This window comes from Propionicimonas paludicola (genome assembly GCF_002563675.1).
Classification (GTDB): Bacteria; Actinomycetota; Actinomycetes; order Propionibacteriales; family Propionibacteriaceae; genus Propionicimonas; species Propionicimonas paludicola.
Genome location: NZ_PDJC01000001.1, coordinates 573,756 through 688,399, shown reverse-complemented (window position 1 = coordinate 688,399; position 114,644 = coordinate 573,756). Strand labels below are relative to the sequence as shown.

Sequence of the window (114,644 nt, the reverse complement as noted above, 5' to 3'; positions counted from 1 at the left end):
TCCAGCGACAGGTACTCCGCGTCGAACTCGCCCGGGACGGCCGGCACGATCTCCTCGGAGTACGGCAGCACCTCCGCAGTGCCATGGACGGTCACGCCCGCCTCGGCCAGGGCAGCCAGTGCCCGGGGCAGGAAGCTGGGTGCGATGTCGGCATGGACCAGCAGCGTCTCCAGGGAGTTGCAGACACTGGGCCGCTGCACCTTGGCGTTCAGCATGATGGCGATCGCCATGTCCTGGTCGGCGGCCTCGTCGACGTAGAGGTGGCAGTTCCCGGTTCCCGTCTCGATCACCGGCACCTTGGCACCGTCCACCACGGCGGCGATCAGGCCGGCCCCGCCGCGTGGGATCAGCACGTCCACCAGGCCGCGGGCGGCCATCATCTCGGCGGTCACGCTGCGATCACCCTCGACCAGCTGGACGGCCTCGGCCGGCAGTCCGGCCGCGACCAGCCCGGCATGCAGGGCGGCCACCACGGCCCGGTTGGAGTTCAGGGTCGAGGACGAGCCACGCAGCAGCGCGGCATTGCCGGCCTTCAGACAGATGCCGGCAGCATCGGCGGTGACATTGGGCCGCGCCTCGTAGATGATCCCCACCACGCCCAGCGGCACCCGCACTTGGCGCACCCGGACGCCATTGGCGTTGGTCCAGCCGCGCACCACGTCGCCGACCGGGTCGGCCAGTCCGGCCAGCGCCCGCAGGCCTTCGGCCATTCCGGCCAGCCGCGACTGGGTCAGCGCCAGCCGATCGATCAGCGACTCGCTGGTGCCGGCCGCGCGGGCTTCGGCCACGTCGACGGCATTGGCGGCCAACACCTGGTCGGAGGCGGCCAGCAGGGCGTCGGCCATGGCATGCAGGGCGGCGTCCTTGCGTCCACGGTTGAGGGTGGCCAGCTCTCGGCTGGCTCGCTTGGCCGCTGCGGCCTGCTCGGCGAAGGTCATGCCGGTAAGGATAAATCCTCAACTATCTCGCCGGTCCCGGGGACCACGACTGCGTGTGGCCAGAAAGCTCGCAGGCCGAGCTTGCGGAGCACCCACCACAGCAGGTTGAAGCCGGTGATCAGGCCGGTCACCGATGCCGCGATGATGGTGCCCGGCTCGGGCACCAGGATCCCCCACCAGGTCCAGGAGAGCTGGGTGGCGAAGCCGGCGATCAGGGTGGCCACCGACACCCCGTGGACGACCGGGGCCCGCACCAGCTCCACGCTCTGGCCGATGTTGACCAGGATGGCCGGGATGATCGCCAAAGTGCCGAAGATCGCGCTGCCGAAGGCCAGGTCGGCGATGGCCATCAAGGCACCAGTGATCAGGCCGGGGATGGCCACGCGGAACAGATTGAGCTTCAGCACGCTGGCCATCAGGAAGAGCACCGATCCGGTGGTGATCAGCCCGATCAGGTTCGGCACCCAGAGATTCACCTGACCAACCAGGAAGCCGTGCGACATCCAGCCGAGGTTCAGGCCGAGCAGAATCTGCCAACCGAACAGGGACAGCCCGTTCACATCGCGGGTCCGGAACAGTCGGGCCAGCTGCGGCAGACCGCTGACGATGCCGATCAGTGCCGCCGCCCAACCGACCACGAAAATCAACGTCACGACGCCTTCTTCTTCCGCTGCTTGAGCACGAGATCATCGCGGTGGACGACCTCGCGATCGAAATGTGCGCCGAGAGTCTCGGCAAGCTCTTTGGTGGATCGGCCGATCATCGCCGGCAGCTCGTCGGAGTCGTAGTTGACCAGGCCGCGAGCGATCACCTGCCCGGCTTCACTGACCAACCGGACCGGGTCGCCGGCCTGGAACTGACCGGTCACCGCCACGATCCCGGCCGGCAGGAGGGACGCCTTGCGATCGATCACCGCGCGCACCGCGCCGGCATCGAGGACCAGTTCGCCCTTGGTCACCGAGGCGTAGGCCAGCCACAGCAGCTTGCGGGAGCGCCGCTTACCGGTGGCCAGGAACAGAGTGCCGACCGGTTCACCGGTCAAGGCCTCGGCCACCGCGTCCGCCGAAGCCAGCACCACCGGAATGCCGGAGGCCGTGGCGATCCGGGCCGCCTGCAGCTTGGTCTCCATGCCACCGGTGCCGACCTCGGAGCCCTTGCCGTTGGTGTCGACGGCCAGCTCGTCCAGATCGGCCACCAGGCCGATCCGCTCAGCATCGGGCGAGGACGGATGGGCGGTGTACAGCGCGTCCACGTCGGAGAGCAGGACCAGGGCGTCCGCGCCGACCAGGTGAGCGACCAGAGCGGCCAGCCGGTCGTTGTCGCCGAACCGGATCTCGTGGGTGGCCACGGTGTCGTTCTCGTTGACGATCGGCACCACGCCCAGCTCGCTGAGCCGGGTGAAGGTGCGCAGGGCATTGCGGTAGTGATCCTGGCGGGCCACGTCCTCGACGGTCAGCAGGACCTGGCCGACTACGAGTCCGTGCTTGGCGAACAGCCGTCCGTACTGGCCCACCAGCAGGCTCTGGCCGACCGAGGCGGCGGCCTGCTTGCTGGCCAGGTCACGGGGACGATGCCGCAGCCCCAGCGGCAACATGCCGGAGGCCATGGCGCCCGAGGAGACCAGGACGACGTCCTGGCCGCGGCTGCGGGCGGCGGCCAGCGCGTCCACCAGCCGTTCGAGGCGGGTGGGATCCAGGCGTCCGGAGGCGTCGGTGAGCGATGAGGAACCGACCTTGACCACCAACCGGTGGGCGGACGTGATCTCCGTGCGCAGCCGCGCTGCCTCAGTCATCCTCGTCGTCTCCCAGGCCCTCAAGGGCGATCAGGGGGTAACTCGCGGCCTCGGCCTGCGCCGCCTTGGCGGCGTGATACTCCGCGTCCATCTCGCGGCGGCGCCGGGCGGCCGGACGCTGCGTGATCAGCCGCTGATCCTCACCGCGGCGGGCCAGCATCTCGGCGCCGATCTCGATCTGCGGTGCGAAGTCGAAGACCACGGGGTTGTCGCCGCCGCCGATGGCCACCGCATCACCGGCGATGGCCCCCAGGGCGAGCAGCTCCTCCTCGATGCCCAGCCGGGCGAACCGGTCGGCCAGATAGCCGACCGCCTCGGGGTTGTTGAAGTCGGTCTGCCTGACCCAGCGTTCGGGCTTGTCGCCACGGACTCGCCAGACCTTGCCGCCTTCGCCGTCGCCCTGCCGGACGATGTGGAACTCGGGGCCACCGGCCACCGGAGTCGGCCGGATCACGATCCGCTTCGGAGCCGGAGCTGGCGCCTCGGCGCGACGCTTGGCCACCAGTTCGGCCATGGCGAAGCTCAGCGCGGGCAGGCCGACGCCGGTCTTGGTGGAGACCGCGAAGACCGGCAGGCCACGGGCTTTCAGCTCGTCGATGACCAGGGCGGCCAGCTCGGCGCCGTCCGGAACGTCCACCTTGTTCAGGGCGACCATCCGGGGACGATCCTCCAGGCCACCGTGGGCCTCGAGTTCGGCTTCGATCACGTCCAGGTCGGTGAGCGGGTCGCGTCCGGGCTCGTAGGTGGCGCAGTCGATGACATGGACGATCGCCTGGCAGCGCTCGATGTGACGCAGGAAGTCGTGACCCAGGCCGCGTCCCTGGCTGGCGCCCTCGATCAGGCCGGGGACATCGGCGACCGTGAAAGTCGTGGCACCGGCCACCACAACCCCCAGGTTCGGGATCAGCGTGGTGAACGGGTAATCGGCGATCTTCGGCCGGGCTCGGGAGATCGCCGCGATCAGGGAGGACTTGCCGGCACTCGGGAAGCCCACCAGACCGATGTCGGCAACGACCTTGAGCTCGAGCTGGATCTTGCGGGCCTCGCCCTCTTCGCCCAGCAGCGCGAAGCCAGGCGCCTTGCGGGCAGAGGATGCCAGCGCCGCGTTGCCGAGCCCGCCGCGTCCGCCGGCCGCGATGACGACCTCGGACTCCGGGCCGATCAGGTCGGCCAGCAGCTCGCCGGTGTCGGCGTCGGTGACCACGGTGCCGTCCGGGACGTCCAGCACCACGTCTTCACCGTTGGCGCCGTTGGCGTAGTCACCACGTCCGGGCTGGCCGTTCGCGGCGCGGCGCACCGACTGCCGATGGAACTCGACGAGCGTGGTCAGCCCGGGGTCCACTCGCAGGATCACTGAACCGCCGTTGCCGCCGTTGCCGCCGTCGGGGCCACCCAGTGGCTTGAACTTCTCGCGGTGCACCGAAGCGCAACCGTGTCCACCGTTGCCGGCGGCAACAGTGAGGACGGTCTGGTCGATGAAGCTGGGAATGGCCACGGGAGAACCTTGCAGATTGGGAGTCGGAGGGCAGCCCACTGGCCGGCACCGACCCCTAATCCTACCGGCAGCGGTCGACTCGCCGCTTGGCCCCGGCTCAGCCCGGTGGCGGCGCCCAGGTCGAGGGGTCCACGACGGAGCGCCGACGCTCGCCCACCACCGGCGGCGCAGGCTCGTCACGGCCGCTCCAGAAGGCGGCATCGTCCGGACGGGGCGAGCTCTCGGCGTCCGTACCGGCCGGGAAGCCCTCCGGTGCCGGCCAGTCGATCGCCACCTGAAGCCGACGCCGTCGCAGGCGGATCAGCCAGATCACCAGCAGGGTCAGTCCGACGCCGGTGAGCAGTCCTGCGCCGGCCGCCCACTCGACCTTGGACGGACCGAACCCCGACCGGCTGGCGATGGTGATCGCGGGGATGTCCTCGTAGCCGTTGTAGGCCACTCGAACCTCGTCGGGCCCGACCTGCTCGGCACCCTCGACCTCCGTGATCGGACCGGGGAAACGCACCTTCAGGTCCACGGTATTCGGGTTCCACCAGGACATCCCCTGAGAGGTGGACAACCGGTAGCCGGACTCATCATGAGTCACCGTGACGCCCAGCACCGCAGCCAGCCCCGCCCCGGCCGTGCCGGTGACCCGGCAGGAGCCGACATCATCGAGCTTCTCGATGGTGAGTCCTTCGAGGACCGACTGGGTGAAATCCTGACTGCAGACGTCAGAAGAGTCCTTGACAAGCAGGTTCACCGTGAACGTGCCCTGCTCGGTGACTGCGATGTCGCCAGTGAAAGTACAGGCGGCCAACAGCGGAGTGATCACTACTGCGGCGAACGCCAGTCGGATCCGCCGCGCACGAGTCATGATGCGATCCTAAACGGCGGGCAAAGCGAAACGGCGGGAAAGTCCGAAGACTCTCCCGCCGTTCGCGAAGTCGTTGCGGTGTTACTCAGCCGCCGCCTCGATGGCGATGTTCACCACGCGGCGTCCGCGCCGGGTGCCGAACTCGACCTTGCCCGCGCGGAGCGCGAACAGGGTGTCGTCGCCACCGCGTCCCACGCCCTCGCCGGGGTGGAAGTGGGTGCCGCGCTGGCGGACGATGATCTCGCCGGCGTTGACCTGCTCGCCGCCGAAACGCTTCACACCGAGCCGCTGCGAGTTGGAATCGCGCCCGTTACGAGACGCCGATGCGCCCTTCTTATGTGCCATCTCAGCTGCCTCAGCTCTCGATCCCAGTGACCTTGACCTGGGTGTACCGCTGGCGGTGACCCTGGCGCTTCTTGTAGCCGGTCTTGTTCTTGTACTTAAGAATGTGGATCTTCGGACCCTTGGTCTCGGCGATCACCTCAGCGGAGACACTCACCTTGGCCAGCTTCGTGGCGTCGGCGGTGATCTTCTCGCCGTCAACCAACATCAGCGGGGTCAGCGCAACGCTGTCGCCAGCCTTCGCCTCGACCTTGTCGATCTCCAGGACGTCACCGACAGCAACCTTGTGCTGGCGGCCACCACTGCGCACGATCGCGTACACGTCCGACCTACTTCCCTAAAAGCTTCGCCGACAAGCGCACCCCTACCAGCTGGTGTGGTTGCACTCTTGGTAGTGCTCGCGAGCGACTGTGGGCCGACTTCAGCGAACACCGAAGGTCAAGACTACGTGGCGGGCCCCGGGCCGGTCAAACCGCGTCCATCGCGAGCGGCGACGGGCGACTCGCGCCGTTCGTTACCGAATGGCCGGCCCCATCGAGCCCTCGACCGGTAACCGCGGATCTGGTTACCGAATGGACGCCGATCCGGCGCTCTTTCGGTAACCAAAGCCGCGGCAAGAGCCGCGACCTGCGGCAAGCGTACCGACTGCGCAACAAACTCCGCGAAGTCAGCCATCGAGCGCCCGGGCGATCCGGTCCACCACGAGCCGAGGGTGGCCGATGATCTCGCGCCCGGTCCAGCGGACGATCCGATAGCCGAGATCGCGCAGGACCTGCTCGCGTTCCTTCTCCGCGATGATGGCATCGGCGTCGCCGTACTTGACCCGACCGTCCGCCTCACCGATCAGCTGTTGCCGCTCCCAGTAGAAGTCCGGGAAGAAGGTGCCGAAGGGGGTCGGGATTGGGTGCTGACAGACGGGCAGCGGCAGTCCGGCCAGGATCAGCTCGGCGTAGGTGAGGGACTCGATCGGACTCTCCCGGGCAGGACTCGCGTGCGCCAAAGCAGCCACAGCAGAACTCATGCCGCGCCGCTGCATCGCCTCCCGAACGGGCGTCCGAGCACCCTCGATGAGTCGCTCGTTACTGAAGTCGGATCGACGAGGATGGCTCACCAGCTCCGCGCAGAGCAGGCGTAACGCGGCGTCGAGCACCATCAGACTCGTCGGCAGGTCAGCGCCGACACTGAGATCGGCAGCGGTTCGGGCGACCGACGTGACCCGGAAGCCGATGGGGGCGACCGCCACCTGGTGAGGCGGCAACTCCGCAACCTGCCGGACCAGCCCCGGCCGACGGCCGGACCGGAACCCGCCCCTGGCGGCAGCGTGACCCACACCGGCTCGTCTGCCCAGCTCGCCTGCGGTATCGGCAAGCCCCAGAATGCAGCGGCCGAGCGATGGGACACCACTGCGGCCGGAAGGTTCGCCTGCTCGGCATGAGCCCGGACGAGGTGACGGCCGAGCTCATCGTCCGGCCACCGAGCGGGGTCGAGGTAGACCCCGCGTCGGACCCTCAGGAGTCGACCGGACGACGCGGCCGCGGCAAGGCGTCGCCGACTGACCCCGAGCGCGACCAGGTCACGCTCGGCGGTGGGCACGGCGGGCAGCAGGAGCGGCAACGGCGTCCTCATGCCGAACATGGTGGGGCCGCTGCCGCTCGCGCGCCGGAGGTCGGTGGAACGGTGGACGACCATGCCCGGGTACCCACAGCCCGCAACTCGATGGAGCGCGACGCCCACCCGCGAGCGGTCGGTTACTGGACGCCCACCGCGAGGCGACACAGCCACGATTACGCTCCGAGCCCAGGAAGGGGTGCCGATGAGCTGGGCCTTCGTCGTGACCACACTGATCGTGGTGGCCACTCCGGGAACCGGAGCGGTGTTCACCATCTCGGCCGGGCTGTCCCGAGGACGTCGCGCCGCCTTGATCGCCGCGCTCGGCTGCACGCTGGGCGTGGTGCCGCACCTACTGGCCGCGATCACCGGGTTGGCCGCGCTGCTGAACGCCAGCGCCCTGGCCTTCCAGAGCCTGAAGTGGGCCGGCGTCGCCTACCTGCTGTACCTGGCCTGGGCCACCCTGCGCGATCGGTCGAACCTGATCGCGGAGGCCGAGGCGACCGCCGCCCCGGCCTCGGCATGGCGGACGATCCGGACCGCGGTGCTCATCAACCTGCTGAACCCGAAGCTGACCATTTTCTTCTTCGCCTTCCTCCCCCAGTTCGTGCCGGCCACCAGCCCGGACGCCACCTGGCAGATGGTCTGGCTCAGCCTGATCTTCATGGCCGCCACCTACGTGGTCTTCGTCGGCTACGGACTGTTCGCCGCCGGGCTGCGCGACCAGGTGCGACGCCGTCCGCGGATCCTCACCTGGCTGCGCCGCAGTTTCGCCGCCACCTATCTGCTGCTGGCCGGACGGCTGGCGCTGGAAGAGCACTAGACCGGCTGTCTGGCCCACAGAATGGGGACAGTCCCCTTCTACGGCGCGGGAGGACGACAGATCAGCCATGTCCGATTTCCGCTAGAACGTGGCTCGATCGACTGCCATGCTGGCGGGCATGGACTTCGAGCAGCGCTACCGAGCGGTGGCCACCCGGGACGCCCGCTTCGACGGCGCGTTCGTCCTGGCGGTGCGGACGACCGGGATCTACTGCCGTCCGTCCTGTCCGGCGCGGACGCCCAAGCCGACCAACGTCGAGTTCTTCGCCACCAGCGCGGCCGCCCACACCGCCGGCTACCGGGCCTGCAAGCGATGCCTTCCCGAGGCCGTCCCCGGCTCACCGGAGTGGAACCTGCGCTCCGACGCCGCCGCCCGAGCCATGCGGCTGATCGCCGATGGCGTGGTCGAGCGGGAGGGCGTCCCCGGGCTGGCTGCCCGGCTCGGCTACACCACCCGCCATCTGAACCGCCTGCTCACCGCCGAGTTGGGAGCCGGCCCGCTGGCCTTGGCCCGGGCCCACCGGGCGCAGACCGCTCGCGAGTTGCTGATCTCCACCGAGCTTCCGGTGGCCGATGTCGCCTTCGCCAGCGGCTTCGGCAGCATCCGGCAGTTCAACGACACCATGGCCGCAGTCTTCGACCGCACTCCGGCGCAGCTGCGGGCCGGCGGCCGGCACCCGCGCAGCGGCGGCTCGGCCACCTTGCACCTCAGCCTTCCGGTCCGGGAGCCCTTCGATGCGGCCGGGGCGTTCGCCTGGCTGGCCGCCCGCGCGGTCAGCGGCGTCGAGACTGCCGGCCCCGACCACTACGGACGCACTCTGGCTCTGCCGGGCGGCCCGGCCAGCTTCGACGTCCGGGCCGAGCCGGGCCAGCTGCGGCTGACGGCGCGGCTGAGCCGACTGGAGGACGTCACTCCCCTGCTCTATCGGGTGCGCCGGTTGTTCGACGCCGATGCCGATCCGGTGGGCATCGATGCGGCTTTGGCCCAGGTGCCCGAACTGGCCGCCTCGGTGGCGGCCACTCCGGGCATCCGCCTGCCCGGCGCCGTGGATCCGCAGGAGATGCTGCTGCGGGCGCTGGTCGGCCAGCAGATCTCGGTGGCAGCGGCACGTACTCAGTTGAACCGGCTGACCGAGGCGCTCGGCACTCGGCTCGCCCACCCGGACGAGGCCGGTCGCGACCGGCTGTTCCCCACGGCCGCCGCCATCGCCGAGGGCGGCCGGACGATCCTGGTCGGCCCCCGGCAGCGGATCGACAACATCCTGGCGATCACCGCGCGCCTGGCCAGCGGTGAACTCAGCCTCGGCTTCGCCGACGACCCGGACGAACAGCGTCGCCGGCTGCTCGCTGAGCCGGGAATCGGCGAGTGGACCGCCGACTACGTGGCCATGCGGGTGCTCGGGCACCCGGACATCCTGCCGGTCGGCGATGTGGCCGTGCGCACCGGCGCGAAACGACTCGGCCTGCCGGACCGTCCGGCCGCGCTGCGCGAGTGGGGTCGCACCGTCTCGCCGTGGCGAAGCTATGCCAGCCTGCAGCTATGGCGCGTGAGCGCCACGAAGGAGCAACGATGATCACCACGATCGACACCCCCGACGGCCCGTTCACCCTGCTGGCCGAGGACGGCGTTGTGCTGTCCTCCGGCTGGACCGACGACCCGCAGGCAGTGCTCGATCGGCTGGCTGCGGGCAGCCGTCCGGCCGCATCGACGCTGGTCAGCCCCGATCATCCGGACGTGTCCGCGCCGGTCGAGGCGGTGGCCGCCTACTACGCCGGCGACCTGGCCGCCATCGATCAAGTGCCGGTTCGCCAGTTCGGGACGGCCTGGCAGCTGGCCGGATGGACGCGGCTGCGCCAGATCGTCCCCGGCCGGCCACTGAGCTACGCCGAGTTCGCCACCATCTTGGGCCGGCCTAGTGCGGTGCGCGCGGCGGCCTCGATCTGCGCTCGCAATGCCCCGGCGCTCTTCGTGCCCTGCCACCGCGTGCTCCGCGGCGACGGCAGCCTGGGCGGCTTCGCCTGGGGCGTGTCGGTCAAGGCCTCGCTGCTGGCCCGAGAAGCCCTTGCCGGCTGAGGAAGTCCAGCACCGCACTCACGATCAACTCCTGACGAGCCAGCACGACGTCGGCCGGAACTGAACGGGCCGGGGCCAGCGGATGTTGGGCGCCCGGGACGGCCACCAGCTCGATCTGGGCGGCTCCCGCGATCACCGGACGCACCTCTTCGGCTCGCCCGAAGGTATCCAACTCGCCTTGCACCACCAGCACCGGCCCGGCCACCCCGAGCAGCTCTCCGGCCCGCGACTTCGCCGGCGCACCCGGTGGATGCAGCGGGAAGGACAGGGCAACTACCCCGGCCTGACCAGGCGCGAAGCCACGGCAGGCGGTGCGGGCTCCGGCGCTGTGGCCACCGGAGACCAGGGGCAGGTCCGGCCAGCTCTCGGCGACCGCGGTGAGCGCGGCAGTCCAGCCGCGATCCAGTGACGCCGTCGAGCCGGGCAGCTTCCGACCGGCCACCCGATGTGGTTGCCGGTAGCGAACGACACTGACCCCGCGTGCGGGCAGTCGGTCGGCGAGCAGGGCCAGGTCCCAGCCGTCCACGTCGCTGCCCGCCCCATGGCCGAGCAGCAGCAGTCCGGTGGCGTCCGCAGCGGCCGTGATCACCAGCTCACCCGGGCCGTCCGCCGTGTTCACCTGTCGCGTCTGCATAGGGCGATTCTGCCGCGCCCCCGGACGTCCCGCTGCCGCCGGCCAGCGGTCGTGGCATGCTGGCACCGATGCCGAAGCGGGAGCGTGCGATGGACTTCTACAACCTGTACAACCACGGGTTCGCCCGGGTGGCAGCGTGCACGCTGCCCATCACCCTGGTCCAGCCGCGAGTGAACGCCGAGGCGGTTCTCGCTCAGGCGACGCAGGCCGCCGCTGACGGCGCCTGCCTGGTGGTGTTTCCCGAACTGGCTCTGAGCGGCTACTCGATCGAAGACCTACTGCTGCAGGACACCCTGCTGGCCGCCGTCGAGGACGCCCTGGAATGGCTGGTTCCACAGACCGTCGACCTTGGCTGCATCATCGTCGTCGGAGCCCCGCTGACAAGCCTCAACCGGATCTACAACACCGCCGTGGTGATCTATCGCGGCCAGGTGCTCGGAGTCGTCCCGAAGTCGTATCTGCCCAACTACCGGGAGTTCTACGAGCGTCGCCAGATCGCCCCCGGCGACGATGTCACCGGCGAGATCCGGGTGGCCGGCCAGGACGTCCCGTTCGGGACCGACCTGCTGTTCGCGGCCGACGATCTGCCCGGCTTCGTGCTCGGGGTGGAGATCTGCGAGGACATGTGGGTGCCGATCCCGCCGTCGGCCGAGCTGGCTCTGGCCGGGGCCACCGTGCTGGTGAACCTGTCCGGCAGCCCGATCACAGTGGCCAAGGCCGAGGCCCGCAAGCTGCTGTGTGCGTCCGGGTCGTCGCGGCTACTGGCCGGCTACCTGTTCGCCGCGGCCGGAGAAGGCGAGTCGTCCACCGACCTGTCCTGGGACGGGCAGACCATGATCTACGAGAACGGCGCCCTGCTGGCCGAGTCGGAGCGATTCCCGAACGGCCCGCGGATGAGCATCGCCGATCTCGACCTGGGCTCGCTGGTGCAGGAACGGCTGCGGCAGGGCACGTTCGACGACAACCGGCGCACGCACGCCGAGCGGATCGGTCAGTTCCGGACGGTCAGCTTCACGCTCAACCCGCCGAGTGGCGATCTGGGGCTGCGCCGGGAGGTGGCCCGGTTCCCTTTCGTCCCCGCTGACCCGGCTCGGCTGGCCCAGGACTGCTATGAGGCCTACAGCATTCAGGTGGCCGGGCTGGAGCAGCGGCTGCGCGAGATCGGCCAGCCGAAGGTCGTCATCGGTGTCTCCGGCGGCTTGGACTCGACCCACGCGCTGATCGTCGCGGCCCGGGCCATGGATCGGATGGGACGCCCGCGCAGCGACATCCTCGCCTACACGATGCCCGGCTTCGCCACCAGCGACCACACCAAGACCAATGCCACGGCACTGGCCACCGCGCTCGGGGTGACCTTCGCCACGCTGGACATCACCGGCACCGCCAAGCTGATGCTCGACGAGCTGGATCACCCCTTCTCCGAGGGCAAGGACGTGTATGACGTCACCTTCGAGAACGTCCAAGCCGGACTGCGCACCGACTACCTGTTCCGGCTGGCCAACCACCGCGGTGGGATCGTCCTGGGCACTGGGGATCTGTCCGAGTTGGCGCTGGGCTGGTGCACCTACGGGGTGGGCGACCAGATGAGCCACTACAACGTGAACGGCGGGATTCCGAAGACGCTGATCCAGCACCTGATCCGCTGGGTGATCGCCGCCAACCTGTTCAGTGACGAAGTCGGAGTCACCCTGCAGGCGATCCTGGACACCGAGATCAGCCCGGAGCTGGTGCCGGTGGCCGCGGGCGAGAAGCCGCAGTCGACCCAGGCCAAGATCGGCCCCTACGCGCTGCAGGACTTCACCTTGTTCCACGTCCTGCGCCGAGGCATGAAGCCGTCGAAGATCGCGTTCCTGGCCTGGCACGCCTGGCGGGATGCCGGTGCCGGCGCCTGGCCGGAGGGCTTCCCGGACGACGAACGCGTCGCCTACGACCTGGCCACCATCAAGAAGTGGCTGGGCGTGTTCTGCTCGCGCTTCTTCGGATTCGCCCAGTTCAAGCGCTCGGCACTGCCGAACGGACCCAAGGTGGTGGCCGGCGGCTCGCTGTCACCGCGCGGGGATTGGCGGGCACCGTCGGACACCTCCGCGAAGCTCTGGCTGGACGAACTGGAGAACGTCCCCAACGATTGATTTCGAGCCCCCCGGGGCCGCGAAACGGTGAAATTCCCTACGTAGGGTCAATCATGTTCAGGGCCGGTTTCGCCTCGCTAGCATCAATCGTGACCACCACCCTGCCTCGTCGAGCCTGGCCGATCCTTGACCGCCCGAGCGAGATTGCGGCGATTCGCGACAGCTTGGCTGGCGACCGACTCGGGGTGGTCGTTACCGGCGAGGTGGGTGTCGGAAAGACGACCACGGCGCTCGCAGCAGCCCGAGCCGCGCACAATCGGTATGTTCACATTCACGGCAGCGAGACTGCCCGTCAGGTGCCGTACTCGGCCCTAGTCCCGTGGCTGTCCCCGTTCGCGCCCGCGTCGGGGCTCGGCGACGTTTCGGCAGTGGCGGACGCGCTGAGCCAGGCACTGGCGGTGATGGAAGGCTCCGGACGTCCGGTCATCGTCATAGATCCGGCACCGCTGGTCGATGACCTCAGTGCCCATGCCCTGACCCAGGTGGCCAAGACCGGCTTGGCGCACCTGGTGATCGTTGCCCGGACCCTTCCCGATCTGCCCGAGCCCTTCCTGGAAATGTGGCGCGATGGCTTGCTGGGCGAGCATCGGGTCGAACCCTGGCAGCTTGGCGAGGTCGTAGAGCTCCTCACTCGCCATCTCGGCGCACCCGTGGCGCTGTGGTCGGCGCAAGAGCTCGCTCGGGTCGCGGGCTACCAACCGCTGTTCCTGCGCTACCTGGTGGACGACCAGCTTGCCGCAGGCACCTTTGCTCTCCACGACGGCACCTGGGTGCTCTCCAAGCCGGCCGGATTGGGCTCCACCCAGATCGCGACGGTGATGCGCGCCCGGCTCGACGAGCGCAGCGCCGAGGAGCGCAGAGTCCTCGAACTGGTCGCTCTGGCGGGAGAACTCCCCTACGCCGTCCTTGAGCAGTTGGCTGACCCTGAGGCGCTGGAGAGCCTGCTCGACACCGAGCTGCTGGAGGTGGAGTCCGCTGCGCCGGCCCGGGCCCGGCTGCGGCACCGCGCGATCGCCGATCTCGTGCGCGGCTCGGTGCCGTTCGCGCGACGACGTCGGCTGCGCGCGGAGGTGCTCGCCGGATTGGGGGCCGCTCTGCCTCAAAGCGGGACCGCGCTGCTCAGCTTCGCCGTGTGGACTCTGGACTGCGGAGAGGAGCTTCCACCGGAGGTCGCCCTCGAGGCGGCTCGTCAGGCCAACCGCTTCTCCGACCCCAACCTGGCACTGCGAATGGCCGAGTTGGTCGTCGACCCGGCACTCAGGTTGCCGGCGCAGATCGAGTCCTCCGTGGCTCTGCGGATGCTCGGCAAAGCCGAGAGTGCCACCGCAGCCCTCTCCCCGGTAGTCGGACCCGAGCTGGCCAACCTCGATGGCAGCCTGCTCAGCGCGCTTGCCGAGGAATGCGTCCTGGTGGCTGTGATCGACCCGCAGGCGGTACCCATCGCGTCCGCCGCGCTGCGGCTGGCCCACGCGGCTCCGGGAGTGAACCATCGCCGGCTGACCGGACTGGGGTTCGAGTTACTCGCCGCGCAAGGGCGCTACCAGGAGATGCTGCCCGAGCTGGAAGCGTGTTGTGGGCCTCACCAGGCCAGCGAGGAGTGGCTGCTGTTGGCCGGCTCGCTGCTGGAGGCACTCTCGCTCACCGGACGCCAGCAGGACGCGCTGACCCTGGCCGGCGAGGTAGCGGCGACTATCGGTTCGTTCGAGGTCACCCGCACCACTTTCGACGTCGTGCACGCCGCGCTCTTCGGAGTGTTCATGAAGTGCGGGCTGCTCAGCCAGTCTCGCCAGACCCTGCTGGACGGTGCTGTCGGCTTGGAAGGACGGATGCTGCTGATCGGCGCTGCGACCGACAGCGCGATCGGAATGACCTACGTGTTGGGCGGCTACTCCGATCAGGCGCGCCATCATCTTGGCCAGGCGCTCTCACAGAGCCGGGTCAGCGATGCTCGGCGCAGCCGTCCTCAGATCGCCGCCGGGCTGGCCTACGCGGCGGCACTCCAGGGTGATCAGGCCGCAGCCCGGGCGGCTCTGGCCGAGTGGGCCGCCGGGCCTCGGACGTACTGGAACATCTCGGCCTCGGGCGATTACCTCGCCACCGCTGCACGCGTACTCCTCGATGGTCTCGACAACACTGCCGCGGATCTCTTCGCGCTCGCCGATGACCACCACCGGTTGGGCATGGTGATCGACGAACTGTTCGTCCTCTCCGCCGCGGCCCGAGCCGGCTCCACCGAGGCGGTCGAGCGGATCCTCAGCCTGCAGATCGCTCAGCCCGGCCCGCTGGCAGCGGCGATCCTGGCGTGGGCGCACGGCGTCCGCGACTCCAAGCCCGCGCCGTTGATCGAGGCCGCTCAGCAGATGCTTACGCTCGGCAACCCGCTGTTCGCTCGCGAGGCGGCATCGCTGGCGGTCGCCTTGGGAGGATCCACGCTCGTCCGAGCCCGCACCGTGGCCCAGCAGGCCGCCGCGATGATGACCCATCAGCCGCACAACTCGCCTCTGGACGGGCTCACCCCGCGTGAACGCGAGGTCAGCTATCGTGCCGCCCGCGGGGATTCCAACAAGGCCATTGCTGCCGAGCTCTACCTGTCGGTGCGCACCGTCGAGAGCTACCTGCAGTCGGCGTTCACCAAGCTCGGCATTCGTGGACGCGCGGAGCTCAGCACCCTGCTCGAGCAGCCGTAGCCCCGCAGTAGCGGCCCGGAACACCGTAGTCCACGGTCCGCAATACCGTGGTCGACCCGGTCCCGTCCGGGGATGGTCATTTCCTAGGTTCGATGTCGTGCCCGCAGCGTGCGGGTCGACGACAGGAGAACTGCCATGGGACTGCTCAAGAACCTCAAGGACATGAAGGACATGGTCGCCGCGGCGCCCGGAATGATCGAGACGGCGAATGCCCTCGGCGCGCAGGCACAGGCGCAGGCCGCAGCGGCTACACAGGCCGGTGGCCAAGCCCAGGTGAACGCCCTGAACACCGCCAGCTACGGGCAGCCGTCCGCTGCGGCGCTCGAGCCGATCGCCGGAGTCAGCCTGGAGACCTACACCGCTGTGGTGAAGGGGATTTCGGCCTTCGGCTACGACTCCGATCGTCTGCCGGAAGTCGCCGCGTCGATGGGGATCAGCGCAGCCGACTGGGCGATTGCGCAGCCTGGCTGGGGCGAGCGGATTCAGGCCGACCGGGCCCTCGGCAACCGCTTCAACGTGCTCTACACCCAGGCGTGATGATGGGTCTGTTCAAGGATCTGGCCAAGCTGCAGAAGATGGGCAACCAGCAGCTGGCGAGCATGGACGTCAAGGGCCAGCTCGCTGACGCCCAGTCACGGATGAACGCGATCCTGGCCAACCAGCCCAGCCCAGCAGCACTGCCGGACGGTCTGGCCATCACCGCCCAGGCCACAGTGGTCAGTACGCGGGATACCGGGGTGATCGTCAACGGCGCGTCGGTGATCGAGGTGGAGCTGATGGTGCTCCTGCCCACCGGCGTCCCGGTCCAGGTCACACGCAGTGTGACCGCGCTGCCGCTGCACCTGTACCGCCTCCAGCCCGGCCGCCGAGTGGACGTCCGGCTGGATCCCGCCGACCCGCAGAACACCCTCCAACTGACGTTGTGAGCCAGCTACTTCGAAAGACGATCATGACACCTCACCGGCTTCACCGGATCCTCAGCCTTACCGTCGCACTGGCCCTGGCCACGGGCATCACTCTTGCCTCGGTCACGCCGGCACACGCGGCCGCACCCTCCAACGACAACTTCGCCGACGCCGTCACCCTCAACCCGGCGGTCACAGGGTCCACCGATGTCTACGGCACGACTGTGGATGCGACCACACAGGCCGGCGAGCCGTCACACGACCCGGATGGGGCCACGCCGACCCCCGGCAGCATCTGGTACAGCTACACCTCGGCGTTTGACGGAAACCTCACCCTCTCCGTCACTGCGGACGCCGACTACGACTCGGTAATCGCGGTCTATGTCGGCTACGCCGTCGGGTCGCTCACCCGCCTTGCCGCGAATGACGACCGATCCTCGACCAGCACGGCAGCGTCGATCGTCTCCCTGCCCATCCATGCAGGCTGGGACTACAAGATCGCGATCGCCGGCAAGGCGGGAGTGCGCTCGTTCACCAAACTCACCTACAGGTTCTCCCAGCACCCGACCAATGACCCGGTGTCGAGCCCGGAGACTCTGGGAGTGAACTGGTCGCAGACGCGCTGGAACGTCAATGCCACTGCCGAGGCCGGGGAGATACCTGCGATCGCCGGCCAGGCTGCCTCGAAGTCGGTCTGGTGGCGCTACCAGCCCGTGCACAACGGCACCCTGTCGCTGACCACCAGTGGCAGCGGTTTCGACACCGTGCTCGCGGTCTTCCGTCAAGAGGCACTCCCGTTCAGTTTCGGCAGCCTCACTCGACTCGCGTCGAACGACGACGCCAACCCCAGCACGTCCACCAGCGCCATCTCCGGGTTGGAGTTGAAGGCGAACAAGACCTACTGGATCTGCGTGGACGGCTACCAGGGCGCAACCGGCGAGATCACCCTGACCGACGCGTGGGTCCCCTCATCCAGGCCCGACAATGATGACTTCGCTGACGCGACTGCGCTTAACGCTGCGTCCGACCTTGTCGGCGACAATGCGACGGCCACCCTCGAGCCGGATGAGCCGCAGCATCTGACCGGCGGCAACGCCAGCAAGAGCCTGTGGTACCGGTTCGTCCCTCCGACGAACGGCGCCGTCACTGTCGATCTGCGCGGGACCGCCTTCGATTCGGTCCTCAGCCTCTATCGCGGGACGACCCTGTCCGGCCTTGTGAAGATCGCAGAGAACCACGGCACGCAGACGCCGCCGATCGTCTGGAGTCGCCTCAGTCGGGTCAGCGTCCAGGGCGGCGTGCACTACTACCTCGCAGTGTCCGGCGCGGACGGATCCTCCGGAAGCGTGACCGGCACCTTCCGATTCAGTACTCAGCCCTCGGCGGTGTCGCTGACGCCGGACCATGGACCGGCGGCGGGAGGTAACTGGATCGAGGTGCACGGCAGCGATCTGGACGGCAGCAACACTCGGGTGTACTTCGGAGACACCCAAGCTCAGGTCGAGGTGCCGAATGAAGAGACTCAATCGACTCTGGTGCGAGCCAAGGTGCCCGCCGGGCTGCCGGTGGGCCCGATCACCGTCACGGTGGCCACCAACGGCGGAAATGCCGGGACAACCCTCAGCTACATCGTCGGGGTGCCCGAACTCACGGCGCTATCGGCCCGATACGTCCGCGTTGGCGGCGGGCAGCGGGTCCAGGTTGTGGGCGCGGACTTCCTCGGCGTTCCCAGCGTGAGTGTCGGTGGCATGCCCGCGACCGGTGTCGCGGTGTCCTCCCCGACGTCGCTGAGCTTCGTCACCCCGAAGCACTCCGCTGGCGATGCCGAGGTCAGGATCAGCACATCGGTCGGCCAGAGCAGCGCGTCGACGGCCGGGTGGCTGACCTACCTTGACCCCCCGAAGGTGTCCAAGCTCTCTCGGAAGAAGGGGCCACGCAAGGGTGGATACCACGTGGTCGTCACCGGCAAGGGCCTCGGCGTCGTCTCCAAGGTTCTGGTGGGGCCGAAGAAGGCGAAGTTCGTGCTCAGTGCCGGCCGAATCGACGTCATCGTTCCGAAGATCACGAAGAAAGCCACCGTGTACATCCGCGTTGTGACGCCGGTTGGCACCAGCCCCAAGGCGAAGGCGGCCAGGTTCCAGTACCGCTGAGTTGGGCGTGGATGGGAGCGCCTGCCAGGTGGTCGGCGCCCCCTCCACGTCTGATCAGGACTCGGCGGGCTCCAGGACGTCCTCGGCGACGGCCGGCTCGGGCTCGGGCGCGACCTCGACGTCCACCGGGGCAACCAGAGACTCGGCGGGCACATCCGTAACGACCTCGACGACCGGCTCAACCGCAACGGCTACGACCGGCTCGGCCGGGGTCTCGACGACCAGCTCGACGACAGGCTCCACGATCGGCTCGGCCGCCGACTCAGCCGGCTCCTTGCGGGTGCGAGGGTTGCGGCGCGACGTCGCAGCTACGACGGCCGGACCACGGCGCCGGGACTCCCGGTCGCCGCCATCAGCCGGCGCCTGCGAAGCCACCGGAGCGTCATGGACGTGGTAGCCGCGACCCTTGCAGGTCTCGCAGGCCACGGTGAACGCCTCAGCCAAGCCGGTGCCGATCTTCTTGCGGGTCATCTGCACCAGACCCAGCGACGTGACCTCGGCCACCTGGTGGCGGGTGCGGTCGCGTCCCAGGCATTCGACCAGCCGGCGCAGCAGCAGCTCGCGGTTGGCCGGCAGCACCATGTCGATGAAGTCGATCACGATGATGCCGCCGATGTCGCGCAGCCGCAGCTGACGGACGATCTCCTCGGCCGCCTCCAGGTTGTTGGAGGTGACCGTGGCCTCGAGGTTGCCCGAGGTGCCGGTGAACTTGCCGGTGTTCACGTCGATCACCGTCATGGCTTCGGTGCGGTCGATGATCAGCGAACCACCAGAAGGCAAGAAGACCTTGCGCTCCAGCGCCTTCGCGACCTGCTCGTGCACGCGGAAGTGATCGAAGAGGTCGCCGTCGGCGTTGCGATCCCAGCGCTGCAGCCGGTCGCCCAGGTGCGGCGCGACATGCTGGACGTAGGCCTCGACAGTGGCGTGGGCGTCGTCCGGGCCGCCGTGGCCGTCGACGATCAGCGAACCGAAGTCCTCGGTGAACAGGTCCCGGACGATCCGGACAGTCAGGTCGGGCTCGGAGTAGAGCAGCTGGGGTGCCTGGCCGCTGGCGGCCTTCTTCTCCAGCACCTCCCACTGCGCCTTGAGCCGGTTGACGTCGCGAACCAGCTCTTCCTCGCTGGCACCTTCGGCGGCCGTGCGCACGATCACCGAAGCGTTCGGCCCGATCAGCTCGTCGAGGATGGTCTTGAGCCGCTTGCGCTCGCTCTCGGGCAGCTTGCGGGAGATCCCGGACAGCTGGCCGCCCGGCGAGTAGACGATGTAGCGCCCCGGAACCGACACGTGCGAGGTGAGCCGGGCACCCTTGGCGCCGACCGGGTCCTTGCTGACCTGGACCAGGACCGACTGGCCGGACTTGAAGACCTTCTCAACCTTCTTGTCGGAGCCGGTGGCACCGAAGGAATCCCAGTCAACCTCGCCGGCGTAGAGGACGGCGTTGCGGCCACGTCCGATGTCGACGAAGGCGGCCTCCATGCTGGGCAGGACGTTCTGCACGCGGCCCAGGTAGATGTTGCCGATCATCGAGGTCGCCGAGGCCCGGTCGACGTAGTGCTCGACCAGAATCCCGTCCTCGAGTACAGCGATCTGGGAGTAGTCCTCGACCTGGCGAATCAGCATCTTGCGGTCCACCGACTCGCGGCGGGCCAAGAACTCCGACTCGCTCAGGATCGGGGTGCGACGGCGGCCGGCAGCCCGACCTTCACGACGACGCTGCTTCTTGGCCTCCATCCGGGTGGAGCCTTCGATGCCGGTGACCTCATCGGAGACGCTGCCGCGGCGACGGGGCTCGCGCACCCGGACCACGACGTCCACCGACTCGTCCTCCGGCTCACCGGAGTCCTCGCCACGACGGCGACGACGACGGCGACGGCGGGAACTGCCCTCGCTGACCGGCTCGTCAGTGGCCTCAGTCTCCGCCTCTGCGTCATCGGACGCCTCGGCATCCTCATCGCCGGCCTCGGTGCCATCGCCGGCATCCGCGCTGCCGCCACGACGGCGACGGCGTCCGCCACGACGGCGACGACGACGGCGCGGGGCGCCCTCGCCTTCCTCACCGTCGGCAGGATCGAACTCGGCAGCCTCGACGTCACCGTCGATGGGCACCTCGTCCTCGTCCTCTTCGGCGTCCTCGGTAAGCCCGCCGATCGCCGCGGCCAGCGAGTCCAGCACCTCGTCGGGGCTGGCCTCATCGCTGAGCCCGAAGGTCTCGGCGCGCACCGTGCGCGGTGCCCGCTCGGGGACGTGGCTGGCGAGCTCGGCGAGCGAGGCCGCCACTTCGTCGGTCGCGGCGGCGTCCGACTCGACCAACGGCTCCTGTGCAGCAGCGGGCTTGCGGGCCCGAGTGCGCTTGCGAGCCGGGGCGGCCGGAGCCTCTACCGGTGCGACCGGTGGCTCCACTGCAGCGGCTTCCGCCACGACCGGCGCCACGTCAATAGTGGGCTCCTCCGGTGCGGGAACGGGTGCCGCCGCAGTCTTGCGAGTGGTCCGCCGGGTTCGCTTCGCGACCGGCTTCGCAGCCTCGTCCACGACTGCCTCAGGCGTCGCGGACGGTGCCGACTCACTCGGTTGCGCCTCAACAGGCGCAGGGGCCGCCGCCACTGGCGGACCAGCCGGACGGCTGGCCGAGCGACGGCGCTTGGGGGTCTCGGGCACGTCCGAGACCGGATCAGGGGTTTCTGAATCGAGCATGGAGCTCTCCTTCAGCGGCCGGGGTTGGCCGCGTCCAGCTGCGCATGGCAGCAAAGCCTGTAGTTGAGCGGTGCCCGGCGTCTTTCACTCCCGCGGTCGCTGTGCGTCGCGGTGAAGGAGAAAACGTCCGGGTCGAGCTGTCACCCCGCCCTTGGGCACCGGTTTAGTTGGGAGTCTGGATGACCTCAACTGAAGCAAGTATCCCACACGAACACGGTCGGCATGCGCCGACCGGCCGCAATTGTCACGAAATGGTCTCAAAAGGAGGCTGGACGCGCTCGCCGTCCCACGTGCCCTGCTCGAGCCGATGAGCCAGTCCGGGCCCCACCTCGGCGAGCCGCGGACGGAGCTGCTGCAGCGCTGCGACTACGTCTTCTGGGCGGACCAGCGGCTCGCCGATGGCCGAGATGACCTCGAATCCGTCCTCGGTGGCGATCAGCCGGTGGATCGCCGGACGGACATCGAACTCTCGCAAGCCGGCTTTGGTTTGCCGGGTGACCAGGTGCTGGGACTCGGCCAGTAGTTCTCGCACCGCCGCGGCCACCTCGGACGGGTCAGCGCCGGCCAGACGAACCTGCCAATGCGCGGCCTTGAGCCGGTCGGCCAACCCGCTGGGCGCGTCCACCACGGCCAAGATCTCCAGGCCGTCGGGAAGCGCGGCATTGAGGGTGTCCCGCAGCCAGCCGGGATCCACTTCCTTGGCCAGGCCGACCACCATGTACTCGGCCTCGGTGGCAGCGCCGGTCGGTGAGGCGTTCAGGTAGCTGATCCGCGGGTGCGGGTGGAAGCCGGACGAGAAGGCCATCGGCACCTCGGCGCGGCGCAATGCCCGCTCGAAGGCACGTCCGAAGTCCCGGTGGGAAGCGAACCGCGCCCGTCCGCGCTTGGCATAGCGCAGGGCCAGCTTCTGGACGGGCGGCGCTTGCTGCTCGGGCTGTCGGCGTGGGCTCACGGGGGGACAGCTTAGGCGAATCGACCCCGGGTACGCCTCGGGCCGGCGCCGATCAGGCCACGCAGAACTCGTTGCCCTCGGGATCGGTCATCGTGTACCAGCGGTACGGCCCTTGGCTGGCCTCGTGCACGAAGGTGGCCCCGCGGGCCAGCAGGGCGTCCCTGGCTGCATCCAGGTCGCCGCCGGCAGCCACCAGCCGCAGGTCCAGATGCACCCGGTTCTTCACGGTCTTGGCTTCGGGCACCTGCTGGAACAGCATCCGCCGGCAGCCGACCACCTCGCCAGCTTCGGGCAGGCCGATGGCTGCGCCGGTGGCCCACCAGAGCTGACCGCGCCACTGGCGGGTCTCGGCCTCGGTGGCGTGACCGAGGTCGACCATCTGCCGGATGAACTCCTCATTGGTCGGCTCCAGTTCCCACGCCAGAGTCTCGGCCCACCAGGCCGCCAGCTCGTGCGGGTCGGCACAGTCCACGGTCACCTGGAACTCGATCGGCATCGGACGTCCTTTCACTGGGGTTCTGCGGGGGTCGCGGCCCGGCCCGGTGGCCCCGATGAGCCAGCCTCGCACCAGGCGGTGAAGGCGGCAACCGCTGTGGGCAGGGTGGGGAAGATCCGATCGGCGCCCACCCGGTCGAGGAAGCCGCCGACGTTGAGTTGGTCGCGCAACTCCATCTTGACCCGGGCCATGGCAAAGACGATCCCGCGCTCGGTCAGGGTGGCCCGCAGTTGCTCGAGGGCGTCCAATGCGGTCAGGTCGATCTCCACGTTGGCTTCGGCATTCAGCAGGAACCACTGCGGCGGAGCCGGTGCCCGATCGACGCCGGCCAGGGCCCGGGTCAGGAAGTCGTCGGCATTGGCGAAGAACAGCGGCGAGTCGTAGCGGTAGACCACCAGGCCCGGCACCTGGGCGGCGTCCGGGTAGTCGTCGATGTCGTGCATGCCGGCCAGGCCGGGGACGTAGCCGAGCACCCCGTCGTGAGGATGGGCGATCCGCCGGATCAGATCGAGCAGGGACAGAGCCACGGCGATCGCGATCCCGTTGAGCAACCCGACCACCAGCACCGCAGCCATGGTGACCAGGGCCAACACCAGCTCGCTGAGCCGGAACGCCGCGATCCGGCGCAACTCGGCCAGATCCACCAACCGCAGCCCGGCGTAGACCACCAGGCCGGCCAGCGCAGCCTGCGGGAACGCGGCCAGGACCGGCGAGAGGAAGAAGATGGCCAGCACCACGGTGGCTGCGGCGACCAGCGAGTGCAGCTGCGTCCGGCTCCCGGCCGAGTCGCCGATCACGGTCCGGGACGCCGAGGACGACACCGGGATCCCACCCAGGAAGCCGTTGGCCAGGTTCGCGGCGCCCAGCGCCAGCAGCTCGGCGTTGGCGTCGATCCGCTCCTCGCGCCGGGCCGCGAAGGCTCGTCCGGTCAGGATCACATCGCTGTAGGCGACCACGGACACCCCGAGGGCGGCCTGGATCAGCGGCAGGACGCCCACCGAGGTCACGTCCGGGAGCGCCCATCCCGGCGGGGTCTGGGGCAGGGTGCCGACCACGGCCAGCCCGAGCGACCCGACCGGGGTCAGCCCGACCAACGCCGCCGAGGCCAGCATCACCAGGAGCGGGCCGGGCCAGCTCGGCGCCCACCGCCGCAACACGAACAGCACCACCGCCACGCTGAGCCCCAGGATCACAGTCGGGACGTGCACTGCGCCCAGCTGCCCGAGCAGTGAGGCGGTCTGGCTCCACGGGTTGGCTCCCCCGATGGCCAGGCCGGTGAGGTTGCCGTACTGGCTGATCACCATCAGCAGGCCGATGCCGGCCAGGTAGCCGACCAGCACCGGCCTGGACAGCAGGCTGGCCAGGAAGCCGAGCCGGGCCACGGCCCCGATCAGGCAGACGACTCCCACTGCCACGGCCACCAGCGCGGCCAGGCCGGCTCGCCTGCTCGGATCGGTGCCACCCAGCGCCAGGATGGCCGCCGCCGTGAGCAGCGCCGTCGTGGACTCCGGGCCGACCGACAGCTGTCGGGAGGTGCCCAGGACGGCGTAGAGGATGACCGGCGCAACCACGGCCCACAGCCCGACCTGTGGCGGGAGTCCGATGATCTCGGCGTAGGCCATCACCTGCGGAATCAGGTAGGCGGCCACCGTGATGCCGGCCAGGAGGTCACCGCGCAGCCAGGACCGGTCGTAGCGCAGCAGCACCCCGAGGCCGGGCAACCATCGCCGCCAGCCGGAGGCATCCGCGCGAGACATGGCTCCACGCTAGTCCGGCCGCGGTTCGGCGGGCTGCTACTTCCCGGTGATCTTGCTGACCCAGGCTCCGGGCAGGCCCAGCCGGGTCCGCCAGGCTTCGGAGGTCCGGGATGGCAGGAGGACCTGGGCACCGGACGCCGTGGTGTAGCTGATCGTCTTCACCAGCCCACCGCTATAGGTCTCGGCCACTGTCGCCGAGCGAATCGGTTCCGTGACGCCCAGCGCGGTGGCCAGCTGCGCCTGAGTGAGCGTGCGCGTCCAGGACGTATAGGGGTTGCCGGGCGCGGACGCGGAGGCCGGGTCGGCGATCGAGACCAGATACGGCAGCGGGGGCGTCCCGAAGGCGTCGGCGTTGTTGGCCGTGCCGCCACCCTTGCCCGACGAGGCGAAGAACGGCGTCTCGGCAAGCCCATTGAGGGGGTCTCGCAACACCTGGACCTCCGATCCGAGAATCGTGGCCTTCACCGCATCCACCCACGGCTTGCTGGCCGTGGGCCCGGCCTTCTTCCAGCCGGTGAAGTTCTGGCTGCGCTGGTCGTCGAAGACGTGGCAGTCGCAGGCGGGGTCGACGTCACCCAGTCCGTCGCCGGAGTACCTGTCCTTCAGCGCAAGTACTCGCTTGATCACGTAGGTGCGGGCCACGATTGCTTGGGCCCGCAGCGCCGCCGCTCCCTTGCCTGCGGCCGAACCCCACGAGGCCGGCATTTCGTCGATGCCGTAGAGGTAGTCGGTGTTCATGGCCAGCTCGTTGACCACGTTCGGACGTCCGGAGCGCACCGTGACCTGCAGGTTGCCGGCCTTGTAGGAACCCTGTGCGCCGTCAACGGTGACCGGGCCGCCGGTCCAGGTGAGGGTCAGCCGGCTGCTGGATGGCAGGTTCTGGTTCTTCACCTTGCCGTTGGCCAGCGTCACCTTCGCCGTGACCTTGGAGCCACTGACACCGATGGCTACCTTGCCCGGGGTCGGGTAGGTCTTCAGCAGCTTGCCATCACCGGTCACGCTGAACCCGCCGGAGCCAATGGTGAGCGTGGTGGTCTTGCGGGAGTCGGACGGCGGGCCGAGGACCTGCACCTTCACCGTCCTGGGATTGTTGTTGGCCGTGCTCAGAGAGGCCCCGGTGTAGTAGTGCTCGAGGATCTGCTCGGTGGTGAGCCGACTGCTACTCGCCAGTTGGTAGGCGCCGTACTGGGACAGCCCCACCCCGTGCCCGGCCCCGGACCCGCTGATCGTGAACTTGGCCGGCACCACCCGCACCACGAACTCCGCGCTGGCCACTCCCGAGATGCTGAACCGGTAGCGCCGGTCGCCGACGGCATGCTTCACCGACACCGAGCCCTTGCCCCGCTTCACCGTGACCTTCTTCTCGGTGGCCCAGGAGTTGCCCTTGCGGTACTGCAGCAGCACGGTGGCCTTGGCCACGGCCTTGCCTGCCTTGGTCACCGTGACGGTGAGCTTGGCCGCCTTGTCCGAGGTGGTCACCCGAGTCCCGCCGGCGGTGAGCTTGTAGCCGGCCGCCGCAACTGCCGGGACGGCTGTCGCCATCGAGAGCGAGCCGACCAGGGCGAACGAGCAGATCAGGGCGAGCAGCAACCGAACCGGATGAGAGGGACGCACCCCTCCACCATGCCACGCACGGCGGGTCGCCGCGCGCGATCAACTGGTCTGGGGCACCTTCGGCCAACCAACAGGAGCCGCGAGGGCCAGTCGCCCCCACGCAACCGCCGCGCAGAGAACGAGAGTCGCACCCGTCGAGCTCACACCCGAGTTTGGCCCCGATCTGGGCCGCTCACGGAACCACTCCCCGCTCACACCCGATTTTGGTACCCGATCCGGGTTGCGCAACTCCCCAGATCGGGACCGAAATCGGGTTGCACCTCCGGCCCCCCGACCAAGCCTCCGATATCGGGACCTTTCTCGGGTTTGACCCGACTCCGACGGTCAGAACCAGGACAGGCCGCGCGCGCCAGCCCAGCCGTCCGCCGCACCGGCAAGGATGGGCCCGTGGAGATTGATTGGAAGGGCATCGCGCGCTCGGCGCGGGCGATCAGTGGTGGGCAGGGAGAGAACCTGCTGCTCTTGGTCACCGAGGACGTGGTCGACGGCGACACTCTGAACGAGTTGATTCCCGAGTACGACGGCGAGTTTCCGGCCAGGGGCGTGTGGTTCCCCGGGCCGGATGGCTGGATGCTCGAGACCGACGGAATGCCCCGCGAGATGAGGCCCGCCCTCGAGGAACTCGCCGCGAAACTCGCCGCCGCCGGGGTCCAGGGCACCCTCACCGGGGCCAAACCCGTTGGCCGGCCTTCATGGCTACGCAAGATCGAGAACCTGCCGAACTGGCGCGCGGGGCTCGCCTACCGACCGGAGCAAGGTGAAGGCCAAGACACCGGAGGCGCCTGGCCAGGCGACCCTGCCCTGTTCCAGCGAGTCCTCACCCACCTGATCGAATGGGCTGCCGACGGCGACGACCAGATCCTGGTCAACCTCAACCTCACTGCAAGCTTTCCGTTCGACCTCGAAGGAGCGAAGTCTGCCATCCTCACAGAGGCCCGCACCAGCACCGTGTGCCTAGCCCAGGCCAGGCACCAGAAGCGCAACCAGTACCGATACCTGACTGTTGGTGCTCCAGGTTACGCCGAGATGGCTCTCGGCCCGGCCGAACAGAACTGGGTCGCCATCATCGACACCCTACGAGCCGCCATGCGCACCGCACCGCTCGACGACCTCGCCTACGGCATGCTCCACCACCACAGCTGGTCCGACTTCCTATCGATGCAGCCCGACTACGACAACCGGGTCTATCGACACCACCCCGAACTGTGGGCCCAGTACGTCCCCACCCCGTGCGGCATTCAGATCCTCACCGACGCCCACCTCAGCAACGCCCACAACCTGGACAACTGGAACACCACCCGACTCGACAACACCCACTACCTCGTCCAAGCCACAGACCTCGGACCCTGGTACAGCGAACCCCTCACCTACTACGAAACCCAAGAGCCCGAACTCCTGAACCAGGCACGCAAAGACTTCGGCAACATGCTGTTCACCCACGACACGGCCACCCGACTCGGCATCAACTCGCCAAACCGCGCCACCAACCCCAGCTGACCGACCGCGAGCCGGCGGCGGGCTCAGGCGGAGTGCTGGACCACCGTCAGCGGCAAGAGAGACCGTCCGGTCGGCCCGATCTGGATCTCGGTGCCGAGTTCGGGGCAGACCCCACAGTCGTAGCAGCCCGACCAGCGGCAGTCGTCCACGCCGGCCCCGGCGATGGCATCGCTGTAGTCCTGCCACAGCCAGTCGCGGTCCAGCCCGGCGTCCAGGTGATCCCAGGGCAGCACCTCGGTGACCGGACGTTCCCGGGTGGTGTACCACTCCAGGTCGATGCCGTGCGGAGCCAGCTCAGCCTCGGCGGCGGCCACCCAGCGGTCGAAGGAGAAGTGCTCGCTCCAGCCGTCCATCACGCCGCCGGAGCGCCAGACTCGCTCGATCACCGCGCCGACCCGACGGTCGCCACGGCTGAGCAGGCCCTCGATCATGCCCGGCTTGCCGTCGTGGTAGCGCACCGAGATCGCCCGACCGAAGCGGCGATCCTCGCGCACCTTCTCGCGCAGCAGGCGCAGCCGCCGGTCGATCGTCTCCGGGTCCGCCTGGGCGGCCCACTGGAATGGCGTGTGTGACTTGGGGACGAAGCCGCCGATGCTGATCGTGCACCGGACGTCTCGAGTGCCAGCTGCCCGGCGGCCCTCCTCGATGACCCGGGCGGCCATGCCGGCGATCGCCACCACGTCCTCATCGGTCTCGGTGGGCAGGCCGCACATGAAGTAGAGCTTCACCTGCCGCCAGCCGGCGCCGAACGCGGCCGCCACGGTGTGGATCAGGTCGTCCTCGGTGACCATCTTGTTGATCACCTTGCGCAGCCGCTCGGTGCCGCCCTCGGGAGCAAAGGTGAGGCCGGAGCGGCGGCCATTGCGGCTCAGCTCGGCGGCCAGGTCGATGTTGAAGGCGTCCACCCGGGTGCTCGGCAGCGACAGCGAGACGAAGCTGTCGGAGTAGCGCTCGGCCAGCTGCTTGGTGATCGGGCCGATCTCGGAGTGGTCGGCACTCGACAGGCTCAGCAGGCCGACCTCTTCCAGCCCGGTGGCGGCCAGCCCGGCCTCGACCATCTTGCCGACGGTCTGGATGTTCCGCTCCCGCACCGGACGGGTGATCATCCCGGCCTGGCAGAACCGGCAGCCCCGGGTGCAGCCGCGGAAGATCTCCACCGAGTAGCGCTCATGGACGGTCTCGGCCAGCGGCACGATCGGCTTGGCCGGGTAGGGCCACTCGTCCAGTTCCATCAGGGTGTGCTTGCGCACCCGTGCGGGGATCCCCGGACGGGCCTGCACCGCGGCGATGGCGTGGTCGGGGCCGTAGCTGACCTGGTAGCGGGACGGCACGTAGGCCAGACCGCGCTGGGCCAGCTGGTCGAGCAAGCCGTCGCGTCCGCCCGGACGTCCGGAGAGCTTCCAGGATCGGACCAGCTCCGAGATCCGCATCGACGCTTCCTCGCCGTCACCGAGCACGGCGGCGTCGATGAAGTCGGCGATCGGCTCGGGGTTGAAGGCGGCGTGGCCACCGGCGATCACCAGCGGATCGTCCTCGCCGCGATCGGCGCTGTGCAGCGGGATGCCGGCCAGATCGAGGGCTTCGAGCAGATTGGTGTAGCCGAGCTCGGTGGAGAAGCTCACCCCGATCAGGTCGAAGGCCTTGATCGGCAGGTGGTTCTCCAGGGTGAACTGGGGCACGCCGTCCCGGCGCATCAGCGCAGCCAGGTCCGGCCAGATCGAGAAGCTGCGCTCGGCGAGCATCCAGTCGGGCTCGTTGAGCAGTTCGTAGAGGATCGCCATCCCCTGGTTCGGCTGGCCCACCTCGTAGGCGTCGGGGTACATCAGCACCCAGCGCACCTCGGCGGTGTCGAAGTCACGGGTGACCGAGTTCACCTCGCCGCCGATGTACTGCACCGGCTTGCTGACCTGGGCCAGCAGCGGTTCCAGCCGCGGATACAGGGACGTCACGTGGGCGCTCATAGTTCGCTCAGCCTATGCAATCGTCGGGTCAGGGCGTAGCCGGGCCCGGCTAAGCACAATCCTGGCGTCGGTGGACGCTCAGTCGTCCAGCGGCTGGTGCGGCGCGGCGTAGTCGACCACCAGGTCGGCCCGCTTGGCCGGATCGCAGGAACGCAGGTAGAGCAGCTGACCCTGGTAGTACCGGGCGTTGCGCGGATCCTCGGGATCTGCGCCCAGCTTGGAGTCACGCTCGGAGGCCCGCTCGAAGGAGGTCTCGAACGGCACTTCCAGCCACACCGAGATGTCCCAGACCTTGCGTCCGGGCTGCCGACAGAGTTCATTGCGGTGAATGAACATGCCGTCGATCACCACGACCGCATCATCGGGGGCGATTCGCCACGGCGACTTGACCTCGGTCTCCGAGTTCAGGTCGTAGGACGCAGTGCGGTAGCGACCGCAGCCGTCCTGAGCCAGCGGCTCCAGCACATCGTCGGTGAACCGCTCGTAGTCGTAGCTGTCCTCGAAGAAGCCCTGCGCGGACGCCCGGCCCTGGGCGTAACGGCGTGACTGCGGGTTGAGGTAGTCGTCCATCGAAATGCGAATCACCTCGAGGCCCGACTCGCGCAACATGGTCGCCAAATCGTCGGCGAATGTCGTCTTTCCGGCACCGTCGACACCGTCGATCCCCACCAGGGTCCGGCCGGTTCGGGCGCGGATCCGAGCCCGCAGCCACTTCAGTCCGGTTGCAGCGTCGACCGCACTCAGCACATCGTTAGTCATCTCGTACCTTCGTCAGCGAAATTGCCGCAGGATTTCAGGATAACTCGGAAGTCGCAACATCGGCCAACGGGGCCGCAGTCGTGCTGAGCTTGCGGCGGCGAGCCCACCAGCACATCAACGCACCGACGACCGCGATCATGCTGATCTGGATCAGGACGCCCGGTCCGGCCACGCCGGCTTGCCGATCCATCATGTGTTCCAACGCCCCGAACGGCAGGCTGATTTCCCCGATCAGGTTATTCACCACATGCAGGGCGATGGCGGCCTCCAGCCCGCCGGTGCGCCAGGTGACCACGCAGGCGATCACGCCGAAGGAGAAGTAGAACAGGTTGAGCCACGGATCACCGGCCACATGCATTCCCATGAAGACCAGCGAGGACACCACCGTCGCCACCGCGAAACCGAGCCAGCGATTGGCGAACCAGGAGCCGACCGAGCGGGCCAGCAGGCCGCGGGCCATGTACTCCTCACCGGCCGCCTGGAACGGGGTGGTGAGCACGATGGCCACGATCAGGAACAGCGAGTCGGCGTTCCAGGTCAGGTCACCCAACCCGTCCAGCAGCAGAGAGATCGACAACGGCACCACGGCGATCAGCGCGAACTGCCAGAACAGCGCCCAGCGGAAGCCCCCGGTGATCGAGGTCAACCACCGCGGACGCTGCCCGTACACCAGCCAGCTGGTGAGCACCGCCATCGGGATGAACAGGGCCAGGCTGACATTGTTGGCCGTGAACATCCACGGCGTCATCTTCGTCATGGCCTCCCAGACCGAGGAGAGCCTCCCGGTCGCGACGTCGTAGGCCATGGCCCCGCCGACCAGAGCCAGCGAGACTGTGAACCACACCGCCGCCAGAAGCGCGATCGCCGCCAGCGGCTTCCACCAGCGGAAGCGCGGCGCGCGGTAGAACTCGTGGAAGGCCTTCGGTTCCACCGGCAGCGCGGACGGACGTGGAGGCTCAGCGGCCGGATACGGCGGCTGGTAGGCAGCCCACTGGTCACCAGGCGTAGCCTGACCCCCCGGCCCTGCCGGATAGCCGACCGGGCCGCCGCCCCACAGATACCCCGGCGGCGGATAGTCCGGTGGGACGGGATAGCCGGCCTGCGGCGGGTAGCCGGCCTGCGGCGGACAACCGGGTGGAGGCGGGTAGCCCGGCGCGGTGCCCGGCCATCCCGGAGCAGCCTGCGGAGCGTCCGGCCAACCCGGGGCCACTGGCGATACCGGCGGCAGACCTGCCGTCGCTGGGTTCTCCGGCACCGGTGAACCCGATGTCGGAGTCTCCGGGACGTCCGGCGTCACACCAGGTTCGGGAACCACAGCGCGATCTCCTTTGCTGCGGACTCGGGTGAATCGGAGGCATGCACCAGGTTCTCCCGATTGGAGAGTGCGAAGTCACCGCGGATGGTGCCCGGAGTAGCGGCGATGCCGTTGGTGGCGCCGTTGAGGCCGCGCACCACCTCGATCACCGACGGCCCTTCCAGCACCACGGCTACCAGCGGACCGGAGGTGATGTAGGTGCGCAGCGGCGGGTACCACGGCTGGTTCACGTGATCGGCGTAGTGCGCATCGGCCTGGGCGGCATCGACGTGGCGCAACTCTGCGGCCACCAGCGACAGGCCCTTCGCCTCGTAGCGGGCCAGGATCGTGCCGGCCAGCCCGCGACGAACGGCGTCCGGCTTGAGCAGCACCAGGGTCCGTTGAAGATCAGTCATGCCCGAAACCCTACCGGGAGCGACCAGCCGATCAGTCGTCGGCTTCCGAAGCTGTGGACGAGTTGGCCAACAGCGTCCGCGCCGCTCCGGCCAGGTACACCGAGCCGGCGATCAGAATGCCGGCGCCCGGGCCGGCCTCATCGGCCAGCTGGACGGCCATCTCGATCGCCTCGGGCAGTTCTTCGGCGACCCGGACCCGGTCATCGCCGAGGACTCCGATGGCAGTCTCGGCCAGCTCGACCGCGCCCAGTGCCCGCGAGCTACCCGGAATCGTGGTGCAGACCACCACGGTGGCCTCCTCGGCCAGTTCCTGCAGCACACCGGGAACGTCCTTGTCGGCCATCATGGCCAGCACCACGATCAGCGGCGAGAAGGCGAACGACTCGGTCAGCGCAGCCAGGGTCGCCCGGACTCCGTGCGGGTTGTGGCAGGTGTCCAGCAGCACGGTCGGCGAGCGCCGGACGATCTCCAGGCGGGCCGGTGCTCGCACCGCGGCCAAGCCCTCCTCGATCACCTCGGCCGGCAGCGGACGCCCACCGAGGAAGGCCTCGGTGGCGGCCACGGCCAGGGCGGCGTTGTGGGCCATGTGGGCACCGAACAGGGGCAGCAGCAGGTCACCGAGCGGTCCGTCCGCGGTCTCGACCCGGATCACCTGGCCGCCGACGGCAGGAGCCCGCTCGATCAGCCCGAACTCGATCCCCTCGCGGCGAACCTCAGCGCCCACCTCGGAGCTGCGGGCCAGCAGCACCGCCCCGGCCTCGGGGGTCTGGGCGGCCAGCACGGCTTTGGCGCCAGCCTTGATGATGCCGGACTTCTCGATGGCGATCTCGGTCAGGGTGCTGCCCAGAATGGCGGTGTGGTCGTAGTCGATCGGGGTCACGACGGCGACCTCGGCATCGGTGATGTTGGTGGCATCCCAGGTGCCGCCCATCCCGACCTCGACCACGGCGACGTCCACCGGCGCGTCCGCGAAGGCGGCGTAGGCAAGAGCGGTCATCACTTCGAAGAAGGTCAGCGAGATGCCATCGAGCTGCTGCGCATCGACGATGTCGATCATCGGCTGGATCTGTTCGACGAGCTCGTCGAACACGTCGTCGGCGATCGGCTCACCGTCGATGCAGATCCGCTCGGTCAGGTTCACCAGGTGCGGGCTGGAGTAGCGTCCGACCCGCAGTCCCAGCGACCGCAGCAGTGTGTCGATCATGATGGCCGTGCTGCCCTTGCCGTTGGTGCCGGTGATCAGAATCACCGGGCAGGCGTCCTGCGGCGACCCGAGCAGATCGCACAGTGCGCGGACGCGCTCCTGGCCGCGGCCGACCTGGTGCTCCGGCCAGCGGGACTGGAGAGCGTTGACGATCTCTGCGTGGGTTCGACTCATAACTATCCAAGCCTAGCCGGACCCGGCTTCACACAGAGGCGTCCCCCTATACTGACCGGGTGCGTGAAGAGGCCACAGCCGGGCCGAAGAAGGGCTGGCAGCGCTGGGTGACCTTGGTCGCCCGGCTGGTCCTGGGACTCACTTTGATGATCGCCGGCGCGCTCAAGATCACCTCGATCGATGCCGCCATCAACTCGGTCCGCGCCTACAAGCTGCTGCCCTTCGAGATCACCTGGCTGGTCGGCACGGCGTTGCCGATCGTCGAGATCGTGATCGGCCTGATGCTGGTCACCGGCACCTTCACGCGGATCGCCGCCGTGCTCGGCTCGGCCCTGATGCTGGCCTTCATCATCGGCATCATCTCGGTGTGGGTGCGCGGCATTTCGATCGACTGCGGCTGCTTCGCCCCGGGCGGGGCGGTCGATCCGAGCCAGACCCAGTACCCGCTCGAGGTCGCCCGCGACGTCGGGCTGCTCCTCCTCGGCGTCTGGACGATCTGGCGCCCCACCTCCGTTTTCGCCCTCGACGCCTGGCTGTTCGCCGCCGCCGAGCCCACCACCGTCGACGACCAGGAGAACCTTCGATGACCCAGAACCGGCGCGAGCAGCTGCGCAAGGCGGAGCAGGCCAAGGCCAATCAGCAGCGCCTGACCCGGATCATCGGCGTCGGCGCCGGCCTGTTGGTACTGGTGATCGTGGCGGTCTTCGCGGTCGTCCTGATCTCGCAGGCGAACAAGGCCACGACGGCGGCCCCGTCCGCCGAACAGATCAGCCCGCCGAACGCGCTGGCCAATGATCAAGGCATCCTGCCCTACCCGGGTGCGGCCAAGTCCGGCGTGCCGGCGGTCGAGCTGTTCTTCGACTACCAGTGCCCGATCTGCAACCAGTTCGAGACGATCTACGGCGACGCCCTGGAGCAGCTGGCCTCCTCCGGCCAGATCGAGCTGCACTACCGTCCGATGATCTTCCTGGACGTGAACCTGCAGAACGACTCCTCGCTGCGGGCCGGCATCGGTGCGGCCTGCGCGGACGTCGTCGGCCAGTACCGGCAGTACCACGACCAGCTCTTCGCCAACCAGCCCCAGAAGGAAGGCGCCGGCTACGCCGACTCGGTGCTGCGAGATGCCATCCCGGCCAAGCTCAGCCTCACCGGCGACAAGCTGACCACCTTCCAGAAGTGCTACGACGGCAAGCAGACCCAGAAGTGGGTGCAGGCCCAGGACGAGTCCGGCGCCAAGGCCGGCGTGACCGGGACGCCGACCTTCCGGGTCAACGGTCACGACGTCGCGCTGAAGGAGTTCGCCAGCCCCGACCAGCTCGGTCAGCTGATCAAGAAGTTCAGCTGAGTCGAGGCGGCGCCGTGGGCCGATGTGACGGGCCTTCGGCACCCTCAATATGATTCAGCCCATGACTGCAGACGCTCAGAAGACCGCACCGATCGCTCCCGCTTCGGCCAGCGGCGGTGTACCTGAGCGTCCGGTGCTGGAAGGTCTGGAAGCCAAGTGGGTGGAGCGCTGGCGCGACCAGGGCACCTACACCTTCCACCGGCCGGAGTCTCGCGAGCAGGTGTTCAGCATCGACACCCCGCCGCCCACCGTGTCCGGTTCGCTGCACGTGGGCCACGTGTTCAGCTACACCCACACCGACGTGATCGCCCGCTACCAGCGCATGCAGGGCAAGCAGGTCTTCTATCCGATGGGCTGGGACGACAACGGCCTGCCCACCGAGCGCCGGGTGCAGAACTTCTACGGGGTGCGCTGCGACACCTCGCTGCCCTACGACCCGGACTTCACTCCGCCGGCCAAGCCCGACCCGAAGCGGCAGGTGCCGATCAGCCGGCGCAACTTCGTCGAGCTGTGCCATGAGCTGACCGCGGTCGACGAGATCGCCTTCGAGAACCTGTGGCGGACGCTCGGGCTGAGCGTGGACTGGAGCCAGCTGTACGCCACCATCTCCACCGAGTCGCAGCGGATCAGCCAGCTCGGCTTCCTGCACAACTACGCCCGCGGCGAGGCCTACCTGTCCGAGGCGCCGACGCTGTGGGACATCACCTTCCAGACCGCGGTCGCCCAGGCCGAGCTGGAGGCCAGGGACTACCCCGGCGCCTACCACCGGGTCGCCTTCCATCGTCCCGATGGCGAGCCGATCTACATCGAGACCACGCGTCCGGAGCTCATCCCCGCCGTCTGCGCGCTGATCGCCCACCCCGACGACAAGCGCTACCAGCACTTGTTCGGCACCACGGTCACCTCGCCCATCTTCGGCGTCGAGATCCCGGTGCTCGCGCACAGCGCGGCCGAGCCGGACAAGGGCGCGGGCATCGCGATGTGCTGCACCTTCGGTGACCTGACCGACGTCCAGTGGTGGCGTGAGCTGCGGCTGCCGACCCGCACCGTGATCGGCCGGGACGGACGGATGCTGGCCGAGACCCCGGAGTGGCTGACCGACTCGTCGGCCTATGCCGAGCTGGCCGGCAAGACCACTTTCAGCGCCCGCGAGGCGGTCGTGGCCATGCTGCGCGCCTCCGGCGACCTGGACGGCGAGCCGAAGCCCACCCAGCGGATGGCGAACTTCTACGAGAAGGGCGACAAGCCGCTGGAGATCGTCTCGACCCGGCAGTGGTACATCACCAATGGCGGTCGCGATGACGAGCTGAAGGAGCAGCTGCTGGCCCGTGGCGAGCAGCTGGCCTGGGTGCCCGATCACATGCGGCACCGCTACTCCAACTGGGTCAACGGCCTCAACGGCGACTGGCTGATCAGCCGGCAGCGCTTCTTCGGCGTACCCTTCCCGGTCTGGTACGCCTTGGACGCCGAGGGCGAGCCCGACTTGGAGCACCCGATCACCGCAGCGCCGGAAACTCTGCCGGTCGACCCGTCCAGCGACTGCCCGCCCGGCTACACCGCCGAGCAGCGTGGTGTGCCCGGCGGCTTCATCGGCGATCCGGACGTGATGGACACCTGGGCCACCTCGTCGCTGACCCCGCAGATCGCTTGCGGCTGGGAGCGGGACGAGGAGCTGTGGCGGCTCACCTTCCCGATGGATCTCGCCCCGCAGGCCCACGACATCATCCGCACCTGGCTGTTCTCCCGGGTGGTCCGGGCCCACTTCGAGCACCAGGAACTGCCCTGGCGCCGGGCCGCGATCTCCGGCTTCGTGGTCGACCCCGACCGCAAGAAGATGAGCAAGTCCAAGGGCAATGTGGTGGTGCCCACCGACATCCTGGACCGGTTCGGTTCGGATGCCGTCCGCTGGCGCGCGGCCATGGCCCGCCCGGGGATGGACTCGCCCTTCGACGAGACCCAGATGAAGGTCGGCCGTCGCCTTGCCATGAAGATCCTGAACGCCTCGAAGTTCATCCTGGGCTTCGGCGAGGCTGCGGACGCCGCCGTCACCGAGCCGGTGGACCTGGCCATGCTGGCTCAGCTGGTCGAGGTGGTTCGCGCGGCCTCGGCGGCCTTCGAGGCATTCGACTACTCCACGGCCCTGGAGGCCACCGAGAAGTTCTTCTGGCAGTTCTGCGACGACTACCTGGAACTGGTCAAGGAGCGCGCCTACACCGAGGGCGCCGGCGCCAACTCGGCGCGGGCTGCCCTGCGGCTGGCGCTGGGCGTCCAGCTGCGGCTGTTCGCGCCGTTCCTGCCGTTCGTCACCGAAGAGGTCTGGTCGTGGTGGCAGGACGGCTCGATCCACCTGGCCGCCTGGCCGACCGTTGACGAGCTGCCCAGCGACGGCGTGCCCGCGCTGCTGGACGACATCGCGGCTGCCCTGATCGGGATCCGCGGCGCCAAGTCCCAGGCAAAGGTCTCGATGAAGACCGAAGCCACCTCGGCCACCTTCACCGGCCCGGCGGACGTTCTGGCCCGGCTGCAGCAGGCCGAAGCCGACCTGCGTGCGGTGGGCCGGATCCTCCCGGCCATCGACTGGGTCGAGGCGGACGCTCCGTTGAGCATCGCCGTGGAACTGAAGCCGGCCGAGGAGAGCTGAGCCATGCGGGCCTGGGTGGCCGTCGCCGCTGCTGCGGTGCTGCTGGCCGGCTGCGCCGCGCCGGTGCGGGACCCGTCCGGTCGGCTCACGGCGCCCACCACGGCGGACGCGTACGCGATCAGGGCCGGCGACTGCGTCGGAGAGCTCGGCACCGGGTCGGTGACCAAGCTCGAGTTGCTGCCCTGCGACCAGGAGCACTACTGGGAAGCGTTCCTGCTCACCGAGCTGGAGGGCACCGACTACCCCGGCGATGTGGCCCTGGCCAAGCAGTCCGAGCAGCGTTGCACCGATGCCTTCGCCGAGTTCGTCGGAACCCCACTGAAGAAGTCGAAGTACAGCTTCACCTACCTGAGCCCGACCGAGCAGACCTGGAAGAGCGCGAAGGATCGCGCCCTGGTCTGCCTGGTCGGACTGCCCAACGGCGGAGTCACCGGCAGCCTGCGCGGCGTCGCCAAGTAGCTCAGATCAGGTCGGCCAGGATCGGGTCGGCGATCGCCAGCACGGCGCGCTTCGCCTCTCCTGCGCTGGTCGCAGCCCGGGCGGCCGCAGCGAACTGCTGACACTGCTCCCGGGTGTGAGCGGCCAGTACGGTGCGTACCGCGGCCACCTTGCTGGGAGCCATCGACAAGCTGGTCACGCCGAGCCCGACCAACACCAGCGCCAAGCCGGGGTTGCCGCCGGCCTCGCCGCAGACACCGATCGGCTTGCCCATGGTGTGGCCGCCTTCGCAGGCCATGGCGATCACGTCGAGCAGGGCCGGCTCCCACGGGTCGAGCAGAGACGCCAGCTCACCCTGCATCCGGTCGGCAGCCATCGTGTACTGCTGCAGATCGTTGGTGCCCAGCGACGCGAAGTCGACGTGGTAGAGGATGCCGCGGCTGCGGATGGCAGCGGACGGCACCTCGATCATCACGCCCACCTTGGGCAGGCCCAAGGCCCGGACCCGCTCGGCGAACCAGACCGCCTCGGCCTGGGTGGCCACCATCGGGGCCATCACCCGGACGTCCGCGCCGGTCGCGTGGTAGGCCGCAGCCAACGCCTGCAGCTGGGTGTCCAGCACGTCGGTGCGGATCATGCCCAGTCGGAGGCCACGGCGACCCAGGGCCGGGTTCTCCTCCGGACCGAGATCGGCGAACTTCAGCGGCTTGTCCGCGCCGGCGTCCAGGGTGCGCACCACGACCCGGCGCTCGCCGAAGGCGGAGAACACCTCGGTGTAGGTGGCGGTCTGCTCCTCCAGGGTCGGCATGGTGTCGCGATCCAGGAACAGGAACTCGGTGCGGAACAGGCCGACCCCCTCGACCGGCTGGGCGGCCGCGCGGCGGGCGTCCTCGACGGTGCCGATGTTGGCCAGCAGGGCCACCGGGTAGCCGTCCTTGGTGCAGCCCTTGCCGGTGCCACCGGCCAGAGCAGCCTCGCGGCGCCGCTTGCGCTCAGCCAGCAGGGCCACCTCTTCGGCGGTCGGGTCGACGGTGATCTCGCCGACCCCGCCGTCCAGGGCGACCGTGGTGCCGACCGGCACCGAGAGGATGCCGACGGCCTGGACGACCGCGGGAATGCCCAGCTGGGCAGCCAGGATCGCGGTGTGGCTGGTCGGCCCCCCGGCCTCGGTGATGATGCCCAGGCAGGTGTCGGCGGTCAGGGTCGCGGTCTCGGCCGGAGCCAGGTCGTGCGCAGCCAGGACGGACGGGACGCTCAACGCGGGCACCCCCGGCTCGGGCTCACCGAGCAGCCGGGCCACGGCGCGATCACGGACGTCCTGAAGGTCGGTGACTCGCTCGGCCATGTAGCCGCCCAGCGACTCGAACATCGCGCAGTACTCGGCCACGGCAGCGGCCACGGCATGGGTGACGCCTAGTCCGGCGCCGAGTTGAGTCTCGATGCCGGCGGCCAGTCCGGGGTCGCGGGCCATCATGGCGCCGGCCTCCAGGATCGGCTTGGCGTGGGCGTCCGCAGCGGCGGCGCGAGCCTCCAGGCCGGCCGCCACCTCCTCGAGCACGGCCTGGACCTTGGCCCAGGCTGCGGCGGCGTCGGTGGTGGGCGCCTCGTCGGCGGGCGGCTGCGGAGCCGGCCGCACCAACACCAGCGGCCCGACGGCGGTACCGGCGCTGACGCCGATCCCGTGGAAGGTGTGCGCCAGGTCGGTGGTCATCGGTTACTCGGCGTCGAGATCGCGGGAGAGCAGCTCGACCAGCGAGTCCAGGGCGGCGTCGGCTCCATCGCCCTCAGCGGAGAGGGTGACCGTCTCGCCATGCTTGGCACCCAGTGCCATCACCATCAAGATGCTGCGGGCATCCACCGGCTTGCCGCCTTCCTTGGCGATCGTGATCGGCAGGCCGGCCGCAGTGGCAGCCTGAACGAACAGCGAGGCAGGACGGGCGTGCAGGCCAACCGAGGAGGCGATGGCGACGTGACGGGTGGGCATAGGGAACTCCTTGTGCGAACGACCAACTCCGAGGCTCAACAATGGCATACCCGCGGGCCGCGATGGCAATCACAGCGTCGATCTACACCAAGCTGAGACCTTGGGTGCCGAGAGCCTCGGCACCGGTTCCGGGACGGCTCAGGCCGAGCGCTCCCGGCGTTCATTGCGGACCAGCTGGGCCCGAGTGAGCATCTGCGGCGAGGCACCCTCGTTGACGACTGCCGCATTCACCACGACCTGAGCGACCTGTTCGTCGCTGGGTACGTGGTACATCACGTTGAGCAGGATCTCTTCCAGGATCGAGCGCAAGCCGCGGGCGCCGATGCCGCGCTTGAGCGCCACCTCGGAGATGGCCTTGATGGCGTCCTCGGTGAACTCCAGGTCGACCCCGTCCAGCTCGAAGAGCTTGCGGAACTGCTTGATCAGCGCGTTCTTCGGCTCGACCAGGATCCGGACCAGCGCCTCTTGATCGAGCTGCTCGACGGTGGAGATCATCGGGAGTCGTCCGATGAACTCGGGGATCAGGCCGAACCGGTGCAGATCCTCCGGCCGGACCTCTTCGAACGGATTGAGCGAGGCCGGACGGCGAATGGCCGCATCATTGTTGAAGCCCAGCGGACGCTTGCCGACCCGGGCGTTGATGATCTCTTCCAGGCCGGCGAAGGCACCGCCCACCACGAACAAGATGTTGGTGGTGTCGATCTGGATGAACTCCTGATGCGGGTGCTTGCGGCCGCCCTGCGGCGGCACCGAGGCAGTGGTGCCCTCCAGGATCTTCAGCAATGCCTGCTGGACGCCCTCGCCGGATACGTCCCGGGTGATCGACGGGTTCTCGCTCTTGCGAGCCACCTTGTCGATCTCGTCGATGTAGATGATCCCGGTCTCGGCCTTCTTCACGTCGTAGTCCGCGGCCTGGATCAGCTTCAGCAGGATGTTCTCGACATCCTCACCGACGTAGCCGGCCTCGGTCAGCGCGGTGGCGTCCGCCATGGCGAAGGGCACGTTCAGCATCCGGGCCAGGGTCTGGGCCAGATAGGTCTTGCCACAGCCGGTCGGGCCGATCAGCAGGATGTTCGACTTGCCGAGCTCGACCAGCTCGTCGTCGGCGATCCGGCGACCGGGAGTGGCCGCCTGCGCCTGGACCCGCTTGTAGTGGTTGTAGACCGCGACCGACAGCGCCTTCTTGGCCTTCTCCTGCCCGATCACATAGGTGTCGAGGAAGGCGCAGATCTCCTTGGGCTTGGGCAGCTCATCGAGCAGCCCGGTGTCCGGGGTCTCGGCGAACTCCTCCTCGATGATCTCGTTGCACAGGTCGATGCACTCGTCGCAGATGTAGACGCCGGGACCGGCGATCAACTTCTTGACCTGCTTCTGGCTCTTCCCGCAGAAAGAGCACTTCAGCAGATCCGAGGTCTCTCCGATTCGTGCCACGATGCCTTTCCCTCCGTGTCGGTGACTCACCATAACGCCGGCTTCCTGGTGCAACCAGGAAGGTCCGGCGGCGGGTCAGGGCTGGATGTCCTTCAACGAGGTCAGGATGTCGTCGACGATGCCGTACTCAACGGCCTCCTCGGCGGTCAGGTACTTGTCCCGCTCGATGTCCCGGCTGATCTTCTCCACACTCTGGCCGGTGCTCTCGGCGAGCATGCCCTCCATGAGCGAACGGATCCGCAGGATCTCCCGGGCCTGGATCTCCAGGTCGGAGGACTGCCCGTAGCCGCCTTCGGTGGCCGGCTGGTGGATCAGAATCCGGCTGTTCGGCAGGGCGAGCCGCTTGCCCTTGGTGCCCGCTGCCAGCAGCACGGCCGCAGCCGAGGCCGCCTGACCCAGGCAGACCGTCTGAACGTCCGGCTTGATGTAGCGCATGGTGTCGTAGATCGCGGTCAGCGCCGTGAACGAGCCACCGGGCGAGTTCAGGTAGATGCTGATCGGACGCTCCGGATCCATCGACTGCAGACACAGCAGCTGGGCCATGACGGCATTGGCGATGTCGTCGCTGATCGGGGTGCCCAGGAAGATGATCCGGTCCTCGAAGAGCTTGGTGTACGGGTCGACCCGACGCATGCCGTAGGAGGTGCGCTCCTCCCACTGCGGGATGTAGTAGTCCATGCTGGGGCCGACCGGCGCCAGCCCATGGGGCAGGGTGCTCATGAGGTTCCTCACTGGTTCGGGGCGTCGGCGATCTTGATCTGCGCGGCCCGCTCGTAGACGTGGTCGATGAAGCCGTAGGCGAGAGCTTCCTCCGCGGTGAACCAACGGTCCCGATCGGAGTCCTTCTCGATCTGCTCCACGGTCTGACCGGTGTGCTCTGCGATCAGCGAGGACATGGTCTTCTTGATGTGCAGCGACTGCTCGGCCTGGATCCGAATGTCGGAGGCCGTTCCGCCCAGGCCACCGGACGGCTGGTGCATCATGATCCGGCTGTGCGGCAGCGCGAACCGCTTGCCCTTGGCACCGGACGAAAGCAGGAACTGGCCCATCGACGCGGCCAGGCCCATGGCCACAGTGGCGACGTCGTTGGAGATCCACTGCATGGTGTCGTAGATCGCCATGCCGGAGTCGACCGAGCCACCCGGGGAGTTGATGTACAGGTAGATGTCCTTGACCGGGTCTTCGGCGTTCAACAGCAGCATCTGCGCGCAGATGGCGTTCGCATTGTCGTCCTTGACTTCGGATCCCAGGAAGATGATCCGGTTCGCCAGAAGCGACTGGTAGACCGAGTCGGACATGCCGACTCCACCGGGACCGCCCGCCATGGACGGGCCGTGCTGATTGGCTCGGTAATCGTTCACGGAGGCGAACCTACCCGCTGGATCGCCGAAATCGGCATGGTTCCAGGCCCTGTTCGCTGTGGGCGCAGCCGCGCGGAAGGGCCCGAAATGCGGCAGCGGCACCGCCCTACTGGACGATGCCGCTGCCGGTTGATTCAGCTCACTCCTCGGGGAGGGTGTCCGCCGCCTCCGGAGCGGTCAGGGTGACCTTCTTGCCGGCGGTGTCGACGATCTTGGCCTTGTCCAGCACCAGGCCCAGGGCCTTGTTCCGACGGATCTCGCCCAGCCACTCGTTGGCGTGGCCGTGCTCCATCATGTGCTGCAGCTCCTGCTCGGGGCTGGTGCCGTTGGCCGCGGCCTTCGACACGATCAGCTGAGTGAGGTCGCTCTGCTCGGTGGTCACCTCGTTGTCCTCGGCGATCTTGTCCAGGATCAGCTGCGCCTTCAGCGCGCGCTCCAGGCCCTCGTCCTGACGCTTCCAGAACTCCTCCGGAGTGCCGGCGTCGTCCTGCGACTGGGTCAGGTAGCGCTCGAGGGTCAGCCCGGCCTGAGCCAGCTGGGTCTCGATCTGAGAGCGCTGAGCGGCCAGCTGGCTGCTCAGGAAGGTCTCCGGCAGTTCGAGCTCGGCCGCGGCGACCAGCGCCTCCAGGACCTTGTTGCGACCCTCGGCCTGCTGCTCGTTGGCGAGCAGCTGCTCGACGGCCTTGGCCAGGTCGTCCTTCATCTCCTCGACGGTGTCGAACTCGGAGATCATCGAGGCGAACTCGTCGTCCAGCTCGGGGAGCTTCTGCTCGTTGACCTTCTTGACGGTGACCTTGATGTCGGCCGGCTCGCCCTCGAAGGCGCCACCGACAAGGGTCGAGGAGAACTCGGCAGTGTCGCCGGCCTTGAGACCGATCACGGCCTCCTCCAGACCGTCGATCATGCCGCCGGAGCCGAGCACGTAGCTGACCCCGTCCGCAGTGGCGTCCTCCAGCGGCTCGCCGTCGCGGGTACCGACCAGATCGATGACGACCTGGTCGCCGTCGGCGGCGGCGCGGTCGACCTCCACGGAGGTGGCGAAGCGACGACGCAGCAGGTCGATCCGCTCGGCGACCTCGGCCTCGACCTCACGCAGCGGCTCGACGGTGGCCTTGAGCTTGGCGAAGTCCGGCACGGAGAACTCGGGGCGGACGTCGGTCTCAGCGGTGAACTCGATGACGTCGCCGTCCTCGAGCTTGGTCACCTCAATGGCCGGCTCGCCCAGCGGGACGATCTCGGACTCGATGATGGCCGCCTCGTAGGCGGTGGGCAGTGCGGCGTTGATCGCCTCCTGCAGGACTGCGGCCCGGCCGAAGCGCTGGTCGATCACCAGGTTCGGCACCTTGCCCTTGCGGAAGCCCGGGATGGACACCTGCGAAGCGATCTCGCGGTATGCCTTGTCCAGATGGGGCTTCAAATCGGCGAAGGGGATCTCAATGGTGAGCTTCACCCGGGACGGATTGAGCTGCTCGACGGTGCTGGGCAATGCGGGCTCCTGGATCGGAAGGTAGACAGACCTGCTAATCCTAGCCAGCCCGCTCGGCGTGGTCACACTCGCCGAAGTCAGAGGCACGCGGGACGACGCCGATGAGCGTTCTCGCGCAGCTCTGAGCTAAGGTAACCACCGCGCGGATGTAGCTCAATGGTAGAGCCCCAGTCTTCCAAACTGGCTACGCGGGTTCGATTCCCGTCATCCGCTCCACAGGCGGCGTGGGCCGACCCAGGATCAGCGATCGGGTCAGGCAGTCAGCCAGTACTCGTTGGTGAGCAGCGCGGCCACCAGCCCAGCGGTCACCAGACCGACGAACAGGCCCTGCAGGCCGACCGCAGCGAGCAACGGGTGAAGGAAAGAAACGCCGAACACCAAGTTGGCCACGATCACGCTTGCGACCACAACGACGCTGACAACGATGGCAACACGAAACAGATACTTCATGATGATGAGCGCCCCCGAGCTCCAGTTGTAGCGATCCCCCCGATCGCTAGCGACCCGATTCTACGGCACGCGAGCGGGGTCTCAGATGAGCAATCCGGCCACCCTCTTGCGGGTGACAAGGGCACTCAGTGCGAGCCCTGATCGCAGCGGGCCGGGGTTGGCTGGCTGCCGGCTGGGTACAGAAGGGGTGACAGTCCCCCTGTGAAAGGCACTTCATGACTGCACAATCCATGCGTCCCTCGCGCATGACCGAGACCCCGGTACAGACCGCGGCGCTGATCTTCGGCGTGGTCTTCGGGGTCGTCGGGATCCTCGGCTTCATCCCCGGGGTCACGACCAACTACGACCAGCTGATGTTCGCCGGGCACGGCTCGGGAGCCATGCTGCTGGGGATCTTCCAGGTCTCGATCCTGCACAACATCGTCCACTTGCTGTTCGGAGTCGGCGGCTTCGTCTTCTCTCGGATGGCCACGTCGGCCCGGTCGTACCTGATCTGGGGCGGCGCGGTCTACGCGGTGCTGCTCGTCTACGGACTGGTCGTCCCGCACGATCACGGCGCCAACTTCGTCCCGCTGAACAACGCCGACAACTGGCTCCACCTCGTGCTGGCGGTCGCCATGATCGCCGCGGGCTTCCTGCTCACCCGTGACCGCAGCGCACACATCGCTCCGCCGTCCCGGCAGCTCTAGCCACCACTGCACGCGGCCCCCGTCCCCGGTCTGACCGGGCGGGGGCCAACCCATAGCAACAAGGAGGCGCTCATGGCGTCAGCATCGAAGTCGATCTTCACCGAGTTTGCCGAGTACCTAGAAGAACAACCCGTCCTGGGACGGCTGAGCGATCGGCTGGAGCTCCCCCTGCGTCACCTGCTCGGCCATGGGCCGGCCAGTGACTTGCTCCGCGGACGAGCGCTCGGGCACGCATTGCATCCAGTGGTGGTGCAGTTGCCCATCGGTGCTCTGACCAGCGCGATGATCCTGGATCTGACCCAGGGCCCGGGAGCCGCCCGGCAGAGCAGGCTGCTGACCGGACTGGCCTGTCTGGCCGCCCTGCCTGCGGCCGCCACCGGTCTTGCCGAGTGGACGCACGCCGATCCGCGAAGTCGTCGAGTAGGAGTCGCCCATTTGGGCCTGAACCTGCTGGGCGTGGCCGGCGCCACCACGTCCTACCTGCTGCGGCGGCGCAACTGGACGCCGGCGGCAGCGGTGTGGAGTGGCCTGGCGATGGCAGCAGTCGGACTGTCAGGTGCCCTCGGCGGGCACCTGACTCTGGTCCGCAAGTACGGCTCTCACGACCAGCCATCAGATGGCCTGGGCGCGAGCAGCGCTGCCTTCGGATCCGCGACCGATCCCGAAGAGCACTCGCCCACCGAATAGCTCAGGCGGTGAGCCAGTACTCCTGGGTCAGCAGCGCCCCCACCAATCCACTGGTCAGCAGACCAATGAAAAGGCCCTGCGAACCGACGGCAGCAAGTGTCGTCTGAACCAGGGCCGAACCGAATGCAAGGTTGGCGATCAAGGCGCTGCCGACAACGACAGTGCCGAGAACCAACAGGATTCTGAACACATACTTCACTTGCGCTACCCCCCGATGCGGCAAGTTCGCTCCGGTCCCCCCGACCGGAAGCGCTCCCATTGTAGCGGCAGCCGACGGCGTCGGCTAGTCGATCGGCTGGCGACGAGACGAACCCTCGTGGACGCGCGTCAGCCCCGCAGCGCGGGGCGCGCTGCGGGGCTGACGGAGAGGGCTAGCTCACCGGAGCTGGAAGGTCGCCGACAGCGTCGACGCATCCTGAGTGGTGAGCACGATCCGGTAGCAGGCGGCGGTGCGGACCGGCTTCTTGCCCTTGGCCTTGGTCACCGACAGCGGTGCGCTCAGCTTCGGGGTCTTCCAGTTCTGGTGGAACCGGCCGTCGTAGTAGCGCAGTCGCTGACCCTTGCGGTCGGCGGTCACCGACACCGGGTCACCGACCAGGGCCAGGCTGGCGCAGTCGAAGCGCTGCGCGGTGATGCTGGAGACCACGCTGACCGACTTCGCCTTGGTTGCGCCCTGGTAGACCCGGAACTTCAGCGGCACGGTCGAACCGGCCTTCACCTTGTTCACGACGTTGTTCTTGACCGGCCGGTCGAAGCCCTTCAGCCTCCAGGCGGTCACGGTGTACGTCCGAGTGTCCACGGTGGTGGTCACACCGTCGCTGGCGACACCGGTGGCGGTGAGCACCTGGGTGCCGACCGCAGCGGAGTAGCCCTCGACCGTGCAGGTGACCGGGACGCCGTCCTCGGTCGCGGTGCAGGTCGGAGCGCTGGGCACCTCACCGAAGAGGTAGCTGGCCCCATTGACGATCTGGGAGTCCCAGGTGATCACGGGAGCCGACGCCGCACTGGCCGGAACCAGTCCGATGCTGCTCAGAACGAGAGTGAGACCGACCCCGATCAGGGTGCGGGCCAGACGGGCTTTGCTCATCGATACCTCCTGAGAGTCTTGTGGAGAACACCGGGGGGATGGCCTCCTGACCGGTAAACCGCCGCGGCCGTGCTGGTTGTTACAACTGCGGGCCGCGAGGTTTCGAAGGGGCAATGCCGGGCGGCTGTAACGTCAGGACGACGCGCGGCGGTATCTGGGGTGGAGGTGAACGTGAGACTCAGCAACTCAGCGACCGAACGACTGCTTGCCGGCGACCCGTCGGCCGACCAGGCCGACCTGGCGACCGTTGCGGCGTTCCTCTCCGACCTGCCCAAGACCCTCCCCCCCGCCGAGGTGGGTGACGTGCGTGAGGCGCACCTTGATGCGATCACCCGCGAAGCCCGCATCGTCGCTGCGGCAGCCCCGCCCCGCGCCCGCCGCAGCACTCGCAGACTGGTCGTCACCGCCGTGGCCGCCGGACTCGGCGTGCTGACCACGGGAGTCGGGGTTGCTGCGGCCGTCGGAGCCAACCCGCTGGGCTTCCTGCCGAACCTGTTGCCCATCCCGGCCAGCTCGGTCCGCGTCGACCACCCCGCCTCCCTCGAGCCGAGCGCACACGAACCCTCCGGCCCGCCGGTGCCGCCGCCACCGACCCATAGCCCCCAGAGCACCGGCGCACCCGGTCAGCCGGCCGGCGAGGACACCCCTGGCGGCAGCCAGTCGAACAACGGCAGGTCGGACGAGGCCCGATCCGACCACAGCCCGACCGCCAAGCCGTCCCACCCGAACAACGGCAAGTCCGGGGAGAAGGGCGAGCATGGCAGATCCGAGGACAACCCCGGCAAGGGCAAGCCGACGGCCAACCCGGGCAAGGGGAAGCCTGCGGCCACCTCGGAGGCGACCAGCCACGCCCGGACCGATCCACCCGGCAAGACCACGTCAGGCAACTGAGCAGCTCCCACTCACCCGGCGGCCCGGCGGGGTCGCCACAAGTCCTGAAAGGTGCAGTCTGGGCACCGTGATCCACCAGCTTCACCAGGTGAAGCCGTTCGATCCTCCGCCCGGTGGCAGTTCACCGGCCGCGGCCGCTGGACGTCGTCCGTCCTCGCCGGTTCGGGGCCAACAGTGAGCGCTGCCAACGACTTCGATACCACCCTCGCGGCGGCCAAGCAGGGCGCCGACTGGGCCTGGACTGCGATCTACGACGAGTTCGCGCCGGGCCTGCTGCGGTTCATCACCAGCCAGGGCGCCGCGGAGCCGTCCGACTGTCTGGGCGAGTGCTTCGTCCAGGTGGTTCGCAATCTTCCCGGCTTCACCGGCGACCAGGCCGCCTTCCGAGCCTGGTTGTTCCTGCTGGCCCGCAACCGAGTGGTCGACGAATGGCGAGCTGCCCGGCGCCGACCCAGCTCCCCCACCGACGATGTGGAGCGGCTGCACGAAGCCCGCCACCAGACGTCGGCAGCCGACGCCGGCGTGGGTGAGGATCAGTCGGTCCAGCAGATCCTGGCCGCATTGCCACCCGACCACCGAGCAGTGATCACCCTGCGCGTCCTGGACGGGTTCAGCGTCGAAGAGACAGCCCAGATCATCGGCAAGTCGGCCGGCGCCGTCCGAGTGATCCAACACCGAGCGATCAAGCGACTGAAGAACGCTCTCGCGCGTCGCACCCAGTAAAGAGGGCCTCGGGTTCGACGTCCTCGCGGACTTCTCGAGGCGACGGCCAAGAATGGGCTCAGCACCCTGTCCCGAGGCTGTAGCGTTCGAGCAGAGAACCGACCACCAGAAGGCCCGATATGCGCAACTCCGTCCTCGCCGGCATCGCCGCCACCCTCATCCTGTTCACGGGTTGCACCTCGGCGGCCGCACCGTCCAACTCATCGTCTCCGGCCGCGAGCCAGCCCGCGCCCGCCGCCAGCGCGACCTCCGCCGCGCCCACCTCGGCCGCACCCTCCGCGTCCGCGACCGCCGAGTCCGACCTCACCCGCGCAGCGGCGTGCCTGGAGATCGGCAAGACCGCGAACGAGGCAGCGACCACCCTGAACACGGCCCTGAAGGACATCGGCTCGGACCCGAAGAAGTCGCTCTCGGCCCTGAAGGAGTTCAGCAAGACCATGAACGCCTCCATCGCCAAGCTCGAAGACCCCGCCGTGAAGGCGCAGAGCGAGAAGGCCGTTGCCGCCGTGGAGGAGGTCTCGGCCGCCCTCGAGAAGCTGATCAAGAACCCCACCGCGGACGCCCTGAACAAGCTCAGCGAACCGCTGGCCAAGGTGGACGCCGAGTTCACCGCGATCGGGACCGTCTGCGGCGGCTGACCTCGGCGGCTCGCCGCGGGTACGCGTGACGCCCCTCCGCAACCGCCCGGCCGGCATCACGCCCGTCGCTACGCGGGGTCCCTCAGTGGCTCGAGGGCAGCCAGGACGAGGTCGAGTCCGAAGGTGAACTCCTCGGCGGGGTCATAACCGACCGCGACGAGCGCCGCAGCGGACTCACTGAGGAAAGGGAACTCCTCAGCAGGGAGCTGGGGAAGGTAGACGTCCTCGACCATGTCCGCGAGTTCATGGGCGGTCTCGAACGGCAGGCTGGCGGCCTGCAGGGCGTACCCGTAGACATAGCTGTTGAGCAACCAGTTGGCGTGCGTCGCCATGAGGGGCGAGAAGCCGGCCTTTCGGAGGCAGGCGGTGAACGCTTCGCGGTGGCGGAGGTTGGCCGGCCCCGGCGTCGTCCGTGACTCCATCAGGCTGATGGCCCAGGGGTGGCGGGCAAGAACCTGGCGAGTGGACAGCGCCTCCCGGCGCATCGCCGACTGCCAGTCGGCTTCTGCGGACGGCAGCTCGATCTCCTCGAAGACGACATCGATCATGGCGTCCAGCAACTCTTCCTTGCTCGCCACGTAGTAGTAGAGCGACATGGCACCCGCGCCGAGCGTGCTGGCCAGCCGGCGCATGCTCAGCCGGTCGACCCCCTCGCGGTCAGCCATACGAACCGCCTCGGCCACCAGCCGCTGCTTGCTCAACCCCGCGTCTGAGGCGACGTGGTGTTGCTCCTTTTCGGACACGGATCTCCTTGCTCGACTGCTTGACAATCGTACACCGTACTAGTCATAGTACGGTGTACGAAGCGAACACCAAGGCTCGCGACGAGGAGGCTTCTGTGGGAACCGAACAGCGATCAAAAGCCGCGGCGGACCCGGTGCCGGGGACGCACAAGGCGAGGACGATGCGCGCTGCCGTCCAGCACCGCTACGGCCCGCCCTCAGTGCTCGAGTCGTCCGAGATCGAGATCCCAATGCCTGGTCGCGGGGAGGTGCTCGTCCGGGTCGGCGCGGCGTCGATACATCCTGGCGACTACTTCATCATGACCGGGAGGCCGTACGTGGTGCGCCTGGTGTTCGGGCTCCGCCGACCGCGCAACGGCATTCCTGGCAGGGATCTGGCCGGCGTGGTCGCAGCAGTCGGGAAGGACGTCACCGCACTCCGCCCCGGCGACGAAGTGTTCGGCTGGAGCACCGCGGGAACGCTCGCGGAGCACGCCTGCGTGCCCGTAGACAATCTCGTCCCCGTGCCCGCGAACCTGTCGCTCGCAGAAGCGGCAGCTGTGCCCACCTCGGCCATGACGGCCTTGCAGGCGTTGCGCAATATCGCGAAGGCCCAGCCGGGCCAGACAGTGCTGATCACGGGCGCGTCGGGTGGAGTCGGCTCCTTCGCCGTCCAGATCGCCAAAGCACTCGGTGCCGAGGTGACGGCGGTGTGCAGCACCCGCAATGTCGACCTGGTTCGATCGCTCGGCGCCGACCACGTCGTTGACTACACGACGGCGGACTTCACTCGCACCGGACAGCGCTACGACGTCATCCTCGACAACGTGGAGGCCCAGCCGCTGTCGGCTGTTCGCCGAGCACTGACGCCCACCGGCACGCTCATCCCCAACAGCGGACACGGCGGCCGCTGGCTCGGCCCCATCGGCCGGATCATCACAGCGCATGTCCTGTCTGGGTTCACCCGTCAGCAGCTGAAGCCGTTCACGTCCGTCGAGACGCGCGATGACCTGCTCACCCTGGCCGACCTGCTCGCGACTCGGCAGCTCACGCCCGTCATCGACCGCACCTACCGCCTCGACGAAGCAGCTGACGCTCTGCGCTACATCGGGGCCGGCCACACCCAAGGGAAGGTGGTGATCACCCTCTGACGACCAGACCGACAACAACCCACCTGTGCGCATGCGCACCCTGACAGGCCGCCACTGGGGCGGACAGACCGATCCTCATGAAGGAAGACCAATGACTATCCGAACCGACACTCCGCACCTGCTCGACAACCCGACGATCCCCGTGCAGGCCAAGCTCGCCGCAGCCTGGACCAGCCTGATGTTCCTCGTCATCTACATCGACTACTTCCACCTCTACCAGCCCGGCGAGATCGATGAGATCCGCGGTGGCACCATCTTCGCGTTCAGCATCAGCGGGACATTGATGAGCATCTTCTTCGTGGTCATCACGATCCCGGCCCTGATGGTGATGCTCTCCATGGCGCTGCCCGTCCGCGCGAACCGAGCGACAAATCTCGTCGTGGCGGCTTTGTACATCCCGGTCATGGTGTTCAACGCGGCGGGGGCGACCCGGGATTACGCCTTCTACTACGCCCTCACCATCGGAGTCGAGGTGCTGATTCTGGCCTTCATCCTCCGCTCCGCCTGGGCCTGGCCCCGAACTTCTATCGTCCCGGCCGCCCCCGCGCCGACCGCCTCTCGACACCAGGGATCGATGTAGGCACACCCCGGAAGGCCCGCGGCGTGAAGCCGTCCGCCGCGGGCACCGGGTCGACCAAGACCAGCTCAATTGAGGTGGGTATGGAGAAGCCCCGCCTGGCGTCGGCATCCCCGACGGCGCAGCTCTACTGCTTGTCGTTCCGTGATTCGCTTGGCGAGGAGGATGGCTTGTCGCCCGCCACTTCGGCGAGGGCGGTCAGGTAATGGGTGCCTACCTGGACGTTGGTGATCCGCAGCGTCCGGTAACCAAGAGGCTCCGCGGCCCAGGACCCGTCCGGCGCAACCTCGTGGAGCCAGACCCACTTGCGTCCGGCCTTGTGCAGGCTGCCGATCCAGATCGCGCTGCGCTCGTTGGCCTTCTCGATGCCAATCAACGGTGACCAGGCGGCCAGCGACCTCACCACGCCCACCGTGGAGTCAAGACCGAACGGTGGCGGCGAGGGTGGCCATTCTGGCCGAGTTCGGGCGAACCGTCCCTCAAAGCTCTTGTCGCGGCGAACTCGGTCGACGTCCTTCAGCCGGAAGGCCTGGTAGCCGTCGAAGTAGCCGCCGTCCATCGTGGCGGCGACGAGACCCCACTTCTTACCGATGCCAACCACGAAGCCGTCAACACGCTCGGAATGTCTTGGGCAGAGATCGATCCTGACCATGGCTTGCTGGGCGAGTGCGGCGGCCAGACGCTTGCGGGTTCCCATGACTACCTCCCAGTGGCTTCATCTTCGCAGGCATCACCGTGGAGCGCTGGAATCGACGCCCCCTGGCAGGCGATCACGCGCCGCTTGCGGGCCAGCGATCCCAAGTGCGATCCGATCGTCAAACAAGCCGCATGATGGCTCGGGACGAGCCGTTGCGCGACGAAAACACAGTGGTCGGGGCGACAGGACTCGAACCTGCGGTGGGTGTCGCCCCACCTCGCCGTTCACTAGGGGCTTTACTCGAAATTGGCACAGTCTTGGAACGAGTTGGGGCTTATCTGGGGCAGAGGAATCCGTCGAGTTCCCGTGGTCTTCGGTGCCGGGCAAGGTGAAGCTGCGTGCAGCGAGCTGTGACCTCGGAGGGGTGCAGGTGAAGCAAAGCAATCCCGCGGAGACTCGCCGCTGGTACGCGGCGATCCGCTTCCAGTTCGTCGTCGCCGACCATGGTTAGCCCCAGTCACTGCGTCAGGCTCCCGGACGCCGCACATCCGCTTCTTGGCCGAAGTGAGTGCATCACCTTTCGGTGAAGCGTGCCGTCGACTGGGCACCGCGCTGACCTGAAGGATCTCGCTTCCTGAGCGGGCTGCCCCCTATTCGTCCTTTCCTGGATCCTCTGTTTCCTCCAGGATCCGGTGCCAACTGTCGTCCAGCGCCTTCTGCTGCTCTGCGACTCGATCGATCAGGGTCTGGACGATGGCCTCCGTCTCGCCTTTCGCAAGACCCGTGAGAGTGATCTCATTGTCGCCCGACTTCATTGTGATCGAGCGATGCTGGTTCTTGTGGAAGAAGGCGGTAAGGACGGCGGCGAGCCCACCCAGGCCGCCGGCGGCCGTTGCGACCGACGCTATGGCGATGATTAGGTCCTCGGCACCGAACGCGAACTCGAGGGCCCATGAGGTCTTGTATCCGCTTGCCTCCAGATCCGCCTTGAGGTCCTCCGCCACGTCTGGTGTGACGTAAATCGTGATGCCATCCTCGTCCGGCGCCGACGGCGCCAAACGAATACGCAGGGATGTGGTCATGGGGTCTCCAAACTGTTGGAATTCCGAATGATTAGTGCGGATCGGTGCCGCTCACGAGTCAGAACACGGAGACTCTTCGCGCATTGTCCCAGCGTCCAGGTCCCACCCCAAAACCATGCGGGTGCAATCGCTCGCCAATATCCGGCTTGATTGCCGTGTCGACTCGGTCGCCGAGAGGCGTCACCTCCGGCACGATGCTCGAAGCGTCACCGGGCACCGTGAAACTCGAACTCGCCGGCAAGCCAGCGTACGAAGCGGGCAGACCGATCCACGTAGGTGTGTACCGAGTTCTCCTTCAACCCTGCCGCCCTCGCAGCACGTTCAAACCGAATGAGTTCCTGCTCAAGGTCATCGATGGACCACCGCGTCTCTGCCATGCCTCAAGTGTGGATGTGACCTGTGGGGTCTTGTCTAGAAACACCACCCCGATGATCACATCGTCGACCACAGCCATCACATATCCCTGCCTCTCACCTCGCTGAACAATGGTTTGGCGAGGTGGGCAGCGCTACGACGAGCTGGGCAGTCCCCTCTTGAGCCACTAGCCGCGCAGGCTGGGGCGACCCTCCTAGAGCTGACGAAGCGGCTCAGGTCACTCCAGTGCCCAGCCGCGCTTCGCTACCAGCACGTCACTCGAGATCGGGATGCCGAGATTGCCGCCGCGATGCGCAGGCGCGCCGTCATCTCCTGACCCACCCTTGCGCCGCCACAGGAAACGACTGGCGTCCGCACCCGGAAGCTGCGTGGCAGCTTCAAATCCCGTCACCGCGACGCACGGCAAAGTGCCTCTGGCTAGCAGCATTGCTGGCTAGAGGCACTTCTGCTTCCAAAGTTGGGCATAACTAGGGCATAACGCGGGTCCGGAAATGCCCAGTAGGACGGCCCCAGGCTCCTTGCGGGGAGCAGTCTCGTGGCTGGCCACAAGAGCGACGGACCATAGCTGAGCTCGCAGATATGAGACTCTGCGACTGCTGTGTTGGGCCGAGCTTTCCGACTGTAAGGTCACGCTGCACCGCATGTCGATGACACGATCGACATATGGAGTTCGACCCGATTGGACAGACCGGCGACACGATGTGTCTCGGACACATCACAGATCCGCATCTTCTGCGCTGCGTCGAGGAGTTCGCGACGAGGGGTGCCTGCACGATCTGCGTCATTGCGAGTCTCACGCCGACCGGACAAGTCATCAATCTGGAGCACTTGGCAAGAGTCGTCCACGACTTCGCCAAACGCAGATACAACCACTATGGGTTTCCGGCGGATGATGGGGAGCAGCTCATGCCGCCCTTGGATACAGACGACGTCGTGGAGCGGCTGCTCGAGGATGCTGTCGAACCCGCTGCGCTGGACTCCGTGACGAGGCGGACGGCCGGACTCATCAACGAGGCTCAGGACTGGTTCGAGCCGTTCGACGAGGATCGACAAGCGGGAATCCAGTTCGAGTGGGACGACTTCGAGCAGAGCATCAAGCACGAGTCACGGTTGCTTTCGCCCGCAGTCGGCGCGCGGCCCGAGACAGCACCGGAGAAGAACTACGCCTTCGTGAGGTCTTTGCTGGTGCTCGCAGAGGAACGAGCTGGGTTGATTCGCACCCTCCCCAGAGGCAGGAAGCTGCACCGTGCTCGCATCGAGCTTGATGCTCGCGAGCTAGAGCTGAAGGCGCGCGACTCACCTTCCATCGCCCTTGGCCCGGCGCCCGCCGAACGGGTGACCGCCGGGCGAATGAACGCTCAGGGTGTGGCCATGCTGTACGTCGCCCTAGACGCAGAGACAGCATGTGCCGAGGTGGCGTCGCACAGCCCTTACGACGAGGCCGTGGTGGGAACGTTTATCCTCCAGCAGCCTTTGCGAATTCTCGACCTAACACAGGTGCCGCCGCCCCGGAGTGTCTTCGATGAAACGTCCGACGAAGGCGCCGAACGTCTGAACGCCCTGAGCTTCTACAGAGATCGCATTACACGCCCTGTCATCTTGGACGGGAGTCATCCGGTGGACTACGTGGCCTCTCAGATGTTGACGGAGGCGTTTCGGTGGTGGACGACCCCACACCTTGACGGCATCGCGTACCCATCGCGAGTTCGCGAAGGCGGGACCAACGTCGTTTTGTTCTTTGGGGACCCCATCTGGTTTGAGGCACTCGGTGAGCCAGCATCCCGCTTCGCTCGGTTCCTACGGCAGAATGACCGAGGCACCGCGGCTCCGCTCTTTGTGATTGACCACAAGACAGTTCGGCGCTATCGGGTGAAACGCGCCCTATCGGTCGAGCGCAGCATTCTCTGACGCGGTCTCTCGCCGAGTCGAGCCTCTGCGCGTTCGTTCGCGCGACGAGGATGCCGGCTCCCTGACCGACGATCGCCTCCGTCCGTCCCTGTGATCCGGCCTAGGAGACTGAACACATATTCGCCGGCGCCCGTCCGAATGGCGCGGCCCTCTCAGGCTTAAGGGCGTGTGGAGGTTCCGCGGGGTCTGCTGATTGAACAGCCGCTGGCCATGGTGGTGGTGTAGGTGCTGGATGACGACTCCAGGGTTCACGTCGTATCGGTCGGCGAAATCCACCACATCCCGACTCGGATTGATGCAGAACAACTCCTCGCGGATCGCGGGCAGGATCAGTAGGCTCTGCCCGCTGACCACCGAAGGAGAAACGGATGCAGACTCAAGGCGATGGCGCGAAAAAGTGGTTGCGGGGAGGATCGGTCTTTGCCGCCGGCGCCTTGGCTATGGCTGTGATCAGCAACGCCGCAAACGTTGTCACGTTGGTTGGATGGTCTACTGGGAAGTCGCTGCCCGACATGCTTCCATCCGCGTCTGCCGGCATTCCCGAACAGGGCAGCCAAGCATCCGACGACTCCTACAAGGGTGGATGGGGACCAGAGCGCGAGACATTCACTATGGGGAATCCAGCGACCTACGTTGCGCTCAACTCCATCACTGACAACCCCAACTGGGGAGACGAGCGTAACTTCGTCGCCCTTAGGGGGAGCGACCGAAACATCTTCTCTGCGGACGAAGTCACGGCATGTCCTGGAGACACCGTTGAAGTGACTACCTACCTCCAGAATGACGCTGCCGACAACCTGGATCAACTCGACATCCAAGGCCTCAGGATGAGAATGGCGCTGTTCGACGGAGCAACGCGCTCCGCCCCTGCGTACGTCGCCGTAACCTTGGATGCCAAGAACATCAAGGAGATTTGGGACGGCGCCGCCGTTGTATGCAAGGAGCACAAGGTGAAGCTAACGCTCGTTAATGGCAGCGGAAGAATTCACAGCTGCTGCAGCCCCCAGGACGGAATCGGCCTTCCTGAACTGGCTTCGGGAGAGTGGCAGTCGCTAGGTTACAAGGCGACGGATGGCTCACTCCCTCTTGGCAAGGAGAAAGGAACCTACACAAGCATAATCCGGGTCGTGTTTGAGCTGGCGGTAAGCGAAGAGGACTAATGCCCCCACGGCGGTGACCCTACGCCCCAAGCGGACAGCGGCCACGGGGGGAAACGACGTCACTGTAGGGTCCGACTTGCCGTGAGCTAGTGTCTCGCAGGTCTGGAGGCTATCTGCACACTCAGCATGAGCCCACCCGCACCACCGCGACGCGAAGCGCGTTCCAGCCGCACCACACGGGCGTACACCGCGTGTCACCGCGATTCGCGTCCTCGGACCCCTACCTTTGGTCGCGATGAGCCCACCGTCGGAGTCAGTGTTGGTTGACGCGGCCCGCCACCTGCGGCGCTGGTCGGCCCTTCATCTTTCCCGAGGCTGGCCTTGCCATGGGCACGATCCAGGAGGCGCTCAGTGGCATCCGGGGCAAGGGCAGCCATGCGATCGAGGTGAGGCCGTCTGTAGGAACGCTGCTGGTGTTGGCCCGAACGCTGGAACTGACGCCAGACCAGTTCCGTAGATGTGGTCGCGAGGATGCCGCAGTCGCGCTTGAGCTGCTCGGTGACGAGTTCGACCTGTCACGGGTACCCATCGCAATCCTCGTAGGCGAACTGACCAGACGAAGTGGCGGCCCAGCACTGGGATCCTGGACTTGGGTGCCCAACTCCAGCGAGACGGATCGAAGGTAGCCGCGTCACTACTCCGAACGGGCTTCACCGGCGCCCCAAGCCGACCCAGGGGTGGACGACCGGGTTAGCTCAACGCCCTGGAGACGGAAGTAGAACCCACTCCCAGAACCCGCCGATCCCCGCGAAGCTCTTCCTTCTGCTCTCATCCGACGCGCCTGCTCGATGCGCTCCGGGGTCATGACTGTGGGCCGGCGACTCACGCGCATTCAGCCCTGGCCGGCGCCAAACCCAGCATGGTGTTCTGCCTGATGGTGTCCGCACGCAGCTGCGCGAACATGCGACCATCCCGAACAGGGCTCGCCCCATCGGTGTCGGGGTGTCCATGTCCGGCTCTGAGGCTTCTGATGTTGACGCCGCGCTCCGCCCAGTCGGGCCGTCTCCGGTATGCCTCATATTCGGCGATCGCAACATCAGAATCGCCTGTCGCCGTCGGCTGTGAGGTCTGGGCTTGGCTACTAGCGCCGAAGGGTGTAGCGAAGCTGGGTCGGCCGCAGGGCTTGGTCCTCGGGAACCCAGCTGCTCCACAGTCGAATGCGTCCTCCAGACGTGACGATCTCACCGTTTCCAGCCTTGGTGACGCGAACTCCGTCAACTACGAAGAGGTCAGTTGGCTGCCACTTCCGAGCATGATCGACCTCGCCTTGTGTCACCTGAACCGCCTCGATGTCCACGCCCATCGATGCTTTCACTTCGACATGGCGCTCCTCGCCGTTGAGCACGACACGAAGGTCGAAGGGCTTCCCGAGCACTTCTATCTCAGCCGCGCCGGCACTGCTGTAGTGGTCATTGGCCAAGCGCACGGCATGCAGCTCCAGAGCTGTCCTGACCGCGGCGTCCGCCAGGAATCCTTGGGTGTGTCCAATGCGCGCCGTCTTGCTTCGCTCACTGGGTGAAGTAGTTCGCGCAGGGTTGGCCGGCGGTACAAACAGGAGATCCACAAGCGCCGCGGGGAACTCCACCAGATAGGCCTGATTCGCACGAAGTTCGCGATGACCGTAGTCCTGAAAAGGTCCATAGACGGGCTTTCCAACCAATGCCTCGAGTTCATGCTGGATTTCGAGGATCTTCAAGCGCTGCCCGTTCACTACAGATCTCGTAATCGGCCGGTCGAGCCGGGTGAAGTTCTGGAGAGCCAGGTGCCAGGCAGGGCCGGTGGTCGGCACCCCTCGGGCGCGGCCTCGTGTGCCGCGGGCCTGCCAGCTCATAGAGATCGTGTTGAGCGGGCCTGCGGCCTCGGACCAACCGACGATCGCAGGTTCTCCGAGAAGTGATGTGTGCCAGTGGAAGACGCGATCTCCAGGTTGCACGTACGTCAGGAGACTGTACGACCAGTTTGCACGACCAGACGGGTCACTCTTTGGGGCCTTGAGGTCGGAGCCGAGGTCGGGGCGTCCTGTTATCTCCATCCAGTAGTGCTCTGCCGGGTCACCATCCCACCAGTTGTTGATCGCCATAAGGCGACCCTTTCACTACTCCCCCGCGTCGCGCGGGATCGGGCACCAGGACACTCCCACGGGCCTAAGGGGGTCGGGCTGTTCCGGGCGACCACACCTTGTCCCAGCGTGGGCAAGCAGCGAAGTACACCCACACCGTGGTGGAATAGCCCTCATGCCCGTATCGTCCCCCGAGACCAAGCCAGGATGGCCACCTGAACCCGCGTCGGGCAGGGGTCGGAGTCACGGCACGAGCGGCGTGGAGCCATTCGATCGATGGTTCCGATACCCCGCCGGGTTCGCGAGCGACTACGCGGCACTTTTGTTGGACAATCTCGGACTAACCAGCGGGACTGTTGTCGACTGCTTTGCCGGGTCAGGGGTGACAGGGACTGCCGCCCGCTCGCGAGGCCTCAACTTCGTGGGCATCGAGGCACATCCGCTTGTCGCCGAGCTGGCCACGTTGAAGCTTTCACCCATCGCAACTTCTGGCGAGGTACGCGAGCTGAGTCAGAAGGTAGTCGCGAGCGCGCACCAACCCCTCTCTGGCGCGACCCCTGATCTTGAAGATGAACCAGACCTGGTGAGGAGGTGCTTTTCCCCCTCTGTACTAGACCAACTCGTTCGACTCCGGCATCTTGTACGTGCTCACGCGGACACACCAGCGTCGAGTTACCTCAAGTGGGCGCTTCTCGGCGTACTTCGAGACGTAGCCGACGTGAAGGTCGGGTGGCCCTACCAGCGACCCGGCGTGACACGCCGAGCCCCCTATGCGGACCCCATCGCGCGATTCACCGCCAGAGCCGAGATCATGGCCAGCGATCTCGAGTCGATCGCCGATTCCGAGACACACGCGGAAGTTCTCATTGGCGACGCCCGCGACGGCGGAGTCTGGTCCCGAATCCCAGAACCAGCTGCCGCTTGTGTCGCATCGCCGCCGTACCTGAACAACTTCGACTATGCGGACGCCACCCGACTTGAGCTGTACTTCTGGGGAGAGGTGACCACTTGGGGCGGAATGTGCCGCGAGGTGCGCGCCGACATGCTCACCGCCACCACCCAACAGTCCTCCGTTGGGGAGAAGGCTGCGGCCTTGGATTGGCTGCGTAATCACACCACGGAGACCGGCGAACGCATCCTCAGCTTGGTGGGTCTCGTCGAGGAGGCGCAAGCAGCCCGCGGGAATCGCGCTAAGGAGTACGACCGAGTTGTGCCTGCGTACTTCGCCGCGATGGCCTCGGTACTGGGTCACTTACATGACCATGTTGAGCCGGGGGGTGCCGTCCTATGGCTCGTCGGAGACAGCGCTCCCTACGGGGTTCATGTCGACACCCCGGCCCTAGTTGGTGGTCTCGCGCAAGACGCCGGATTTGACTTCGCCGAAGACGTTCGACTCCGGATCCGAGGCAACCGGTGGCCTTCGAACGCGGACCGGCATCAGGTTGAGCTCTCTGAAAGGCTGATCGTCCTTCGACGCGCTACGACCGCGCAACCGTGACTCGCGGCGAGCCTGCCTCCTGACCCCTAGAGTCGTCCCTGTGATCACACAGCGCCAACGAAGTTCACAAGTCGCGATAGAGGTGATGGACGCTCTGATCGCTGAACTCGGGGAGTCGAGCGAGCAACAGCGGCTTAGGCGACAGGCAGAAGCACTGACTCGTCTTGTGACGCCTGAGGATGAGTTCTCGGTCGAGCAGTACCTTCGCGATGAGGTCAGCCGTGCATTGGCGGATTGATGCGCACCCAACTGGGGGACTGCAGGCAATCAGTGAGATCCCGGACATCAGTCCGTGCTTGATTGAAGGTCCTAACGGAATTGGCAAGACAGTAGCGATCCAGTTGCTGCAGCTTGCTTCCGGCACGGTGCCTAGTGCTTTCACGGCTCGTCCTGAGCTCTGGAAATCCTTCCGCGACCGCCTTGGCAATGCTGAGCTGACTGGCAGTGGCCTCAACGGCGCCACCGACATCCAGTTGAAGATGGTTCCATCGCAGTGGCCGGATCAACCGGTAGAGCCGTCGGAGTGGATCGGCGAGTGCCGGATCGATGGCGCGCGCGCATCTTTTGCCGATCTCAGCTCACTGCTCGACGTGAACCACATCTCTGGAACCGAAGACCTCGTTCAAACACTCGCGCGTCACATCGAGACGTTCGAAGGGCACCTGCGTGACGTGAGCGGCCTTCTTCGCAAGCGTCACCTCGACGTGAGAGGGCACGCGGGTCCGGCCATTGAACTACTGAGCCGTTTCGAGCCGGGGCAGTCAGCTCGTGATCACGATGCCGTCGTGCGATGCGACGACAACCTAGTTAGCGCGATTGAGGCGGCGCGGCAAGCCGACGATTCCCTTCGCGCCCTAATGCGGGGCATCGAGCTCCTCAACAAGGTCGCGTCGCTAGACGCAGACGCCGACGCGCTGCTCTCCCAACGGCGGGCCGTGGCAGCCCGGGTTGCCGAGCTTGAGCAGCGCCTGGAGGGTGCCCGCGCGAACGCCGAGACATTGAGTTCGGCTGTTGCGGCACAGGGAGACGCGGGCCGGCGCCTCGCCGCGGGACAGCGTCTGCTTCGCACCCGCAGTGCCCGTGCGGCCAAGACGCGAGCTGAGATGGAAGCTGAAGCTTTCGTTCTCGACCTTGAACCAAACCAATCTGCGATCTCCAGGGCGAAGGACGACTGCTTGGAGCAAGTAGGTCTCACGCGGGCGCGCCTTACCTCTCTAGACACCGCTGGCGAGGTACGCGAAGTCGTCGAACAGACTCTGGGGCTCCTCAGTGCGACCAGCGACTCCGTCCGCGATGAGGAACTAGCCCAGGGGTTCGAGCCACGACTTACGGTGAGAGCTGCATTGGACGCGCTCGGGGCAACGAGCCGAAGTTTGCGGGACCAACCGACACCGGCCGAGGTACGCGAGCTCAACTCGCGCGTGAACGATCTCGCCGTCAGGCTCCGAACGATTGATCACCTCGGAGCCCTCGTTGAGCAAGCTCACCGGGAGGAAGAACTCGCTGACGAGGCCGAGCAGGATCTCGTCCGTCTCGAGGAGGAAGCCGACGATGCGGGCGCAAGCAGTGAAGCGTCCAAGGAAGCCCAGCAGTCCGTGGGTGCGCTGGAGAACGAGCTCGGCAAACTTCGCATCGAGCTCGCCGCCCTGGACCGAGCCGCTGCCGCTCGAGGAATGGTGTCGCGAGAGGACGCAGAGCTCGACCTCCTAGAGATCGAAGATCATCTAGGGGTTCTGCGCACAGAGTGGCTGCGCGTCGAGCCGGACTATAGACGGAACCTCGCACGAGCAGACGAGGAGGTCATGTCCGCAACGACGTCCCTAGATCAGGCCCGTCGTCGTCAGTCTGCGCACAGCGCGGAGACAGCCGAGTTGGTTCGCAGCATCGCCACAGACGACCGGTTCGCGTGGATGCTGACCGTCGAGGGAGGTGATTCGACGGCACCCTTGGCCGACAGGCTGGAGAGAGTGAAGGCAGCCGTCAACGAGGCCGTCAGCCTTCCGGACGACCTCGCAGACCTCATGCTGACACTTCAAGGCGTTGCTCAGTCCGTCCTTCAACGAGGCCTCAACGACTCCCCTCTCCTCGACTCTTCGCGGCACCTGATCAAGCCGCTTCGGCGGGTGTTGGGAGCCCGTCTCACCGCAACTCTGAACACTCCCGCCATCCGGGCGAGGGTTTTCGAGAACGCGACGATCACTGACATCGATCCCGCCGACGGAACGGTGTCACTCATGCTGACGGATGGCTCCGCCGACATCCGAGCACTCGCGAGCTATTCCACTGGAGAACAGGCGTTCGCGTTCACCCAAGCCCGCATCGCAGATATCGAGCCGAGCGCTAAGCCGAATCGCCTGCTATTCCTCGACGAGTTTGGCGCCTTCGTTTCCGCCGACAGGATGCCCGACCTTGCGGCGTTCCTATCGAGCGGCATAGTCAAGCAGGTGGCCGAGCAGGTGATAGTGGTCCTGCCGCTGCAAGTCGACTATGAAGCCGAACTTGAGGACACCCGCGGAAGCCTTCGGGCGAAGTACGAGGAGCGCAGCAGGCAGATCAAGCAACGCGGGTACAGCGCCGTGGAGTTGTCGTGAGCGACCAGCCACAACGCCTCGGAGCACTCCTGGGCTCATTTGACTCACTGTCTTCGGAGCAGCGCGAGGCAATCGTCACCTACCTCCGTGAGGCATGGATCGCGCAGACCGGATCAGCACCAGGTGGTTTCTCAGTCGACCTTGAATCGCTGCAGCGGGTCTTCTCGCCAGAAGTCACACCCAAGAGCATTCGAGCGGCAGCACAGTCGCTCATCGCCGTTCCGCGGGAGCGGCCCAACATCCCAGCGGAGCTATACCTTCCAGTCACGTCGAGAGCAGGATTCGTGACACCAGAGGGTCGGTTGCTTCTCGAGCTCGGTGACGATCGCGAAGTGACCCATTTGCTGGACCTCACTCTCCGGCTCGTAAGGTTCTACGGTTCGACCCATCGAAAAGTCGTTGCGCGAGCGGTGAGTATTGGTGGTGACCTGCGTCCACAGACGCTGGGTTTCTACTATTTCCTGCTGCTGAACGGTTGCCTTGGGGAGTCTCATGCGTTGATGGTCCCGAAGGACCGCCGAGATGAGCGTGAACTCGCAACAGCGGTCATGCGCGTGGCGGAGGCGTTCTCCACCTCGATAGGCGGGAGTCCAGTCGCTACACGTGAGCGGACTCGCCTGACGAGCAACTGGATTGTCACCGAGGCGCATCGCCAATCGATGGGCGCGGTGCGCCTCGAGGACATTCAGGGAACGACCCGGTGCTTCGTCGTCGAGAGTCGGCGAGGGCAGCTTCTGGGGATGATCTCGGCATCGCTTGCCAAGCGACGCGCGGTGGACCTCACGAGGGTACGACTTGCCGCGGAAACGGCGCAGTCTACCTACTCGGACATCCTGCCGCGGCTCAAGAGCTGGGGCCTAACTTGGGAACGCTCTGTTCGCGACCATGACCTCGGTCTTGAACTTGAGACTGCATACGTGAAGAGCCTGCAGGTGCCCAAGTGACGATCGCAGGCATGGACTTCCTGGGCCGGATCATCTCGATTCACCTCGACCGCCTCGACGTCAACACCCCGATTGTTCTGCCATGCGTTCACGATGACGCAGACGGCTTTGCTGATGTCCTCGAGGCGGTTACACGGCACTATGGCGGAGCGTTCAGATGGTGCGGCGAATCACCGACTCTCACCCACACCCCTCCTGCCGGGCCGCTCAACGAACCGATGGCCAGATACCTGGAGTCGCTATGCAGCAACCGGGGAGTCGTCGTCGCCATCGCGGAAGAGGGCGATGGTTTGCACGTGACTGTCAATGGCTCGCGCGAGCTCACCGGATCGACAGCAACTCTCGGAGATGTGCTGGCCATGCTCTCCTCCTCAGAGATGTCAAGAGAGTTGGTTCTATTGACGTACTCCCTGGTCGATCTGGACGAATTGCGAGCGGCCCTGATCTGGGATGCGATCTGCCTTGGCTTGCAGTTCGCACCTCCGGAACTCAAGACGCTGGTCCCGATTGCCTCCGGAGCAGTGGATGTCCCTTCGCACTGCAACCGTCAGGAGGGTGCAGTGCGCCTGGTGGTCCGAGGGGAAGAGTTCATTGAGCGATCAGCCCCAACAGATCTGCAGCCGCGCCTGCACAACATGCTCGACTCCGTCGATCGCCGAGTTGTGCTGTTCCTCGGAGCGGGAGCGTCGGCCAGCTGCCGTATCCCGCAAGGGGACTACCTCCGGAACCTTGCGATTGCCCACCTGACAGGCCGGCCCACAACCTCTCCGGACTTGCTTTCAGGGTTCCGCGACTGGCTGGAGGCCAACCAGCGATGGATGGCTGAGGAGCGCGACATCCCGGCGGCACGCTTCGAGCGCGGCCTGACGCTTGAGCGAGTCCTGCGTGAGGAGTTCTTCGCTCTCAACGGTCGTCCGCGCTCTGAGTCGTCGACATATGGACGAATCAAGTCCGACTGCGAAAAGGCGCTGGAGCGCACGCCCGCCGGACGAAGGGCTTTGTGGGAACTTCCTGCCCTTCTCCCCAAATTGGTCATCGCGACTGTGAACTTCGACGAACTCATCGAGGACGGCATGGGCGCCGAGCACCGAGTGATCGTCGGAGATGCGCAGTTCAGCGAGAGTGCCGACCTAGTCCGAGCTCGCCTCCACGGCGAAGAGTCCTGCGTTCCAGTACTCAAGATTCATGGCACGGTGCAAGAACCCGACAGCATGGTCGCAAACATTAACGACACATCGCGAGGTCTCCCGCGGAGCGTGGAGCAGGTACTTGACGCCATCACTGAGGATGGGGAAAGCGTCCTTTGGCTTTGGGTTGGGTGCAGCATGCGCGACCAAGACCTTCGCCAATGGCTCGCAAAGCAACAAGCCAGTCTCCTCCACGAGTACTGGGTGGATCCCCTGCCACCCGTGTCGGTGAGGCATTACGCGCAAGACATCCGGCGCACGCAATGGGCGGCCCTCGAGCAGGATCTGGGTCACCGTCAGATCACGGAAAGCTCTGACCTCTTCCTCCCTGCTCTTGCCGCGCACGCTCGTGCTCTCTCCAGCGCCGGCCTGTAGGGCCGAATGCACACCATTGGAAGCGTGGCCAGTTAGGTCCACCATCCGCATTGCCGCCGCAACAGACGACCTGCTCGTTCCCTCCATGAGCATCATCGGTCCGACCGCAAAATGAGGGATGGCGGCAGAGGCCCAACCAGGTCGCTGGGCGTCCAGCATCAGTTCCGTCGACCTCGGTCGAAACGTCGGCTGCGTCGGACCGGCAAACCTCCCCCGGCGGGTCGGACACTCAGGTCAGACCACCGATGAAGCGCGAGACGTGGAGTGCGACACACCTCAGGCACCGACCCTGCTTCCGCGTCGCCGGCTGCACGACGGCCTTCCGCCTCCGCTCCCCCCTCCACCGCCGATGCTCTCTTCCGCGCCTCCCCTACGCCGACGCTCTCTTCCGCGCCTCCCCTACGCCGACGCTCTTCCCTCCCTCCCTTCACCTCCCTACCCTCCCCCTTGCCTCTCCTCCCCCGCTTGCCTGTCCTCCCTCCGATCGCGATACACAATGGGCATTTCCGGGGGCGTAGTCCGGAGGACCGCTTCAGACGCCGAGGCGACCGCGGATCAGACGGTTAAGTGACATGTGCTGGTCGGCGGCCTCGATGACGAGCTGGCGGAGCAGTTCTGGCGGGGCGCGGACCACGAACTAGCCCGAATAGGTGCGGTCCGCGATCACGTCAGGCGGGTTCTCTCCCCCGCGCGACCAGCTCCGGCACGATGTCGACGGTGAATTGCTGGGCGCGCGAACGCCCCAGCTCGGTCGATGGTCAGCCCGGACAGGGAGGCAAGTCGCCCGAACCGACTTCGGGGTCGGCTTCCACGTCCTTCTGTGGCGGCCGCCACTCCCAGCGCACGATCTCTCTGTGGATCTCGGCCAGCCAGTACTCGGCGTCGATCTTTGAGAGAAAGGCGTGCGGAGCTTCGTAGTGCCCCTGGTCAGGTCCCCAATAGCGGGCGAGGAAGAACCCGGAGCGCTGCTCGATGCTGCAGTACGACCGCCTCCCGTGAGCCATCAGGCACCTCTGAGGCCCGGGAACTCTGGCTTCCAGCCCGATCTCGCTGACTAGGGGAAACGCGCGCCCTAACGATCACTTCTCAGAGCCCATTTGGGGTGAAGGGTGTCCGTGAGAGGCATGTTCTGATCACTCGTGATACTGCCGTTCGGACATAGCCCTAGTGGCGGAGCAGCAATCCCTAGGCACATCGGCAGTGCCGAAATGGTCGGGGCGACAGGACTCGAACCTGCGGTCTCCTGCTCCCAAAGCAGGCGCGCTAGCCACTACGCTACGCCCCGGATCGCGGCCACTCTACGGTGAGCCGACCCGGCCCACCAACTATGGCCACCCGACTACCTAGCCAGCGGCGACTAGTTCTGGAGTGAACAGCAGCCAGGCCAACGGCTCGGGGTCGGTGATCTCGCCGTCCAGGTAGGCGCACAGGATCTGTCCGCGGGCCTTCTCGGCGGCCTGGGCGTAGTCGACGGCACCGGGCCATTCCGGCGGGCAGAGCTCGAGCAGGCCGACCAAAGAGGCGATCTCGGACCAGGACAGCAGCGGGGCGCGTCCGGGCAAGGTCCCACCGAGCCGGTGGTAGACGCCGGCCAGTTCGGCTTGGCCGAAGTCGATGCTGCGGTAATGGAGCAGCGAGCTCTCCAGGGCCGCGGTCCGGCCGACGGCGGGACGTCCGAGCAGTTCCAGGCAGCGCTCGCGGGCGTCCAGGCCCACGCTCAATGAGGCGAGCCAGCCGGCCATGGCCAGCCGTCCGAAGCCGACTCCGGTGGCCCGGGCGCCGAGCACTCTCAGACCGTCCGAGACCACTGCGGCTTCGCCTTCACTCCGGCCTCTGGCCAGGGCGAATGCTGCCGCAAAGATGGAGTCGTCATTGGCCCAGTCGAAGCGGTCCAGCCGATCGTGGGCGCCGGCCTCCAGCCAGACCGCATGCCGCTCGGCGGCCCGCTGAATGCACAGGGCGGCCGCCCCACTCAGCGGACGGGCGGAGTCCAGCGCGGCCACCGCCACCTGATGCAGGACCTGCTCGGCCGGCGGTACCCACTCCACCGGGATCCGGCTCAGTCCGCGCGGAGTGTGCACCTCGATCAGGCGCCGTCCGGGTGGCCCGTCGAGCAGTACGGCGCCCTCGCTGAAGCCCAACTCGACGTCGTCAGGGGCGGTGATGCCGAAGTCGGCGAGATCTGCGCGCCACGGGCAGCCGTGATCCAGCTGGGTATCGCCCAGCCAGGCGGGCAGCCGGGTCTCCAGGGCAGCCAGGTTCGGCTGCCAGCTGCCCTCGATCACCGTGACCAGTCGCTCGCCGGTGCCCAGCATCGTCCCGGGAGCCGCGATCTGGAACTCCGCGGCCACCCGTCCGGGCTCGGGATCGACGAGCTCCAAGTGGCCCTGCTCCAGCCGCAGGCACAGCACCGGGCCGGCACCGTGCGCCGGCGCGATGGCTAGCAGGGCGGTGACGCCGGTGGCCCAGCTCCACAAGGTGTACTCGGGTCCGGGCTGGACCCGCAGCCGCTCGTCCACTGCCTGATCGCCGCCGTGATCGCGGACCAGCACCCACCGCGTCCGCCAGGTCTCGGCGACGGTCACCCGTTGCAGCAGCCGCGCTCCCCCGGACGCCAGGACGTGCTCAACCTCGTCGTCGGCGATCAGCTCAACTGAGGACGGAGCCGCGCCCACCCAGCTCAGCTCGGCGACCAGTTCCTTGCCCCGGATCAGCCGGGTGGTCAGGCCGTCGGCGGCCACCCGCACTTCGCCGCCACCGAACAGCAGCACAGCGGGGCTCACGGTGGGTTGCACCCCTACAGCTTGCGGCACCAAGCCTGTTCACGGTGGCCGCCACGCCCAACGAGATGCGCGTCGAGGCCCGTCCGGGCCGTCAGCGTCCACCCTTGTCACAGCTTCGGGTTTGGGGAGGTCGCGACACTGCTAGTAACCTCCGGCCCGCAGCACCACCCACTTTCTGCGGACCCGCCAGTTCACCGAAGCATCTCAGCGAGGCTCCATGTATCCAGCGAATATCACCCGCGAAGAGGCGGCCCGTCGGGCCCGGCAGATCCGCTCCCACAGCTACCAGGTGAGCGTCGATCTGACCGGAACGGCAGACGTCCCTGGCGGCTATGACGCGACGGCCACCTTCTGGTCGCGCTCGGCCGTACGCTTCGCCAGCACCGGCGGCGCCAGCCACCTCGACCTGATTGCCGATCGCGTCCTCTCGGCCACCTTGGACGGGGTTCTGCTGCCGGCCGAGGCCTTCAACGACCACCGGGTGGCCTTCGAGGCTGCCGCCGGCGAGCACGAGCTGGTGGTCACCGCGCTGTGCCGCTACAGCCGCACCGGCGAGGGCCTGCACCGCTTCGTCGACCCGGTCGACGACCTGGTCTACTGCTACACCCAGCTGGAGACCGCGGACGCCCGCCGGCTGTTCGCCTGCTTCGAGCAGCCCGATCTCAAGGCCACCTTCGCCCTGGACGTCCGCGCCGACGCGAGCTGGACGGTGCTGTCGAACTCCCCCGAGGTCGCCCCGGTCGACCTCGGCGACGGGACCGCACACTGGACCTTCGCTCCGACTCCGCCGATCTCCACCTACATCACCGCGCTGATCGCCGGGCACTTCCACGTCGTCCGCGACGCCCACCAGGGCAAGGCCGCCGAGATCCCGCTGTCGCTGGCCTGCCGGCGCTCGCTGGTGGACTACCTCGACACCGACCGGCTGCTGGCCACCACCAAGGCCGGCTTCGAGGTTTTCGAAGAGCACTTCGGGATGCCGTACCCGTTCGCCGACTACGCGCAGGTGTTCGTCCCCGAGTTCAACGCCGGGGCCATGGAGAACGCCGGCTGCGTGACCATCCGCGACGAGTACCTTTACCGCTCGCGGGTCACCCAGGCGTCCTACGAGACCCGGGACAACACGATCCTGCATGAGCTGGCCCACATGTGGTTCGGCGACCTGGTCACCATGACCTGGTGGGACGACCTGTGGCTGAACGAGTCGTTCGCCGAGTTCGCCTCGCACTTCTGCCAGGCCGAGATCCGGAACAAGACCGGCGTCGGCGACGACCCCTGGTCGACCTTCACCAACGCCCGCAAGAACTGGGCCTACCGGCAGGATCAGTTGCCGTCCACCCATCCGGTGGCCGCCGACATGGTCGACCTGGAGGCCGTCGAGCTGAACTTCGACGGCATCACCTACGCCAAGGGCGCCTCGGTGCTGCGGCAGTTGGTGGCTTTCGTCGGCCAAGACGCGTTCCTGGCCGGAGTGCGGGCCTACTTCGCGAAGCATGCCTGGGGCAACACCCAGCTGTGCGACCTGCTGAACGCGCTCACCGAGGCTTCCGGGCGCGATCTGTCCTTCTTCGCCGCCGAATGGCTGCAGGTGGCCGGGGTGAACACCCTGCGCGCCGAGTTCGAGGTGGACGCCGAGGGCCGGTTCACCCGCTTCGCGCTGCGCCAGACCGCGCCGGACCAGTGGCCGACCCTGCGTCACCACCGGCTGGCGATCGGGCTGTACGACCTGGTGGACGGACGGCTGGTCCGACGGGACCGGGTCGAGGTGGACATCGCCGGCGAGCTGACCGAGCTTCCCGAGCTGATCGGACGTGCGCGCGGCACCCTGGTGCTGCCCAACGACGACGACCTGACCTACGCCAAGCTGCGCCTGGATCCGGAGTCGCTGGCCGCACTGGTGGCCTCGATGGGCACCATCGACTCCGCGCTGACCCGCGCCCTGTGCTGGGCCGCGGCCTGGGACATGTGCCGGGATGCCGAGCTGCCGTCCCACGACTTCGTAGCCCTGGTGCTGGCCGGGGTCGGCGTCGAGACCGACCTGACCGCGGTGGGTTCGGTACTCGCCCAGGCCCGCACGGCGATCGACTACTTCACGCCCGAGGCCGACCGGGGTGAGCTCAACGAGTTCTTCGTGGACGGGCTGAGCAGGCTGCTCGCAGAGGCCGAGCCGGAGTCGGACCACCAGCTGGCGCTGGCCCGCGCACTGGCCACGTCCGCGGAGTCGTCGGCGACGGCGGCGGTGCTGAACACCTGGCTGGACGGGTCGGCGGTGCCGTCCGGGCTGGCCGTGGACACCGACCTGCGCTGGCACCTGATCACCAACCTGGCCCGGCTGGGAGCGATCGGGGCCACGGAGATCGAGGCCGAGTTGGCCCTCGACCCGACCGCCCAAGGCGCCGAACGCGCTGCCGGGGCCCGAGCCGCACTGCCGAGTGCCGAAGCCAAGATCCAGGCCTGGCGGCTCGCCACGGCCGACGATGACGTACCGAACGAGACCCACTACCAGATCACTTCGAACTTCTGGCAGTTCGGGGCAGACGCGGTCCTGAAGCCCTACCTGGGCGCCTATCGCGAGGTGGCCGAGGCGATCTCGGCCGGCCGGGACGGCTGGGCGGACCGCAGTTCGGCGTTGCGGCAGCACGTGCTGGGACTGCTCTTCCCCCGGACCCTGATGGATCGGACGGCGCTGGCCGAGCTCGACGCCTGGCTGGAGTCGGTCTCGCTGACCGATGCCGTGGCCCGGCAGGTGCTCGAGCGTCGCGACGACGCCGAGCGGGCGCTGCGCTGCCAGGAGGCGTTCAGCTGAACGCTCCCGGCGCCGGCGACGGTGCTGAGGCCTGCGGAGGGCTCCTGAGGGCTTGAGTGAGCGGCTTGTCGGGGCTCGCGAGGGTCTGATCGGGCATCTCGTGAGAGCCGCTTGAGGGCGCGCGCGGGTGGGGCGAGTTCACGTTTCGTGGAATCTGTGGATGGCATCTCCGGTTATCCACAGATTCGAATCTGTGTTCGATTTTGTCCTTGCTGTGCGGGACACTAGATGCGTGGACGAACACAGCATGGTGACCGCCGGCGAGGCGCTGGCCAGGATCGAGCAGTCGCTCGATCTGGTCGATCCTCGCCGCGATGACCTCGCGCCGGAGACCCGGCTGGCCTGGCTTCGGCTGGCCCGTCGGGTACAGGGCCGGGTGCAGGCGCTGACCGTCCAACTCACTGCGGAGGCCGAGCAGAACCAGGCGTCCGTGCGCGCCACCGGGACGCCGCTGGCGTCCTGGCTCGGCATCGGCGAGAACCTGTCCCGCCGCGAGGCGGCGTCCGCCGTCATGCAGGCGCGGACGATCGCCGACCACCCTCGGCTCGGCCAGGCGGCCACCGACGGACAGGTCAGCCCCGGGCAGGCGCAGGCCATCGGACGGGTGCTGGCCGAGGTCGCACCCCGGCTCGCTCCGGAGCGTCGCGCCGAGGCCGAGGACCTGCTGGTCGGGTTGGCCGAGCACCTCGATTCGGCGGAGCTGAGTCGGTGCGCCGACCGCGTGCTCGCCGAACTGACCCCGTCGGCCGAGCAGAGCCAAGAGCAGCGCCTGCAGCAGCTGGCCGAGGCTGCCCATCGCCGACGCAGCCTGCGCTTCTTCCGAGAGCCCGGAGTGATCCGGTTCGAAGGAGTGCTGCCCCAGCTCGAAGGGGAAGCCTTCGTGGCGCTGGTCAGCGCGCACGGAGAGGCCCTGAGGCGTACGGCCATCGAGGCTCGGGATGCGTTCAGCGAACTCAGTCCCGAGCAGCGCCGGGCCGACGCGCTGATCTCGCTGCTGCGCGCTGCCCGACAGACCCGGCCCGAGCCGGGAGTCGGCCAGGCCCGAGTGGTCGTGCGGCTGGATTACGCCACGTTGCAGGCGGCTGCGGCCGGCGCCGGGCTGATCCGCGAAGGCGAAGCCCTCAGCGCCGGCGAGCTGCGCCGGATCTGCTGCGAGGCCGATCTGCTGCCAACTGTGCTCGGCACGGCCTCCGAGGTGCTCGATGTGGGCCGGGCCAGTCGCCTGGTGACTCCCGGTATCCGGGTGGCTCTCGGCCAGCGCGATGGGGGCTGCACCTTCCCGGGCTGCGACGTCCCGGAACAGACCTGTGAGGCGCATCACCTGACCCCGTGGTGGGCCGGAGGCCGAACCTCGCTGTCGAACCTGGCACTGCTCTGCCATCACCACCATGCCCTGGTCGAGCCGGCCACCTTCGGCACCCGCGACCAATGGGAGATCCGGATCGCTCAGGACGGGCTACCGGAGTTCATCCCGCCGGCCCGGCTGGATCGATCGCGAAGACCGGTGCGCCACCGGCGGCTCGGCGGCAGCGGACGGCTGGCGGATGGTCGAGCGCCGGCGGGAGCCCGCGGGGACCCGGCACTGTGCGCCTGACTGGATAGCGACACCAGCGATGGCAGCGATAGCAGGACAACTGCCGGCACCAGCGATAGCAGGACAACTGCCGGCACCGTCGGGCAGCCACCACGTCGCAGGCGGGCAGGCGCCGGCTACCGGTTGTGGCTGCAACTAGATGCTGGGCTCTATCTGCCGGCTGAGAGCTCCTAGGCCACCGGCTGCCCACTGACACCTGCTGGTGGCTGTCTGCCCGCCCGCTGATACCTGCGGGTGGCCGATGGACGCTGGTGGACGCTGGGCGGGGCCTGCCTGCTGATGCCGCTGGTGGTTGGTGGCTGAGAGCTCCTGGGCGCTGGGGCTGGCTGTCCGCTGGCGACTGCCTTCTCTTGATACTCGCTCGCTCCGCCTGCCCAGCGGTGGTCGAGGCCTGCTGGCTTCTACGGCCGCCGACCTCCACTACCGGGAACCGACGTCGGCTTGGCCGCCAGGGCAGTACGGTTCCGCCACGCTGACCTGGCCACCACGCGCGGGTTCGCCCGTGTGTGCCACCGCCACACGTCGGGCGGCGGCACTGGCACAAGCAGAGTCGCGGCACCGACACAGACCGGGCAGCGACAGCGGTCGGTCGCTGGGTCCGATAGATTGGCCGCTCGAAGCCTGGTGGCCTCGAGATGGCGCCCGGCTCACGACCGAGGAGCGCTGCGTGGCTGATCCAGCAACCGACACCCCGACTCCCCAGTTTTCCCGAGTGGTGGCCGACGAGTCGGAAGTTGCTCGGGCATTGACCCGAATGGCTCACGAACTCCTCGAAGCCAACCACGGCGCGGAGAATCTGGTGCTGCTCGGCATTCCGACCCGAGGGGTCCCACTGGCCAAGAGACTGGCCGCACTGATCGAGAGCGTCGAGGGGCGTCCGGTCCGGCAGGGCGAACTCGACATCACCATGTACCGCGACGACCTGCGGGCCAACCCGACCCGCAACCCCGGGCGCACGGCGATCCCCGGCTCGATCGACGACTCGGTGGTGGTGCTGGTGGACGACGTCCTCTACTCCGGACGCACCATCGGGGCCGCCTTCGACGCCCTGCGCGATTTGGGCCGACCGCGGGCCGTCCGGCTGGCCGTCCTGGTCGACCGGGGGCACCGGGAGCTGCCGATCGCCGCCGACACCGTGGGCCGCACCATCCAGGCCGCCGATGACGAGCGCGTGGCCGTACAACTGGCCGAGCTCGACGGCACCGACGCCATCACGATCACCCGAACCGGGAAGGAGTCCTGATGCGCCACCTCCTCGGCTGCGCCGACCTCTCGGCAACCGATGCGAATGCCATCCTCGACCTCGCCGAAGAGATGCAGCAGGTGCAGTCCCGTCCGGTGAAGAAGCTGCCTGCATTGCGCGGCCGCACCATCGTGAACATCTTCTTCGAGGATTCCACCCGCACCCGGACCAGCTTCGAGATCGCCGGCAAGTGGCTGTCCGCCGACACCATCAACGTCTCGGCCAAGGGCTCCAGCGTCAGCAAGGGCGAGTCGCTGCGCGACACCATGCTCACCTTGGACGCCATGGGCGTGGACTGCTTCGTGATCCGACACCCCTCCTCCGGCGCTGCCGCCCAGGTGGCCAGCTGGGTCCGAGCCCAGGTGGTCAACGCCGGCGACGGCCAGCATGAGCACCCCACCCAAGCCCTGCTCGACGCCTACACGATGCGCAAGCACTTCCGCAGCCTCGGTCGCGAGGGCTTCGCCGGGAAGAAGATCGCCATCGTCGGCGACCTGCTGCACTCCCGGGTGGTGCGCAGCAACGTCCTGCTGCAGAACCTGCTCGGCGGCGAGGTGGTCCTGGTCGCGCCGCCCACCCTGCTGCCCACCGGGGTCGAGAACTGGGGCTGCCAGGTGACCAGCGACTTCGACGCCGTGCTGCCCGAGGCCGACATCGTGATGATGCTGCGGGTCCAGCGCGAGCGGATGGCCGGTGGCTACTTCCCCACCGAACGCGAGTACACCGCCGGCTACGGCCTCACCGAGGAACGGCTGCGGGCGCTCAAGCCGGGAGCCGGCATCTGCCATCCCGGGCCGATGAACCGCGGCGTCGAGATCTCCAGCGCCGCCGCCGACGCGGCCAACTCGCTGGTCCTGGATCAGGTCGCCTCCGGCGTCGCGGTCCGGATGAGTGTGCTGTACCACCTACTGGGTTCTGACGAAGGAGCGATGCGGTGAGCCTGCTGATCAACGGCGCCCGACTGGCCGATGGGACGATCACCGATCTCTACCTGAAGGACGGTGTTCTCGCCGACCCGGCCAGTGCCCCGGCCGGCGTGGAGCGGTTCGACGCCGCCGGGCTGCTGGCCATCCCGGGTCTAGTCGACCTGCACACCCACCTGCGCCAGCCCGGACGCGAGGACGCCGAGACCGTCGACTCCGGCACCGATGCCGCCGCCCGCGGTGGCTTCACCTGCGTGCACGCCATGGCCAACACCAGTCCAGTCACCGACACCGCAGAGGCCGCCGAGTACGTCCACGCCCTCGGCGAGCGCGAGGGCCACTGCCAGGTGCAGGTGGTCGGCGCGGTCACCAAGGGGCTGGCCGGTGAGGAACTCGCCGAGCTCGGCATGATGGCCGACTCCAAGGCGAAGGTGCGGGTCTTCTCCGACGACGGCAAGTGCGTCTCCGACTCGCTGCTGATGCGCCGAGCGCTCACCTACGTCAAGGCCTTCGACGGCATGGTGGCCCAGCACTCCCAGGATCCCCGGCTGGCCGGCTCGACCGCCTGCTGCCACGAGTCCGAATGGTCCGGACGACTCGGCCTGCCCGGCTGGCCGTCCCAGGCCGAGAGCGTGATCGTGGCCCGCGATGTCGAACTCGCCGCGCTCACCGACTCCCGGGTGCATGTGTGCCACGTGTCAACCGCCGAGAGCGTCGAGATCATCCGTTGGGCCAAGAAGCGCGGGGTGAAGGTGACCGCAGAGGCCACTCCGCACCACCTGCTGCTGGACACCCCGCTGGTCGCGTCCTACGACACCACCTTCAAGGTGAACCCGCCGCTGCGCACCTCCGAACACGTGGAGGCGATCCGGGAGGCGCTGGCCGACGGCACCATCGACGTGGTCGGCACCGACCATGCCCCGCACGCCCGTCAGGACAAGGACCACCCCTTCGACATCGCCCTGCCCGGCATGCTCGGCCTCGAGCAGGCGCTGGCCGTGGTGATCGAGGTGATGATCAACACCGGACGGATGGACTGGCCGACGCTGGTGCAGCGGATGTCGTCCACTCCGGCCGCGCTCGGCCAGGTGCCCGGCCAGGGCCGTCCGCTGGCGATCGGTGAGCCGGCCAACCTGGTCCTGGTCGACCCGACCGCCCGGGCCGCTGTTGATGCCGCGGCGTCCAAGTCACGGTCCCGGAACAACCCGTACCACGGACGGGACTTGCCCGACCCGGTGGTGGCCACCTACTGGCGGGGCCGGCAGACCTACTCCCGCTAGGCGCGAACCGCGCGAACCGCCGGCCAGGCCGCTGCCGAGTCGTGCATCACCTTCGGCAGTGGAACCGGACGTCCACTCACGTCGCCGCTGACCAGGACGGTATGCGCCCTTGCCAGCACGCGATCATCGAGCGGGTCCTGCACTTCGGCGACCAGCGTGGCCGACGTGCGGCCGAGCTTCGCGACCGCGGTGCGCACCCGATAGGGCTCGGGGCGCTGGACGATCTGGCCGAGATAGTCGACGTCCTGCCGGGCCACCATCCAGGTGAGCTGCTCGGCGGCGGCCTGGGTCATCCGATCCGGTCCCGGCTCGGGGGTCAGTCGCACCCTGGCCTCGGCGAAGTAGTCGAAGACTCGGACGTTGTTCACGTGGCGGTAGGCGTCCTGATCGGACCACCGCACGGTGAAGGTGTGTTCGGAGGCGTCCGGACCCACCCGCCAGCCGTCGATCGCCCGGAACGGCTCGAGGGCCACGGACTGGGCGGCGAACCACTCCCGCTCGGCACCGGTCATCCGTCGAATCCGGGCCGCCCGATAGTCGTACAGGCACAGAGTGCTGCGAGCCCGGGATACCAGTCGCTCGTCCTGGAACACCTGATAGCCCAGGACGAAGCGAGCCGCACCGACCACTCCGACGTCCAGGCTGACCCGCAGCGGCGTCGTGGAGAAGAAGACCGGACCGAGGTACTCGACCTGATGGGAGACCACCATGGTGGCGTCGCCGAGCAGATGCGCGTTGGCGCCGGACTGCAGCCAATCGACCCGGGCTTCCTGCAGGTAGTCCGCGATCAGGGCGTTGTTGACGTGGCCTTGGGCATCAACGTCCACCCAGCGCAGCGGAACCGAACTGTCGAAGCTCACCTCGCGTCAGGATCGAGGTACTCAGGCTCGTCGGAGTCGTAGAGCGACTCGACCACGTCGGCGTAGCGGTCGGTGATCACCTTGCGCCGCACCTTCATGTTCGGCGTCATGCCGCCGTCGTCCATGCTGAACTCCGATGGCAGGACCGCGAACCGCTTGACCGTCTCCCAGCGCTCCAGCTTGGCGTTGGCCGAGTTGATGAAGCGCTCCAGGGTGCGCCGCAACTCCGGATGCTGGGTGAGCGTCTCGTAGGAGATGTCGGACAATCCCTTGCGGGCGGCCCACTTGGCCAGGTTGTCCCGATCCATGGTGAGCAGCGCCGAGATGTACTTGCGGCCATCGCCCACGGCGACCACCTGGGACACATAGGGAATGGTGGCCGCAATCACGCCCTCGACCTTGGCCGGGGCGACGTACTTGCCGCCGGAGGTCTTCATCAGGTCCTTCTTGCGATCGGTGATCTTCAAGAAGCCGTCGGCGTCGAACTCACCGATGTCACCGGTGTGGAACCAGCCGTCCACCAGGACCTCGGCGGTACGCTCGGGATCGTTGTGATAGCCGCGCATCACCGCCGGTCCCTTGATCAGGATCTCGCCGTCCTCGGCGATCTTGACCTCAGTGCCGGGCAGGGCCGGGCCGACCGTCCCGAACCGCGGCGGCAGCGGCAGGTTCACGCAGCTGACCGCGCCGGTCTCAGTAAGGCCGTAGCCCTCGGCCACGACCAGGCCGGCCGAGTAGAACCAGGACTGCACCTGCGAGTTCAGCTTGGCCGAGCCCGAGATGAAGAAGCTGATGTTGCCGCCCATCCGCTCCTTGAGCTTGCTGAACACCAAGTGATCCGCCACGGAGTAGGCGAAACGCTGCACCGGCGGCAGTTCCCGGCCGGCCAGCCGGTCCTCCCGGGACGAACGTCCGACCGAGAACGCCCAGCGGGCGATTCGGCCCTTGATCCCGCTGCGCGGCGAGGACAGCATCACCGCAGCGCGGACCTTCTCGAAGATGCGCGGAGCCCCGCACATGAAGGTCGGATGCACCGCACCCAGGCCGGGCACGATCTGGTCGATCCGGCCGTCCACGGCCGTGCTGAAGCCGATCGCCAGCTGAATGGTGAGCAGGTCCTTGCCGAACACGTGGGACAACGGCAGCCACAGGTACTGCAGGTCGCTGTCGGAGATGATCTCCATCTGGTCCAGGACGAATGCCTGGTAGACCCAGCAGCGGTTGGTCAGTTCGACGCCCTTCGGACGTCCGGTGGTGCCCGAGGTGTAGATCAGGGTGGCCAAGGTGTCCAGGCCGCTGCCGCCGATCGACCGGTTCACCAGCTCAGGGTCGGCGACCAGCGCCGTCCGGCCGCGCTCGGCGAGCTGCTCCAGGTCGAGCACTCGATCGCCGTCGCCGTGACCGTCGATGAGGATCACATTGCGTACCCCTGCGGACGCCTCCGGGTTCGCATCGAGCTTGGCCAGCTGCTCGGCGTTCTCGGCGACCAGAATCACCGAGCCTGAGTGGGTCACGATGTAGGTGAAGTCGTCGCCCTGGGTGTTCGGGTAGATGGTCGTCGTGGCGCCACCAGCGGTGTTGATCGCGTAGTCGATCAGGATCCACTCGATCCTGGTGTTCGCCACGATCGAGACCCGCTCCTCCGGACGCAGCCCGAGGGCGAGCAGGCCGGCGGCGAACTCGTCCACCCGCTTGCTGGTCTCCGCCCAGTCGATAGACAGCCAGTCACCGTTCGGACCTGGGTAGCGGAACGCCTCCTTGGCAGGCGTCTTGGCTGCTCGCCACCGGAGCATCGCTCCTACTGATTGCGGCGCCTCCCGCAAGGTTGCAGCGACGTCGATCATGAAAATCCCCTCATCCGCCCTTGGACTCGTCATGGCAGTCTAGAGCGGGTGGCGCTCCGGACAAGGCAAGCTACCGGCCCGGTTCACTGATTGGTGGGATTCACGGTGGGTCGCCGCAGCGGACCGGTTGCCGACTGCGCTAGGTTTGTTGAAACCGGTACAAGTTTGAGAGAATGTGCTTATGGCAACCGAGATCGTCCCGCGCTGGCTCAGCGAGGACCAGCAGCGGATTTGGCGGCTCTACCTGAACGGCGTGGCCAAGATCACCGAAGTACTCGACGCGGAGCTGCGTCAGTTCGGCCTGGATCTGGGCGAGTACGAGATTCTGGTGCACCTGTCGGAGTCCCCCGACCACCAGTTGCGGATGTCCGATCTGGCGTCCCGGGTCCGGCAGTCCCGTTCCCGGCTGACCCACACGGTGGCGCGGATGGAGACAAAAGGCCTGATCAGTCGGCTGTCCTGCCCGTCCGATCGGCGCGGCGTGATCGCGAACATGACCCAGGCCGGCTACGCGCTGTTGGTCGAGGCTGCTCCTTACCATGTCGAGTCGGTCCGTCGGATTCTGGTCGACCCGGTCTCGAAGGCCGACTTCACTGCGCTCGGTCGCGCCATGCAGGCCGTACTCAGCGTGACAGACTGAGGACGTGCCGGCCGGAGCGAACACTGCCCTGGACCGGCTGGCTGCCCAAGGGTTCGACCTCGATCGGACCACGCTGACCCGAGCCCTCTATGGGGGCGACGCCTCCCTGTATCGAGTGATCCCGGCCGCTGTGGCCCGTCCGACGTCGGTGGACGAACTCGCCCGGCTCACCCGGGCCGCCCTCGATGCCCGAATCGCGATCACCAGCCGAGGATCGGGCACCTCGATCGCTGGCAACGCGATCGGAACCGGCCTGGTGATCGACTGCTCGAAGCTCACCCGGATCACCCATCTGGATCCCAGCGGACGAGCCGCCATCGTCGAGCCCGGCGTGGTCGGCGGACGCCTCAACGCCGCGGCCGGACGGCACGGACTGCGACTCGGGCCGGATCCGTCCACCATCGACCGCTGCACGATCGGCGGGATGATCGGCAACAACGCCTGTGGAGCCCGCGCGCTGGGCTACGGACGCACCAGTGACAACCTGCTCGGCCTGGAAGTGATCACCGGCACCGGCGATCGGCTCAGCCTGGGGGCCGGACAGCCGCACTCACCGATCCTGGACGCCCTGCAGCAGCTGGTAGCGGCCAACCTCGGCCTGATCCGCACCGAGTTCGGGAGGTTCTCCCGGCAGGTCTCCGGATACGCACTGGAGCACCTGCTACCGGAGAACGGCTTCAACGTGGCCCGCTTCCTGGCCGGCTCGGAGGGCACTCTGGCCGTGGTGCTGGGTGCCCGGCTCCGGCTGGTGCCCGTGCCGAGGCTGACCACCCTGGTCCCGATCGGCTACCCGGACATGGCTGCAGCGGCCGACGACGCCGCACTGGTGACCGGCTTCGGCCCGACCGCGATCGAAGGGCTCGACCGGCGGCTGCTGCAGGCTGCCGGGGACCGGCTCGGCCCCGGGTTGCCACTGCCGCCGGGCGACGGCTGGCTGCTGGTCGAGCTGGCCGGGGACGACCCCGCCGAGCTCCAGGAGCGAGCCCAGTCGCTGAGCCGGGCGGTGCACGGGCTTGCCGGGAGCCCGATCACCGATCCCCGGCAGGCCGATGGGCTCTGGCGGCTCCGCGCGGACGCCGCCGGGCTGGCCGCGATCAGCGGGGCGCGTCCGTCCCATGCCGGCTGGGAGGACGCGGCAGTTCCGGTGGCCGCGTTGGGGGGTTACCTGCGTGCCTTCGAGCGGCTGCTAGCCGCGCACGGCCTGCACGGGGTGCCGTACGGACACTTCGGTGAGGGCTGCCTGCACGTCCGGATCGACTTCGCGCTGAGCAGCCCGGACGGGGTGGCCGGCTATCGACGCTTCGTCGAGGAGGCCGCCGATCTGGCAGCCGAGTTCGGCGGATCGGCCTCCGGAGAGCACGGGGACGGCCGGGCGCGCTCAGAGTTGTTGGCCCGGCAGTACTCCCCCGCGGCGCTGAACCTGTTCGCCGCCGTCAAGCAGATCTTCGACCCGAACAACCTGCTGAACCCCGGAGTGTTGGTCGAGCCGCGTCCGCTCGATCTGGACCTGCGCCGACCGCGGGCCGAAGCCTCGCGGCTGCCGCGGCTGCGTCCGGAGTTCGTCGAGCAGGCGCACCGTTGCACCGGGGTCGGCAAGTGTCTGACGCCGGACGGTGCCATGTGCCCGTCCTACCAGGCCACCGGGGCCGAGCAGGACTCGACCCGGGGCAGGGCTCGGGTGCTGCAGGAACTGATCGACGGTGAGCTGATCGCGCCCGACTGGCGCTCGGCCGAGGTCGCCGAGGCCCTTGAACTCTGCCTGTCCTGCAAGGCCTGCGTCAGCGAGTGCCCGACCGGCACCGATCTGGCCGCTGCCAAGTCGCAGGTGCTGGACGAGGCCTTCCGCGGCCGGCTGCGGCCACGGGTGCACTACAGCCTGGGCCGGCTGCAGACCTGGGCCGGGCTGATCGGCTCGCTCCCCGGACTTCCCGACTTGGCCAATGCCACCCTGGCCGCGTCTGGACTGCGTCGCCTGGTGGCTGCGGTCGCCGGGGTCGACCACCGCCGCCGGCTGCCTCGGTTCAGCCGTCGTCCGGCGCACCGCAGAGTGGGACTGCCGTTCGTGGACCGGACCGAGCTGAGCACGGTGCCGCGCCCGGTGGCGATCTGGATCGACCCATTCACCGATGCGGCCGAGGCTGAGCAGCTCGTTGCGCTGACCCAGGTCCTGGGTCAGGCCGGGCTGACCCCGTTGCTGGTGCGCCGCCGGGTGGACGCCGGGGTCGCGCTGATCAGCACCGGGCAGCGCCGGCGCGCGGCCAGAGCGCTCCGCCGCACGCTGGACGTGCTGCATCCGATCGCCGCGGCTGGGGTACCGATCGTTGGCTTGGAGCCGTCCGAGATCGCCGCGCTGCGCCACGACGCTGCCAGCCTGATCGCCGACCCCCGGCTGGAGGCGGTTGCGGCCGGCGTGCACACCCTGGCCGAGATCCTGAGCACCAGCGACTGGACGCCGCCGGACCTGAGCGGGCTCACCGTGGTGGCTCAGCCGCATTGCCACCATGCCGCGGTGCTGGGCTGGGCCACCGATGCCGCGCTGCTGGCCCGCACCGGAGCCCGCCTGGTCACCATCGAGGGCTGCTGCGGAATGGCCGGAGACTTCGGGATGACCCACTACGACACCTCGGTCGCGGTCGCCGGACTGCATCTGCTGCCGGCCATCGAGGCCGCCGGGCCGGATGCCATCGTCCTGGCTGACGGGTTCTCCTGCCGCTACCAGGTGGCAGATCTGCGCGGTCGGTCGGCCATCACGCTGGCTGAGCTGCTTGTCGGTGGGCCGACGTCGGGAAGCTGAGCGGGACGCTGGCATACTGGACGCCGCCCAACTAGCGAGGAATCATCACATGCCTGAGTTCGTGTTCACCATGCACAACGTCCGCAAGAAGCTGGGCGAGAAGCTGGTGCTGGACAACGTCACCCTCTCCTTCTTCGAGGGCGCCAAGATCGGCGTGGTCGGCCCCAACGGTGCCGGCAAGTCGACAATGCTGAAGCTGATGGCCGGCATGCTCAAGGCCGACAACGGTGATGCCATGCTGGCCAAGGACAAGACGGTCGGCATCCTGCTGCAGGAACCACCGCTGACCGAGGGCAAGACCGTCCTGGAGAACATCTACGAGGGCGTGGCCGACACCAAGGCGCTGCTCGACCGCTACAACGAGGTCTCCCTGGCCATGGGCGAGCCGGACGCCGACTTCGACGCGCTGCTGGCCGAGATGGACAAGCTGCAGACCGAGATCGACCACCGCAACGCCTGGGACCTGGACTCCCAGCTCGAGCAGGCCATGGACGCCCTGCAGTGCCCGCCGTCGGATGCCATCGTCGATGTGCTCTCCGGTGGCGAGCGGCGCCGGGTGGCGCTGTGCAAGCTGCTGTTGGCCCAGCCCGACCTGCTGCTGCTGGACGAGCCCACCAACCACCTGGACGCCGAGAGCGTCAGCTGGCTGGAGGGTCACCTGAAGAGCTACCCGGGCGCCGTCCTGGCGGTCACCCACGACCGCTACTTCCTGGACAACGTCGCGGAGTGGATCTGCGAGATCGACCGCGGCCAGCTGCACCCCTACGAGGGCAACTACTCCACCTACCTGGAGACCAAGCGGTCCCGGCTGCAGATCGAGGGCAAGAAGGACGCCAAGCGCGCCAAGATCCTGGAGAAGGAACTGGAGTGGGTGCGGGCCAACCCGAAGGCCCGCCAGGCCAAGAACAAGGCCCGCCTGGCCCGCTACGAGGAGCTCGCAGCCGAGGCCGAGCGGAACCGCGCAGTCGATCTCGCCGAGATCAACATCCCGCCGGGCCCGCGCCTGGGCTCGGACGTGATGGAGGCCAACAAGCTGACCAAGGGCTTCGGCGACCGGGTGCTGATCGAGAACCTCAGCTTCACTCTGCCGCGGGCCGGCATCGTCGGCATCATCGGCCCCAACGGTGTGGGCAAGACCACGCTGTTCAAGATGATCGTCGGCCAGGAGCAGCCTGACTCGGGCAGCCTGAAGGTCGGCGGCACCGTCAAGTTCTCCTATGTCGACCAGGGACGCTCCGGGATCGACCCGAACAAGAACGTCTGGGAGGTCGTCTCCGACGGCCTGGACCACATCAAGGTGGCCAGCTTCGAGATGCCGTCCCGGGCCTATGTGGCCTCCTTCGGCTTCAAGGGCCCCGACCAGCAGAAGCTGGCCGGCGTGCTGTCCGGTGGTGAGCGGAACCGGCTGAACCTGGCCCTCACCCTGAAGCAGGGCGGCAATGTGCTGCTGCTGGACGAGCCGACCAACGACCTGGACGTGGAGACCCTGCAGTCACTGGAAGATGCGCTGCTGGAGTACCCGGGCTGTGCCGTGGTGATCTCCCACGACCGCTGGTTCCTGGACCGGGTGGCAACTCACATCCTGGCCTGGGAGGGCACCGACGCCGACGACGCGGTCTGGTTCTGGTTCGAGGGCAACTACGCCGACTACGAGGAGAACAAGGTCGCGCGGCTCGGAGTGGACGCGGCGCGTCCGCACCGCACCGCGCACCGCAAGCTCACCCGCGGCTAGCCGCGAGTTTCGCGCGCGGAGCGCGCAGTCGGGCGATCGCGAAGGCGAGTAGTCCGAGGTAACAGGCGACCGCCAAGCCGGACATGCCCAGCGGGAAGTGCTCACCGCCCACCAGGCCGGTCAGGCCGTAGACCGGTGCGGCCAAGAGCAGTGAAGTAATGGCGAACGCACCTTCGGCCGCGTTCTGGCCGGTCAGCGGCAGGCCGACCAGCGAGGCGGTCAAGGCGCTGCCGGCGATGATCGCCGCCCAACAGGCGTTCAGGCGTCGCAGCGTGGCCAGCCGCTGCGGGCGTCCGGCCGCAGCCAGGTAGCCCACCCACGACACCACGAAGAGCACCGAGGCGATCACCCCCGGCCAGCCCGGACGCTGCCCGGATCCGATCGCGGACGAGTTGAGCCCGCCGGCAACCAGCACCGCGACCAGCACGAGGGCCGGCGACCACCACCGCCACCTGCTCGGCTGATCGGAACCTGAAGCGACCGCGCCTAGGGGCACGGCCGGAATGACGGCCCTCCGGGGCGCCCCCGGTCGTGGCAGCACCACCGACATCGGCCGAGGATCAGCTGTCACGCGGCTCGCCATGGAACGACGGGCGACCGGGCTCCAACCCTGGCCAGCCCGAGCGCCCTGCCGGGCCAGGCCCGGAGCCGACTCATCCAGCAAGACAGACATCAGACAACTCCTCGGGGTAAGGAGCAGTGGCGGCTTCAGTCGGTCAGGTGCCGGGCTTCGGCGAAGTTACCCTCTCAGGAGCTGCGGCGGTGTGACTTCCTGGAGTCGGATGCGTCGGCTTCCCGCGACGATCCACCTCGATGGAAGCACACCGGGTGCCCTACGACGCGGCAACGCGCTGTACGCGAAGCGCAGTCGTACGACCCCGGCGGCGGGCCTCGGCCGCCGACTCGGAGCCACTCGAGGTCTGCCGTCCCTGCCTCAGGAACCCGCCAACCTCGCCCCACAAGCCAGTCGACCCAGCCCCACGCCCCAGTCGAACCCGCCTCATGGCCCTGTTGGCCCGCCTCACGGCCAAGCGATCCCGACCCCACGAGCCCGACATCGCGACCCAGCTGGTCAACCCGGCTCGCGGACCCAGCCCACGGCCCAACCGATCCAGCCCCACGCCCCAGTCGAACCCGCCCCACGCCCCAGTCGAACCCGCCCCACGCCCCAGTCGAACCCGCCCCACGCCCCAGTCGAACCCGCCACAGGAGCCAGCCCGCCCGCCACACAACTCAGCTGCTCGGCCCAGCCCGGGGCTCGGTCGAACCAGCCTCACGCCCGAGGCGCTCCCGCCCCACAGCACGAGGTTCGCTCCAAGAGCGGGTGCGCCGCGGGGGCGGGCCGACGCTGTCCCGCGAGCTCAGGCCGCCGGCTCCCGCCCCGGACTCAGGCGGCCAACGCCGTCCCCCGGACCCAGGCAGTCAACGCCGTCCCGCGGTCTCAGGCAGCCGACTCCGTCACCTCGGTCACCTCGGCGACCGGCTCGGCCTCCGGAGTGGCCCGACTGGCCCGACGGAACACCGACGTCCCCCGGCTCAGGTCGTGGCCGACGCTGAGCGCCTCGATCACCAGGCGCTCGTGCGATCCACCCTGGCCGTCGGTCCAGCGGTCGGTGCGCAGCTTGCCGGCCACCACCACCGGGTCACCCTTGCCGATGCTGGAGCGGACGTTCTCGGCCAGCCCGCGGCTGCAGCTGACCACGATCCAGGTGGTCTCCGCGTCCACCCACTCCCCGCCCCGCCATTGCCGCGGGGTGCAGGCGAGCCGGAAGCTCGCGAAGGTGTACTCCTCTTTCACGGTGCGGAACTCCACGTCACCGCCGACGTAACCGGTCATCCAGACCATGGCATCCATGTCGATCCCTTCCTCGGATGCCCTTCACAGTGGGGGGTGAGAGCTCCTCACGGTCAGCGAACTGGGCTGCCTGTGGACGAGCCGAACCGGCTGTGGATCCCGCACGCAGCGCAGGATCAGGACGATGCCGCGGTCCGCAGCTGCCGACGTACCTCGTGGTAGCGGTCCAGCTCGGCCTGCAGCGGTGTGATCACCAGCTCGGCGACCACGGTCGTCACCGCGGCGGACAGCTCGCGCCGGGCCTTGGCCGCGCGCCGGGCCGCACCGGCCCAGACCAGCAGCCGGGACACTCCGGCCAGCACCAGGCCACCGCCGACTCCCCCGGCCAGCAGCCAGAAGCCCAACGGGTAGCCGTACCAGGTCAGTGCGGGCAGCGGCGGAACGCCCCATGACGTCAGCGTGGAGCCGGCGAAGAGGAACAGCGCCCCGGCCACGGCCGCGATGATCAGCACCCACTGGAGCAGCCCGATCAGCGGCCACCACCAGGCCCACCGGCGCCGGTCCAGGCTGACCTCGGCCACGGCCTTGTCCAACCGGTCGGCCAGGATCGCGTCGTTGGCGTGCGCGGCGGCCTCGACTGCCCGCGCCCAGCCGGCCGGAAGCCCGGTGCGGGCATGGTCGACCAGCAGCCGCATTCCCTTGTCCACCAGCGCCTTCTGGACGGCCGTGGCCGGCGGCAGCGACGTCCGGTTCACCTCGGTGGGCTGCGGCTCGGCCGGTGCCAGCTCGAGCCGGAACCGCTTGAGCGGGTCGGGCTTGATCCGTCCGATCCAGCTGACCAGGGGCCAACCGGTGGCGATCGCGCCGCGCCGGCGCCAGGACGTCCGGGTCGCCTCGACGACCAGGGACACCCCCGCAGCTTCCGCGAGCGCCGAGTCCACCTGCCGCACCAGGCTCGGGTTCACCCGGGCCGGCGCCTCGGGGCCGAGATCGCGGGTCAGGGCCTCGGCGGAGACGGTGACGTCGGCGGCCAGCCGCCGGGTCATGGCCTGCTTGTTCGCCACGGTCTGGGCCAGCGAGTCCCGCAACTGCCGGACGCCGCGTCCGGTGGCCGCCGACACCGCGATCAGCGGGGTGGCCCGCAGGCCCTCCTCGTCCAACAGCCGACGTAGGTCGGCCACACAGTTGTCCAGCTGGTCCGGTGGCAGCAGATCCACCTGGTTGAGCACGACCAGCATCACCTCGGCATGGCTGGCCAGCCGCCGCAGGTAGCCATCGTGCAGAGCCGCATCGGCATACTTCTGCGGATCGACCACCCAGATCATGGCGTCCACCAGCTCGATCAGCCGGTCCACATTGAGCCGGTGGCCGAGGTCGGCCGAGTCGTGGTCGGGCAGGTCCAGCAGGACCAGATCGGACAGCTCCCCGGGCTCGGCGGCGATCAGATGCCGTCGGGTGATGTCCAGCCAGTCGAGCAACTCGTGGGGCAGCTTGGTCCCCCAGCTGGCCGCCATGGCCTTCGAGGTGGTCGGACGGCGCAGCGCCACTTCGGCCAGTTCGGTGCCGCTGATGGCGTTGAACAGGCTCGACTTGCCCGAGCCGGTTGATCCGGCGATCGCGATCACCGTGTGTGAGCCGCTCAGCGCGACCCGGGTCCCGGCCCGCTCGATCACCTGACCGGCCGCGGTCAGCACGGCCTCGTCGCTGCGCCCGGCAGCCAACTCGGTGGCCGTACGCAACGCCTCGATCCGACGGTTCAGTCGGTCTTCACTCACGAGTGCTCCACCTCTTCGACCGGCGTCGACTCCTCGTCCCGCTCAGCCGGCTGCGGCTGCGGACGACGCGTCACTTCCGCAGCCAACGCGGCCAGCTCGGTGGGCACCGGAATGGCCGGGGCCTTCGGCACCGGAGCGCTGGTGAAGCGGTCGGCCTCGGCACGGGCCCGATCCAGTTCGGCCACGGCGGCCCGCAACTCCTCCGCCTGGCCCGGACGCACTTCGATCTGATCGAGGACAGCCTGGAACCGCGCCGACTCCGGTGCCAGCACCTGGGCGGTGCGGGCGTCCAACTGCTGCTTGGCCTGCCGGGCCAGGCGTCGGACGGCGTCCTCCCCGAAGACCGCTTCCAACAACCGCTGGGCCAGCACCGCGGTGCCGCCGGCGATGCCCACCTCGGCGCCGATCAGGCCGCCGGTCTGAGAGAAGACCACGATCATCAGGGCCACCCCGATGCCGTTCAGGCCGAGCGCCAGGTAGCGCGCCTTCGCCTTCTTCTGCTGGCCCTCGCTGGTCACCAAAGTGAGCACATCGCCCTGCCAGTCGCGGACGGCCTGAGCCGCGGCCGGGCCGAACTCGGGCAGCGTGCGCCCCAACTCCTCATGCTCGGCCAACAGCCGGCGTCCGGCCGGGTGGGCCTGCCAGCTGGCAACGACGCGGCGGACGGCAGCCTCGCCCTCTTCGCGCAGCAGGATCTCCAGCCCGGACTCCACGGCGATCTTCAGTTGGGCGGCCTGGCGAGGCTCGCCCTTCACGGCGGCGGTCAGCCGGTCTCGCATCCGGCCGATCTTCTGCTCGACCGCACGGAAGAACTCACCGGTCCCGACGAAGTCCTGCCAGCGGGCCAGCACCTCACCGCGCAGCATGGTTCCGTCCGCGGTCTGGGCCGAGATCGACTCGGCAGCCATGGCGAAGATCGACTCCACATCGCCACGCAGCGTGGCCACGGCATCCTGCTGGGCCTCAACGGCCTCGGCCACCTGCGGGGCCGCCGCAGCCAGCGCGGTGATCGCACCGTCCAGGGTCTGCACGACCACCTCATTGCGGCGCACAGCACTGTGGGCCAGTTCGGCCAGCCAGGAGCGAATCGGCGCCACCGCAGCGGCCGGCAGCAGCCCGTCGGCGTCCACCTCGGTCTCGGGCACCGCGAACAGCGGCGACTCGGCCAGCCCGCGCTGGCTCATCATCTGGCCCAGGTGGGCCGGGATATCGTCCACGGCTGCTGGTGGCAGCCGGTCCAGGACCACCGCGACCACGGCCTTGCGCTCGGCGGCCGAGCGCAGGTAGTCCCAGGGCACGGCATCGGCGTAGCGGGCCGCCGAGGTGACGAACAGCCACAGGTCGGCGGCAGCCAGCAACTGTCCGGCCAGCGCCCGGTTCTCGGCGACCACCGAGTCCAGGTCGGGAGCATCCAGCACGGCCAGCCCGCGAGGCAGGCTGGGCTCAGCCACCAGTTGCAGCGCGCGGACGTCCTGCGTCGGCCCGTCGCTGCGGGCCAGCCCGGGCAGCACCTGGGACGAGGTGAACCAGGCGGCATCGTCGGGATGATGCACCAAGACGGCGGCCCGGGTGGTCGGACGGATCACTCCGGCTGCGGTCACTGGACGTCCGATCAACGAGTTGACCAGGGTCGACTTGCCGGCTCCGGTGGAGCCGCCGACCACGGCCAGCAGCGGGGCGTCCAGTCGTCCAAGTCGGGGCAGCACGTAATCGTCGAGTTGAGCAGCCTGTTCCCGGGCCCGGCTCAGCACGGCCTGCGCGTCCGGGAGATCCAGCGGCAGCCGGACCGCACCCAAGGCTTCCCGCAACCTGACGAGCGCAGCCGAGAGGCTCTCCACGCTCATCGGTTCCTCCTAGCCTTTCGGCGGTCCCCAGCGGGGATCCACGGCCGAATACCCAGGTGATCCTAGCTGCGACGACTGGCCCGGCGCTGGCCAGTTCCCGCCAAGGCCGGCCGGACCGGGGTAGTTCGGTGGCTGGTAGGCGCTCGGCTGCCGTCGGCGCAGCCGAGGCAGGTTCAGCCGGCGCCCACGCGGATCGGCGATCGCCACCGGACGCAACTGGTGGGCCAGTTCGATCAGCTCCCGGGCCCGCACAGTGGCGGCCTGGTCGTAGAGGCCGCGCACCTGACCGTCACGCAGGTAGGCCAGCTCGGTCAGCGTCCGCTGCAGCCGGACCGTGGCCCACCAGACCCTGGGCCCGTGGGTGATCCCGATCAGCAGCGCCCAGGCCCGGGTGCGCAGCTTGGCGTTGACCAGCTGGTCGGCGGCCGGCAGCCAGCCGAGTTGGACGTAGTCGCCGAGCCGGGTTCGGATCCGCCGGCCCTCGGCCAGGATCTGCCGGATCACGTAGACCAGGGCGCCCAGCACCATCGGCAATGCGATCACGAAGTAGAGGACCATCTGGGTGCGTCCGTCGGCGAGGGTGGCCTGTGAGTTGAACAGCATGTGCAACCCGGCTGCGGCCAGGTAGCCGGCCAGCGGGGCCAGCACCCGGACCACCTTGCTGCGCGTGCGCAGGGCGACGGCCAGGCCGATCCCGGTCATCATGGTGAACAGCGGGTGCCCGAAGGCGGTGAGCACACCGCGGAGCAGCACGATCTGGGACAACGCGGCGTCCGCGTCACCGACCCCGATGTTCTGTGAGGAGAACACGATCACTCGCGAGTAGTAAATGATGTTCTCGGTGAAGGCGAAGCCAGCCGCCGACAGGCCAGCCAGGACGATCGTGGAGACCTTCGAGGTGAGCCGGTAGCGGGCCAGGATGGCGATCCCGAAGAGCACCGTGGCCTTGGCCGCTTCCTCGACGAAGGGCGCCACGAAGATCGCCGCCCGCGCCGAGCTGGCCGGATCCCCATCGCCGGCGATCGACAGGTGCTGGCCGGCCCAGGTGTTGGCGTAGATCGAGAGGAAGGTGGCGATCGCCGCCCCCCAGCCCAGGGCCAGGTACCAGATGGCGAACCGCTGTGGGCGGTAGCGATCAGCGAGCAGGAACAACACCGTCCAGACCGCAAGAGTGGGCAAGGCCAGCCAGGCAGAGGTGCGGATGGCAGAAGCATTCACTCCCTCGATGACGCCACCCTCGACCGGAATGTCCGCAGTGAGGAGCTGCCATTGGGCGGCCAGGGCGGCCACGAAGACCGCGGTGGCGCCGAGCAGGAGCCAGGTCCAGCCCGAGCGCAGGACGCGCTGCCAGAGCGGACCGGTCGGTGCGGCAGTCGTGCCCGGCAGGCCATTACGGCGCCTGGCCAGCTCTGCCACCGATTTGGTCATGCCGCACAGCCTACTTGGGCGTCGGGACGGCTCTCGTGGCGCACCCCTTGCACGAATCAAACTGTACGGTACAGTTTGATTCGTGACTGAGGGCCTCAGTGAACGACAGCGGGCGAAGCGGGCGCAGATCATCGATGCGGCGCATCGGATGTTCCTGGCCAACGGCTTCGCCGGCACCTCGATCGACGCCATCGTGGCCGAGGCCGGGGTGAGCAAGCAGACCCTGTACACCTACTTCCCCACCAAGATCGAACTGCTGGCTGCAGTGCTGTACGGCGGAATCAGCGAGATCAGCCTGCCCAGCGGCGAACCGGTCGCCCTCAACAGCCGGGACGACTTGCGGCGACTCCTGGTCGGCTTCTCGGTGCAGATCACCCGCAACCTGCTCGAACCGGAGGCCATCGCCCTGGTCCGCCTGGTGCTGGGCGAGGTGTTCCGAGTGCTCGAGCTGCGCAAGGTCTTCCGGGACGCCCTGCCGGGCCAGCTGTTGGCTCAGGTCCAGGCCATCCTGATCCGGGCTGCTGGGCAGGGTCTGATCCGACTGTCCGATCCCGACCTGGCCGCCCGGATGTTCGTCGGCCCGCTGATGACCTACATCGCTCTGGACGGGTTCCTCAGCGCCGAACCGGCCAACCCACCCAGCGTGCGCCAACTGGAGAAGATGGTCGACGCCTTCCTGACGCTGGTGGAGGCCTGATGCACCAGCCCACTCTCGTCCTCGCGCTGGCCGCCACCGTGGCACTGAGCGGTTGCGGCAGCAGCCCCGAGCTGCGCGTGATCGGCAACGTCACCGACGAGCAAGACGTCGTCGCCATGCCGGCCCTGGCCATGCCCGCGGTGAACCTGGATGCCGGCTTCACCCGCGCGTCCGGTCCGATCGACCCGGTGAGCGGACGCCAGGCCCAGACCACCAGCGGGGTGGCCGCGCGCTACAGCCTGGGCACCACGGCCACTCTGGACGAGCTGAAGGTGGCCGTCGGTGACCACGTCCGTACCGGCCAGCCGTTGGGCTCGGTGGATACCGCGGCCTTGGCCGCCCAGCTCACCTCGGCGAAGGCGGACGCCGCCGTGGCGTCGGCCCAGATCGGGGTGCTCCAGGCAGCCATCGACAGCACCTACGACGCCCAACACGACCTGGCCGATGCCCGCGCCAAGGTGAGTGATGCGATCAGCCAGCTGGAGTCCACCCGCAGCAAGCTGCTCAAGACGCGTCCCACGCTGCGCCACAAGCTCAGCCAGGTCGAGGACGGACTGGCTGCGGTGCAGCAGGCCATCGCTGCGCTCCCGCCGGGGATGCCGGTGCCACCCGAGCTGATCGCCAAGCAGCAGCAACTGACCGCGGCCCGCAGCCAACTGAAGGCCGGCCTGAAGAAGATCGACGCCGCCCTGCCGAAGCTGGCCGCCGGGCTGAAGAAGGCCCGCGCCGGACGAACCCGACTCGACAATGCCCGGGCCAAGCTCACCGACGGCCGAGCCAGCCTGTGCGATCTGCTCGGACTGGCTCGGATCGGTGCCGACACCATGAAGGTCCCGGTAGACCTGACCTCGGTGCAACTCGATCTGGCCGAACTGGTCGCGCCGCGCGCAGGGGTCGTGGTCTGGGTGGCGCAGCCCGGTGAGCAGCTGGCCGCTGGCGCCGATGCGGTCGCCATTCGTCCAGACCGGCCGAGCACCGTGACCGCCTGGCTGTCGCCGTCCCAGCTGGCCACGGTCTGCCTCGGCGATGCGGCGGACGTCCATGCCGACTGGTTGGCCGGCGACACCACGATCGCCGCCACCCTGACCCGGATCGCCCCCAGTGCGGACTACCCGCCGTCCAGCACCGGCACCGATGAGATCCACCTGACCAGAGCCGTCCAGGTGGAGTTCACCGCCACCGACCAGCTGCCGGCCGGCAGCCCCGTCGAACTCAGCATCCATGGCTGCCACCCGGCAGCAACTCTCGAGATGGACAGGTGACCACAATGGCCAAAGCGCGCAAGCACCCCCCGATCCCGGTGATCATCCTGGTGGTCGCCCTGCTGGCCGGAGCCGGCGGCTGGTGGTGGTGGAGTTCCACCCAGCCGAACCCGTCCACGACCGGACTGGACTTCACCGGCGCCGTGGAGAGCAACCAGTACCAGGTCGGCTCAGCGCTGGCCGGGCGGATCACCGCGGTCAAGGTCAGCGAGGGTGACCAGGTGACCAAGGGCCAGCCCCTGGTCGAGCTGGACGCTGCCGCGTTCACCCTGCAGAAGCAGCAGGCCCAACAGGGAGTGGTGGCCGCCAAGGCCGCGCTGACCAATGCCAAGAACGACGACGACTCCACCAAGGCCGACATCACCGCAGCGAAGGCGCGGCTCAGCCAGGCCGAGGCTGCCGTCAAACTGGCCGACGTTCAGCTGGGCTACACCAAGATCGCCGCTCCGCGCAGTGGCGTGGTGATCTCGGTGACCGCGAACACCGGCCAGAACGCCGCCCCCGGCAAGACTCTGCTCACCATCGCCGATCCGACCGATCTGTTCGTCCGAGTGTTCGTGCCGGAGACCCGGATCGGTCAGGTGAAGGTCGCAGCGCCGGCCACGGTCAGCACCGACTCCCTCAGCACCCGGTTCACCGGAACAGTGAGCTATGTGGCCAGTGAGGCTGAGTTCACCCCGAACACCGTCCAGACCGCCGAGCAGCGGGTGAAGCTGGTCTACGAGGTGCGGGTGAAGGTCAGCGACCCGTCCGGTGGCCTGAAGGCCGGCATGCCGGTGGACGTCAGCCTCGACTGAACATGACCACTCCGACCAGCCCTCCTCTGGCTGTCCGGGCCTCCGGCCTGGGCCGCAGCTTCGGTGACACCGTGGCCGTCGCCGAGCTGGATCTGGACGTCCCCCGCGGCGCGGTGTTCGGCCTGCTCGGGCCGGACGGGGCCGGCAAGTCGACCCTGATCCGGATGCTGGCCACGGTTCTGCTGCCCGACACCGGATCGGCGGAGGTCTTCGGACGCTCCGTGATCACCGAGCGGGACGCGGTCACGCCACTCATCGGTTACATGTCACAGAGGTTCTCGCTGTACCCCGACCTCTCGATCGCCGAGAATCTGGAGTTCTTCGCCCGGGTCCGTGGCGTCGGCCGCAGCGAGCGCCACCGCCGGGCCGCGTCCCTGCTGGAGAGCATGGGCCTGGCCGAGTTCGCCGATCGCCAGGCGCAGCACCTGTCCGGAGGAATGAAGCAGAAGCTGATGCTGGCCACCACCTTGATGCACTCCCCCGAGCTCCTGCTGCTGGATGAGCCCACCACCGGCGTCGACCCGGTCTCCCGGCGCGAGTTCTGGCGGATCCTGGCCGGCCTGCATCAGGACGGCACCACGGTGATCGTGGCCACCCCCTATATGGACGAGGCCGAACGCTGCACCCAGATCGCCTTCATCGACCGCGGCCGAATCCAGAATCAGGGCACTCCGGCCCAGATCAAGGCACTGGTGCCGGGCCGGCTGCTGGAAGTGATCGCCGCCGATCCGCGGGCCGCTCTGGCCGCCCTCCGCACACTGCCCGAGGCCGCGTCCCCGCATCTGTTCGGCGATGTGGTTCGGGTGCTGTGGCAGCAGCCGGACGATCCGGCCGCGCTGCTGATCCCGGCGCTGGCCAGGGCCGGAGTGCCCGGGGCCACGGTCCGGCCGGCCGCCATGGACATGGAGAGCGCCTTCGCCTTCCTGGCCGAGTCGTCGGCCCACTCGTCCCAGAGCGCTGGTGCGGCATGAGAGCGTCCCTGGACCGGATCGCGGCCATCGTGATCAAGGAGTTTCGGCATCTCGGCCGGGATCCGCGAGCACTGCTGGCCGTGGTGATCACTCCGGTGATCCAGTTGCTGCTGTTCGCCTACGCCATCAGCTTCGATGTCGATCACGTCCCGACCATTGTGGTCGACCTGGATCGCACCACCCAGTCTCGTGACTATCTGCGCTTGTACGAAGGCTCCACCTTCTTCACTGTGGTGTCCGAAGCCGACACCATGGACGCCGTGGATCAGGCCTTCGACCTGAACCAGGCCCACCTGGCGATCGTGATCGAGGCCGGCTTCGGCCGGCAACTTGCCAGCGGCGGCACCGGCCAGGTGGCGGTCCTGGTGGACGGCAGTGAGCCAACCTCGGCGCGGATCTCGCAGGCCTACACGGTCGCGGCCAACCAGCTCTACAACCAGCAGCTGACCCGCCAGTGGGCACAAGCACAGGGGCTGGATCTGTCCAGCCTGGGCGGCCTCGAGCCGCGAGTGCGCACCTGGTACAACCCGGAACGGCGATCCTCGGACTTCCTGATCCCGGGCCTGATGGTGGTGATCATCGCGATCGTCACCGTCCAGCAGACCGCGGTCACCCTGGTCCGCGAGCGGGACTTGGGCACCGAGGAGCAGCTCGACGTCAGCCCGCTGCGCAAAGTCGAGCTGATGGTCGCCAAGCTGCTGCCCTGGACGGCGATCGCCTTCCTGGACGTGGCGGTGATCATCTGCCTGGGGCAATGGCTCTTCGACGTCCCGTTGCGCGGCGATATCGGGGCTCTGGCGGTCGGCTCAGCGCTATTCGTCTTCGCCGCCCTCGGCCTCGGCCTACTGGTCTCGGCGATCGCCCCGACCACCGACACCGCCAACATCCTGGCCCTGTTGATCGCCTTCCTGCCGTCCTTCCTGCTGTCCGGGCTGGCCTTCGCCCTGGATCAGATCCCGGTTGTCCTGCAGTGGCTGAGCTACGCCTTCCCGGCTCGCTACATGGTCACCATCTCCCGAGTGGTCTTCCTCAAGGGTGGCGGCTTCGCCGAGGTCTGGCCCGAGCTGTTGGCCCTGGCCGGCTACGCCACCGTGATGATCCTGGTCTCCAGCGCCCTGCACGGACGGAGGGCCCGGCGATGAGCGGCAAGCGCATTCGACTGTTGATCTGGAAGGAGTTCCTCCAGCTGCGCCGCGACCCGATGCTGATCCGGCTGCTGATGCTGATGCCGGTGCTCCAGCTGATCCTGTTCGGCTATGTGGTGGCCGTCGACATCCGCAACCTGTCGACCGCCGTGGTGGATCTGGACCACAGCGCCACCTCCCAGAAGTTGGAGGCGGCCTTCACCGGCTCGGGCTACTTCCGGATCGTCTCCCACCCGGCCAGCGAGAACGAACTGCGTCCGCTGCTGGATCGCGGCACGGTGACGGTGGCCATCGTGATCCCGGAGGGCACCGAGGACCGACTGATCACCGGCCAGACGGCGCCGGTCGGCATCGTGGTGGACGGCTCGGACTCGCAGATCTCCGCGGTCGGCTCGGGCTATGCGTCCCAGATCATCGCCGGCTTCAACGCCGAACTGCGGGACGCGGCCGGGGTCAGCCTCAGCCCACCGGGCGTGGACGCCCGGATCCGGGTGATGTTCAACCCGACCATGGATCCGGTGAACACCATGATCCCCGGGCTGATTGCCGTGATCATGATGATCTCGCTGATGGCCATCCTGTCCCAGGCCGTGGTGAAGGAGCGCGAGTCGGGCACCTTGGAGCAGATGTTCGTCACCCCGATCAAGGCCGAGGAGTACCTGATCGGCAAGGTCACCCCCTATGCCGTGCTGGCCACCGCCCAGATGCTGGTGGTCGCCGTGGTGGGGATGCTCTGGTTCCGAGTGCCGTTCAGCGGCAATGTCTGGGTCGTGCTCACCGGCCTGGCCCTGTTCATGCTGACCAACATCGGGATGGGCCTGTTCGTCTCGCTGGTCTCCCGGACCCGGCAGCAGGCCCAGCAGGCCATGGCCTTCTTGATGATCCCCACCATGATCCTGTCCGGCTTCATCTTCCCGATCGAGTCGATGCCGGACCTGATCCAGCCGTTCACCAAGCTGATCCCGATGACCTGGGCGCTGATCGTGCTGCGCAACTCCTTCGTCAAGGGCAGCGACTTCGCCGCCCTGACCGTGCCACTGGTCGTACTGGCCGGCTTCGCCGTGGTGATCTTCACCGCGGCCGTCGTGGCCACCCGTCGTCGGATCTCGGACTGAGGAGGGCCGATGAGCAACGAAGAGCGGACCGAACGCGGCGGGCTGACCTCCCGCTTTCGCCGGGAGGCACCGACCACGGCCACCGAGAGCGAGCTGGCCATCTCGGTGCACGGGCTGACCAAGACCTTCGGTGACTTCACCGCCGTGGACGGGATCGACCTGGACGTCCCGCGCGGCCAGGTGTTCGGCTTCCTCGGCCCGAACGGCTCGGGGAAGACCACCACGATCCGGATGCTGACCGGGAACCTGCGGCCCAAGGCCGGACGGGCGCGCGTGCTCGGCGAGGACGTGATCCGGCACCCGGACCGGGTGCAGCGCCGGATCGGGTACATGAGCCAGAAGTTCTCGCTGTTCGAGGACATGACGGTGGCCGAGAACCTCAAGTTCTACGCCGGGGTCTACGACCTGACCGATGAGCAGTTCGCCCGGCAGCGGGAGTACATCTTGGAGATGGCCGACTTGAACGGACGCGAGCACGAGCTCACCCGGAACCTGTCGGTTGGGTGGCGGCAGCGGCTGGCCTTGGGTGCGGCCACTATCCACGAGCCGGAGTTGCTGTTCCTGGACGAGCCGACCTCCGGGGTCGATCCGGTCGCCCGGCGTCAGTTCTGGGATCTGCTCTACGAGCTGGCCGGACGAGGAGTGACCCTGTTCGTCACCACGCACTACATGGACGAAGCCGCGCACTGCAATCGGCTGGCCTTCATCTACCGGGGGCGCATCATCGCGTCCGGCAGCCCCTCCGAGATCCGCTCGACGTACTTCGACCAGCGGATCCTGGCCATCTCGACCGCGGACAACGAGGCCGCATTGTCCTGGCTGGAGCAGGCCGACGGGATCAGTGAGGCCTATCTGGCCGGCGCCTCGTTGCGGGCGGTGGTGCCGGCCACCTCGACGTTGCAAGCAGCGCAGCTGCAAGCCCGGCTGGCCACGGCCGGCCTTCCGGCAACGGTCAGCGCCACCGAGGCCAGCATCGAGGATGTGTTCTTGAGCCTGGTGGCCCGGCAGCGCTGAGGCTCAGCGCAGCAGTCCGGCCAGATCAGGGAGTAGTAGGACCGCACCGCCGAGCAGCGCGGCCACCGTGACGCCCAGCCAGCCCAGGCACCAGACCAAGCCGGGCACCCTGGTGATCGCAGCCAGCTGCGCGGCGTCCGAGCCGGCGCCGCGGTGGCCGATCAGTTCGATCACCGGACGCGGCCCGGACCACAACAGCAGCCAGGCCAGCAGGCTGGCGAGCACCCCGAGCAGCAGCGGCTGGGCATACCAGGAGGCCGCCGCGATCCCGGCACCGAGCAGGGCCACCACGAACAAGCCGTACAGGTTGCGGGTCCAGACCAGGACTGCGGCCAGTCCGAGCACGGTCAGCCACAGCGCCGCGGCGGCATGCCCGATGCTGACCAGCCAGGCCAGGCCCAGGCCGACCAGCCCGGGTGCGGCGTAACCGGCCAACAGGGTGGCCACCATTCCCGGGCCGCCCGGACGTCCGCGCGTCACCGTAAGCCCGGAGGTATCGGAGTGCACCCGGATGCCGGACAGCCGGCGTCCGCAGAGCCGCGCAACCAACGCGTGGCCCGCCTCGTGACTGATGGTGGCCAGCAGACGGACGGCCGGCCAGGCGACCAGGACCAGGGCAAGCGCCACCAGCCCACAGCCGAGCGCCCACTCCAGCGGGAGGCGCGGTCCGAGCTGGGTCAGCCGACGCCAGAACTCGATGACCAGATCCACGTCCCCAGTGTGCCGTGCCTGCGGCGCCCAGAGCACCGGACCGAAGTTCAGGCCAGCGACACCGCATCACCGAAGCTCAGCCGCGGGTTGCGCGGGAAGCTGCCGCCGTCGGCCACGTGGCCGATGTTGACCACCAGGATGGTCTTCAGCGAGGTTCCGGCGAAGAACTCCTGATCGATCCCGGCCGCATCGATGCCACCCATCGGGCCGGCGTCCAGGCCGACCGCGCGGACCGCCAGGATGAAGGCGCCCGACTGCAGCCAGGCGTTGTTCAGCGCCATCTGTGCGCGGCGCTCGTCGTTGGCCGCCAGGCCGTCCTTGGCGCTCGGGTTCTGCGGCAGCAGCACGGGCAGGTGCTCGTGGAAGTCGGTGTCGGCAGCCAGAATCGCGATCACCGGGGCCGACTCGGCCTTGGCCCGGTTACCCTCAGCCAGGAGCGGGAGCAGACGCTGTTTGCCGGCCTCGGTGCGGACGAAAGTGATCCGCAACGGCTGGCTGTTCATGGCGGTGGGCGCGAACTTGGCCAGCTCGTACAGATGAGCCAACTCGGCGTCGGTGACCGGTTCAGCGGTGAAGCTGTAGGCGGTGTGGCGGTCGGTGAAAATGCCCTCGGCGGTGGGCTGATTGCCGGTGTCGATCATCATGCTCCGTGATGTAGTTGAGAACTAAACTATATCTCAATCGTACTCCGCTCGCATCGCGGCGGGATGGTTTGACAACGTCGTTCGAGCCGGAGTCGAATGGACGATCGGCGAAGCCGCGTCCGCTCTGCACTGGCCGAACCTCGCCATTCCCGTGACCTGAGGGTCCACTCCTCCCAGGACGGAGTTCGCAGTGCTTCGGCCAGCCGCCACCACGACGCCACAGCGCGCCCGGCTGCTGCTGATCGCCGCCTTCGCCATCACCGGGATCGTGGCGTTCTCGTGGATGGCCCGGATCCCCTCGGTGATGAGTGCCCTGGGTCTGACCGCACCGCAGTTCGGCGCCGTGCTGCTGGTCGGCTCGGTCGGCTCGGTGGTCACCGTGGTCGCCTCCGGCGGCCTGCTGAACCGCTTCGGGACCGTCCGACTGTTCGCCTTCGGCACCGTGATCAATGCCCTCGGCATCGCCCTGATGGGCGTTGGCCCGGCGCTGGCCTCGGTCTGGGTGTTCACGGCCGGAATCATCATCAGCGGCATCGGCGGTGCCCTGCTGAACGTGTCGGTGAACCTGGAGTCGACCCGGATCGAGCAGGCTCTGGGTCGGACGGTGATTCCGCACTTCCATGCCGGTTTTTCGATCGGCGCCGTGCTGGGCTCGCTGATCGGGGCCGGAGCCTCGTCGCTGAGCATTCCGGTCGGCACCCAGTTCATCGCCATCGCCGTGCTCTCCGGCGGCTTGCGACTGGCCGCCCTGCGCACAGGCTTGGTCCTGCCCGGACGGAGCCTGGCCGCCCACACCGACGGCCGCTGGCACGTCAAACTGCGCGCCGAGCTCTCGGCGTGGACCGAGAGGCGGACGATGCAGATCGCCCTGGTCGCCTTCGTGGCCGCCTTCAGCGAAGGCGTCGCCAACAACTGGCTGACCGTCTCGTTCGTGCAGGACTTCGCCGAACCGGAGGCCATCGCCGGCCTGGCCCTGGGCGTGTTCATCGGCGCCATGACCCTGCTGCGGGTCTTCGGCTCGCGGCTGATCGACTGGCTCGGACGCGCCCGCACCCTCCAGCTCTCGCTGATCGCCTCGGTGGTCGGACTGGCCCTGTTCGGCCTGGCCAGTTCGGCCGGGCTGGCCGTGGTCGGCACCGCCCTGTGGGGCCTGGGGGCCGCGCTCTGCTTCCCGATCGCCGTGGCGGCCGCGTCCGACGAGCCCAGCCTCGCTGCCGGCCGCGTCTCGGTGGTCGCCTCCATGGGTTCGATCGCCGCGCTGGTGGCCGCTCCGATGGTCGGCTTCATCGCCGCAGCCCTGGGTGCCCAGCACTCGATGCTGGTGGTGCTGATCGGCCTCCTGCTCGCCCTGATGGTCAGCCCCCGGGTCGACCCTCCGACCGTCGGTTTACCCCTCGATCAGCCTCTTTCGCGTTCGTAACACAGCCGTCAGATCACCGGACTACCCTGCCTGCATGGCAACTCCGGTCCGCGCCACCATCATCCAGCCCGACCCGCACGTCCCTCTGGATCGATTCGGCCATTGGCTGGGAATCAACCGGATCATGGTCCGCGGCGTCCCGCTGTGGAAGGTGGACGTACCGAGCCTGGCCGAGATCGGCGACGGCGTGCTGCTGCTCGGCGGCACGATGAGCGCCCATGACGGCGCCACGTTCTCCTGGATCGATCCGCTGAAGAAGCTGCTGGTCCAACTGGTCGAAGCCGACGTGCCGGTGCTGGGCATCTGCCTGGGCCACCAGCTGCTGGCCGAGGCCTTCGGCGGCCAGGTGACAGTGTCCGATCCGGCCGGTGGCGAACACGGCGCCTACGAGGTCTCCTGGCACCCCGGCGCAGCCGAGGACCCCGTACTGGGGAGGCTGGCCGACCACGGCAGTTCCCTGCTACTGGAGTCGCACGACGACGCCGTGACCGTCCTGCCGCCGGGATCGACCACCCTGGCCAGCAGTGAGTTGTACCCGAACCAGGCGTTCCGGGTCGGTTCGGCACTGGGCGTCCAGTTCCATCCGGAGGCATCGCCGGAGCTGATGGGTCGCTGGACCGAGCTCGACGGCGGCGACGGACGCGAGATGCGCCGCTCACTGCACCGAATGGACACCGACCTGTCCCGCAACGGGCGCCTGCTCGCTCAGGCGTTCGCCGGGCAACTGCGGTCACGGGCCCTGGCCGCCTGAGTCGACCGCTTCGCCGATGGCCTATCTTTGGAGACAGGCCAAGGAGGTTCGATGCTTCGCGTGCTACCGGTGATTGCCGCGCTACTACTGCTGGTGTTCAGCTTGGTGGACTGCGCCCAATCGCCCGATGCCCGGGTCCGCAACCTGCCCAAGTGGGTCTGGCTGCTGCTGATCCTGCTGGTGCCCTTGGCCGGGCCGATCGCCTGGCTGTTCGGCGGACGTCCGATCGTCGGCACGCCACCGAAGGCTCCCACCGCCGCACCACGTCCGCCGCGGGCCCCCGACGACGATCCCGACTTCCTGGCCAAGCTCAAGCCGCAGGCCGACCATGAGCGGCTGCTCAACCAGTGGGAGGCCGACCTGCGCCGGCGTGAAGCCGAACTGCGGGAGACCGAGGACCAGCCGCCGGATCAGACCCCGGAGGCCTGAGGCAGGGCCGGCTCGGTGGCGGCCACCACCACCGGACGCCGAACGGCGCCGATCAGCACCCCGCCGACCACGATCAGTCCACCCAGCAACTCCAGCCAGTTCGGCCACTCGCCCAGCACGAGCGCTGCGGTGAGGATGCCGACCACCGGCACCAGCATCGAGAACGGGGCCACCACTCCGGCCGGATGCCGGGCCATCAGCCAGGTCCACAGCCCCGAACCGACCACCGTTCCGATCAAGCAGGTGTAGGCCAGTCCCACCCAGGCCGGCACCGCGGCCATACTCAGCGAACCGGCCAAGGCAGCCCCGATCTGCGCGGGACCTTCGAAGATCAGCGACAGCGCGAGCATCGGCAGCGGTACCACCACCGACATCCACATGGTCAGATGCAGGGGGTTGGGCGGCTTGGCCAGTCGCGAGGACAGGTTGCCGAACGCCCAGCCCAGCGCCCCGATCAACACCAGCAGGAAGGGAAGCAGACTGGCCGCCTGGGCTCGGGACCAGCCGACCAGAGCCATTCCGGTCACCGCCACCGCGATCCCCAGCCATTGCATGGCGGTCACCTTCTCCGACAGCAGGATCGCGCCGAGCACAAGGGTGATCGGCCCGGACGCCTGTAACACCAGCGATGCCAGCCCGGTCGGCAGTCCCGCGGCCATTCCGGCATACAGGAAGGTGAACTGGATCACCCCGAAGCCCAAGCCGTAGCCGATCAGCCAGCGCAGCGGGACCTGCGGTCGGGGGACCAGCAGCAGGGTGGGGATGGCCAACAAGGTGAACCGGATGGCGACCAGAAGGAAGGGCGGGAAGCTGCCCAGCGAGGCGTGGATAGCCAGGAAGTTCACTCCCCAGATCACGGCAACGGCAATGGCGATCAGGCGGTGGCGAACGGGCATGTCCCCATCCTTGCCGCAATGATGTTGAAGGTCCATCGCGGAATCTCGAGCTAATGCTTTAGTCTTCCTTCATGGACTTGCAGCATCTGGAGTTGCTCCGCGAGCTGCGGGACCGCGGCACCATCACCGCTGTGGCCGCAGCCGGCTTCCGCTCCCCTTCTGCGGTCAGCCAGCAGTTGCGCACCGCGGAGCGCGCCTTCGGGCTGCGCCTGGTCGAGCCGGACGGGCGCCGCCTGCGGCTCACCGAGGCCGGCCGGCTCCTCGCCGACGGCGCCCAGCAGGTGGCGATCACCTTGGCCATGCTGCAGGCACAGCTGGACGAACTCCGCGGAGAGGCGCAGGGCACCGTCCGGATCTGCGGACTGCCCAGTGCCACCGAGCTCCTGGTCCCTGAGCTGATCGGACGACTGGCCCAGACCCAGGTCCGCATCAACCTGGCCGACGAGGACATCGCCGAGGCGGACTTCGCCGGTCTCACCGCCGACTACGACCTGGTGATCGCCCACAGCCTGGCCGCGATCCCGTCCGGGGCCGGCGACCGGCTGGTGGTCACCTTGGCCACCGAGCCGCTGGACGTGGCCGTGCCCATCGGCCACCGGCTGGCCGGTCGACGCCAGCTCACCCCGTCCGATCTGGCCGACCAGGACTGGATCGGAGTGCCGATCGGTTTCCCGTTCGACACAGTGCGGATCGCGATCGAGAACCGCTGCGGGCGCAGCCTCAACGTGGTGCAGCGGGTCCGGGACAACCGACTGGTGGAGGCCCTGGTGGCCAAGGGGATCGGCTGCGGGCTACTGCCCCGGTTCTCCACCCGCCCGCGGCATGGCGTGGTCACCATCCCGTTGGCCGAGGTGCGGTCCACCCGTCAGATCGTCGCGATTGCCCGCCCCGACCGGGTCGAGCGGGCCGCGGTCCGGCTCGCCTTGGACCAGCTGGCCGCGATCGGTCGGGAGCTGCGCTGACCCGCGACCACTCGGCCGCGCGCGATTCGGTGCTGGTAGCCTTGAGCTATGCACAGCTGCCCCCGAGTTTCGGCAATCGCGGAATCGGTGCGCGCGCTGCGGTGTTGTTGTTGCGGCTGACCTCGCAGTACCCGGGCCCGTCCATGCCGGTCACCCCGACCGCCAGCACCAACCGAAGAACACCACACTCGACGATCACTCCCCGCTTGGCGGGCACCGCCGAATCACCGCAGAGGACGCATTCATGACCACCAGCCGCGACGAGATCTGGAACCGGATCCGCACCGAGGTCGAGGCCGACGCCGCCAATGAGCCCGCGCTGGCCAGCTTCTTCCACGCCACAGTGCTCTCCCACCAGCGCCTGGAGGATGCGCTCAGCTTCATCCTGGCCGAGAAGCTCGGCAGCCCGAACATCACGGCGTTGAGCCTGCGCGAGTTCATTCGGGAGGCCTTCGACTCCGACCCGTCGATCGGGGTGGCCTTCCGCGAAGATCTCCGGGCGGTGCTGAGCCGGGATCCGGCTTCCCGCGGCTACTCCGCGCCACTGCTCTACTTCAAGGGATTCCACGCCCTGCAGGCCTACCGAGTCGCCCACTTCTACTGGACGAACCAGCACCCGACCCTGGCCCGCTATCTGCAGAGCCGGATCTCGGAGGTGTTCGCCGTCGACATCCACCCCGGCGCGCGGATCGGCAAGGGCATCATGTTCGACCACGCCACCTCGATCGTGATCGGCGAGACGGCGGTGGTGGAGGACGACTTCTCGATGCTGCACGAAGTGACCCTGGGTGGCACCGGAAAGATCGGCGGCGACCGCCACCCCAAGATCGGCAAGGGCGTCATGATCGGTGCCGGCGCAAAGGTGCTCGGCAACATCCGCGTGGGCGAGGGCGCCAAGATCGGCGCAGGCTCAGTGGTCCTGGAGGACGTCGAGGCGTTCACCACCGTGGCCGGGGTTCCGGCACGTCCGGTGAGCTACCCGGTGCACGGGCTACCCGCGCTCGACTTGGAGGCCGACCCGATCGACTGAGGCTTCGAACGCCGTTGGGGGGCGCCGGGATAGGGGATTCCGAAGCTGGGGTGATCGCGCGGCCGTCCAAGCCGCTACGGGTTTAGGCGCCAATCGCGAACGAGAAGGCGAACGAGACTTCGTGGACCGCGGTGGGCCAGTTCACGACTACCAACGCAGCCGCAGTGGCCAGCAGGGCCAGGCCTGCTACGACAGTCCATCCGATGGGGTGCCGCCGGGCAATTACCCGACGCGAAACTACCGTCATGTCAAACTCCTCCTGATCCCGGGGGGCGGGAATCGGTGTGGCCGGGGGGGCCGAGAGTCATCGCTGAGCGCGGCCAGCTATGAGATCTCTTGGGGAAAACGCTACTCCACGCTCAGCCGATTGTCTGGAGTCCCCAAGCGGGTAACACCTTGTGCCCCCCGGATGAGGGGCATTTCACGGCCAAAATTGGTCCAAGTGGACACCCGAACGGTCACCCGATGGGGGGACAAATCGGCCAGAAATGGGCTATTTCACGGCCGTATCAGCCACCACGATTTTCTCAACCAGTGGTGGAGACTGCGCTCGATCAGCCGAACTGATGCGTCCGGGCCACCTGCGAGTACCACAGCGCACTGGCCTTGGGCACCCGGTTGAGGTCGGCGTCCATGGCCACGATGCCGAACTTCTTGGCGTAGCCGAAGGACCACTCGAAGTTGTCGATCAGCGACCAGGTCAGGTAGCCGCGCAAGTTCACCCCGGCGTCGATCGCCTCCCGGCAGGCGATCAGGTGATCGCGCAGGTAGGCCAGTCGGGTGTCGGTGTCGTCAACGAAGCCGTCGGCGTCGGGCTCCTCGGCCCAGGCGCTGCCGTTTTCGGTGATCACCAGGGCCGCTCCGGCCGGGCCCACGTACTCCTCCTGCAACTGGACCAGCAGGTCCCGCAGTCCGCCCGGGTCGATATCCCAGCCCATGTCGGTGACCGGGAGCCCGCGGGAGACGTAGGCGGCGTCCGGCGCCAGCAGATGCGGCCCGCCCCAGGACGGCTCACCGGCCCGGAACACGCTCGTCGAGTAGTAGTTGACCCCGAGGACGTCGATGGGTGCGCTGATCGCCGCCAGGTCGCCGTCCTGCACCAGGTCCGCCGGCCAGTACGCCTTGGCGTCCTCCAGCAGATCGGACGGGTAGGCGCCGTGGAAGATCGGCTCGGTGAAGATGCGGAAGAAGGTCTGGTCGATCCGCCGGGTGACGTCCCGATCAGCCGGATCGTCGGTGGCCGGAAGCGCCGGGGAGAAGTTCAGCGTGATTCCGAGACTGGCCTCCGGATCAGCCTGGCGGAGCGCCTGGATCGTCCAGCCGTGAGCCAGCAGCAGATGATGCGCGGCCTGGAATGCCTCCACAGGATCCTTGTGGCCGGGGGCGTGCTCACCGCTGCCGTAGCCGAGGAAGGCCGAGCACCACGGCTCGTTGAGGGTGGTCCAGGTCCGGACCCGATCACCGAGCCGGTCGTGGACGGCCAGGCTGTAGTCGACGAACTTCTTGGCGGTGTCGCGGTTCGTCCACCCGCCCGGCAGGTCGGCCGGCAGATCCCAGTGATAGAGGGTCAGCCACGGGTCGATGCCCTTCTCCAGCAGCTCGTCGACCAGTCGGGAGTAGAAGTCCATGCCGGCCGGGTTGATCCGGTCGCCGTCCATCACCCGAGGCCAGGAAACCGAGAATCGGTAGGTGGACATCCCCAAGTCCGCCATCAGCGCGACGTCCTCGCGGTAGCGGTGGTAGTGGTCGCAGGCCACGTCCCCGTTGTCACCGTTGGCCACGGCGCCCGGAACCCGGCTGAACACGTCCCAGATCGATTCCTTGCGACCGTCGAGGTCGGCCGCGCCCTCAATCTGGTAGGCAGCGGTTGCCGTTCCGAAGAAAAAGTGGTCAGGGAACTGGATGGTCATCGTTGATCCTCACTGATGGACGTGCAAGCCCACGACAGCCGGCCGAACCGGCCGTCGATGCTGCGGAAGGAGCCTCAGGCAGGCGTGGAGTCGTCGGGCTTGGTTTCGTCGGCCGGCTTCGGGAGCTGCTTGTCGCCCACGCCCGACTCTTCCTTGAACTCGCGGATCGCCTTCCCCGCGTTCTTGCCGAAGGTCGACAGCTTGGTGCCACCGAACAGCACCAGCGCAACCACAGCAAGGACGACCCATTCCCAACCGCCAAGACTCGGCATCAGGCTTGCTCCTTCCACGCCAGCGCCCCTGATGGGTTCCGGCTGCAGTTTCACCCATTGTGGGCCATCGCCAAGGCTACGCCAGGCGCGAAGCGGGATTTCGGTACGCCACCCGCGCACTCCGGGGCGGTCGATCCGCCCGAGATCCGGCCTGCCCCTAGCCTCACAGCCGGCTCTCAACCCTCAACGGCCACCTCAGCCGAGACTTCCTGGGGAAATCATCAAAACCCCTAGTCAGCCGCTACTCAAGAATTCAAACTCTCAAGTAACACCGCAGGGTGGGGGTTGCCGATCCCGGCCACGATAGGTACGAAAGCCCTTGTGAAGCCGTCACGAGTACTTGCCGTTGCCTTGGGTTGGTCCCTGGCTGTCCTCGTCGCGTTCACGAACAGCACCCCCGCCAATGCTGCATCTGTTTCGGACTCCGCCAAGAAGTCCTTCATCGCTAGCGTGGTCAGCGCGGCTCAGTCGAGCCAGCGCGCGTACGGGGTGCCGGCTTCGGTCTCTATCGCCCAGGCCATCGTGAACAGCGACTGGGGCACCTCCACCCTGGCCAAGTCCGCCAACAACTTCTGGGACACCCGCTGCACCCGGTCGCTCACTCCGAGCCAGTTCGCAGCCCTGGCCGACGCCCAGGTGGGCAAGGCCTATGTGTTGGGGGCCGAAGCCCTGGCCAGCAACCCGAACCCGTCCAAGTTCGACTGCTCCGAGCTCGTCCAGTGGCTGTACTCCCGCTCCGGCAACAAGATCACCGACCTGGCCGCTGCGCAGTACAACGCCACCAAGCCGGTCAGCGGCAGCCCCAAGGTCGGCGACCTGGTCTTCCTGCGCAACAACCCGGCCCGCTCGAACGGCATCGGTCACGTGGCGATCCTGACCGGCAAGCTCGCCAATGGCGACTGGCGGATCATCGAAGCCCGCGGACGCGCCTACGGCGTCGTGCGGACCACCTTGTCCTACTGGAAGACCCGGAGCTACTACGCGGGCCTTCGCCGCTCGTCCAACTTCATCCTGGCCGGCACCGAAGGCGTGGTGCTCGCCGCCAACTCCTACAGCCAGCAGTCCGGCTGCATTTCGATCACCAGCGGCGGCAAGACCATCCGCTACAGCAAGTACTCCTCCCCCACCTACTCCTTCGCCGAGCACGCCGATCAGGTCGTCAACTCCCCCGATTACGCGGCCGCCCGTGCGGTGATGGACGACAAGTCCGCCTTCATCGACGCGCTCGCCACGATCGAGGAGCCGAAGGGCGCCGGCGACTACGCGAAGAAGCTGCGCGCGGTGATGGCCGAGTACAACCTCGGTGACTACGACGTCGTCCCGTTCAACCTGGTCCTGACCTCCGGCAAGACCGGAGAGAAGGTGACGGCCCTGCAGTACCTGCTGAAGAAGGCCGGCGTCAGCGTGTCCGTGACCGGCAAGTTCGACTCGGCCACTGTGGCCGCAGTCAAGAAGTTCCAGTCGAGCAAGAAGCTCGGCGCTGATGGAGAGGCCGGCCCGAAGACCTTCGATGCGCTGTTCGGCAGCGTGAAGTCCGGTGCGTCCGGCGACGGCGTCAGTGCGGCCAAGACTCTGCTCACCCTGGTCGGCTACCCGGTCGCGAGCGGGACGAAGCTGGCCGGCGACACCGCTACCTCAGTGAAGGCGTTCCGCACCGCCCAGGGGCTCAGTGCCAGCGGCGATGTGGATGCCAACACCTGGAAGAAGCTCTTCATGTCGATCACGCCGGCCCCACAGCCGTTGCTGACCGGCACCCCGCAGGTCACCAAGACCCTGCAGGCGGACCCCGGGACCTGGCTGTCGGGTGCCTCCCTGCGCTACCAGTGGTACCGCAACGGGGCCGCGATCAGCGGAGCCACCGGTACCAGCTACACCCTGCAGCCCGAGGACGCCGGGACCGTGGTCACCTTCGCGGCAACCGGCTCCAAGCCGGCCATGACGTCGGTGACGCGCAAGGCCTCCAGCCCGGCGGTGGCCAAGGCCAACCTGAGCACTACCCCCACCCCCACGATCACTGGCACCGCCAAGGCCGGCACCAGCCTCACCGCTGTGCCCGGCACCTGGGCCCCCGCTCCGGTGACCTTCGGCTACCAGTGGCTGCGCGACGGCAAGCCGATCAGCGGTGCAACCGCAGCCACCTACCAGCTGCAGCTCTCCGACATCGGTGCGGTGATCAAGGTGGCCGTGACCGGGAACAAGGCCGGCTACAACTCGGTGACCAAGACCTCGGCCGGCACTGCCAAGGTCGCTGTGGCCGACCTGACCACGACCCCTCAGCCGAGCATCACCGGGACGGCGAAGGTCGGTAGCACACTGACCGCCACCGCCGGCGCCTGGGCTCCGGCTCCGGTCACCCTGAGCTACCAGTGGTACCGCGGCAACACCGCGATCAAGGGCGCCACCAAGAGCACCTACAAGCTGGCCACCGAGGACAGCGGCAAGACCATCAAGGTTGCCGTGACCGGTTCCAAGGACGGCTACAAGACCGTCCGCGTCGAGTCCGCCCCGCTGGCCTCCGTGGTCAAGGCCACCTTCGAGTCGGCTCCGGCTCCCACCATCAGCGGTACGGCCAAGGTCGGCTCCACTCTCACCGCGACGGCCGGGGAGTGGAAGCCAGGCGGCGTCACGCTGAGCTACCAGTGGTACCGGGGCAGCTCGGCGATCAAGGGCGCCACCAAGGCCAGCTACAAGGTGTCCGGCAGCGACGGCGGAAAGTCGCTCACGGTCGTCGTCACCGGAACCAAGTCCGGTTACGCCACCACCAAGGTCTCCTCGGCCCCGACAGAGATCACCTTGGAGCGGCTGAGCGCCACTCCGAAGCCGAAGGTGGACGGGATCCGTGGGGTGAACCACCTGCTGAAGGCCAAGGTCGGCAGCTGGAAGCCCGGTGGTGTCACGCTGAAGTACCGCTGGTACCGCAACGGCACCGCGATCACCGGGGCCACCAAGACCAGCTACATCACCTCGACCGCCGATCGCGGCAAGACGCTGACCTTCAAGGTAACCGGCTCGAAGTCCGGCTACCAGACGGTGAGCGTGACGGTGAGCGTCAAGATCAAGTAACGGCTGGTCACCACTCCTGATCGGCGCACTTCACAGTGGCGCCGAACGGAATGATCTCGGTCGTCTTGGTTCCATCGGAGTCGATCTCGACGGCAGTGGTGTTGCCCGAGATCCGATAGGTCGAGCCGTTCACGACCAGCTTGGCTGAGGTGCCCTTGGCCGGCTTGGACGAGTTGTAGCTCAGGTGCCAGGTGATCTCTTCGGAGTCCTCCCCCGTCTCGACGGCGAAGGAGAGCAACCGATCCTTTGCCGGAGCGAGTTCCGCGGTCAGAGTGACCTTCGTGAAGAAGTCGTTGGCCTCGTCGGTGACGGTGATCACCGGTCGGCCGTCCTTGCGGGTGCAGGTGCCCTCCATGGCCGAACTGACCTCGGAGTAGAAGTTCAGGTTGCCGGTGGCCTTCACCCCGGCTGCGCTCGGCGTCGGGGTGGTCGGGGTAGGAGTCGGCGTCGCCGTGGTCGGGGTGGGGGTCGGTGTGGGGCTGGTTTCGGTGACAGTGGGTGTCGCCACCGGCGTCTGCGGGCCAGCCACCTGAACCCCGAAGTAGGAACATCCGCTCAGGGCCAGGCCCAGTACCCCGACGCCCACCAGGGCACGGGCGCGCACGGCGCGACGATCAGGACGGCTCGAGACTTCGGTGTTCACAAGGTCAATGGTGCTGCCTGGGACAAGCCGATCCCCGAATGACGCGCCCAATCCGGCCAGGTCAGCCTTCCGGGGACATCGGGGTCGGCGTCGGCGCCGGCACCTCCGACTCGGCCTCCGGGTCGGGATCCTCCAGGCGAAGCTCCATTCCGGAGACCAGATGGCTGAGTCCACGATGGCTACGAGTCGGGCCGAGCAGCACCACACTGGCCACCACGAAGCCGAACCCGAGCAGCGGCACCGGAATCGACACATTGGTCACGGCCAGGTAGCCACCCACGCCGAAGCAGAACTTGAGCACCCGGGACGCCGGCTCGGCCAGCGAGCCCGGGACCGGATGCAGCTGTACCGCAGCCTCGCCGATCGTCCGCCCCCGGACGATCACCCAGTAGCCTTCGACGACCGCCGGGACTCCCACGCCCAGAACGAGGTCCACCCAGCCCGGAAGCTGATCCAGCGACCAGCCCAGGATCCCCGAGCAGAACATCCGCCAGGCGACGGTCAACCCGGCCCCGATCACCGCGATCACGGTCAGATCGACCACGATGCCGATCACCCGGCGGCCCAGCGTCACCGCGGTCACCGCAGCCGGTGGCCGGCGACGCTGCAGAACCAGCACCACCGGGATCGCGACCAGCGATCCGACCAGCGCTCCGACGGTGTTCAGCATCAGATCGTCCACGTCGAAGACCCGGTAGGCGCAGCGATAGAAGCCCCACACTCCGGTCTTCTGGGTCAGCTCGATCAGCAGCGAGATGACCGCACCGCTGGCCGTGGCCACGATCCAGCCCCGCTTGGCCAGCACCCGCAGGAAGTAGCCCAGCGGGGCGAACAGGACGACGTTGAACACCGCCTGCAGGAGGGCGCGGTTGCGCCAGGGCGTCCGGCCGTCCTCGGCGATGTCGGCGACGAACTGGAACGGGTGCAGCTGGGCGCTCATGCAGCTGAAGTGCTTTGACTCCGGGAGCGGAATCAGCGTGTAGCTCCACAGCGCCACGGCATAACAGGCGACCAGCACCAGGGTGACCACGTCGAAGAAGCGCAGCCGTCCGTGCCGGCGGTAGCGGTAGACGGCCACGGGGACGAAGGCCAGGAAGGCCAACCCGATCCCGACGAAGATCGCCACGAAGGTACTGGGTCCGAACTGCTTCAGCATGGCCGTCCTGTATGCACAACCCCACGCTAGCCGGTTCGGCGTGCGCGTCCGGCGACTCCGGCTGGCTACGATCGGGGATCGTGTCTGAGCAGCGCGTGATAGTGGCCACCGACGGTTCCTGCCTCGGTAATCCGGGGCCCGGCGGTTGGGCCTGGGCCTGCCCGGACGGACGTCAGGACTCCGGCGGCCACGCGGTGACCACCAACAACCTGATGGAACTGCGTGCGGTCTACGAGGTGCTCGGCGCCCACTCGGCCAGCACTCCCCTGCTGATCCAGGCCGACAGCCAGTACGTGATCAACATCTTCACGCGCTGGATCCGCGGCTGGGTGGCCCGCGGCTGGCTGACCGCCGATCGCAAACCGGTGGCCAACCGAGAGGCCATCGAGCTGATCGCTGACCGGCTGGCCGGGCGCGATGTCGTGTGGGAGCACGTCAAAGGCCACTCCGGGCATCCCCTCAACGAGCTGGTCGACAGCCTGGCCCGAGCCCAGGCCACCGCACTCCGGGACGCCGCCGCCGGTTGAGCCGAGCGTCATGACCCCGGACCGACGGCCGGGTTCGGTCGCGGTAACGTGAGCCGGTGCAATCCGCGTCCCTCGATCTCCTCGACGCCTGGGAGAAGCCGCTGTCGGGGCTGAGCGGACCAGTGAGCCTGCACCTGCGCTCAGCCGGCCAGGTGGTCGCCGAGCGCCGACCCGATCACCGACACTATGCGGCCAGCACCATGAAGCTGACCGTGCTGGGGGCGCTGCTGCAGTCCCGATCTCGCTCCGGCTTTGCGCGGCAGCTCGTGGTCACCGATCAGTTCACCTCCGCCGTAGGTGGTGGGTTCACGCTGCTCCAGGCTGACGACCAGGACGACCTGACCTGGGCCCGACTGGGCGAGCCGGTCGAGGTCGACCAGCTGGCCGAGCGGATGATCGTGCTCTCCTCCAACCTGGCCACCGATCTGCTGCTCACCGAGCTCGGGTTCGAGCCGATCACCCGCTTCCTGGCCGGTGCGGGGCTGAGTGAAGCGGTGGTCGTCCGACGGTTGATCGGTGACTCCAGCGCCGAGGCGTCCGGCATCTCCAACACGGTCACTGCGGCCGGCCTGGCCCGGCTGGTGGCGGGTCTGACCGACGGCTCGCTGCTGGGCGAGGACGACACTCGTTTCGCGACCCGACTGCTGGCCGGGCAGACCCACCAGGAGATGATCCCGGCCGGGCTGCCGGTCGGAACCTGGAGCGCCAGCAAGGGCGGCTGGGTGGACGGAGTCAATCACGACGTCGCCCTTGTCCGTCCGGAGTCAGCCCCCGACTACGTGTTAGCCATCTGCACGAGCACCGGACTCAGCCATGATGCGGGCTGTGCGCTGGTCGCCGAACTGAGCCGCATCACCTGGGAGCACTGGAACAGATGGCACAGCTAGTCGAGGTGGCGATCGCCACGTTGACCCGTCCGCTGCACACCGAGTTCGTCACCGCCCTGCGCCGGACCGGCTTCGTCTACAGCATGGCCGTCCGGCTGACCGACGCCGACGGCGTGGTCGGCTACGGCGAGGCGCCACAGATCTGGCGGGTCACTGGCGAGTCGCTGGCCAGCATCGAAGCCTGCGTGCTCGGCCCCCTGGCCGAGGCGCTACTCGGCCTCGAAGTGGACGACGCCGCCACCGTGGCCGCTGCGCTGGACCAGGCAGTGGCCGGCAACACCGGAGCCCGCGCAGCCTGTGAGATCGCCGCCCATGACCTGGCGGCCCGCCGGCGGGGGCTGTCGTTGGCCGCCAGCCTCGGGGCGGTCGCCACCGAAGTGACCACCGACGTCACCATGGCCGCCGCCACCGCCCCCGATGCGGTGGACGAGGCCCCGGCCGGCTTCACCGAGGTGAAGGTGAAGGTCGGCCTGGATCCCGATGACGTCGACCGGGTGATCCGGATCCACCAGAACTCACCGGTGCCGTTGTCGATCCGGGTCGACGCGAACCAGGCCTGGGACGTCGCCACGGCCGGTCGGGCCGTCGAGAGCTGGCTGGCCGCCGGAGTCGACCTCGGCTTCCTGGAGCAGCCGCTGCCCGCCTGGGACCTCGCCGGGCTGGCCGAGCTGCGCCGCCGGATCCCCACCCCGATCGTTGTCGACGAGTCGGTTTTCTCGATCCACGACCTGCGCCGGACGATCGACGCCGAGGCGGCCGACATCGTCAACATCAAGCTGGCCAAGTGTGGCGGCCTACGCCCGGGACTGGCCATCTCCGATCTCGCGAAAGCCTCAGGGCTAGGGGTGATGGTCGGGTCGATGATGGAGTCCGAGCTGGGCGTGAGCGCGGCGGCCGCACTTGCCGCGGTGATCGCCCCGGCCGGAACCCATGATCTGGACGCCGCCTGGTGGTCGATCGATCCGGCCACCGACCCCGGCACCCCCTATCGCGGCGCGCAGCTCCAGGTGGCCGCCAGCGTCGGCCTGAGCTCGGCCGTGGAACGGGTCAGCGACAACCTGGGCGAATGGACGGCCCGGCGCCACTGTGCGTCGTAACCGAATCGTCGTTCTCGGAGGCGGGACGGCTCCGCCGCAACAGGTGATGAATTGCTTAGGATCATTTCCGTGTTGCACCACGGCGAAACAAGACCGGCTTCGGCCGCGTCCCTGACGGTATCCCCGTCCACAGGATTGCCGATTCGGATCGTCCGGTGAGGCCCCCGGCCGGCCCCGACCAGCGCAAGGTTCGCGGCGAGCTGCGCCGCGACCGCATCCTGCAGGTAGCCACTGTGCACTTCGGGCGACGCGGCTACGGCGGTGCCCGATTGGTCGACATCGCCGCCGAGGCCGGAGTCACCGACGCCGGGTTGCTCCATCACTTCCCCACCAAGAAGGCCCTCTTCGAGGCCGTGGTGGCTCGCCGGGACAGCACCTACGCAGGCATGTGGGATCCGGCGAATGTGACCGCCCGTCAGATGTTCGACGCCTACATCGAGGCGGTGCGGATCGCCGCGGCCGACCGCGATCTGACGCGATTCCGCGGCACTCTCTCGGCAGCTGCACAGCTTGAGGGGCACCCCGCCGAGGGGTACTTGG

103 protein-coding genes and 2 tRNA genes (2 of these 105 cut by a window edge) are annotated in these 114,644 nt (G+C 67.9%); 54 read left to right on the top strand and 51 right to left on the bottom strand.

Annotated elements, in window-relative coordinates:
* From ATK74_RS03115 to ATK74_RS15725, 9 genes are all read right to left on the bottom strand, one after another.
* A protein-coding gene (locus tag ATK74_RS03115; RefSeq protein ID WP_098459673.1) for a glutamate-5-semialdehyde dehydrogenase crosses the window boundary here: on the bottom strand, window positions 1-938 show its 5' portion. Its footprint begins 304 nt before the window's first position; 938 of the gene's 1,242 nt are visible here — the first part of the coding sequence; the start codon lies at window positions 936-938; the stop codon falls past the left edge of the window.
* Window positions 935-1,591 carry a SemiSWEET family sugar transporter gene (locus ATK74_RS03110; protein ID WP_098459672.1) on the bottom strand — a complete coding sequence of 219 codons (657 nt, stop codon included), beginning with the start codon at window positions 1,589-1,591 and terminating at the stop codon, window positions 935-937. The genes ATK74_RS03115 and ATK74_RS03110 overlap by 4 nt, the downstream gene beginning before the upstream one ends.
* On the bottom strand, window positions 1,588-2,730 hold the full coding sequence (proB, locus tag ATK74_RS03105) for a glutamate 5-kinase (RefSeq protein WP_098459671.1): 1,143 nt from the start codon (window positions 2,728-2,730) through the stop codon (window positions 1,588-1,590). Before proB ends, ATK74_RS03110 begins: the two co-directional genes overlap by 4 nt.
* Complete coding sequence (gene obgE / locus ATK74_RS03100; RefSeq protein WP_098459670.1) at window positions 2,723-4,225, bottom strand: GTPase ObgE; 1,503 nt, start codon at window positions 4,223-4,225, stop codon at window positions 2,723-2,725. Before obgE ends, proB begins: the two co-directional genes overlap by 8 nt.
* Window positions 4,226-4,322: 97 nt before the next feature.
* Window positions 4,323-5,081 (bottom strand): hypothetical protein, encoded by a 759-nt coding sequence (locus ATK74_RS03095; RefSeq protein ID WP_098459669.1) that lies wholly within the window; start codon window positions 5,079-5,081, stop codon window positions 4,323-4,325.
* An 81-nt stretch (window positions 5,082-5,162) separates the two neighbouring features.
* Window positions 5,163-5,426 (bottom strand): 50S ribosomal protein L27, encoded by a 264-nt coding sequence (gene rpmA, locus ATK74_RS03090; RefSeq protein WP_098459668.1) that lies wholly within the window; start codon window positions 5,424-5,426, stop codon window positions 5,163-5,165.
* A gap of 10 nt (window positions 5,427-5,436) precedes the next feature.
* Window positions 5,437-5,745 carry a 50S ribosomal protein L21 gene (gene rplU, locus ATK74_RS03085; protein ID WP_098459667.1) on the bottom strand — a complete coding sequence of 103 codons (309 nt, stop codon included), beginning with the start codon at window positions 5,743-5,745 and terminating at the stop codon, window positions 5,437-5,439.
* Between the two features lie 345 nt (window positions 5,746-6,090).
* A complete protein-coding gene (locus ATK74_RS15565; RefSeq protein WP_098459666.1) occupies window positions 6,091-6,666 on the bottom strand; it encodes an endonuclease domain-containing protein in 576 nt (191 codons plus the stop codon).
* On the bottom strand, window positions 6,576-7,049 hold the full coding sequence (locus ATK74_RS15725) for a type IV toxin-antitoxin system AbiEi family antitoxin domain-containing protein (RefSeq protein ID WP_169923709.1): 474 nt from the start codon (window positions 7,047-7,049) through the stop codon (window positions 6,576-6,578). Before ATK74_RS15725 ends, ATK74_RS15565 begins: the two co-directional genes overlap by 91 nt.
* 187 nt (window positions 7,050-7,236) lie before the next feature.
* On the opposite strand from ATK74_RS15725, the gene ATK74_RS03075 reads away from it, so the two are divergent.
* The 3 genes from ATK74_RS03075 (at window position 7,237) to ATK74_RS03065 (ending at window position 9,927) form a co-directional block, all read left to right on the top strand.
* Window positions 7,237-7,854 (top strand): LysE family translocator, encoded by a 618-nt coding sequence (locus tag ATK74_RS03075; protein ID WP_098459665.1) that lies wholly within the window; start codon window positions 7,237-7,239, stop codon window positions 7,852-7,854.
* A 118-nt stretch (window positions 7,855-7,972) separates the two neighbouring features.
* Window positions 7,973-9,427 (top strand): AlkA N-terminal domain-containing protein, encoded by a 1,455-nt coding sequence (locus tag ATK74_RS03070; protein WP_098461927.1) that lies wholly within the window; start codon window positions 7,973-7,975, stop codon window positions 9,425-9,427.
* The gene (locus ATK74_RS03065; protein ID WP_211283264.1) at window positions 9,424-9,927 is read left to right on the top strand and encodes a methylated-DNA--[protein]-cysteine S-methyltransferase; all 504 of its coding nucleotides are present in this window, start codon (window positions 9,424-9,426) and stop codon (window positions 9,925-9,927) included. The genes ATK74_RS03070 and ATK74_RS03065 overlap by 4 nt, the downstream gene beginning before the upstream one ends.
* Here the strand turns inward: ATK74_RS03065 and ATK74_RS03060 are convergent.
* Complete coding sequence (locus tag ATK74_RS03060; protein ID WP_098459663.1) at window positions 9,887-10,561, bottom strand: alpha/beta hydrolase family protein; 675 nt, start codon at window positions 10,559-10,561, stop codon at window positions 9,887-9,889. The genes ATK74_RS03065 and ATK74_RS03060 overlap by 41 nt on opposite strands.
* Before the next feature lie 89 nt (window positions 10,562-10,650).
* Between ATK74_RS03060 and ATK74_RS03055 the strand changes: the two genes are divergently transcribed.
* From ATK74_RS03055 to ATK74_RS03035, 5 genes are all read left to right on the top strand, one after another.
* Window positions 10,651-12,690, top strand: a complete 2,040-nt coding sequence (locus ATK74_RS03055; protein ID WP_098461926.1) for an NAD(+) synthase — start codon at window positions 10,651-10,653, stop codon at window positions 12,688-12,690.
* An 89-nt stretch (window positions 12,691-12,779) separates the two neighbouring features.
* Entirely contained in the window at window positions 12,780-15,377 is a 2,598-nt protein-coding gene (locus ATK74_RS03050) for a LuxR C-terminal-related transcriptional regulator (RefSeq protein WP_169923708.1), read from the top strand.
* Between the two features lie 135 nt (window positions 15,378-15,512).
* Window positions 15,513-15,914 carry a hypothetical protein gene (locus ATK74_RS03045; protein WP_098459661.1) on the top strand — a complete coding sequence of 134 codons (402 nt, stop codon included), beginning with the start codon at window positions 15,513-15,515 and terminating at the stop codon, window positions 15,912-15,914.
* The gene (locus ATK74_RS03040) at window positions 15,914-16,303 is read left to right on the top strand and encodes a hypothetical protein (RefSeq protein ID WP_169923707.1); all 390 of its coding nucleotides are present in this window, start codon (window positions 15,914-15,916) and stop codon (window positions 16,301-16,303) included. The genes ATK74_RS03045 and ATK74_RS03040 overlap by 1 nt, the downstream gene beginning before the upstream one ends.
* Before the next feature lie 23 nt (window positions 16,304-16,326).
* On the top strand, window positions 16,327-18,432 hold the full coding sequence (locus ATK74_RS03035) for an IPT/TIG domain-containing protein (protein ID WP_098459659.1): 2,106 nt from the start codon (window positions 16,327-16,329) through the stop codon (window positions 18,430-18,432).
* A gap of 54 nt (window positions 18,433-18,486) precedes the next feature.
* Here the strand turns inward: ATK74_RS03035 and ATK74_RS03030 are convergent, their stop codons facing one another.
* The 5 genes from ATK74_RS03030 to ATK74_RS03010 all read right to left on the bottom strand — a co-directional run bounded on the left by ATK74_RS03030 (window position 18,487) and on the right by ATK74_RS03010 (window position 25,942).
* Window positions 18,487-21,123 (bottom strand): Rne/Rng family ribonuclease, encoded by a 2,637-nt coding sequence (locus tag ATK74_RS03030; protein WP_098459658.1) that lies wholly within the window; start codon window positions 21,121-21,123, stop codon window positions 18,487-18,489.
* Window positions 21,124-21,367: 244 nt separating this feature from the next.
* Entirely contained in the window at window positions 21,368-22,075 is a 708-nt protein-coding gene (locus tag ATK74_RS03025; protein WP_169923706.1) for a TIGR03936 family radical SAM-associated protein, read from the bottom strand.
* 52 nt (window positions 22,076-22,127) lie between these two features.
* Entirely contained in the window at window positions 22,128-22,571 is a 444-nt protein-coding gene (locus tag ATK74_RS03020) for a VOC family protein (RefSeq protein ID WP_098459656.1), read from the bottom strand.
* Window positions 22,572-22,582: 11 nt separating this feature from the next.
* Entirely contained in the window at window positions 22,583-24,328 is a 1,746-nt protein-coding gene (locus ATK74_RS03015; RefSeq protein ID WP_098459655.1) for a SulP family inorganic anion transporter, read from the bottom strand.
* 36 nt (window positions 24,329-24,364) lie between these two features.
* The gene (locus ATK74_RS03010; protein ID WP_143483541.1) at window positions 24,365-25,942 is read right to left on the bottom strand and encodes a SpoIID/LytB domain-containing protein; all 1,578 of its coding nucleotides are present in this window, start codon (window positions 25,940-25,942) and stop codon (window positions 24,365-24,367) included.
* Between the two features lie 387 nt (window positions 25,943-26,329).
* Here ATK74_RS03010 and ATK74_RS03005 point away from each other — a divergent pair, with 387 nt between their 5' ends.
* Window positions 26,330-27,439, top strand: coding sequence for a hypothetical protein (locus ATK74_RS03005; protein WP_098459653.1), 1,110 nt, complete (start codon window positions 26,330-26,332; stop codon window positions 27,437-27,439).
* A gap of 23 nt (window positions 27,440-27,462) precedes the next feature.
* Here the strand turns inward: ATK74_RS03005 and ATK74_RS03000 are convergent, their stop codons facing one another.
* From ATK74_RS03000 to ATK74_RS02980, 5 genes are all read right to left on the bottom strand, one after another.
* Window positions 27,463-29,400: a TIGR03960 family B12-binding radical SAM protein gene (locus ATK74_RS03000; protein ID WP_098459652.1), complete on the bottom strand. Its 1,938-nt coding sequence runs from the start codon at window positions 29,398-29,400 to the stop codon at window positions 27,463-27,465.
* A gap of 78 nt (window positions 29,401-29,478) precedes the next feature.
* Complete coding sequence (locus tag ATK74_RS02995) at window positions 29,479-30,159, bottom strand: nucleoside/nucleotide kinase family protein (RefSeq protein WP_098459651.1); 681 nt, start codon at window positions 30,157-30,159, stop codon at window positions 29,479-29,481.
* Window positions 30,160-30,193: 34 nt separating this feature from the next.
* Window positions 30,194-31,474, bottom strand: a complete 1,281-nt coding sequence (locus tag ATK74_RS02990; protein ID WP_143483540.1) for a CPBP family intramembrane glutamic endopeptidase — start codon at window positions 31,472-31,474, stop codon at window positions 30,194-30,196.
* The gene (gene ndk / locus ATK74_RS02985; RefSeq protein WP_098459649.1) at window positions 31,453-31,869 is read right to left on the bottom strand and encodes a nucleoside-diphosphate kinase; all 417 of its coding nucleotides are present in this window, start codon (window positions 31,867-31,869) and stop codon (window positions 31,453-31,455) included. The genes ATK74_RS02990 and ndk overlap by 22 nt, the downstream gene beginning before the upstream one ends.
* Window positions 31,870-31,900: 31 nt before the next feature.
* Window positions 31,901-33,247, bottom strand: coding sequence for a bifunctional folylpolyglutamate synthase/dihydrofolate synthase (locus ATK74_RS02980; protein ID WP_098459648.1), 1,347 nt, complete (start codon window positions 33,245-33,247; stop codon window positions 31,901-31,903).
* A gap of 59 nt (window positions 33,248-33,306) precedes the next feature.
* On the opposite strand from ATK74_RS02980, the gene ATK74_RS02975 reads away from it, so the two are divergent.
* From ATK74_RS02975 to ATK74_RS02960, 4 genes are all read left to right on the top strand, one after another.
* Window positions 33,307-33,834, top strand: coding sequence for a DoxX family protein (locus tag ATK74_RS02975; protein ID WP_245840648.1), 528 nt, complete (start codon window positions 33,307-33,309; stop codon window positions 33,832-33,834).
* Window positions 33,831-34,592 (top strand): DsbA family protein, encoded by a 762-nt coding sequence (locus ATK74_RS02970; RefSeq protein WP_098459647.1) that lies wholly within the window; start codon window positions 33,831-33,833, stop codon window positions 34,590-34,592. The genes ATK74_RS02975 and ATK74_RS02970 overlap by 4 nt, the downstream gene beginning before the upstream one ends.
* A gap of 61 nt (window positions 34,593-34,653) precedes the next feature.
* A complete protein-coding gene (valS, locus tag ATK74_RS02965) occupies window positions 34,654-37,233 on the top strand; it encodes a valine--tRNA ligase (RefSeq protein WP_098459646.1) in 2,580 nt (859 codons plus the stop codon).
* Window positions 37,234-37,236: 3 nt separating this feature from the next.
* Window positions 37,237-37,692 carry a septum formation family protein gene (locus ATK74_RS02960; protein ID WP_098459645.1) on the top strand — a complete coding sequence of 152 codons (456 nt, stop codon included), beginning with the start codon at window positions 37,237-37,239 and terminating at the stop codon, window positions 37,690-37,692.
* Window position 37,693: 1 nt separating this feature from the next.
* On the opposite strand, the gene ptsP is transcribed toward ATK74_RS02960, so the two are convergent.
* The 6 genes from ptsP to tig form a co-directional block, all read right to left on the bottom strand.
* Window positions 37,694-39,382, bottom strand: coding sequence for a phosphoenolpyruvate--protein phosphotransferase (ptsP, locus tag ATK74_RS02955; protein ID WP_098459644.1), 1,689 nt, complete (start codon window positions 39,380-39,382; stop codon window positions 37,694-37,696).
* 3 nt (window positions 39,383-39,385) lie between these two features.
* Window positions 39,386-39,655, bottom strand: a complete 270-nt coding sequence (locus ATK74_RS02950; RefSeq protein WP_098459643.1) for an HPr family phosphocarrier protein — start codon at window positions 39,653-39,655, stop codon at window positions 39,386-39,388.
* Window positions 39,656-39,793: 138 nt separating this feature from the next.
* A complete protein-coding gene (gene clpX / locus ATK74_RS02945) occupies window positions 39,794-41,086 on the bottom strand; it encodes an ATP-dependent Clp protease ATP-binding subunit ClpX (protein WP_098461924.1) in 1,293 nt (430 codons plus the stop codon).
* Between the two features lie 75 nt (window positions 41,087-41,161).
* The gene (locus ATK74_RS02940) at window positions 41,162-41,806 is read right to left on the bottom strand and encodes an ATP-dependent Clp protease proteolytic subunit (protein ID WP_245840647.1); all 645 of its coding nucleotides are present in this window, start codon (window positions 41,804-41,806) and stop codon (window positions 41,162-41,164) included.
* Window positions 41,807-41,814: 8 nt separating this feature from the next.
* Window positions 41,815-42,411 (bottom strand): ATP-dependent Clp protease proteolytic subunit, encoded by a 597-nt coding sequence (locus ATK74_RS02935; protein WP_098461923.1) that lies wholly within the window; start codon window positions 42,409-42,411, stop codon window positions 41,815-41,817.
* A 175-nt stretch (window positions 42,412-42,586) separates the two neighbouring features.
* On the bottom strand, window positions 42,587-43,933 hold the full coding sequence (tig, locus tag ATK74_RS02930) for a trigger factor (RefSeq protein WP_098459642.1): 1,347 nt from the start codon (window positions 43,931-43,933) through the stop codon (window positions 42,587-42,589).
* A 142-nt stretch (window positions 43,934-44,075) separates the two neighbouring features.
* On the opposite strand from tig, the gene ATK74_RS02925 reads away from it, so the two are divergent.
* Window positions 44,076-44,149 (top strand) — tRNA-Gly (locus tag ATK74_RS02925).
* 36 nt (window positions 44,150-44,185) lie between these two features.
* On the opposite strand, the gene ATK74_RS02920 is transcribed toward ATK74_RS02925, so the two are convergent.
* Window positions 44,186-44,383, bottom strand: coding sequence for a hypothetical protein (locus ATK74_RS02920; RefSeq protein WP_098459641.1), 198 nt, complete (start codon window positions 44,381-44,383; stop codon window positions 44,186-44,188).
* 215 nt (window positions 44,384-44,598) lie between these two features.
* Between ATK74_RS02920 and ATK74_RS02915 the strand changes: the two genes are divergently transcribed.
* Both ATK74_RS02915 and ATK74_RS02910 read left to right on the top strand, forming a co-directional pair.
* Window positions 44,599-45,072: a DUF4383 domain-containing protein gene (locus ATK74_RS02915; RefSeq protein WP_245840646.1), complete on the top strand. Its 474-nt coding sequence runs from the start codon at window positions 44,599-44,601 to the stop codon at window positions 45,070-45,072.
* A 72-nt stretch (window positions 45,073-45,144) separates the two neighbouring features.
* Window positions 45,145-45,759, top strand: a complete 615-nt coding sequence (locus ATK74_RS02910; protein ID WP_098459639.1) for a DUF2231 domain-containing protein — start codon at window positions 45,145-45,147, stop codon at window positions 45,757-45,759.
* A gap of 1 nt (window position 45,760) precedes the next feature.
* Here ATK74_RS02910 and ATK74_RS02905 read toward each other — a convergent pair whose 3' ends face one another.
* Together ATK74_RS02905 and ATK74_RS02900 are read right to left on the bottom strand one after the other, a co-directional pair.
* On the bottom strand, window positions 45,761-45,958 hold the full coding sequence (locus tag ATK74_RS02905; RefSeq protein ID WP_098459638.1) for a hypothetical protein: 198 nt from the start codon (window positions 45,956-45,958) through the stop codon (window positions 45,761-45,763).
* 177 nt (window positions 45,959-46,135) lie between these two features.
* Entirely contained in the window at window positions 46,136-46,846 is a 711-nt protein-coding gene (locus ATK74_RS02900; protein WP_098459637.1) for a PxKF domain-containing protein, read from the bottom strand.
* A 171-nt stretch (window positions 46,847-47,017) separates the two neighbouring features.
* Here ATK74_RS02900 and ATK74_RS02895 point away from each other — a divergent pair, with 171 nt between their 5' ends.
* From ATK74_RS02895 to ATK74_RS02885, 3 genes are all read left to right on the top strand, one after another.
* A complete protein-coding gene (locus ATK74_RS02895) occupies window positions 47,018-47,737 on the top strand; it encodes a hypothetical protein (protein ID WP_143483539.1) in 720 nt (239 codons plus the stop codon).
* A gap of 174 nt (window positions 47,738-47,911) precedes the next feature.
* Entirely contained in the window at window positions 47,912-48,460 is a 549-nt protein-coding gene (locus tag ATK74_RS02890; protein ID WP_098459635.1) for an RNA polymerase sigma factor, read from the top strand.
* A gap of 119 nt (window positions 48,461-48,579) precedes the next feature.
* Entirely contained in the window at window positions 48,580-49,098 is a 519-nt protein-coding gene (locus ATK74_RS02885) for a hypothetical protein (RefSeq protein ID WP_098459634.1), read from the top strand.
* Window positions 49,099-49,166: 68 nt separating this feature from the next.
* On the opposite strand, the gene ATK74_RS02880 is transcribed toward ATK74_RS02885, so the two are convergent.
* Window positions 49,167-49,781 (bottom strand): TetR/AcrR family transcriptional regulator C-terminal domain-containing protein, encoded by a 615-nt coding sequence (locus tag ATK74_RS02880; protein ID WP_211283262.1) that lies wholly within the window; start codon window positions 49,779-49,781, stop codon window positions 49,167-49,169.
* Window positions 49,782-49,894: 113 nt separating this feature from the next.
* On the opposite strand from ATK74_RS02880, the gene ATK74_RS02875 reads away from it, so the two are divergent.
* Both ATK74_RS02875 and ATK74_RS02870 read left to right on the top strand, forming a co-directional pair.
* A complete protein-coding gene (locus ATK74_RS02875) occupies window positions 49,895-50,971 on the top strand; it encodes an NAD(P)-dependent alcohol dehydrogenase (RefSeq protein ID WP_245840645.1) in 1,077 nt (358 codons plus the stop codon).
* 91 nt (window positions 50,972-51,062) lie between these two features.
* The gene (locus ATK74_RS02870) at window positions 51,063-51,551 is read left to right on the top strand and encodes a DUF6326 family protein (protein WP_098459631.1); all 489 of its coding nucleotides are present in this window, start codon (window positions 51,063-51,065) and stop codon (window positions 51,549-51,551) included.
* Between the two features lie 124 nt (window positions 51,552-51,675).
* Here the strand turns inward: ATK74_RS02870 and ATK74_RS02865 are convergent, their stop codons facing one another.
* Together ATK74_RS02865 and ATK74_RS02860 are read right to left on the bottom strand one after the other, a co-directional pair.
* Window positions 51,676-52,245, bottom strand: a complete 570-nt coding sequence (locus tag ATK74_RS02865; RefSeq protein ID WP_098459630.1) for a hypothetical protein — start codon at window positions 52,243-52,245, stop codon at window positions 51,676-51,678.
* 590 nt (window positions 52,246-52,835) lie between these two features.
* Entirely contained in the window at window positions 52,836-53,267 is a 432-nt protein-coding gene (locus ATK74_RS02860) for a hypothetical protein (RefSeq protein ID WP_098459629.1), read from the bottom strand.
* 1,038 nt (window positions 53,268-54,305) lie between these two features.
* On the opposite strand from ATK74_RS02860, the gene ATK74_RS02855 reads away from it, so the two are divergent.
* The 3 genes from ATK74_RS02855 to ATK74_RS02845 all read left to right on the top strand — a co-directional run bounded on the left by ATK74_RS02855 (window position 54,306) and on the right by ATK74_RS02845 (window position 57,336).
* Window positions 54,306-55,550, top strand: coding sequence for an RES family NAD+ phosphorylase (locus ATK74_RS02855; RefSeq protein WP_098459628.1), 1,245 nt, complete (start codon window positions 54,306-54,308; stop codon window positions 55,548-55,550).
* Between the two features lie 368 nt (window positions 55,551-55,918).
* A complete protein-coding gene (locus ATK74_RS02850) occupies window positions 55,919-56,710 on the top strand; it encodes a hypothetical protein (protein WP_098459627.1) in 792 nt (263 codons plus the stop codon).
* 326 nt (window positions 56,711-57,036) lie between these two features.
* Complete coding sequence (locus tag ATK74_RS02845) at window positions 57,037-57,336, top strand: hypothetical protein (RefSeq protein ID WP_098459626.1); 300 nt, start codon at window positions 57,037-57,039, stop codon at window positions 57,334-57,336.
* Between the two features lie 455 nt (window positions 57,337-57,791).
* On the opposite strand, the gene ATK74_RS15120 is transcribed toward ATK74_RS02845, so the two are convergent.
* Window positions 57,792-58,790 (bottom strand): hypothetical protein, encoded by a 999-nt coding sequence (locus ATK74_RS15120; RefSeq protein ID WP_143483538.1) that lies wholly within the window; start codon window positions 58,788-58,790, stop codon window positions 57,792-57,794.
* 154 nt (window positions 58,791-58,944) lie between these two features.
* Here ATK74_RS15120 and ATK74_RS02835 point away from each other — a divergent pair, with 154 nt between their 5' ends.
* Genes ATK74_RS02835 through ATK74_RS02820 form a run of 5 tightly spaced genes read left to right on the top strand, consistent with a single transcriptional unit; the run spans window position 58,945 to window position 65,364 of the window.
* A complete protein-coding gene (locus ATK74_RS02835; RefSeq protein WP_098459624.1) occupies window positions 58,945-60,267 on the top strand; it encodes a DNA methyltransferase in 1,323 nt (440 codons plus the stop codon).
* 40 nt (window positions 60,268-60,307) lie between these two features.
* Window positions 60,308-60,505 carry a hypothetical protein gene (locus ATK74_RS15115; RefSeq protein WP_143483537.1) on the top strand — a complete coding sequence of 66 codons (198 nt, stop codon included), beginning with the start codon at window positions 60,308-60,310 and terminating at the stop codon, window positions 60,503-60,505.
* Window positions 60,489-62,858, top strand: coding sequence for a hypothetical protein (locus ATK74_RS02830; protein WP_143483536.1), 2,370 nt, complete (start codon window positions 60,489-60,491; stop codon window positions 62,856-62,858). The genes ATK74_RS15115 and ATK74_RS02830 overlap by 17 nt, the downstream gene beginning before the upstream one ends.
* The gene (locus ATK74_RS02825) at window positions 62,855-63,802 is read left to right on the top strand and encodes a hypothetical protein (protein WP_143483535.1); all 948 of its coding nucleotides are present in this window, start codon (window positions 62,855-62,857) and stop codon (window positions 63,800-63,802) included. The genes ATK74_RS02830 and ATK74_RS02825 overlap by 4 nt, the downstream gene beginning before the upstream one ends.
* Complete coding sequence (locus ATK74_RS02820) at window positions 63,799-65,364, top strand: SIR2 family protein (protein WP_098459621.1); 1,566 nt, start codon at window positions 63,799-63,801, stop codon at window positions 65,362-65,364. Before ATK74_RS02825 ends, ATK74_RS02820 begins: the two co-directional genes overlap by 4 nt.
* Window positions 65,365-65,896: 532 nt before the next feature.
* Here the strand turns inward: ATK74_RS02820 and ATK74_RS15720 are convergent.
* The 4 genes from ATK74_RS15720 to ATK74_RS02800 form a co-directional block, all read right to left on the bottom strand.
* The gene (locus tag ATK74_RS15720) at window positions 65,897-65,998 is read right to left on the bottom strand and encodes a toxin-antitoxin system HicB family antitoxin (RefSeq protein ID WP_211283261.1); all 102 of its coding nucleotides are present in this window, start codon (window positions 65,996-65,998) and stop codon (window positions 65,897-65,899) included.
* Between the two features lie 124 nt (window positions 65,999-66,122).
* A complete protein-coding gene (locus tag ATK74_RS15780) occupies window positions 66,123-66,368 on the bottom strand; it encodes a hypothetical protein (protein WP_098459620.1) in 246 nt (81 codons plus the stop codon).
* A gap of 205 nt (window positions 66,369-66,573) precedes the next feature.
* Window positions 66,574-66,649, bottom strand: a tRNA-Pro gene (locus tag ATK74_RS02805).
* Between the two features lie 58 nt (window positions 66,650-66,707).
* Complete coding sequence (locus tag ATK74_RS02800; protein ID WP_169923704.1) at window positions 66,708-68,147, bottom strand: hypothetical protein; 1,440 nt, start codon at window positions 68,145-68,147, stop codon at window positions 66,708-66,710.
* 217 nt (window positions 68,148-68,364) lie between these two features.
* On the opposite strand from ATK74_RS02800, the gene pepN reads away from it, so the two are divergent.
* From pepN to ATK74_RS02775, 5 genes are all read left to right on the top strand, one after another.
* Window positions 68,365-70,953, top strand: coding sequence for an aminopeptidase N (gene pepN / locus ATK74_RS02795; protein WP_098459618.1), 2,589 nt, complete (start codon window positions 68,365-68,367; stop codon window positions 70,951-70,953).
* Between the two features lie 232 nt (window positions 70,954-71,185).
* Entirely contained in the window at window positions 71,186-72,547 is a 1,362-nt protein-coding gene (locus ATK74_RS02790; RefSeq protein ID WP_211283260.1) for an HNH endonuclease signature motif containing protein, read from the top strand.
* Between the two features lie 667 nt (window positions 72,548-73,214).
* Complete coding sequence (gene pyrR / locus ATK74_RS02785) at window positions 73,215-73,790, top strand: bifunctional pyr operon transcriptional regulator/uracil phosphoribosyltransferase PyrR (RefSeq protein ID WP_098459616.1); 576 nt, start codon at window positions 73,215-73,217, stop codon at window positions 73,788-73,790.
* On the top strand, window positions 73,790-74,728 hold the full coding sequence (locus tag ATK74_RS02780) for an aspartate carbamoyltransferase catalytic subunit (RefSeq protein ID WP_098459615.1): 939 nt from the start codon (window positions 73,790-73,792) through the stop codon (window positions 74,726-74,728). The genes pyrR and ATK74_RS02780 overlap by 1 nt, the downstream gene beginning before the upstream one ends.
* Window positions 74,725-75,993 (top strand): dihydroorotase, encoded by a 1,269-nt coding sequence (locus tag ATK74_RS02775; RefSeq protein WP_098459614.1) that lies wholly within the window; start codon window positions 74,725-74,727, stop codon window positions 75,991-75,993. Before ATK74_RS02780 ends, ATK74_RS02775 begins: the two co-directional genes overlap by 4 nt.
* Here ATK74_RS02775 and ATK74_RS02770 read toward each other — a convergent pair.
* The gene (locus ATK74_RS02770; protein ID WP_098459613.1) at window positions 75,990-76,853 is read right to left on the bottom strand and encodes an acyl-CoA thioesterase; all 864 of its coding nucleotides are present in this window, start codon (window positions 76,851-76,853) and stop codon (window positions 75,990-75,992) included. The two genes, ATK74_RS02775 and ATK74_RS02770, sit on opposite strands and share 4 nt — an antisense overlap.
* Entirely contained in the window at window positions 76,850-78,697 is a 1,848-nt protein-coding gene (locus ATK74_RS02765) for an AMP-dependent synthetase/ligase (protein ID WP_098459612.1), read from the bottom strand. The genes ATK74_RS02770 and ATK74_RS02765 overlap by 4 nt, the downstream gene beginning before the upstream one ends.
* Before the next feature lie 181 nt (window positions 78,698-78,878).
* Here ATK74_RS02765 and ATK74_RS02760 point away from each other — a divergent pair, with 181 nt between their 5' ends.
* From ATK74_RS02760 to ettA, 3 genes are read left to right on the top strand one after another with little or no spacing between them, the layout of a single operon-like run.
* Window positions 78,879-79,337, top strand: coding sequence for a MarR family winged helix-turn-helix transcriptional regulator (locus tag ATK74_RS02760; protein ID WP_098459611.1), 459 nt, complete (start codon window positions 78,879-78,881; stop codon window positions 79,335-79,337).
* Between the two features lie 4 nt (window positions 79,338-79,341).
* A complete protein-coding gene (locus tag ATK74_RS02755; protein ID WP_098459610.1) occupies window positions 79,342-82,131 on the top strand; it encodes an FAD-binding and (Fe-S)-binding domain-containing protein in 2,790 nt (929 codons plus the stop codon).
* Between the two features lie 49 nt (window positions 82,132-82,180).
* Window positions 82,181-83,863: an energy-dependent translational throttle protein EttA gene (ettA, locus tag ATK74_RS02750; RefSeq protein WP_098459609.1), complete on the top strand. Its 1,683-nt coding sequence runs from the start codon at window positions 82,181-82,183 to the stop codon at window positions 83,861-83,863.
* Here ettA and ATK74_RS02745 read toward each other — a convergent pair.
* From ATK74_RS02745 to ATK74_RS02725, 5 genes are all read right to left on the bottom strand, one after another.
* The gene (locus tag ATK74_RS02745) at window positions 83,850-84,290 is read right to left on the bottom strand and encodes a hypothetical protein (protein WP_098459608.1); all 441 of its coding nucleotides are present in this window, start codon (window positions 84,288-84,290) and stop codon (window positions 83,850-83,852) included. The two genes, ettA and ATK74_RS02745, sit on opposite strands and share 14 nt — an antisense overlap.
* Window positions 84,291-85,304: 1,014 nt before the next feature.
* The gene (locus ATK74_RS02740; protein ID WP_098459607.1) at window positions 85,305-85,718 is read right to left on the bottom strand and encodes a single-stranded DNA-binding protein; all 414 of its coding nucleotides are present in this window, start codon (window positions 85,716-85,718) and stop codon (window positions 85,305-85,307) included.
* A 116-nt stretch (window positions 85,719-85,834) separates the two neighbouring features.
* Window positions 85,835-87,433 (bottom strand): YfjP family GTPase, encoded by a 1,599-nt coding sequence (locus ATK74_RS02735; protein WP_098459606.1) that lies wholly within the window; start codon window positions 87,431-87,433, stop codon window positions 85,835-85,837.
* Complete coding sequence (locus ATK74_RS02730) at window positions 87,430-89,277, bottom strand: GTPase family protein (RefSeq protein ID WP_098459605.1); 1,848 nt, start codon at window positions 89,275-89,277, stop codon at window positions 87,430-87,432. The genes ATK74_RS02735 and ATK74_RS02730 overlap by 4 nt, the downstream gene beginning before the upstream one ends.
* Before the next feature lie 9 nt (window positions 89,278-89,286).
* Window positions 89,287-90,705, bottom strand: coding sequence for a PrsW family intramembrane metalloprotease (locus tag ATK74_RS02725; protein ID WP_169923703.1), 1,419 nt, complete (start codon window positions 90,703-90,705; stop codon window positions 89,287-89,289).
* A gap of 82 nt (window positions 90,706-90,787) precedes the next feature.
* On the opposite strand from ATK74_RS02725, the gene ATK74_RS02720 reads away from it, so the two are divergent.
* Genes ATK74_RS02720 through ATK74_RS02690 form a run of 7 tightly spaced genes read left to right on the top strand, consistent with a single transcriptional unit; the run spans window position 90,788 to window position 97,706 of the window.
* Window positions 90,788-91,402: a TetR/AcrR family transcriptional regulator gene (locus ATK74_RS02720; RefSeq protein WP_169923702.1), complete on the top strand. Its 615-nt coding sequence runs from the start codon at window positions 90,788-90,790 to the stop codon at window positions 91,400-91,402.
* On the top strand, window positions 91,402-92,664 hold the full coding sequence (locus ATK74_RS02715) for an HlyD family secretion protein (protein ID WP_098459602.1): 1,263 nt from the start codon (window positions 91,402-91,404) through the stop codon (window positions 92,662-92,664). Before ATK74_RS02720 ends, ATK74_RS02715 begins: the two co-directional genes overlap by 1 nt.
* A gap of 5 nt (window positions 92,665-92,669) precedes the next feature.
* Window positions 92,670-93,461 carry an HlyD family secretion protein gene (locus ATK74_RS02710; RefSeq protein ID WP_098459601.1) on the top strand — a complete coding sequence of 264 codons (792 nt, stop codon included), beginning with the start codon at window positions 92,670-92,672 and terminating at the stop codon, window positions 93,459-93,461.
* Between the two features lie 2 nt (window positions 93,462-93,463).
* Entirely contained in the window at window positions 93,464-94,432 is a 969-nt protein-coding gene (locus ATK74_RS02705; RefSeq protein ID WP_098459600.1) for an ABC transporter ATP-binding protein, read from the top strand.
* On the top strand, window positions 94,429-95,574 hold the full coding sequence (locus ATK74_RS02700) for an ABC transporter permease (protein ID WP_098459599.1): 1,146 nt from the start codon (window positions 94,429-94,431) through the stop codon (window positions 95,572-95,574). Before ATK74_RS02705 ends, ATK74_RS02700 begins: the two co-directional genes overlap by 4 nt.
* A complete protein-coding gene (locus ATK74_RS02695) occupies window positions 95,571-96,692 on the top strand; it encodes an ABC transporter permease (RefSeq protein ID WP_098459598.1) in 1,122 nt (373 codons plus the stop codon). Before ATK74_RS02700 ends, ATK74_RS02695 begins: the two co-directional genes overlap by 4 nt.
* A 9-nt stretch (window positions 96,693-96,701) precedes the next feature.
* Window positions 96,702-97,706 carry an ABC transporter ATP-binding protein gene (locus ATK74_RS02690; RefSeq protein WP_098459597.1) on the top strand — a complete coding sequence of 335 codons (1,005 nt, stop codon included), beginning with the start codon at window positions 96,702-96,704 and terminating at the stop codon, window positions 97,704-97,706.
* A gap of 3 nt (window positions 97,707-97,709) precedes the next feature.
* Here the strand turns inward: ATK74_RS02690 and ATK74_RS02685 are convergent, their stop codons facing one another.
* Together ATK74_RS02685 and ATK74_RS02680 are read right to left on the bottom strand one after the other, a co-directional pair.
* Window positions 97,710-98,417: a M50 family metallopeptidase gene (locus ATK74_RS02685; RefSeq protein WP_245840632.1), complete on the bottom strand. Its 708-nt coding sequence runs from the start codon at window positions 98,415-98,417 to the stop codon at window positions 97,710-97,712.
* 47 nt (window positions 98,418-98,464) lie between these two features.
* Window positions 98,465-99,061, bottom strand: coding sequence for a malonic semialdehyde reductase (locus ATK74_RS02680; RefSeq protein WP_098459596.1), 597 nt, complete (start codon window positions 99,059-99,061; stop codon window positions 98,465-98,467).
* A 190-nt stretch (window positions 99,062-99,251) separates the two neighbouring features.
* Here ATK74_RS02680 and ATK74_RS02675 point away from each other — a divergent pair, with 190 nt between their 5' ends.
* The 3 genes from ATK74_RS02675 to ATK74_RS02665 are packed head-to-tail and all read left to right on the top strand — an operon-like array spanning window position 99,252 to window position 101,661.
* Window positions 99,252-100,481 (top strand): MFS transporter, encoded by a 1,230-nt coding sequence (locus ATK74_RS02675; protein ID WP_098459595.1) that lies wholly within the window; start codon window positions 99,252-99,254, stop codon window positions 100,479-100,481.
* 34 nt (window positions 100,482-100,515) lie between these two features.
* Entirely contained in the window at window positions 100,516-101,232 is a 717-nt protein-coding gene (locus tag ATK74_RS02670) for a type 1 glutamine amidotransferase (protein WP_098459594.1), read from the top strand.
* Window positions 101,233-101,283: 51 nt separating this feature from the next.
* On the top strand, window positions 101,284-101,661 hold the full coding sequence (locus ATK74_RS02665; RefSeq protein ID WP_098459593.1) for a PLDc N-terminal domain-containing protein: 378 nt from the start codon (window positions 101,284-101,286) through the stop codon (window positions 101,659-101,661).
* Here the strand turns inward: ATK74_RS02665 and ATK74_RS02660 are convergent.
* On the bottom strand, window positions 101,643-102,557 hold the full coding sequence (locus ATK74_RS02660; protein ID WP_098459592.1) for an EamA family transporter: 915 nt from the start codon (window positions 102,555-102,557) through the stop codon (window positions 101,643-101,645). The genes ATK74_RS02665 and ATK74_RS02660 overlap by 19 nt on opposite strands.
* Window positions 102,558-102,628: 71 nt before the next feature.
* On the opposite strand from ATK74_RS02660, the gene ATK74_RS02655 reads away from it, so the two are divergent.
* On the top strand, window positions 102,629-103,519 hold the full coding sequence (locus ATK74_RS02655; protein WP_098459591.1) for a LysR family transcriptional regulator: 891 nt from the start codon (window positions 102,629-102,631) through the stop codon (window positions 103,517-103,519).
* 244 nt (window positions 103,520-103,763) lie between these two features.
* Window positions 103,764-104,549, top strand: a complete 786-nt coding sequence (gene cysE, locus ATK74_RS02650) for a serine O-acetyltransferase (protein WP_098459590.1) — start codon at window positions 103,764-103,766, stop codon at window positions 104,547-104,549.
* Between the two features lie 554 nt (window positions 104,550-105,103).
* Here cysE and ATK74_RS02645 read toward each other — a convergent pair.
* A complete protein-coding gene (locus ATK74_RS02645) occupies window positions 105,104-106,459 on the bottom strand; it encodes a GH1 family beta-glucosidase (RefSeq protein WP_098459589.1) in 1,356 nt (451 codons plus the stop codon).
* Between the two features lie 74 nt (window positions 106,460-106,533).
* Window positions 106,534-106,731: a twin-arginine translocase TatA/TatE family subunit gene (gene tatA / locus ATK74_RS02640; RefSeq protein ID WP_098459588.1), complete on the bottom strand. Its 198-nt coding sequence runs from the start codon at window positions 106,729-106,731 to the stop codon at window positions 106,534-106,536.
* A gap of 450 nt (window positions 106,732-107,181) precedes the next feature.
* On the opposite strand from tatA, the gene ATK74_RS02635 reads away from it, so the two are divergent.
* On the top strand, window positions 107,182-109,794 hold the full coding sequence (locus tag ATK74_RS02635) for a peptidoglycan-binding protein (RefSeq protein WP_169923701.1): 2,613 nt from the start codon (window positions 107,182-107,184) through the stop codon (window positions 109,792-109,794).
* A 7-nt stretch (window positions 109,795-109,801) separates the two neighbouring features.
* Here the strand turns inward: ATK74_RS02635 and ATK74_RS02630 are convergent, their stop codons facing one another.
* Both ATK74_RS02630 and ATK74_RS02625 read right to left on the bottom strand, forming a co-directional pair.
* Complete coding sequence (locus tag ATK74_RS02630) at window positions 109,802-110,437, bottom strand: lipoprotein LpqH (RefSeq protein ID WP_098459586.1); 636 nt, start codon at window positions 110,435-110,437, stop codon at window positions 109,802-109,804.
* 61 nt (window positions 110,438-110,498) lie between these two features.
* Window positions 110,499-111,593: a VanZ family protein gene (locus ATK74_RS02625; RefSeq protein ID WP_098459585.1), complete on the bottom strand. Its 1,095-nt coding sequence runs from the start codon at window positions 111,591-111,593 to the stop codon at window positions 110,499-110,501.
* Between the two features lie 80 nt (window positions 111,594-111,673).
* Here ATK74_RS02625 and ATK74_RS02620 point away from each other — a divergent pair, with 80 nt between their 5' ends.
* The 4 genes from ATK74_RS02620 to ATK74_RS02605 all read left to right on the top strand — a co-directional run.
* Window positions 111,674-112,120 carry a ribonuclease H family protein gene (locus ATK74_RS02620; protein ID WP_245840629.1) on the top strand — a complete coding sequence of 149 codons (447 nt, stop codon included), beginning with the start codon at window positions 111,674-111,676 and terminating at the stop codon, window positions 112,118-112,120.
* A gap of 56 nt (window positions 112,121-112,176) precedes the next feature.
* Entirely contained in the window at window positions 112,177-113,007 is an 831-nt protein-coding gene (locus ATK74_RS02615; protein WP_098459583.1) for a serine hydrolase, read from the top strand.
* The gene (locus tag ATK74_RS02610) at window positions 112,995-114,104 is read left to right on the top strand and encodes a dipeptide epimerase (RefSeq protein WP_098459582.1); all 1,110 of its coding nucleotides are present in this window, start codon (window positions 112,995-112,997) and stop codon (window positions 114,102-114,104) included. The genes ATK74_RS02615 and ATK74_RS02610 overlap by 13 nt, the downstream gene beginning before the upstream one ends.
* A 155-nt stretch (window positions 114,105-114,259) precedes the next feature.
* Window positions 114,260-114,644: the 5' portion of a TetR/AcrR family transcriptional regulator gene (locus ATK74_RS02605; RefSeq protein ID WP_098459581.1), read on the top strand. Its footprint extends 242 nt past the window's final position; only the first 385 of its 627 coding nucleotides appear in the window; it begins with the start codon at window positions 114,260-114,262; its stop codon lies off the right edge, out of view.

What these genes read in the sequence shown, in the direction of transcription:
- ATK74_RS02665 (WP_098459593.1), top strand. Translation starts at nt 101,284, where the DNA reads ATGCTTCGCGTGCTACCGGTGATTGCCGCGCTACTACTGCTGGTGTTC.
- pepN (WP_098459618.1), top strand. Translation starts at nt 68,365, where the DNA reads ATGTATCCAGCGAATATCACCCGCGAAGAGGCGGCCCGTCGGGCCCGG.
- ATK74_RS02855 (WP_098459628.1), top strand. Translation starts at nt 54,306, where the DNA reads ATGGAGTTCGACCCGATTGGACAGACCGGCGACACGATGTGTCTCGGA.
- ATK74_RS02695 (WP_098459598.1), top strand. Translation starts at nt 95,571, where the DNA reads ATGAGCGGCAAGCGCATTCGACTGTTGATCTGGAAGGAGTTCCTCCAG.
- rpmA (WP_098459668.1), bottom strand. Translation starts at nt 5,426, where the DNA reads ATGGCACATAAGAAGGGCGCATCGGCGTCTCGTAACGGGCGCGATTCC.
- ATK74_RS15120 (WP_143483538.1), bottom strand. Translation starts at nt 58,790, where the DNA reads ATGGCGATCAACAACTGGTGGGATGGTGACCCGGCAGAGCACTACTGG.
- ATK74_RS02995 (WP_098459651.1), bottom strand. Translation starts at nt 30,159, where the DNA reads ATGACTAACGATGTGCTGAGTGCGGTCGACGCTGCAACCGGACTGAAG.
- ATK74_RS03020 (WP_098459656.1), bottom strand. Translation starts at nt 22,571, where the DNA reads ATGCCGATCGAGTTCCAGGTGACCGTGGACTGTGCCGACCCGCACGAG.
- ATK74_RS02730 (WP_098459605.1), bottom strand. Translation starts at nt 89,277, where the DNA reads ATGAGCGTGGAGAGCCTCTCGGCTGCGCTCGTCAGGTTGCGGGAAGCC.
- ATK74_RS02655 (WP_098459591.1), top strand. Translation starts at nt 102,629, where the DNA reads ATGGACTTGCAGCATCTGGAGTTGCTCCGCGAGCTGCGGGACCGCGGC.
- ATK74_RS03030 (WP_098459658.1), bottom strand. Translation starts at nt 21,123, where the DNA reads ATGCTCGATTCAGAAACCCCTGATCCGGTCTCGGACGTGCCCGAGACC.
- ATK74_RS02845 (WP_098459626.1), top strand. Translation starts at nt 57,037, where the DNA reads ATGGGCACGATCCAGGAGGCGCTCAGTGGCATCCGGGGCAAGGGCAGC.
- ATK74_RS02970 (WP_098459647.1), top strand. Translation starts at nt 33,831, where the DNA reads ATGACCCAGAACCGGCGCGAGCAGCTGCGCAAGGCGGAGCAGGCCAAG.
- valS (WP_098459646.1), top strand. Translation starts at nt 34,654, where the DNA reads ATGACTGCAGACGCTCAGAAGACCGCACCGATCGCTCCCGCTTCGGCC.
- ATK74_RS02835 (WP_098459624.1), top strand. Translation starts at nt 58,945, where the DNA reads ATGCCCGTATCGTCCCCCGAGACCAAGCCAGGATGGCCACCTGAACCC.
- ATK74_RS02780 (WP_098459615.1), top strand. Translation starts at nt 73,790, where the DNA reads ATGCGCCACCTCCTCGGCTGCGCCGACCTCTCGGCAACCGATGCGAAT.
- ATK74_RS02645 (WP_098459589.1), bottom strand. Translation starts at nt 106,459, where the DNA reads ATGACCATCCAGTTCCCTGACCACTTTTTCTTCGGAACGGCAACCGCT.
- ettA (WP_098459609.1), top strand. Translation starts at nt 82,181, where the DNA reads ATGCCTGAGTTCGTGTTCACCATGCACAACGTCCGCAAGAAGCTGGGC.
- ATK74_RS02885 (WP_098459634.1), top strand. Translation starts at nt 48,580, where the DNA reads ATGCGCAACTCCGTCCTCGCCGGCATCGCCGCCACCCTCATCCTGTTC.
- ATK74_RS02725 (WP_169923703.1), bottom strand. Translation starts at nt 90,705, where the DNA reads ATGACCAAATCGGTGGCAGAGCTGGCCAGGCGCCGTAATGGCCTGCCG.
- ATK74_RS03065 (WP_211283264.1), top strand. Translation starts at nt 9,424, where the DNA reads ATGATCACCACGATCGACACCCCCGACGGCCCGTTCACCCTGCTGGCC.
- ATK74_RS02850 (WP_098459627.1), top strand. Translation starts at nt 55,919, where the DNA reads ATGCAGACTCAAGGCGATGGCGCGAAAAAGTGGTTGCGGGGAGGATCG.
- ATK74_RS02680 (WP_098459596.1), bottom strand. Translation starts at nt 99,061, where the DNA reads ATGATGATCGACACCGGCAATCAGCCCACCGCCGAGGGCATTTTCACC.
- ATK74_RS03095 (WP_098459669.1), bottom strand. Translation starts at nt 5,081, where the DNA reads ATGACTCGTGCGCGGCGGATCCGACTGGCGTTCGCCGCAGTAGTGATC.
- ATK74_RS02960 (WP_098459645.1), top strand. Translation starts at nt 37,237, where the DNA reads ATGCGGGCCTGGGTGGCCGTCGCCGCTGCTGCGGTGCTGCTGGCCGGC.
- ATK74_RS03075 (WP_098459665.1), top strand. Translation starts at nt 7,237, where the DNA reads ATGAGCTGGGCCTTCGTCGTGACCACACTGATCGTGGTGGCCACTCCG.
- ATK74_RS02920 (WP_098459641.1), bottom strand. Translation starts at nt 44,383, where the DNA reads ATGAAGTATCTGTTTCGTGTTGCCATCGTTGTCAGCGTCGTTGTGGTC.
- ATK74_RS02660 (WP_098459592.1), bottom strand. Translation starts at nt 102,557, where the DNA reads ATGCCCGTTCGCCACCGCCTGATCGCCATTGCCGTTGCCGTGATCTGG.
- tatA (WP_098459588.1), bottom strand. Translation starts at nt 106,731, where the DNA reads ATGCCGAGTCTTGGCGGTTGGGAATGGGTCGTCCTTGCTGTGGTTGCG.
- cysE (WP_098459590.1), top strand. Translation starts at nt 103,764, where the DNA reads ATGACCACCAGCCGCGACGAGATCTGGAACCGGATCCGCACCGAGGTC.
- ATK74_RS02760 (WP_098459611.1), top strand. Translation starts at nt 78,879, where the DNA reads ATGGCAACCGAGATCGTCCCGCGCTGGCTCAGCGAGGACCAGCAGCGG.
- ATK74_RS03000 (WP_098459652.1), bottom strand. Translation starts at nt 29,400, where the DNA reads ATGAGCGCCCACGTGACGTCCCTGTATCCGCGGCTGGAACCGCTGCTG.
- ATK74_RS15780 (WP_098459620.1), bottom strand. Translation starts at nt 66,368, where the DNA reads ATGGCTCACGGGAGGCGGTCGTACTGCAGCATCGAGCAGCGCTCCGGG.
- ATK74_RS02900 (WP_098459637.1), bottom strand. Translation starts at nt 46,846, where the DNA reads ATGAGCAAAGCCCGTCTGGCCCGCACCCTGATCGGGGTCGGTCTCACT.
- ATK74_RS02910 (WP_098459639.1), top strand. Translation starts at nt 45,145, where the DNA reads ATGGCGTCAGCATCGAAGTCGATCTTCACCGAGTTTGCCGAGTACCTA.
- ATK74_RS02700 (WP_098459599.1), top strand. Translation starts at nt 94,429, where the DNA reads ATGAGAGCGTCCCTGGACCGGATCGCGGCCATCGTGATCAAGGAGTTT.
- ATK74_RS02610 (WP_098459582.1), top strand. Translation starts at nt 112,995, where the DNA reads ATGGCACAGCTAGTCGAGGTGGCGATCGCCACGTTGACCCGTCCGCTG.
- ATK74_RS02715 (WP_098459602.1), top strand. Translation starts at nt 91,402, where the DNA reads ATGCACCAGCCCACTCTCGTCCTCGCGCTGGCCGCCACCGTGGCACTG.
- ATK74_RS03060 (WP_098459663.1), bottom strand. Translation starts at nt 10,561, where the DNA reads ATGCAGACGCGACAGGTGAACACGGCGGACGGCCCGGGTGAGCTGGTG.
- ATK74_RS02765 (WP_098459612.1), bottom strand. Translation starts at nt 78,697, where the DNA reads ATGATCGACGTCGCTGCAACCTTGCGGGAGGCGCCGCAATCAGTAGGA.
- ATK74_RS02915 (WP_245840646.1), top strand. Translation starts at nt 44,599, where the DNA reads ATGACTGCACAATCCATGCGTCCCTCGCGCATGACCGAGACCCCGGTA.
- ATK74_RS03045 (WP_098459661.1), top strand. Translation starts at nt 15,513, where the DNA reads ATGGGACTGCTCAAGAACCTCAAGGACATGAAGGACATGGTCGCCGCG.
- ptsP (WP_098459644.1), bottom strand. Translation starts at nt 39,382, where the DNA reads ATGACCACCGACCTGGCGCACACCTTCCACGGGATCGGCGTCAGCGCC.
- ATK74_RS03070 (WP_098461927.1), top strand. Translation starts at nt 7,973, where the DNA reads ATGGACTTCGAGCAGCGCTACCGAGCGGTGGCCACCCGGGACGCCCGC.
- ATK74_RS03040 (WP_169923707.1), top strand. Translation starts at nt 15,914, where the DNA reads ATGATGGGTCTGTTCAAGGATCTGGCCAAGCTGCAGAAGATGGGCAAC.
- ATK74_RS02705 (WP_098459600.1), top strand. Translation starts at nt 93,464, where the DNA reads ATGACCACTCCGACCAGCCCTCCTCTGGCTGTCCGGGCCTCCGGCCTG.
- ATK74_RS15725 (WP_169923709.1), bottom strand. Translation starts at nt 7,049, where the DNA reads ATGAGGACGCCGTTGCCGCTCCTGCTGCCCGCCGTGCCCACCGCCGAG.
- ndk (WP_098459649.1), bottom strand. Translation starts at nt 31,869, where the DNA reads ATGACTGATCTTCAACGGACCCTGGTGCTGCTCAAGCCGGACGCCGTT.
- ATK74_RS02935 (WP_098461923.1), bottom strand. Translation starts at nt 42,411, where the DNA reads ATGGCGGGCGGTCCCGGTGGAGTCGGCATGTCCGACTCGGTCTACCAG.
- ATK74_RS03035 (WP_098459659.1), top strand. Translation starts at nt 16,327, where the DNA reads ATGACACCTCACCGGCTTCACCGGATCCTCAGCCTTACCGTCGCACTG.
- ATK74_RS03055 (WP_098461926.1), top strand. Translation starts at nt 10,651, where the DNA reads ATGGACTTCTACAACCTGTACAACCACGGGTTCGCCCGGGTGGCAGCG.
- ATK74_RS03015 (WP_098459655.1), bottom strand. Translation starts at nt 24,328, where the DNA reads ATGTCTCGCGCGGATGCCTCCGGCTGGCGGCGATGGTTGCCCGGCCTC.
- ATK74_RS02690 (WP_098459597.1), top strand. Translation starts at nt 96,702, where the DNA reads ATGAGCAACGAAGAGCGGACCGAACGCGGCGGGCTGACCTCCCGCTTT.
- ATK74_RS02865 (WP_098459630.1), bottom strand. Translation starts at nt 52,245, where the DNA reads ATGGGAACCCGCAAGCGTCTGGCCGCCGCACTCGCCCAGCAAGCCATG.
- proB (WP_098459671.1), bottom strand. Translation starts at nt 2,730, where the DNA reads ATGACTGAGGCAGCGCGGCTGCGCACGGAGATCACGTCCGCCCACCGG.
- ATK74_RS02860 (WP_098459629.1), bottom strand. Translation starts at nt 53,267, where the DNA reads ATGACCACATCCCTGCGTATTCGTTTGGCGCCGTCGGCGCCGGACGAG.
- ATK74_RS02710 (WP_098459601.1), top strand. Translation starts at nt 92,670, where the DNA reads ATGGCCAAAGCGCGCAAGCACCCCCCGATCCCGGTGATCATCCTGGTG.
- ATK74_RS02625 (WP_098459585.1), bottom strand. Translation starts at nt 111,593, where the DNA reads ATGCTGAAGCAGTTCGGACCCAGTACCTTCGTGGCGATCTTCGTCGGG.
- ATK74_RS02940 (WP_245840647.1), bottom strand. Translation starts at nt 41,806, where the DNA reads ATGAGCACCCTGCCCCATGGGCTGGCGCCGGTCGGCCCCAGCATGGAC.
- ATK74_RS02980 (WP_098459648.1), bottom strand. Translation starts at nt 33,247, where the DNA reads ATGAGTCGAACCCACGCAGAGATCGTCAACGCTCTCCAGTCCCGCTGG.
- ATK74_RS02670 (WP_098459594.1), top strand. Translation starts at nt 100,516, where the DNA reads ATGGCAACTCCGGTCCGCGCCACCATCATCCAGCCCGACCCGCACGTC.
- ATK74_RS02950 (WP_098459643.1), bottom strand. Translation starts at nt 39,655, where the DNA reads ATGCCCACCCGTCACGTCGCCATCGCCTCCTCGGTTGGCCTGCACGCC.
- ATK74_RS02740 (WP_098459607.1), bottom strand. Translation starts at nt 85,718, where the DNA reads ATGGATGCCATGGTCTGGATGACCGGTTACGTCGGCGGTGACGTGGAG.
- ATK74_RS02870 (WP_098459631.1), top strand. Translation starts at nt 51,063, where the DNA reads ATGACTATCCGAACCGACACTCCGCACCTGCTCGACAACCCGACGATC.